The sequence below is a fragment of the Cellulomonas telluris genome, assembly GCF_004886325.1.
GTDB classification, from domain to species: domain Bacteria; phylum Actinomycetota; class Actinomycetes; order Actinomycetales; family Cellulomonadaceae; genus Cellulomonas; species Cellulomonas telluris.
In genome coordinates, this window is the sequence record NZ_QXFN01000001.1 from 799,812 (window position 1) to 914,496 (window position 114,685).

Sequence of the window (114,685 nt, forward strand, 5' to 3'; positions counted from 1 at the left end):
GACGGCTCCTTCGACCTGGTCAGCCCCGCCGGGGGCGGCACCGTGCTCACCGTGGAGGTGCCGTGCGCATCGTGATCGCCGAGGACTCCGTCCTCCTGCTCGACGGGCTGACCCGTCTGCTCGTCGCCGAGGGGCACGACGTGACGGGTTTCCGCACGGCGGACGAGCTCGTGGCCGCGCTGGGCGACCCCGACGCCGACCTGCCCGACGTCGTCGTCACCGACGTGCGGATGCCGCCGACGCACACCGACGAGGGGTTGCGCGCCGCCGTGCACCTGCGCGGGCTGCACCCCCGCCTGCCGGTGCTCGTGCTGTCCCAGTACGTCGAGCAGCGCTACGCGCGGGACCTGTTCGCCGCGGACGCCCGCGGCCTCGGCTACGTGCTCAAGGAGCGCATCGCCGACGTCGACGACTTCCTGGCCGCGCTCGCCCGCGTCGCGTCCGGCGGCACCGTCGTCGACCCCGAGGTCGTCGCGCAGGTGCTCGCCCGCAGCCGCCGCTCGGCCCTCGACACGCTGACCCCGCGCGAGCGCGAGGTCATCGGGCTCATGGCGGAGGGGCGCTCGAACTCCGCGATCGCCGACCGCCTCGTCGTCGGCCTGCCCGCCGTCGAGAAGCACGTCACGTCCATCCTCACCAAGCTCGAGCTGCCGCCCGACTCCGACGACCACCGCCGCGTCCTCGCGGTGCTGCGGTGGCTCGAGGACGGCCCGACCAACGGGAGCCCCCGATGACCGTCCCCACGACCCAGGCCGGCGCCGCACCGGCACCCGCGCCCGGCCCGGCGCCCGCCGGCGCCGCCGCCCCGGTGCCGCCGGCGCCCCGGCGCTCCCGGACCGGGACGGTCCTGACGGCCGTCGGCATCACGGTCGCCACGCTGGCCGCCGCGCAGCTCGCGGTCAACCTGCTGGGGCACGCCGCCGCCCGGACGGTGAGCACGACCGCCGCCTACGCCGCACCGCGCGTCGTCGAGCTCGTCACGGACGGCGCGGTGGACGTCCGCGCGACCGGCGACGGCGAGGTGCGCGTCGAGCGCACGTCCCGCCACGCGTGGGACGAGCCGGACTACGACGTGCAGGAGCGCGGCGACCGGCTCGTCGTCACCTACCGCTGCGGCTGGACCTGGGCGGGCGTCTGCAGCACGAGCCTCGCCGCCGAGGTGCCCGAGGGCACCGCCGTCGTCGTCCGGTCCGCGGACGGGCAGGTCCGTGCCGAGGGCGCGCTGGGCGACGCAGAGCTGCGCACCTCCGACGGCGACGTGCTCGTCACCGGTGCCACCGGGTCCGTCGAGGTCCGCACCTCGGACGGCCGGGTCGACGTGCAGGACGTCGCCGGTGACGTGCTCGTGCGCACCGCGGACGGCGACGTCCGGCTGCGCGGCGTCGGGGGTGACGCGGACGTCGCGGGGGTCGACGGGACCGTCGACGTCGACGGAGTCGACGGCTCGCTCGCCGCACGCACCTCCGACGGGGACGTGATGGTCGCCGCCGTCGCCGGGGACGTCGGCGCCCGCACCGTCGACGGCGACGTGACCGTGCACGGGACGGGCGAGCCGGCCGCGCTCGAGATGGCGACCGTGGACGGCCGCAGCGTCATCGACGCGCCGACGGACCCCGCCGCGGACCGCCGGGTCGTGCTGCGCACCGTGGACGGCGACGTCGCCTACCTGGGGCCGCGCCGCTGAGCACTCGGGGCGGGCCGGTAGGGCTCCTCGCGCACCGCGTGCGCGGCCACGAGCTTGCACGCGAGCACCGGGCCGAACCAGGCCAGCCCGTCCGGCGCGGCCACCGCGGGCGCGGTCAGGGCCCACGGCACCACGAGCAGCGCGGCGAGCACCGCGAACGCGAGCGGCCGGGCCAGGTGCAGGGGCGCGGCGTGCACGACCGCCGAACCCGCGACGCACGCCGCGTACCAGAGGAGCGCCCAGCCCCACGCGTCCCCCGGCAGCACGAGCACCAGGACGAACGGGTGCACGTGCGCCGCGGCGAACAGCACCGGGTGCCGCAGGGTCCGCGCGCCGCGGCCGGCGTCGGGCGGCGGCGGCCCGTGGTACTGCCGCTTCGCGGGGCCGAGCGCGTTCGCCGCGACCCCGCCGACGACGTCGACGGCCACGGCCAGCACGAGCGCCCACTGCCACCACCGCCACGTGGGCGACCCTGCGGCGAGCACGAGCAGGGTCCCGGCGGCCGTCGCCGCGGCGACCAGCGCGCGCTCACCGCGCGTCGCGCCCGCCCCGACGAGCCAGCCCGGTGGTCCGGGCGGCGCGCGCCAGTCGACCACGGTGCCCGGTGCCCCCGGCGCCGGAGCCGGCTCCGGGGGCGCACCCTCGAACGTCCCCACGGCGGTCACGGTGCCGTCGCGGCGCCGTCGTGGCAAGGGGGCGTCCACGACCCTGCGGGGTGCGGGCGGGGCGTCGGTGGGGGCGGCGCCCGCGCCGGGCCGGACGGCACCCGGGGCGACGAGGGCCCCGGGACGACGAAGGCCCGGAACGGCGAAGGCCGCGGGACGACGAAGACCTCGGGACGACGAAGGCCCCGGGCGGCGTCTGCCGACCGGGGCCCTCACCTCACGTCGGGGTGGCGGGATTCGAACCCACGACCTCTTCGTCCCGAACGAAGCGCGCTACCAAGCTGCGCCACACCCCGTGAAGCCCCGTAAGAATAGCCGACGATGGGGGCAGGAGTGAAACCGACGTCCGCAGGCCCCGGTCAGGCGGGGACGAGCGTGAGCAGCGTCGCCTCCGGACGGCACGCGAACCTCACGGGTGCGTACGGCGAGGTGCCCAGGCCGGCCGACACGTGCAGCCACGACGACCCGCCGCCGCCCGGCCGGTCCGGCCGGGCGCCCGGCCAGCCGTGCAGCCCCTTGGCGCGGCTCGTGTCGAGGTCGCAGTTGGTCGTCAGCGCGCCCCAGAACGGCACGGCGAGCTGCCCGCCGTGGGTGTGGCCCGCGATCGTCAGGTCGACGCCGTCCTCGTGCATCGCGTCCAGCACCCGCCGGTACGGCGCGTGCGTGACGCCGACGTGCAGGTCGACGACGGGGTCGGTACGGCGGGCGGCGGCGGCACCGGCCGCGCCCGCAGCCGCGGGGCGGACGTCGTCGTCCCCGCCGGCGGCGGGGAAGCGGTCCTGGTCGAGGTGCGCGTCGTCGGTGCCGACGAGCGACAGCCGCCGCCCGTCGACCTCGAGCACGTCGCGCCGGTTCGACAGGTCCCGCCAGCCCGCCGACGTGAGCCGTGCGACGAGCTCGCGCCACGGCAGCTCGACCGGCGGACGCACCGGGGTGCGGCGCGCGTCGGGCAGCAGGTAGCGCGCGGGGTTCTTGGGCACGGGCGCGACGTAGTCGTTCGAGCCGAGGACGAACGCGCCCGGTAGCGCGAGCAGTGGCTCCAGCGCGCGCAGCAGCGCGGGCATGGCGTCCCGGTGCGCCCAGTTGTCCCCGGTGTCGACGACGAGGTGCGGGTCGAGCGTCGCCAGGTCGCGCACCCAGTCGACCTTGCGGCGCTGGCCCGGCGTGAGGTGCAGGTCCGACACGTGCAGGACGCGCAGCGGGGCCTGGCCCGCCGGCAGGACGGGCACGGTCACCTCACGCAGCGTGTACCAGCGCGCCTCGACGAGGGACCAGGCGACGCCCGCGACCCCGGCGGCCGCGAGGCCGCCGAGGGTGCGCAGGACGGGACGGGAGGCGGGGGAGGTGAGGTGCACGTCAGCCGTTGCGGCCCTGGCCGTTGCCGGGGCCGCCCTGGCCACCGCCCTGGTTGCCGCCCTGCCCGCCGCCCTGCCCGTCACCCTGGCCCGGGAACGGGAAGCCCGGCTGCGGCTGGCCGCCCCCGGCGGGTGCCGGCGGCTGCCCGCTCGAGAGCCGGAGCGTCACGGTCGTGCCCCGCGCCGCGCGGCCCGACGGCGACTGCTCGGCCACCGTGCCCGGCGGCAGCGACGAGCTGACCTGCTCGCCCGAGACGGAGACCCGGAAGCCGGCGGCCTCGAGCTGCGCTCGAGCGGACTGCTCGCTCTGCCCGACCACCGACGGCACGCCGGAGCGCTCGCCGTAGACCTGCCGGTCGTTCGGCGCGGCGAACGCCGGCACCTGCTTGTCCGCCATGACGCGGTCCATGTACCGCTTCCACGTCGGCGCGGCGATGGACGAGCCGTAGGGGCCGCGCCAGTAGGTCTGGCCGTTGATCGTCTGGCCGTTCATGGAGCGGAAGTTCTCGCTGTAGCCCACCCAGACCGCGGTCGCGCGCAGCGGGTTGTAGCCCGCGAACCAGGTGTTCTCGTTGCCGGTCGTCGTCCCGGTCTTGCCCGCCGCCGTGTAGGCGGGGCGGCCGAGGCTCTTCGCGGTGCCGGTCCACACGTTGCTGAGCGCGTAGTTCATCGCCGCCGCGACCTGCGGGTCGATCGCGCCCGGACGGCAGTCCGCGGACGGCACCGGCAGCTCCTCGCCGTTCGTGTCCGTGACCGACGTGATGGCGATCGGCCTGCAGTACGTCCCGTTCGACGCGAACGTCGCGTAGGCCGCCGCGATCTGCAGCGGCGAGGTCGAGTCCGAGCCGAGCACGTTCGCGGGCGTGCCGTTGAACGGGGCGTTGCCCGGGGTGCCCCACTGGGTGGTCGAGTTCGGGTCGCCGGCCTGGGTCACGCCGATGTCGGCCGCGCCCTGCATGATGTCGCAGAGGTTGAGCTGCTTGGCCATCGCGACGTAGGCCGAGTTGACGGAGTTGCGGGTCGCGTCGAGGACGCTCTGCGGGATCGCGCGGCCGCCCTCGGAGTTGCCGAACTCCCACGCCTCGCCCGACAGGCGGATGCAGCTCTGGAACTCCCGCGGCTCGTACCGGAGCCGCGACCCGTTGACCGTCTCGTTCAGCGAGTGCCCCTTCTTGAGCCACTCGAGCAGCGTGAACACCTTGAAGGTCGAGCCCGGCGCGAAGCCCTGCGAGCCGCCGTACTCGAACGACGTGCTGTAGTTGACCGCCGTGTCCGTGTGCGGCCCGTCCTTGGCGACCGAGAAGTTCCGGTTCTGCGCCATCGCGAGGATCTTGCCGGTGCCCGGCTCCACGGTGACGATCGCGGAGGCCACCCCGGAGGGGTCGTCCACCGGGACGCCTGCCTTGACCTCCTGGTCGGCGGCGGTCTGCTCGACCGGGTCGAGGGTGGTGCGGATCGTCAGGCCACCGCGGTACAGCCGGTTGTTGCGCTCCCGGCGCGTCTCGCCGAACACCGGGTCGTTCGCGATCACCTTGGTCACGTAGTCGCAGAAGAAGCCGGAGCCGGCGACCACGTCGCCCGCGCCCATGCACCCCTGCTTCAGCGGCTGCGGGTTCAGCGTCTGGGCGATCGGCGTGGCCAGCCCGGCGGCGAGCTCGTCCGCGGTGATGTACTTCTCGCGCGCCATGTCCTTGAGCACCTGGTTGCGGCGCGCCTCGGACTTGGCCTGGCGCTGGGCCTTGACCTCGGGCGCCTCGTCCGCGGGCCCGACCGGGTCGAGCGCCGACGGGCTCTGCGTGATCCCCGCGATCGTCGCGGCCTCGAGGTAGTTGATGTCCTTCGCGGACTTGCCGAAGTAGTACCGGGCCGCGGACTCCACGCCGTAGACCGACGCCCCGAAGGGCGCGATGTTCAGGTACTTCTCGAGGATCTCGTCCTTCGTCATCGTCTGCTCGAGGGTGATGGCGATCTTCGCCTCGCGGAGCTTGCGGGCGACACCCTCGGCACCCTTGCTCTCCCGCGCCGCGTCGATGATGGCCTGGCGCTCCTCCTGCGTCTCGGCGAGCTCGGCCGCGTCGACGAGGACGTTCTTCACGTACTGCTGCGTCAGCGTCGACGCGCCCTGCGTCTTGCCCATGGCAGTCGCGACCGCCGCACGGGCCATGCCCGCCACGTCGACGCCCGAGTGCTCGTAGAACCGGCGGTCCTCGACGGCGATGACGGCCTGCTGCATGATCGGCGCGATCTCGGCGAGCGGCTTCACCTCGCGGTTCTGCTGGTAGAACGTCGCCAGCAGCGTGCCGTCGGCGGCGAGGATCTCCGACTTCTCGGGCAGCGGCCGCTGCTCGAGCTCGTCCGGGATCTCCTCGAACGCCGTGACCGACAGGTCGGTGGCGCTGTTGGCGGCGGCGACGCCGGGCAGCAGCAGACCGGCGGCCAGCACGCCGCCGAGGACGGCGACGAGGAGGAAGGAGACCAGCAGGCCGAGCGCCTGGACGGCGCTGACCTTGCGTCCACGGGCGCGGGCAGGGGTCGGCATGCCGTCAGGGTACCGGCGGGCCCTGACGACGACCCGGTCCGTCCGGCACGGTCGCGGTCCCTCCACGGGACCTGCACAGGTGCGGCCCGCCGGCCGCCGGGGCTGGTCCGGCCGGGCGGAATCGGGCGGATGGGTCTACCGCGCACCGGGGACGAGCCGCTAGCGTCCGCCGTGCGATCCGCGGGGCGCGAGGCCCACGGGGTCGGCAGGGACGGAGGTCACAGGTGACGGTGCTCGAGGTGGACGGCCACTGGACCGCGCGCGCGGCGTGCGGGTCGGGCAAGCTCGCTCCCGACGCGCTCTTCGTCGAGGGCTCGGCGCAGCGCGACGCCCGCGGGGTGTGCCTGGGCTGCCCGGTCCGGCTGGACTGCCTCGCGGACGCCCTCGACAGCCGGGCCGACTTCGGCGTGTGGGGCGGCATGACGGAGCGTGAGCGCCGGGCGCTGCTGCGCCGGCGGCCCGAGGTCGTGTCCTGGCGCGAGGAGCTCGTGGGCTCCGACATGACGCTGGCGTCGCTGTCAGCCCGGGTGTGAGCGCTCTCACCGGCGGCCCCCGAGCCGCCGCGGGCGAGGCCGCCCCACGCCACTAGGGTGGCGCCATGGCCACCCAGTGGGAGTACGCGACCGTTCCGCTCATCATCCACGCCACCAAGGCGATCCTCGACCAGTGGGGTGCCGACGGGTGGGAGCTCGTGACGGTCATCCAGGGCCCCGACGCGGGCCTCGTCGCCTACCTCAAGCGCCCCAAGCCGTGAGCGTCGCCGAGCGGCTCGCGGCGCTCGGCCTGAGCCTCCCGGCGGTCGCGGCGCCCGTCGCGGCCTACGTCCCGGCGGTGCGCTCCGGCGCCCACGTCTGGACGTCCGGGCAGCTGCCGTTCGTCGACGGCGCGCTCGCCGTCACGGGGAAGGTCGGCGCGGACGTCGACCCCGACGCGGCAGCCGACCTCGCCCGGACCGCCGCGCTCAACGCCCTGGCCGCCGTCGGCGCGCTGCTCGCCCAGGAGGAGGGCGGCGACCCGGTCGCCGCCCTCGACCGGGTGCGCCGCGTCGTCAAGGTCGTGGGCTTCGTCGCGAGCGCACCCACGTTCACCGGCCAGCCGGCCGTCGTGAACGGGGCGAGCCTGCTGCTGCACGAGGTCCTCGGCGACGCGGGCGTGCACGCCCGCTCGGCGGTGGGCGTCGCGGTGCTGCCGCTCGACGCGCCCGTCGAGGTGGAGCTGGTCGTCGAGGCCTGAGCGGCCCGCCCGCGGGTCAGCGGGCGCGCCGCTCCAGCCGGTCGACGTCGAGCAGCACGACCGCACGCCCCTCGCGGCGCACCCAGCCGCGCGCGGCGAAGTCCGCGAGCGCCTTGTTCACCGTCTCGCGCGAGGCGCCCACGAGCTGGGCGAGCTCCTCCTGCGTGAGGTCGTGCGCGACGCGGATGCCCTCGTCGACCTCCTGGCCGAACCGGGTCGACAGGTCGAGCAGCGCCTTGGCGACGCGGCCCGGCACGTCGGAGAACACGAGGTCCGCGAGCGCCTCGTTCGTGCGGCGCAGCCGCCGCGCGAGCGCCTGGAGCAGGTGCTCGGCCACCGTCGGCTTGTCCTCGAGCCACCGGATCAGGTCCTGGTGGCCCAGCTCCAGCACCACGGCGTCGGCGACGACCGTGGCGGTGGCCGTGCGCGGGCCCGGGTCGAAGAGGGAGAGCTCGCCGAACATCTCGCCCGGGCCGAGCACGGCGAGCAGGTTCTCGCGGCCGTCGTTCGAGCGGCGGCCGAGCTTGATCTTGCCGTCGCGGACCACGTAGAGGCGGTCCCCGGGCTCGCCCTCGTGGAACAGGACGTCGCCGCGGGCGGCGTCGATCTCCTTCATGGACGTGATGAGCGCTCCCGACGACTCCGCGTCCAGGCCCGCGAACAGCGGGGCCGTCAGCACGATGTCATCCGCCACGGCGGCACCTTCCCTCTCCCGGCCTCTCCGGCCCGTGTCCCGCACCCTCGAGCTGCACCGACCGTGCCGGCCGCGCGGCGTCCGACTGCGTGGCGCCGCGGCCGGGACGGTGCGTGCGGGCGTGCCCGTCCCTGCTGTCACCTGCCAGTCTGCCGCATCGGACGGGCCGCGCGCGTCGGGGCGGCCACCGGGGCGCGCGTCGCACCGGCCCGGTCCTCGTCCCCGGCCGCCGCTCAGCCGTGCCCGCTGACCCGGGGCGCCAGGTCGGCGACCGCGGCGGGGTCGACCGCGAGCCGCTCGACGAGCCGGTCGGTCACCCGGCGCAGCGCGTGCTCGACGCCCTCCTCGTAGCGCGCGAGGCGCTCGTCGAGGTCGCGCAGCGCCGGCAGGGCCGCCACGCGGCGGGCGTCGGTGCCGTCGAGGGCGCCGCGCAGCTCGCCGGGCCGCGGGACCTCGAGCCCCACGTCGAGGGGCAGGCTGAACGCGACCTCGGCGCCGAGGTCGTCGGGCGGGGCCGCGGCGGCGACCACGAGGTCCATGCGTGCCCGCACGACGCGACGCCACCGGCCGACGCGGGCGCGCTCGGCGCGCAGGGCACGCCGCTCCAGACGGAGGTCGTGCAGCGGGTGCTCGACGCGGGACGTCACGATGTGCGGATCGGGCCGGTCCGCCCGGGACTTGAACGTCCGGCGTGAGGCGTCCGTGCAGGTCACCCGCAAGGAGCAGCGCCGGCGGGACCCGGCGCGGTGGCGGCACGGCGCCCGCACGCCGGCGGTACGGCGCCCGCACGGCGTGCGGCGTCGGTGGCCCGGCGTAGCCTGCCCGCGTGGACCGCAGCCGCCCGGAGACCCCCCTCGCGCGCACCCGTCGTGCCCGGCGCGTCGACCGTGCGCTCGCGCTGCGGTACCCCGACGCGCACTGCGAGCTGGACTTCCGCAACCCGTTCGAGCTGCTGGTCGCGACCGTGCTGTCGGCCCAGACCACGGACGTGCGGGTCAACCAGACGACGCCGGCGCTGTTCGCCCGGTTCCCGGACGCGGAGGCGCTCGCGGCCGCGGACCCGGCCGAGCTCGAGGAGATCCTGCGTCCGACGGGCTTCTACCGGGCCAAGTCGCGCGCGGTGCTCGGCATCGGCCAGGCGCTCGTGGAGCGGTTCGGCGGTGAGGTCCCCGCGCGGCTGGAGGACCTCGTCACGCTGCCCGGCGTGGGGCGCAAGACCGCGAACGTGGTGCTCGGCAACGCGTTCGGCATCCCCGGCATCACGGTGGACACCCACATCGCCCGGCTCTCGAAGCGCCTGGGCTACACCACCAGCGAGGACCCGCTCGTGATCGAGCGGGACCTGCAGCCGCTGATCGAGAAGCGGCAGTGGACGATGGCGTGCCACCGGCTGATCTTCCACGGCCGCCGCACGTGCTTCGCGCGCCGGCCGGCGTGCGGGGCCTGCCCGGTGGCGGCCCTGTGCCCGTCCGCGGGGATCGGGGAGAACGACCCGGTGCGCGCCGCCGCGATGCTCAAGGGCTGAGCGCGCCGGCGCGGCGGTCAGCCGAGGACGCGGCGCTCGCGGGCGCGGACCCCGTCGACCTCCGCGAGCCAGTCGACCAGCAGCTCCCCGACCTCCTCCGGCACCTGGTCGGCGAGGTAGTGGCCCCCGCCCCGCAGCAGCTCGAAGCGGTACGGGAGCGCCACCCGCCGGGTCGAGGCACGCAGCGACGCGTGGGACGCGGGGCGCAGGCCGTCGCGCACGCCGTGCACCTGGAGCACCGGCACGGGGCGGGCGCCGCGCAGCAGGGCACGGAAGCGGCGTCCGTCGGGGCGGGGCGTGGAGCGCACGAGCCAGCGGACCTGCTCGAGCTGGCTGTGCGCCGCGAACGGGACCCGCAGCGCCCGGCGGTAGGTGTCCACGGCGGACGCGTCCGGTCGGCCGGGTACGCCGCCCCACTGGGTGAGCATGCGCTCCACGAGGTCGCCCTCGACGACCGCGCGCTCCGGCAGGGACGGCAGCTGGGTGAACGCGAGCAGCGCGGCGGCCGCCGGGTGCGGTGCGGTGCGCGGCTCCGCGACCCGGTCGCACGGGTGGGTGCCCGCGAGCACGCCGAGCGCGCGGACGACACCGGGGTGCGCCGCGGCGGTCGCCCACGCGACGTCCGCGCCCGTGCCGCTGCCGACGACGACGGCGTCCGACTCGCCGAGCGAGCGGATGACCCCGGCCGCGTCCGCCGCGAGGGTCGGGACGTCGTACCCCTGCGGGGGCTTGTCGCTGCCGCCGGTGCCGCGCAGGTCCATGGCGGCGACGCGGTAGCCGGCGGCGGCGAGCGCCGGCATCTGGTGACGCCAGGCCCACCAGAACTGCGGCACGCCGTGCAGCAGCAGGACGAGCGGCGCGTCCGGGTCGCCGGCCGTGGCCACGTGGAACCGGGCGCCGTTCGCGGTGACGAAACGGTGCTGCCAGGGGCCGTCGAAGAGCAGCGCGGCGGAGTCGACGGTGGTCATCGGGTGCGAACCTACCGGGTCGCCCCCGGCTCGTGACCCCCCTCGGTGCCCGGCGCGGGCACGGCGGTGTCCTCGACGGCGGCCGGCGCCTGCGGGTCGCGTGCGGCCTCCTCGGCACGGTCCACGGCGTCCGGATCGGTCTGGCCGCCGGCGCGGGCGGCGTGCACGCGGCCGCGCCACGCGAGGACGGCCCCGCCGCCGAGCGCGGCCAGCAGCGAGGCCGCGAGCACGCCGACGACGACGTGGTCGTCCAGCACGGTGCCCGTGCCGAACGCGAGCGAGCCGACCAGCAGCGACACCGTGAACCCGATGCCGGCGAGCAGGCCGACGCCGATGACGTCCCACCACCCCAGCCCGGGTGCGAGCCGTGCCCGCGTGAACCGGGAGACGAGCCACGTCGCGGCCGCGATGCCCAGCGGCTTGCCCAGCACGAGGCCGAGCACGACGCCGAGGCCGACCGGCTCGGTGAACGTCGCGCCGATCGTCGACGGCTCGATCGTCACGCCCGCCGCGAAGAGGGCGAAGACCGGGACCGCGAACCCGGCGGACACCGGGCGCCACAGGTGCTCGTAGTGCTCCGCGAGCGAGTGGTCGCCGTGCGCGTCCGTCGCGTCGGCCCCGCCCCCGCGGACGGCCGAGCCGGGCGCCGCGGGGACGACGAACCCGAGCAGCACGCCGGCGATCGTGGCGTGCACGCCCGACGCGTGCAGCAGCGCCCACGCCGCGAGTGCGAGCGGGACGAGCAGGAACGGCGAGCGCAGCCCGCGGCGCAGCGCGATCGCGAACACGGCGACGCACGCGAACGACCCGAGCATGAGGCCGAGCGTCACGGTCTCGGTGTAGCCGACGGCGATGATGACGATCGCGAGCAGGTCGTCGACCACGGCGAGGGTCAGCAGGAACGCGCGCAGCGCGACGGGGACGCCGCGCCCGACGATCGCGAGGACGCCGACCGCGAACGCGATGTCCGTCGCGGTGGGCACGGCCCAGCCCTGCGGCGCACCGCCGGGCATCGCGGCGTTGACCGCGAGGTAGATCCCGGCGGGCACGACCATGCCGCCGACCGCGGCGGCCGCCGGCAGCGCGGCCGTCGCGACGTGGCGCAGCTCGCCGACGACCATCTCGCGCTTGAGCTCGAGACCCACCACGAAGAAGAAGATCGCGAGCAGCCCGTCGGCCGCCCAGTGGGCGATGTCGAGGTCCAGGTGGATCGACGCCGGCCCGACGTGCGTGCCGGCGACCGCCGCGTACGAGTCGGGTGCGAGGTTCGCCCACAGGAGCGCCGCGACGGCACCCGCGAGCAGCAGCAGGCCGCCGGTCCGCTCGTCGCGCAGGGTGTCGGCGAGGTTGCGCTCGCCGCCCGGCGTGAGGGCGGAGAACAGCGTCCGCGTCGTGCGCGCGGGCGGGGTGGGTGCGGAGGAGGTGGGCACGCAGGGGACCTCTCGGAGGGGTCGGTCAGGACGTTGCCGACCAGACTTCCCGGCGCACCGGGAGTCCACCTTACCGACGCGGGCGCGGGCGCCGCCCGACGGGCGGCGAGGCGCGCGTCACGCCCCGGCGGGCTCCTTGACGTCGGTGTGGTCGTCCGAGCCGCGACGGTCCTTCGGCGGGTCGAACCGGTAGCCGACGTTGCGCACGGTGCCGATGAGCTGCTCGTGCTCCGGGCCCAGCTTGGCGCGCAGGCGCCGCACGTGGACGTCGACGGTGCGGGTGCCCCCGTAGTAGTCGTAGCCCCAGACCTCCTGCAGCAGCTGGGCCCGCGTGAAGACGCGGCCCGGGTGCTGCACGAGGTACTTGAGGAGCTCGAACTCCTTGTACGTGAGGTCCAGCGGGCGGCCGCGGAGACGGGCGGTGTACCCGCCTGCGTCGATCGTCAGCTCGCCCGAGGAGATCTCCTGCGGGGTGTCGTCGTAGGAGGCGGTGGCGGCCTTCTCCATGACGAGCCGGAACCGCGTCTCGACCTCGGCCGGCGTGGCGTGCTCGAGCACGAGGTCGTCCGCGCCCCACTCCGCGGTCACCACGGTCAGCCCGCCCTCGGTGAGGACGAGCACGAGCGGGACGGTCAGGCCGGTGGCGCGCAGCAGGCGGCACGTCGTCCGGGCGGTCACGAGGTCGCGGCGCGCGTCGAGCACGACGATGTCCGCGTCCGGTGCGTCCACGAGTGCGGACGGCTCGACGGGCAGGACACGGACCCGGTGGGACAACAGCCCCAGGGCGGGCAGCACCTGTGCCGATCCACCGGACGCAGGTGTGAGCAGCAGCAGATCCGCCACCTGTCACCTCCTGGCGTGCGAGTGGGGACACGCTACCGCGTGGTCGCACGGGGTCGCGTCGACCGACCGGAGCGCGGCGTCTGCGAGAATCCCCGCCGTGCTGATCCCCCTCGACGTCCGCCGACCGCAGCGGCCCGTGCCCGTGGCCGGCCGGGGGGTGGCGGCGTGAGCGTCGAGACGCGCTCCGTGCTCACCGCCGTGCTCGCGGCCCTCGTCGCGGTGGCCGGGTTCGTCGACGTGCTGCCGCTGGCTGCGTTCGGGGTCGTGCTCGTGCTCGCGCTGGCCGCCGGCTGGCCCGTCCTCGCGGGGCTCGCCTTCCCGCCCGGGTCGTCCGCGGTGGTCGCGCTCGGCGGGCTCGGGGCCGTCGCGGCGGTGACGTTCACCCCGCTGCAGCCGTACCTCCAGCACATGCCGGTGGTGTTCGCCGGGGCCGTCGTGCTCGCGTTCGTCAACGAGCTGCTGCGCCGGGACGGGCGCATCCGGCTGGTCGAGTCGGTGTCCGGGACGGTGGCCGGCACGGTGCTGGCCGTGTGCGTGACGGGCTGGGTGGCCACGGCCCGCCTGGAGGGCGGCGACGCGCTCGTCGTCTCCGGGGCCGTGGCCCTCGCGCTCGGGTCCGCCGTCGTCGCGCTGCACGGGCGCCGCTGGCTGGTGTACCTGCTCACCGTCGCCGTCGCGACGGGCGGCGGGACGCTCGTCGGCTGGCTCCTGCCGACGGTCGAGCTGACCACCGGCGCGGTGCTGGGCCTGGGCGTGGGCGTGCTCGTCGCGGCGCTGCACGCGCTGTTCGACCGGCTGCGCGCGCTCGAGCGGCGCCTGCCGTCGGTCGCGGTCGCCGTGCTGCCGGTCACCGTGACGGGCGTGCTCGTCTACGTCGCGGGCCGCGTCCTGGCGGGCTGAGCCCGGCGGACGGTCAGTAGACGAGCGCCTGCACGTCGGGGCGCAGCGACTCCTCGACGAACACCGCGGCCCCCGCGATGCGCACGCCGGGCAGGACGTCGTCGGCGGTGATGCCGCGGCGGGCCGCGCACTGCGTGCACACCGTGACGCGCCCCTCCGCGACCAGCAGGTCGAGCAGCTCGGGCAGGGGCGTGGCGTGCTCGAGCACGAGCTCCGCGGCGCGCCCCGGCAGTGCGAACCACGCGGACTCGCCCGTCAGCCACAGGCTCACGTCGGCGCCGGCGGCGACCGCCGCGGCCGCCACCGTGAAGGCCTGGTTGGTGGCCTCGGGGCGGTCCGTGCCGCTCGTGGTCTTCACGACGAGGGGGCGGGGTGTCGACGTCACGGGGTCAGCGTAGGGACCCCGGACGGGGCGCCGGCCCTGCGCCCGCGCCGGCGCCGGGACGGGCCTGCGGAAGAGGTCCGCCCCGCCGGTCGTTAGGATCGGTGCATGACTGCGCTCGAGGGCTTCTTCATCGGCCTGCTCGTGGCCGCCACGCTGACGATCGCGTGGTTCACGTGCCTCGTCGTCTACCGGCTGTACAAGGGCCAGCGCTGAGCCGTCGACGCTGCGTGCGCCCGCGCGGGTGACCCCTCGGGTCCCCGCACCCGCCGGTCCGGCGTTCGAGCCGCGTCCGGCGTACGAGTCGAGGAGGCAACGTGCCGTTCGTGCTGCCCGAGGGCCTGGCGCCCGAGGTCTACCCGCTCGCCTGGCTGGTCGGCCGCTGGCGGGGTGAGGGCGTCGTCGGGTACCCCGGCGTGGAGGAGAGCGCCTTCACGCAGGAGCTCGAGGTGACGCACGACGGCGGCCCGTACCTGGCGTACACCACCACCATCCGGCTCGTCGTGGCCCCGGACGACGCGGCGGCGCTGGACACGGGTGGCGACGCGGGCGACGAGGGCCTCGACAGCCCGCCGCCCGCCGTCGAGGGCGACGGCCCCGTGTGGTCGACCGAGTCGGGCTACTGGCGCGTGCCGCCGGAGCGGCCCGAGGGCCTGGCCGACGACCAGCACCCCGTCGAGCTGCTGCTGGCCGACCCGTCCGGGCACGTCTCGGTCTTCGTCGGCGCGGTCGGCAACGGCCGCATCGACCTCGTCTCGGACCTCGTCGCGCACACCGCCACGGGCGCCGCCGTCAACGCCGGCAAGCGGCTGTACGGGATGGTGAACGGCGAGCTCATGTGGGCGCACGACCTGGCCGCGTTCGGGCAGCCGCTGCAGTCGTACGCGTCGGGGCGCCTGCAGCGCCTGGAGGACTGAGCCGTGAGCACCGTCGTCCCCGGCACGGGCGAGCCCGCCCCGCAGCCCGCCGCCCCCCGGCACCGCAGCCCCCTCCTCGCGCGCCACGGCGCCGTGCCGGCCGCCGGCCCGGACGCCGGCGTCGCGTGGCACTACGGCGACCCCACCGCGGAGCAGCGCGCGCTGGCGCGCGGCGGCGCGGTCGTCGACCAGTCGCACCTCGGGGTCGTCACCGTGACCGGGCCGGACCGGCTGAGCTGGCTGCACTCGCTGACGTCGCAGGACCTGGCCGACCTGCCGCCGCGCACGTCCACCGAGCTGCTCGTGCTCGACCCGCAGGGGCGGCTCGAGCACGCGGCGGGCGTGGTCGACGACGGCACGACCACGTGGCTGCTGACCGAGACCGCGCCCGCGCTGGCCGCCTGGCTCGACCGCATGCGGTTCATGCTGCGGGTCGAGATCGCCGACGTCACCGACGCGTGGGCCGCGGTCGCCGAGCCGCTGGACGCCGAGGGCGGTGAGGGCGAGCCCGTGACGTGGCGCGACCCGTGGCCGCGCACCGCCGCCGGCGGCACGCGCTACGGCCCCGCGGACGACGACCACCCCGGCGTCGACCGGCGCTGGCGGCTCGTGCTCGTGCCCCGGGACCGCCTCGTCGAGGAGGTGCGGGCGCGCGAGGCCGCGGGCTGGCCGCTCGTCGGGACGTGGGCGGCCGAGGCGCTCCGCGTCGAGGCGTGGCGTCCGCGGACGTCGCACGAGGTCGACGAGCGCACCATCCCGCACGAGCTGGACTGGCTGCGCACCGCCGTGCACCTGCACAAGGGCTGCTACCGCGGGCAGGAGACCATCGCCCGCGTCCACAACCTCGGCCGGCCGCCGCGCCGGCTCGTCATGCTGCACCTCGACGGCTCCGGGCACCTGGTGCCCGAGGCCGGGGCCGAGGTCTACCTGCCGGACGAGCAGGGCGGGGCCACGCGCGCGGGCGACGCGTCCGAGGGCAGCGTGCCCGGGCGTCCCGTGGGCCGCGTGACCACGGTCGCGCGCCATCACGAGCTGGGTCCGGTCGCGCTGGCCGTCGTCAAGCGCTCCGTCCCGGAGGACGCCGTCCTGCTCGTCGACTGCGACGGCGGTGCTGTCTCCGCCGGGCAGGAGGTCGTCGTGCCGGGCGAGGGCCTGTCGGCCGACCGGCCCGCGCCGCGCGGCCCGCTGACGCGCGGTCTCGGCCACCACCCGATGCTCGGCGGCTGACCGGCCGTGGGGGCGTCCGCGTCGTCGCTGCGGGGGACCGCCGCGCTGCGGGTGCTCCTGGCCTCCCGCGTGCGCGCCGGACGGGCGCGCGTGCGGGCGTCCTGGTGGCTGGTGCTGCAGGCGTCCGTGGCGGCGGGGCTCGCGTTCGCGGTCGGGCGGTACGTCGTCGGGCACGAGTTCCCGTTCTTCGCGCCCGTCGCGGCCTGGGTGTCGCTCGGCTTCTCGCGGGACCGGTCGCTGCGGCGCGTCGCCGAGCTCGCGGCGGGTGTGGCGATCGGCGTCGCCGCGGGCGACCTCGTGGTGCACCTGATCGGCTCGGGGCCGTGGCAGATGGCGCTCGTGCTGTTCCTGGCGGCGCTGCTCGGGCGGTTCCTCGACGCGGGTCCCATGCTGACCACGCAGGCGGGGGTGCAGGCGATCGTCATCGTGGGCCTGCCGTCGTTCGCGGGCGCCGGCCCGTTCGACCGGTGGGTCGACGCGGTCGTCGGCGGCGGTGTCGCGCTCGCGGTGGCGCTGCTGACCCCGAACGACCCGCGCCGTCATCCGCGCCGGCTCGCGCGGGCGGCGGTGCACGAGCTCGCGGGGATGCTGCACGCCGTCGCCCGCGGGCTCGCGCGGACGTCCAGCGACGACCTCGAGGCCGCGCTGCTGACGGGTCGCGCGTCCCAGCCGGCGCTGGACGAGTGGCTGTCCTCCGCCCGCTCGGCAGCCCAGCTCGCGCGGATCGCCCCGGCGCAGCGGCGGCACCGCGCCGAGCTCGAGCGGCAGGTGGACACGGCCGTCCTGCTGGACCGCGCGATGCGCAACGCGCGCGTGCTGGCCCGCCGCGCGCGCCGCACCGTCGCCGACGGGCACGAGGCCGGCACGCTCGCGGACGTGCTGGAGCAGGTGGCCCGTGCCACGGACGACCTCGCCGCCGCGGCGGCCACGGGGGCGGACCCGCGCGCCGCGCGCGAGCGGCTGCTCACGGTCGCCCGGGGGCTCGACCCGCACGTCGTGGCGCACGACGACTGGCAGGTGCAGTCGCTCGTGCTGCTCGTGCGCTCGCTCGTCGTCGACCTGCTCGAGGCGTCCGGCGCGACGCCGGGCCAGGCCCGCGAGGCCCTGCCCGAGCTCTGAGCCCGCACCGGCGGCGTCGCGGCACCGTCGATTGCGTACGCTCGTCGCCGTGGACGTCATCGGCACGGCCCAGGTGTGGCTCTTCCTCCTCTTCTACCTGGTCATCCTCGGTCTGAGCGCGTGGGCGCTCCTGGACTGCCTGCGCCGGCCCCCGGGGGCCTTCACGGCGGCGGGCAAGCGGACCCGGCAGTTCTGGACGTGGGTGCTCGTGGCGGCGACGGTCGTGGCGTTCCTCAGCCTGCCGCTCGGCATCGTGCCGTTCCCGCGGTTCCTGGCGCTCGCCGCGGCCGCGGCCGCGATCGTCTACCTGGTGGACGTGCGCCCCGCCGTCGCCCCCTACTCGCGCCGTCGCGGCCCCGGCGGGTCGCCGCGGGGCGGCTGGTGAGCGCACGGGCGACGACGGTGGACGTGGGCACCACGGCGGTGCCGCTCGCGCTCGTGCGCCGGGGCGACCTCGTCGAGTCCGTGCACCACGGGCACGTCGTCGTGCTCGCGCCGGACGGGACGGTGCGCCTCGCGCTCGGCGACCCCGAGGTCGTGATCTGGCCGCGGTCCTCCCTCAAGCCCGTGCAGGCCGTCGCGATGCTGCGGCACGGCCTCGACGTGGACGGCGAGCGGCTGGCCCTGGTGTGCGCGAGCCACAACGCCGAGCCCGGTCACCTGGACGTCGTCCGCGACCTGCTCGCCACGGCCGGGCTGACGGAGGACGACCTGCAGAACACCCCGGACTGGCCGCTGCACGCCGAGGCCGCGTTCGCCTGGCGCACCCAGGGGCACGCCGCGTCGTCGCTGACGCAGAACTGCTCCGGCAAGCACGCCGGGATGCTCGCGACGTGCCGCGCCGCCGGCTGGGACACCGCGACGTACCGCAACCCGGCCCACCCGCTGCAGCGCGCGGTCGTGCAGGCCGTGACGGACCTGACCGGGGACGCGCCCGCCCACGCGACCGTCGACGGCTGCGGGGCGCCCCTGCTGTCGACGACGCTCACGGGGCTCGCGCGCGCGTTCGGGCGGATCGCGTCGGCGGCGGCCGCCGGCGGGGACGGCCCCGAGGCGCGCGTGGGACGGGCCGTCTCCGCGCACCCGTGGCACGTCGGCGGCACCGGGCGCGACGTCACCGCCGTCATGTCCGCCGTCCCGGGGCTCGTCGCCAAGGACGGCGCCGACGGCGTGTACGCGGCCGGCCTGCCGGACGGGGGAGCGGTGGCGCTCAAGGTCGCCGACGGCGCCGGCCGCCCCCGCGCGGTCGTGCTCGCGGCGGCCCTGGCGGTCGCGGGCGTCGACCCGGCGGTGCTGCGTGACGTCGCCGCGACGCCGGTGCTGGGCCACGGACGGCCGGTGGGCGAGGTGTCCGCGACGTTCGGGCCGGACGGCCTCGGCGCCGCCGGTGGTCCGGCGTGAGGGCGGTCGTCCAGCGCGTGACCCGCGCGTCCGTGACGGTCGACGGCGAGGTCGTCGGGGAGATCACGCGTCCCGGCCTGCTCGCGCTCGTCGGCGTCACGCCCGGCGACGGACCCGCACAGGTCGAGGTGGTGGCGCGCAAGATCGCCGAGCTGCGCATCCTGCGGGACGAGCAGTCGGCCGTGGACGTGGGCGCACCCGTGCTCGTCGTCAGCCAGTTCACCCTCTACGCCGACGTGCGCAAGGGGCGGCGTCCCACGTGGAACGCCGCCGCGCCGGGGCCGGTCGCCGAGCCGCTCGTCGACGCCGTGGTCGAGGCGCTGCGGGCGCGCGGGCTCGAGGTCGCGACCGGGCGGTTCGGGGCCGACATGGCGGTCGAGCTCGTCAACGACGGGCCCGTGACGATCCTCGTGGAGTCGGCGCCCGCGGGCTGAGGGCCTCCGGCCCGACCCGGGCGTCGCCCGTCCCCGGCTCAGCCGAGGGCGGCGACCTCGTCGCTCGACAGCGCCCAGCCGACCAGCAGGCCCCCCGTGTGCGCCACCGACGTGAGGTCGGGCGGCAGCCGGAGGGGTGCGCCCGTGCGCCCGTCCGACGGCGCCAGGCGGCGCAGGAGCCGCGCCTCGCCCGACTCGGCGTCGCCCACCGGGACCAGCAGGTCCTGCCCGTCGGTGAGGACCGGCCCGGCGCCGGTCTCCTCCGGCCCGTAGTCCCACGCCCACAGCGACGCGCCCGTGCGCGCGTCGTAGGTGGTGACGCCCTCCTCCCCGACGACGTGCACGCGGCCGCGGAGCACGAGCGCCGCGTGGACGTCCTGCGCCGCGACGCTCCAGCGCTGCCGCCCGGTGCTCGTGTCGACCACGTGCAGGCCGCGGTCGGAGGCCGCCAGCACGACCGTGCCCGCCCGGCCGTCGTCCACCGGGACGTGCACGGGAGGGCCCGGCAGCAGGACGTCGCGCTCGCGCCCGACGAGGCGCCACGACCCGCCGTCGCGCACGCCGACCTGCAGGACGCCGTCCGCGCGCCGCGCCCACTCCGTCGCCGCGCCGGCCGGCACCGGCACGTGGCGCAGGAGACCGCCGTGCGCGTCGAGCAGGTCGAGGCCGTCGGGGCCCGGCACCACGACGGCCCCGTCGACGGCCGTGACGTGCCGGGGCAGGACCGCCCGCACGCCGCCGCCCGGACGGGCGCCGTGACGCCACAGCTCCGCGCCGCTCGCCGGGTCCACGCCGCGCACGACGAGGCCGGCGTCGACCGGGTGACCGAGGACGGCGACGTCGTCCAGCAGCGCGACGGACGTCGCCGGCGCGCCGGGCGCCGCGTCGACGACGTGGTCCGCGACGACGGCGCCGTCGGAGGTGCGCACCACGAGCAGGCGCGACGTCGTCGGCGGCACCTCCTGCGGGAGCAGGCCGGCGTCCCGCTGCCACGCGTCGGTGACCAGGCACAGCAGGCGCGGGGGCAGGACGTCGGCGGGGGCCGGGGACGCCGCGCACCGGGGCAGCGGGGTGCCGAGGGCGTCGGGGGCGTCCGCGGGCGGGGTGGACAGCGGGAGCGTCCACGCGTCGGCGCCGGTCGCGGGGTCGAGGGCGACGAGCGCGGTCCCCGCCGGCGAGAGCCGCGCCCCGAGCAGGACGCTCCCGCTCGGCATGACGGGGACGGGCAGACGGTCGGCGGAGGTGCGCCACAGCGGCCGCGGGCCGTCGGGCAGGGGGTCGAGGACGCCGGGCACGGCCCGCAGGTCGGCGAGGACCGCGCGCTCGCGGGCGTCGGAGAGCGATTGCGCGGCGAGCAGGGCGCCGACGACGACCACCGCCGCGACGGCCGCGGTGCGGCGTCGGCGGCGCGTCCACGGACGCCGCCCGGCGTGCTCCGGCGCGCCCGAGGGGCCGGCGGGGGCGTCGTCGTCCTCGACCAGCTCCACGTCGGCCCGGCGGCCGCGCTGCACCATGGGCGCACGCTAGCCGAGCCCCGCACGGGTGACGGCGGTCGTTCGTCCACATGCTCGTCCACACCTGTGTGCAGTCACCCACCTGCGGTGGCGCGGACGCGGCACAGGGGTGTGGACGACGCCTGTGGAGGAGTTCGGACGAACTCCCCACGGGTCAGCGAGGGTGCCGACCGCGGTGACGGCAGCACGACACGGGGGCGGTGCCCCGGTGACGCCCCAGGAGCCGCCCGGTGCTCGCGCTGCGGCCGCGCGCGGACGCCGCGAGGATGACGGCCATGCGGGTCGAGGCGGTGCAGGGCGACATCACCCGGGAGCGCGTCGACGTGGTGGTGAACGCCGCGAACTCCTCGCTGCTCGGTGGCGGCGGGGTGGACGGCGCCATCCACGCGGCGGCCGGTCCGGCGCTCCTCGAGGCCTGCCGCGAGCTGCGGCGCACCGTCCTGCCGGAGGGCTTGCCCGTCGGGGACGCGGTGGCCACGCCGGGGTTCGACCTGCCCGCGCGCTGGGTCGTCCACACCGTCGGCCCGAACCGGCACGCCGGTGAGACCGACCCCGCCCTCCTCGGGTCCTGCTTCCGGCGGTCGCTCGACGTCGCGGCGGACCTGGGGGCGACGAGCGTCGCCTTCCCCGCGGTCGGCGCCGGCGTGTACGGGTGGGACGCGGACGAGGCCGCGCGGGTCGCCGTCGGCGCCGTGCGCGGGTGGGCGGCGGCGGCCGGCGCCGGTCCCGAGCCTGGCGGCCGGTCCCGGCCCGGCGGCATCGGGCTGGTGCGGTTCGTGCTGTTCTCGCCGCGCCTGCTCACGGCCTTCGACGAGGCCCTGGGCGCGCAGCCCGACCGCGCCTAGGCTCGCCGGCATGGCCGACGTGCTGCCCGCGCTGCCCGAGGACGACCTGCGACGCGTGCTGTGCGTCGTCGCGCACCCCGACGACCTGGAGTACGGCGCGTCCTGCGCGGTGGCCCGGTGGACGGCCCGCGGCGTGGAGGTCGCGTACCTGCTGCTCACGCGCGGGGAGGCGGGCATGGACGCGTCCGCGCCCGCCGAGACGGGGGCGCTGCGCTCGCGCGAGCAGGTCGCGGCCGGTGCCGCCGTGGGCGTGACGCAGGTCGACTTCCTCGACCACCCCGACGGCGTGCTCGAGCCGTCGCTCGCGCTGCGCCGGGACGTCGCGGCCGCCGTGCGCCGGTTCCGCCCGGACACGGTGCTGACCGGCACGTGGGAGGAGGAGGTCGGCTGGGGGCTCAACCAGGCCGACCACCGGGCCGCGGGGCTCGCGACGCTGGACGGCGTGCGGGACGCGGGCAACCGGTGGGTGTTCACCGACCTCCTGGAGGCGGGCCTGGAGCCGTGGGGCGTGCGCCGGCTGCTCGTGCACGGGCACACGCGGCCCACGCACGCGGTGGACGTGACCGGGGAGCCGCTGCGGCGCGGCATCGCGTCGCTCGAGGCGCACGCCGCGTACCTCGCGGGGCTGCCGTGGCACCCGGCGCCGGCCGACTTCATCCCGATGATGACGGCCGAGGGTGGCCGCGCCGCAGGGGTCGAGCACGCCGTCCTGCTGCGCTGCTACGACCTGCAGGGCTGAGACCGCGAGGCTGCGGGGACGGTCGTCGCGAGCGACCGTCCCCGCAGCCTCATGCGCGGTGCCCGGATCAGGCGGTCGCGTTCAGGCGGTCGAGCTCGTCGGCCGTCAGCTGCAGGTCGGCCGCGAGCACCGAGTCCTGGATCGAGGCCGGGCGCGACGCCCCGGGGATCGGGACGACGACGTCCGCCTGCGCGAGCTCCCACGCGAGCGCGACCTGCTGAGGGCTCACGCCGTGGGCCTCCGCCACCTCCGCGAACGGCGCGAACGACTCGCCGAGGTCGCCGGCCTTGCCGATGCCGCCCAGCGGGCTCCACGGCAGGAACGCGATGCCCAGCTCCGCGCACAGGTCGAGCTCGGCCTGCGACGACCGGAACGCGGGGGAGTACTGGTTCTGCACGGACGCGAGGCGCCCGCCGAGGACCTCCTGCGCCTCGCGGATCTGCTCCGGGTTCGCGTTCGAGATGCCGGCGAGGCGGATCGTGCCCGCGTCGAGCAGCTCGGCGATCGCGCCGACGGACTCCGCGTACGGCACCTCCGGGTCGGGGCGGTGGAACTGGTAGAGGCCGATCGCCTCGACGCCGAGGCGCCGGGCGGACTCCTGCGCGGCCTTCCGCAGGTACTCGGGCCGGCCGTTCACGGTCCACGAGCCGTCGCCCGGACGCAGGTGGCCGCCCTTCGTGGCGACGAGCACGGCGTCGGTGTCGCCGTGCCAGGTGCGCAGCGCCTCGGCGATGAGCTCCTCGTTGTGGCCGACCTCGTCGGCGTGCAGGTGGTAGGCGTCGGCGGTGTCGACGAGGGTGACGCCGGCGTCGAGCGCGGCGTGGATCGTGGCGATCGAGCGCTCGCGGTCGGGGCGGCCCTCGATGGACATCGGCATGCCGCCGAGGCCGATCGCGCTCACGGGGACGTCGGCGATGTGTCGGGTCTGCATGTCCCCATCTGACGCCCGCGACCCGCGGCGCGCACGTCGGCGGGCGTCCGCGGACGCGCCCCGCCCGGACGCCCGGCGGGACGTACCCTCGCGGCGCGGACGGCGCGAGGACGCGGAGGACGGCATGGCGACGACGGACGGACGTGCACCCGATCAGGCCCGGCCGGAGAACGTCGACGCGGCCCGCGCGGTGGGGATGCGGGCGCACCTGTTCCGCGACCTCGGCGCGTGCGCGGCGTTCCTGCGGGCCGCGGTCGCGTCCGGCCCGGACGCCCGGGACGGCTGAGGTGCTCGGCGTGCGCGGGAGGCGGCCTCGTCCCCGGGCGCTGTACGCCCCCTGTGCGTACACCGTGCGTACGACGTCGGAGAAACCTCCCGGGGGGCGCCGGCGCGCCGAGCGGGAGACGCGCGGCGGTCCCTCGCCGGTCGACGCCGGGTGCGTGGGCCGCCGCGGGCTCAGGACGCGCCGAGGCCCGGGACGTCCAGTCGCAGGACCGACGCGACCGCGCGGACCACGCCGTTCTCCGCGTTGGACGGCGCCGTGAACCGTGCGCCGGCGCGCACCTCTGGGTGGCCGTTCGCCATCGCGAACGACCAGTCCGCCGCGGCGAGCATGCCGACGTCGTTGAAGAAGTCGCCGAACGCCATCGTGTGCTCCGGGCCGACGCCGAGCGCCGCCTGGACGGCCCGCAGGGCGGTGCCCTTGTCCGCCGTCGGGCTCATGACGTCCGCCCAGTGCTCCCCGGAGACGAGCACGCGGGCGACGTCGGCGAACGACGCGAGCACCGGGCCGATGCCCGTCTCGGCGGCGCCGAAGTCGTACACCGCGACCTTGAGGACCGTGTCCTCGACCGCCGTCAGGTCCTCGACCGTCTCCAGCAGCGCGTAGTACGGCGCGCACTGCGCGAGGAACGCCTCGTCGGTCCGCTCGACGTACGCGCTGCGCTCGCCGCACAGGACGACGCCGACGTCGAGCGTGGCGGCGGCGGCGGCCCGCACGCGCCGCACGACGTCCCGCGCCACCGCGAGGTCGAGGCCGTCGACGGCGAGGGTGCGCCCCTCGCGCACGACGAGCGCCCCGTTCTCCGCCAGGTACACGAGGTCGTCGCGCCCCAGGTCGCGGCGGAGGGTCGCGTACTGCCGGCCGCTCGCCGGGCACACCGTCACGCCGCGGGCGAGCAGCAGGTCGAGCAGCGGCCAGAACGTCGGGTGCACGCGCTTGGCGTCGTCGAGCAGCGAGCCGTCCATGTCGAGCGCGAGCAGGCGCACGTCGGGCACGTGGTCGAGGACGGGCGGGTCGACGACGGGGACGGAGGTGGGACCGGTCACCCGTCGAGCATGCCTCACCAGCGGCGGCCGCCCGGCGCCGTGCCGCCCTGCCCGGGTTGGGTGCCGCCGCCCGTCGAGCCGCCGCCCGGCGCGTCGCCGGCGCCCGGGTCCGCCCCGGCACCGCCGCCGTTCGCCTGCTCGTTGCGCTCCGCGAGCTCCGCCTGCCGCTGGGCCTCCGCGTCCTGCGGGGCGGGGGCGGGTGCCGGGTCGGTGCCCGAGCCCGGCGCGGGGGACGGCGCCGACCCGCCCTGCTCGGCGGCGGTGGCCGTCTCGCCGACGTCCTGCGCCAGCTCGCCGAGCTCGCGCACCTGCTGCTGCGCCTGTCCCCGGGCCTCGTCGCGGGCGTCCTGCTCGTCCTGCTCGTCCTCACCGCCGCCGCCTCCGCCGCCCGCCGACGGCGGGGGCGTGCACGCCGGGTCCGCGAGCGCCTCGATGCGCAGGGCGGCCTGGTCCGCGGCGCTGTCGAGGAGGTACTGCGCCCAGCGCAGCTCCTCGACGTACGGGTCGGCGTCGTCGTACGGCGGCTCCACGAGCTCCTCGTCGTACGGCTCGCCGGCGTCGCGCGCGACCTGCGCCGCCAGGATCTCCTCGGCCTCGTCGAGCGACCGCTGCGCCATCTCGACGAGGTTCGCCTGCTCGCCCTCCAGGGCGAGCGCGCGGTTCGTCTGCACCGCGCACCGGTGCGCGTCCGGCACGCCGACGAGCGCCTGGTCGAGCGCGTCGAGCGCCCGGGCGGTCCGCTCCGCCCGCAGGTACGCGGTGCCCGCGTTGAAGTCGGCCTTCCACTGCTCGACGGGGACGACCGAGCGCTGCCGGTCGAACACGTCGATCGCGTCCTGGTCCTCGCCGGCGTCCCAGGCCGCGCGGCCCTGCGCGTAGACCACGTTCACGACGAGCAGGTGCGTCGCGAACCCGAGCACGACGGCCGCGGGCAGCCAGGACCAGCGCAGCAGCCGGCGCCGGCGGCGCACGTGCGGCGGCTGGGCGGCGAGCTCGGCCCGGCGGGCGGTCGCCTCGGCGGCGCGGCGCTCCGCGGTCCGGCGCTCGCTGCGCGTGCGCGGGCCGGGGGTGCGGACGCGGTGGTAGCGGTTCACGCGGACCTCCTCCGGCTCGACGCGCGTGCCCACGTCCACGCCTCCGCCGCGAGGAGCAGGGCGGCGGCGAGCGCGAACGGCCACACGACGTCCCGCGTGCCCGTGACGTCCCGGCGGCCGTCGGCCGCGACCGTGGCCGCGTCGACGTCCGCGACGAGGTCGGCGGTCGGCGTCGGCCCCGTGCGGTGCACGTACGGCACGCCGAGCTGCTCGGCGACGGCCCGCAGGCCGGCCTCGTCGAGGCGCGAGACCGCGTCGCCGCCGGCCGGGTCGGCGATGTAGGGCGGGTCGGGGTCGACCGTGCCGTCGTACGACCGCATCCGGGCGCCCGCCGCGGTGCCGTACCCGAGCACCGCGCCGCCGTCGACGAGCGGTGCGACGTCGGCGAACGACGCCGCCGTGCCCTCGCCGGTCTGCTCGCCGTCGGACAGGTAGAACACCAGGCGCACCATGCCGGGGTCGCGCTCGGCGGCGTCCTCGAGGGAGCGGCGCAGCACGTCCAGCGGGCGGTCGCGCAGCGTCCCCGCGGACGACGCGGTGACCTCCTGCGTCACGGTCTGCGCCCACGCGCGCACCGCGTTCACGTCGTCCGTGAGCGGCAGCTGCGTGCCGGCCTCGTCGGCGAACCCGATGACGGCGAACGAGCCGCCCGACAGGTCGGTGGCGAGCGAGACGACGTCGTGCCGGGCGCCGTCGAGGCGGCGGACCGTCGGCTCGGGCGGCAGGCCCGGCTGGCGCGGTGCCGGGTCGCCCCGGCCCCAGTCCTCGGCGGCCATCGACCCGGTGCGGTCCACGACGAACCACGCCTGCACACCGGTGCGCGCGCCGCCGGGCTGCGTCGTCGTCACGGCCGGGGTCAGCGCCACGACCGCGAGCAGGACGACGAGCAGCGACCGGCGCGCCCACGTCCACGGCCCCGCACGCAGGGCGCCGTCGCGCACGACGCGCACGCGGCCGCCGTCCCGCGCGACCCGCAGGCCCAGCGCCTGCACCAGGCACAGCAGCAGCACGGGTGCCGCGGTCGCCACGACCACGCCCACCGGCACCACCGTCCGCCACGTCATGCGCGCACCCGCCAGGCCAGGACGACCGCCGCCAGCCCGGCGACGTACAGCAGGACGACCCACGGGTCGGAGTCGTCGACGACGAGCCGCTCGGGGTCCGCGTCCATCGCGACGAGCTCGGCGGCCTGCACCTGCGCGAGGATCGCCGGCACCGCGGACGGGTCCGACGCCTGCGCGAACACGCCGCCGGTGCCCTCGACGGCCAGGCGCATGCGCGCACGCGGCCCGGAGGGCCCCGTCGCGTCGTCGCGGTCGGGGTAGAGGCCGTGCACGACGCCGCCGCGCTCCGCGGTCAGCGCCGCCGCCCCCTCGAGGGTGTACACCGGGCTGCCCCACGGCTCGTTGTCGGTCGCGAGCACGACCGAGCGCGACCGCTCGGTGTCGAACTGGTCGAAGAGCAGCGCGCACGTGGCCAGGCCGTCGCCGATGAGGGACGCCTGCCCCTCCAGGCCCTCCGTGCCGCGGAAGAACGCCTCGACGTCGTCCGCGTCGCCCTCGCGCTCGAGCACGCGCCGCGCCTCGCCCAGCTGCTCGCGGACCAGGTCGTAGTCGTCCGTGAGGGGGAAGACCGTGCGCGACGTCGAGTCGAACAGCGACAGCGCGACGCGCTCGCCCTCGAACTCGTCGACGAGCCGCTCGAACGTCGCCACCACCGCCGCGTCGTACTCGACCATCGAGCCGGACACGTCGAGGCACAGCACGATGTCCCGGTTCGCGAGCTCACGCGTGCGCTCCTCGACGACGACGGGCCGCGCGACCAGCACCGCCGCGGCGAACGTCGCCGCACCCACGGCGAGCACGAGGGCGACGCGCAGCGCGTGGTACCGCACGCGCCACCAGCGCAGCGCGGGCACGTGCTGCAGCTCCGCGGTGTTCGCGACCCACACCGTCGCGCGCCCGCGGCTGCGCCACAGCAGACCCGCGACGAGCGCGGCCGCCGCGAGACCGACCAGCGCGGGGACGGCCCACGGGGTCGTCAGCGTGGTGCCGGCTCCCACCAGGGCGCGGCCCGTCAGCGCCTCGACCACGCTCACCACGTCTGCACCAGCTTGCGGGCCTCGCGCAGCGACGTGCGCACGGTGACGCGGCTGGTGGGCGCGAACGCAGGATGCGAGTACCGCTCGAGCGGGCTCGCGAGGCGGCGCACGCGGCGGTCCCGGCGGGCGTCGGCGTCGGTGAGGGTCGACGTGGGCACGCCCGTCCGCACCGCGGCGAACTCGCGGAGCACGAACCGCAGCTCCAGGTGGGCGCCGCGCGCGTCGAGCTCACCCGCCGCGTGCCGCTCCTGGACCCGCTGGATGCGGTCGAGCGCGACCGTTCGGGCCGCGGCGTAGGGGTCGGCGGCGGGTGCGGGGGTGGCCGCCGGTCCGGCCGCCGGTCCGGCCGCTGCGGCGGGAGGCTGGGCCGGTCCCCGCGTCGAGCGCAGCACCCACCAGAACCAGGCGACGACACCCGCGACGAGCAGCGCCCCGACCAGCGGCCACCACCAGCCGTACGCCATCGGCTCGACGAGCTCACCCGCGGGCACGGCGGGCCCTCCCCAGCAGCGCGGACATCTCGTCCAGCACGTCGTGCGTCGACTCGACCGTGACGGCCTCGACACCCACCCGGCGCAGCCGCGCGCGGACGGCCGCGTGCCGCTCCACGCGGGCCTGCGCCACCGCCTCCTGCACGCGGCGGCGGCCGCGCAGGTACCCGGGCAGGGTCCAGCCGCTCACCACGTCGCGGACCGCACGCACCGCACGGGGCGTGCGCACCGGCCGGCCGCGCTCGCGGGCGTCCGACGCACCGGCGACCGTCCCCGGCGCCGCCCCGAGGCGGGGCCCGAACAGGTCGGCGTCGGCGACCTGCACGACGAGCACCTCGTGCCGCGTCCGCACCCGGGCGAGGGCGCGCTCGTCGGCCTCGGTCGGGCGGGCCTCGTCGGTCACGACGACGACGAGCGAGCGCCGCGCCGTGCGCCGCAGCACCCGGTCGAGCAGGCGCGCCAGGTCGCCCTCCGGGGCCGCCGGGTCGAACGTCCGCTCGACGCGGCGCAGCAGCACCTCCAGGTGCGTCGAGCCGGCGCGCGGCGGCAGCTCCAGGACGCGGCCCGCGTCCCCGGCGACCAGGCCCACGCGGTCCCCGCGGCGGTGCGACAGGTGCGCGACGACGTCCGCGACGAGCTGCGCGACGACGTCCTTGCGCTCCCCGCCCGCCGCGGTGGCGGTCATGTGCCGCCCGGTGTCGACCACGAGGACGACCGACAGGTTCGACGTCGCCACGTACCGCTTGACCACCGGCTGCGCCGACCGCGCCGACGCCCGCCAGTCGATGTCGCCGACGTCGTCCCCCGGCGTGTAGGCGTGCAGGTCGTCGACCTCGTCGCCGTGGCCCTTCCACACCGCGCGGTGGCGTCCCTCGAGCAGCCCGGTGGCGCGGCGCACCGTGGGCAGGTCGAGGCGCGCGCGCACGAGCGCGAGGCGGGAGCGGTGCGGCATGGGTCGCGGGGTGCTCGGTCAGGGCACCGGGACCGCGGCGAACACGGCGTCGACGATCGACTCCGGGCTCACGTCGTCGGCCAGCGCGTCGAACGTGCGGACCACGCGGTGGCGGAGCACGGCGTGCCGCAGGGCGCGGACGTCGTCCGGCGTGACGTGGGACCGGCCGTCCCGCAGCGCGACGGCCTGCGCCACGCGCATGAGCGAGATCGACCCGCGCGGGCTCGCGCCCATCCGCACGAGGCGGTCGTGGCCCGGCACCTGCACCGGGCCGCGGCCCCGGGTGGTGGCGACGAGGTCGACGACGTACCGGCGGATCGAGGCGTCGACGTACACCTGGTCGACCGCGTCCTGCAGCCAGCGCACCTCGTCGAGGGACAGGCGCGGCGCGTCGAGCGGGCGTGCCATGCGGCCGTCCGAGATGCGGTCGAGGATCTCGACCTCCTCCGCCGGGTCCGGGTAGTCGAGCACCTCCTTGAGCAGGAACCGGTCCATCTGCGCCTCGGGGAGGACGTGCGTGCCCTCCTCCTCGATGGGGTTCTGCGTCGCGAGCACCATGAACGGCTGCGGCAGCCGGTGCACCTCGCCGGCGATGGTCGTCTGCTTCTCCTGCATCGCCTCGAGCATCGCCGACTGCGTCTTCGCGCTGGACCGGTTGATCTCGTCGAGCAGGACGACGTTCGCGTGCACCGGCCCGAGCTGCGTCGTGAACTGCCCGGTCCCGTAGTGGAAGACCTGCGTGCCCACGATGTCCGACGGCATGAGGTCCGGCGTGCACTGGATGCGGTGGAACGAGCCCGACACGGCGTGCGCGAGCGTCTGCGCCGCCGTCGTCTTCGCCAGGCCCGGCACGGACTCGAGCAGGATGTGCCCGCCGCACATCAGCGCCACGACGAGCGACGTCCGCAACCCCTCCTGCCCGACGACGCGCTGGTCGAAGACGCGCTCGATGCGTTCGGTCAGCGCGACGGCGCGCTGCAGGTCACGGGAGCCGAGGGCGTCGCGGGGTGGCACGGGCGGCGAGGTTACCCGGAGGACGGCCACCAGAGCCGGACCGCTGCCCGGACGGCCGTGTCGGCGGGGGAGTGCGTCCCCCGGACGAGTGCCAACGTCCACGGACCGCCCAGCGCGGCCAGGTGGGTGGTCAGCTCGTCGGGGGTGCCGAAGGGGTCGCGGTCGCCGCTGACCGCGAGGACCGGCACGGCGACGTCCGGCAGGTGCGCGGTGCGCAGCTTCTCCGGCTGCCCCGGCGGGTGCAGCGGGTAGGACAGGAGCAGCAGCCCCGCCGCGGGCAGCCCCTCGGCGACGGCCACCGACGCCATCCGCCCACCGAACGAGCGCCCGCCGACGACAAGCCGGTCGGTCGCGACGCCGAGCTCGTCGGCGAACGCCTCCGCCTCGTCCCGCACGCGCTGCACGGCGGCCTTCCCGCGCGGCAGGTCGACCCGCCGGACGGCCACGTGGGGCGACAGGGCCCGGTCCAGCGCGACGAGCGTGGTGTGGTCGCGGGTCGCGCTCGCGCCCGGTGCGAGGAGCACGCCGGCGACGTCGGCGGGCGCGTCGCCGTGGTGGACGACGCGGACGTCGGGCTCGGCTGGCATGCACCGACCCTCCCACGGCCGGCGATGCGCCGATGGGGCGAAACCGGGCAGGTCGGACGGCCGCGCGGGCCCGGTGCGCGACCTGCGCCGCTACGCTGCCGACCGCGTGCGGGCAGCACGGGGACGACGGACGGGGAGGACGATGCCGCGCTTCAGGGTGGACCCGGAGGGCCTCATGCGGTCGGTCGAGACGCGGCGTGCGGCGAGCGCCGGCATCGAGGCCGAGCTGGACCGGCTCGACGTGCAGGTTCGCCGCGTCGTCCTGGGCCTGGTCGGGGGCGTCGCCGGCTTCGTCGCGACCGTCCTGACCGGCCTCACGGGCGTCGGCCTCCCGGTCGCCGTCGCGACCCTCATCGGCACGGTCGCGAGCCTGCTCATGGCCCTCGGGGCCGCGATCCAGCTCGCCCTGACGACCGGCCAGGTGCAGGGCAACCTCCTCGACTCCGCCCGGTCCGGCTTCAGCCACACCTGGGCGAACCACGCGCAGTTCGCGACGGTGCGCTGATGGCGCGTCCGGTGAAGGTGGTCGTCGGCGTGCTCGCGACCCTCCTCGCCCTGGTCGTCGCGGGCGTGGTCCTCGCGGTGGCCGTGCTGCCGGGCCTGCTGGCCGCGGACGAGCCGCCGCCCGTGCGCCCGGTCGTCGAGGCGTACCTCGAGGCGGTCGCGGCCGGGGACGCCGAGGCGGCGCTCGCGCTGTCGCAGCCCGACGCGAGCGGGCTCGACGGCGCCTCCACCGCGCTGCTGCGCGACGACGTGCTGGGCGGGGCGCGGGAGCGCCTCACCGGCGCGCGCGTCACCGGGGAGGAGGTCGTGGGCACGTCGGCGACGGTCACGGTCGCGTACACGCTGGCCGGCGCGCCGCAGGAGGCCGAGTTGCGGCTGCGCGTCGACGAGGACGCGCAGGAGTGGCGGGTCCTGCTGGGGCTGCTCGGTACCGTCCGCGTCGAGGGGCTGAGCGGCGACGCGGTGCCCGTCGAGGTGGCGGGCGTGGTGCCCGACCCCGACGCGGACTGCATCGGGCAGTGCGCGGGCACGCCCGCGTACACGCTCTTCACCGCGGTGTACGACGTGCGGGCCGACCTGTCCGGGTTCGAGCTGCACCCGCACAACGAGACGCCCGCCGAGCAGGCGGTCACGGTGCTGCCGGGCACGGCCGAGCGGGTGCGGTACCTGGCTGTGCCCGTCGGGGACGAGTGGCCGGTGGTGAACGGGACCGACACCGACCCGAGCCCCGAGGGCGCCGAGGGCTGAGCGTCGTGCCGCCGCCACGTGTTACCCGTGGGTACGGTGGCCAGGTGAGCACGGAGCACGGGCCGGGGGCCGCGCGCGGACGCGTCGTCATGCAGGTGCGCTGGTCCGACGTCGACCTGTTCGGGCACGTCAACAACGCCGCCTTCCTGCGGTACCTGGACGACGCGCGGTTCACGCTGTTCCCGCGGATGGGCGTCGACGAGGCCGGGGCGATGACCGCGTCGCTGCTGGTCGTCGTCAAGCACGAGATCGACTACGTCGCGCCGATCCGCTTCCGGCTCGCGCCCGTCGTCGTCGAGGTGTGGGTGCCGCGGCTGGGGCGCTCGTCGGTCGACTTCGCCTACGAGGTGCTCGACGGCGACGGACCCGGGGCGGGCGTCGCGCTGCGGGCACGGTCGCGGATGGTCCAGCTCGACCGTGCGACGCACAGCCCGCGTCCCTTCACCGACGAGGAGCGCGCGACGTTCGCCGCCTACCCCGGCCCGGAGCCCGTGCTGCGCGGCTGGTGACGCCGGGCGTGACGGACGCCGCACGTCCGGGCTTTGCCGCGGCCGCCCGGTGACGAGGACGATGACGGGCGTGACGACCGCGCGCCTGCACCTCGTGCTCATGCTGGCCCTGACCTTCACCACGGGGATCATCGACGCGGTCGGCTACCTCGGCCTCGACCGCGTCTTCACCGCCAACATGACGGGCAACGTCGTCATCCTCGGCATGGCGCTCGCGGGCGCCGACGACCTGCCGGTGGCCGGCCCGCTCGTCGCGCTGGCCGGCTTCATGCTCGGTGCCGCGATCGGGGGCCGCGTGCTGCGCCGTGCCGCGCAGGGCTGGACGCACCTGTCCACCACGACCTTCGGCACGACCGGCGTCCTGGCCGTGCTGCTCGGCGTCGCCTCGATCGTGGCGCACCCCGAGGAGGGCACGGTCTGGGGCCTCGCCGTCACGACGCTCCTCGCCGTCGCGATGGGGCTGCAGGCCGCCGCCGCGCGCCGGCTCGCGGTCAAGGACGTCACGACGGTCGTCGTCACCTCGACCCTCACCGGCCTGGCCGCCGACTCCCGGCTCGCGGGCGGCACGGGCGACAGCTGGGCGCGCCGCCTGCTCGCGGTCGTGCTCATCCTCGCCGGCGCGGGCGTCGGGGCCCTGCTGCTGCGGGTGGGCGAGGCCGGCGTCGGGGTCGGGATGATCGTCGCGGGTGCGCTCGCGCTCGTCGTCGCCGTCATCGGCCACGCCCGCCGGGAGCGCGAGGCGGCGGCGACCGTCTGACGACCCGGCCGCCGCGGGACCGCCCGGGGTCAGGCCCCGGCGTCCAGGCGGGCGGCGACGTCCGCCGGGAAGCCGCCGGTCGCGACCGGGCTCCAGCGCTCCGGGGTGATCCGGACCAGGCTCTTGCCCTGCAGGCGCATCGCCGCGCGGTACTCGTCCCAGTCGGGGTGCTCGCCGGCGATGCAGCGGTAGTAGTCGACCAGCGCGTCCTCGGCCTCGGGCATGTGCAGGACCTCGGCCGTGCCGTCGACCTGCACCCAGGCGCCGTTCCAGTCGTCGGACAGCACGCACACCGAGACGCGGGCGTCGCGCTCGGCGTTGCGGGTCTTGGCGCGGCCCGGGTACGTGGAGATGACGATGCGGCCCTGCTCGTCGACGCCGCCGCTCACGGGCGAGACCTGCGGGCGCCCGTCGGCGCGGGCGGTGACGAGGAGCATGTGGTGGCGCGGGCGCACGAAGTCCAGCAGGCCGGGCAGGTCGACGGTCGTGGCGGTGGCGATCGAACGGGGCATGGCACCGACGCTACGCGCCGTCCCGGCGGGTCGTATCCGCCTGCGGCGAACACGGGACGTCCGGTGGGTACCCCGCCGTTAGCATCGAAACACGCCGTCTCGTCGGCACCGTGCGCACCCCCTGACGCGCGGTCCTGGCGGGGCACGCCGCTCGTGAGGAGTGCACATGTTCGAGAGATTCACCGACCGAGCCCGCCGCGTGGTCGTCCTCGCCCAGGAAGAGGCGCGGATGCTCAACCACAACTACATCGGCACCGAGCACATCCTCCTGGGTCTCATCCACGAGGGTGAGGGCGTCGCGGCCAAGGCCCTGGAGTCGCTCGGCATCTCGCTCGAGGCGGTCCGCGCGCAGGTCCAGGAGATCATCGGCGAGGGCCAGCAGGCGCCGTCGGGGCACATCCCCTTCACGCCGCGCGCGAAGAAGGTCCTGGAGCTGTCGCTGCGCGAGGCGCTGCAGCTCGGTCACAACTACATCGGCACCGAGCACATCCTGCTCGGCCTCATCCGTGAGGGCGAGGGCGTCGCCGCCCAGGTCCTCAACAAGCTCGGCGCGGACCTCAACCGGGTCCGCCAGCAGGTCATCCAGCTCGTCTCCGGCTACCAGGGCAAGGAGCCGGTCGCCTCGGGCGGCCCGGCCGAGGGCCAGCCGTCCGGCTCGGCCGTGCTCGACCAGTTCGGGCGCAACCTCACGCAGGCCGCGCGCGACGGCAAGCTCGACCCGGTCATCGGGCGCGAGAAGGAGATCGAGCGGGTCATGCAGGTGCTGTCCCGCCGCACCAAGAACAACCCGGTCCTCATCGGCGAGCCCGGCGTCGGCAAGACCGCCGTCGTCGAGGGCCTCGCGCAGGACATCGTCCGCGGCGACGTGCCGGAGACGCTCAAGGACAAGCAGCTCTACACGCTGGACCTGGGCGCCCTGGTCGCGGGCAGCCGCTACCGCGGTGACTTCGAGGAGCGCCTGAAGAAGGTGCTCAAGGAGATCCGCACGCGCGGCGACATCATCCTGTTCATCGACGAGATCCACACGCTCGTCGGTGCCGGTGCCGCCGAGGGCGCGATCGACGCCGCGTCGATCCTCAAGCCCATGCTGGCCCGCGGCGAGCTGCAGACCATCGGCGCCACGACGCTCGACGAGTACCGCAAGTACGTCGAGAAGGACCCGGCCCTGGAGCGCCGCTTCCAGCCGATCCAGGTCTCGGAGCCGAACCTCCAGCACGCCATCGAGATCCTCAAGGGCCTGCGCGACCGGTACGAGGCGCACCACCGCGTGTCCATCACGGACGCCGCGCTGGTCGCGGCCGCGACGCTGGCCGACCGGTACGTCAACGACCGGTACCTGCCGGACAAGGCGATCGACCTGGTCGACGAGGCCGGCGCACGCCTGCGCATCCGCCGCATGACCGCCCCGCCGGAGCTGCGCGAGCTCGACGAGCAGATCGCCGAGACGCGCCGCGACAAGGAGTCGGCGATCGACGAGCAGGACTTCGAGAAGGCCGCGCGCCTGCGCGACCAGGAGAAGCAGCTCGGGCTCAAGCGCACCGAGAAGGAGAAGGCCTGGAAGAACGGCGACCTGGACGCCGTCGCCGAGGTCGACGAGGAGCTCATCGCCGAGGTGCTGGCGAACGCGACGGGCATCCCGGTGTTCAAGCTCACCGAGGAGGAGTCGAGCCGCCTGCTCCACATGGAGGACAACCTGCACAAGCGGGTCGTCGGCCAGGACGCCGCCATCAAGGCGCTGTCGCAGGCCATCCGGCGCACGCGTGCGGGCCTCAAGGACCCGAAGCGTCCTGGCGGGTCGTTCATCTTCGCCGGCCCCACGGGTGTCGGGAAGACCGAGCTCGCCAAGGCGCTCGCCGAGTTCCTCTTCGGGGACGAGGACGCGCTGATCCAGCTCGACATGTCGGAGTTCTCGGAGAAGCACACCGTCTCGCGTCTGTTCGGCTCGCCCCCCGGGTACGTCGGGTACGACGAGGGCGGTCAGCTCACGGAGAAGGTGCGTCGCAAGCCGTTCTCGGTCGTCCTCTTCGACGAGGTCGAGAAGGCCCACGCGGACATCTTCAACTCGCTGCTGCAGATCCTCGAGGACGGTCGCCTGACCGACTCGCAGGGCCGGGTGGTCGACTTCAAGAACACCGTCATCATCATGACCACGAACCTCGGCACGCGGGACATCGCCAAGGGCGTCCAGACCGGCTTCCAGGCCGGCGGCGACCTGTCGACGTCGTACGAGCGCATGAAGGCGAAGGTCAACGACGAGCTCAAGACGCACTTCCGTCCGGAGTTCCTCAACCGCGTCGACGACGTGGTCGTCTTCCCGCAGCTCTCGCAGCCGGAGATCTTCCAGATCGTCGACCTGATGATCGCGAAGCTCGACAAGCGCCTGCGTGACAAGGACATGGGCATCGAGCTCACCGAGGCGGCCAAGCGCCTGCTCTCGGAGAAGGGCTACGACCCGGTCCTCGGTGCGCGGCCGCTGCGCCGGGCGATCCAGCGGGAGATCGAGGACGTCCTGTCGGAGAAGATCCTGTTCGGCGAGCTCAAGTCGGGCGAGCAGGTGATCGTCGACGCCGAGGGCGAGGGCCTGCTCGGGGAGTTCCACTTCCAGGGCGTGCCGCGCGGTGAGCGCAGCAAGGAGCCCGTGGCCGTCGGTGCCACCGTCGGCACGCCGGGCTCCGGCGAGAACGTGCCGGCCGCCCCGCCCGCGGCCAGCCGCGGTGACGGCGGGACGGGGCTCTCCCCGCTCTGACCGGTGACGTACGAGGCCCCGGCCCCCCGTGAGGGGGTCGGGGCCTCGTCGTGTGCGGGCAGGTCCGCGCGCAGGATGCGATGCTGGCCGCGGACCGGACCGGGCGGGACTGGACCGGGACGGGCCGACGGACGGAGGACGCATGGCGGAGACGGACCTCGTCGAGCTCGTGGACGAGCACGGGACGGCGACGGGTCGGACGCAGGTGGGCGCGGCGCACGCGGCGCCCGGCCTGCTGCACCGCGCGTTCTCCGTGGTGGTGGTGGACGACGCCGGCCGGATGCTGCTGCAGCAGCGCGCCGACGCGAAGCTGCGCTTCCCGGGCCTGTGGACCAACGCGTGCTGCGGCCACCCGGCACCGGGCGCCGACCTCGCGGCGAGCGCGGCGCGCCGGGTGCGCGAGGAGCTCGGCGTGGACCTCGTCGACGCGCGCGAGGTCGGGACGTTCCGCTACCGCGCGCTCGACGCCGGCTCCGGGCACGTCGAGACGGAGTACGACCACGTCGTCGTCGGTCGCCTCGCCGGCGACGTGCTGCCCGACCCCGACGAGGTGGGCGACACGCGGTGGGTGACGGCGGAGGAGGCGCACGCGCTGGTCGACGCGGGCGTCACGACGCCGTGGTTCGTCGACGTCCTGGGCATCGTGGCCCCGCGCACGACGGCGGACGCGACCGGCCGGGCCTGACCCGGCGGTGCACGGCACCGGCCCAGAGGCCGGACCGGGCGGGCTCACTCCCCGCCCGCCCGCATCGCGGACGCCCGGCCCGGCCGACCTCCTCGTCGTGCGGCTCGACGGCCCGCAGAGCCGTCGAGCGAGCAGGTCGCCGACGGGCTGGTCCGAGGGCTGGACACGGGGGCGCGTCACGGACGGGCGGGACGGGTGCGTGGTCGCCGGAGCGTGCCGACCGACCGGCGTCGGGTGACCGGGGTCCTGGCACGCGACCACCGGTATGCGGGCGGGCAGCCGCGATGACCCGACGGCCACCACCCGCACGGCGGGAGCCCGGCTCCACGTCACCTCCTCGGTACTCTCCCTCGTCGTGACCGAGCCCGAGGCGGGGACCAGCGCCGACCTCGTCCGCGCCCTCCTGCGCGAGCAGCACCCGGACCTGGCCGGGCTGTCGCTGCGGGAGGTCGCCGGCGGCTGGGGCAACCAGATGTGGCGGCTCGGGGACGACCTCGCCGTCCGGCTGCAGCGGATGGACACCTCCCCGGATTTCCAGCTGAAGGAGCGCCGCTGGCTGCCGGTGCTGGCCCCGCGCCTGCCGCTCGCGGTCCCGACCCCGGTGCGGGACGGGGTGCCGTCCGCGCTGTTCCCGAAGATCTGGACCGTCATGACCTGGGTCGACGGCACGCCGCTGGACCACGGGGCGATCACGCGCGGCGACGACGCTGCCGACGCGCTGGCGGCCTTCCTCGCGGCGCTCCACGCGCCGGCGCCCGCCGACGCCCCGGAGGGTGTGGGCTTCGGCGCCCACCCGCGTGACTGCACGGACGGCTTCGAGCACTTCCTGCGGGCCGTGGACCTCGGGGACGTGGCGGAGGGCGACGTCCGGGCGGTGTGGGACGACGCGGTCGCGGCACCGGCCTGGGAGGGGCTGCGCGTGTGGGTGCACGGCGACCTGCACCCCGCGAACGTCGTCGTCGCGGACGGCACGCTGACGGGTGTCGTCGACTTCGGCGCGCTCTGCGCCGGCGACCCCGCGTGGGACCTCGCGGCCGCCTGGCTGCTGCTCCCGCCGGGCGGTGCCGACCGGTGCTTCCGGGGCTACGCGCGTGCGGACGGGGCGACGGTCCGGCGCGCACGCGGGCTGGCGGTGATGAAGAGCCTGTTCCTGGTGCTCATGGGCCAGAACGGCGACCGCGGCCTGCCCGGCGGCAAGAGCGGGTGGGGGCCGGTCGGGCGGGCTGCCCTCGAGCGGGCGCTCGTGGGCGCCTGACCTCCGGCGGCGCACCCTCGTCCGTACGGTGAGCGTTTTCCGCGAGGTCTCGACGCGCGGTGCCGCCCCGGGGTATGAATGTCGGGACCACCCGCTTCCTCCGGATCGGTGCGCGCCACGCGGTGCGCCTTGAATCGATTCAGGGGACAGGGTGCGTCGAACCGCCCCCACGTTTCAACGACGAGACGACAGGTGACCATGTCCCGACCCGCACGGGCCCACGACCGGACCCGCCGCCCCCGTACCCGACCGCCCGCCGTCGCCGCCGGTGCCGCCACCGCGCTGGCCCTGCTGCTCGCCGGCGCCGTGCCGGCGCACGCCGCCACGGCGGACCCCGCCCCGCAGCCCACCACCGCCCCCGCCGACGAGCCCGTCGGCTCCCTGCCCGCACCGCAGTCCGTCCGCATGGCGCACGTCGTGCCGGGCGCCGTGACCCTGCGCTGGGACGAGGTCCCCGGCGCCACCGGCTACGTCGTGACGCGCGCCGACGCCCTCGACGGCACGTACGCCGAGATCGCCCGCACCGGGCAGCGCGAGGTCCACACGACCGACGCCGTCGACACCGCCCGGACGCACTGGTACCGGGTCCGGGCGATCGGCGCCGACGGCCTCTCCGCGCCGTCGGCGGCCGCCGTGAGCAGCCTCGCGGGGGAGGGCACCGAGCCCACGTTCCCCGAGAGCGGCGTGCTGACGATCGACCTCGGCCCGGGCGCCCTGGCCCCCGGGGCGGTCCGCGTCGACGCCACCACGGCGTACTCGCAGGACCAGCGCATCGGCTTCGTCGACCCGTCGCAGGTGACCGGCACGGATCGCGGGGGAGACGACGCCGTGCGGTCCGACTTCGTCACCGTCGGCGACACCGAGCTCGTCGTCGACCTGCCGGACGGCGACTACACGGTGGGCCTCGTCGCCGGGGACGCGCAGGAGCCGACGGACGTCGCGATCACGGTCGAGCGCATGGCGAAGGTCCAGCAGACCGCGAAGCCCGCGGGCCAGTACCTCGAGATGCAGTTCGACGTCGCGCTCGTCGACGGCCAGCTCAACCTCGAGCTCGCCGGCACGGCGGCCAAGCTCAACCAGCTCGTGATCACCCGGCAGGCCGAGCGCACGCCGGGCAGCGAGCCGACGCTCTGGGTGACCGGTGACTCGACCGTCCAGACGTACACGGCCGACTACGCGCCGCAGGCCGGCTGGGGCCAGATGATCGACCGGTACCTGTCGGACGACGTGACGGTCCAGAACAAGGCGATCGGCGGCCGGTCGGCGAAGAACTTCATCAGCCAGGGCCGCCTCGACGAGGTGCTGCGCCAGGTCCGGCCGGGCGACTACGTCGTCGCGCAGTTCGGGCACAACGACAACTCCTACGGCGTGGACGACCGGTGGGCAGCACCCGCCGACTACCGCAACTACCTGCGGACCTTCGTCGACGGCGCCCGCCAGCGCGGCGCCACGCCGATCCTCGTGACGCCCGTGTCCCGCCGGGCGTTCGACGCCGAGACGGGCCGGTTCCACGTGTCCTTCCCCGACTACGTCGAGGCGGCCGCCGGGCTCGCGGCGGAGACCGGCACCCCGCTGGTCGACCTGTCCGCGTCGAGCCGGGCGTACCTGGACGAGATCGGGCCGGAGGCGGCCAAGAGCGTGTTCCTGCACGTGCCCGCCGGGGTGTACCCGAACCGGCCGTCGGGCACGGTCGACGACACCCACTTCCAGGAGTACGGCGCGATCCAGATGGCGCGGCTCGTCGCAGCCGACCTGGCCATGCTCGACCTCCCGCTCGCGGACGAGGTCGAGGCGGCCGAGCCGCCGGCCGCCGTGCCCGCCGCGCCCACGGGCGTCGTCGCGGGGAGCGTGTCGAGCTCCGGCGTGCAGCTGACGTGGGCGCCGGTCGAGGGCGCGGACGTCTACAAGGTCTTCCGCAAGGCCGCCGACGCCGGTGACGACGCCTGGACGCTCGCGGCGACGTCGACGCTGCCCCAGGCCGCCGTCACGGGCCTGGCGGAGGGCGGGTCGTACGACCTGCGCGTCGTGGCCTCCAACGGCCGCGGCGACTCGGCGCCCTCGCAGCCCGTACGGGTCACGACGCGGGACGCGCTGTTCCGCTTCGACGTGCAGATCGCCGGTGCCCCCGTCATGCCGGGCTACACCGAGGTGAACGAGCGGTCGGTCTACACCCCGGAGACCGGCTGGGGCTGGCTCGACCCGACCGGCATGGCCGGGCGCGACCGCGGCGTGGCCTTCACGCCGCCGCCGAACGACCTGCAGCGCGACTTCCTGCTGCCCGGCCCGCAGCACACGTTCGTCGTCGACCTGCCCCGCGGCACGTACGCGGTGAAGACGCACAACGGCGACTGGATCGGCACGAGCCGCTCGAACGTCCAGCTCGAGGGCCGGGACTTCGGGGCGTCGAACGCCGGGCGCGGCGCCGTCTCGGAGAAGGTCAGCCAGCCGGTCGCCGTGACCGACGGGCAGCTCACGCTCGTCATGACCGGCTCGTCCTCGCGCCTCAACGGCGTCGAGGTGACGCCGCTGCTGCTCGCGCCGTCCACGCTCGCGGGCGACGTGCGCGTCGAGGGGGCCGCGGTCGCGGTCGACCTGACCTGGACGGGCACCGACGACGCCGACGGCTACCGGGTGTACCGGCAGGCGACGGGCGAGAAGGAGCCGCGGGCGGTCGGTGACGTCACGACCGCGGCGTTCACGGACACCACGGCCGACCTCGGCGTGGCGTACCGGTACTACGTCGTCGCGCTCGACCCCACGGGCCTGGAGTCGGTCCCGACCGACGTCCTCGCCGTGACGACGGTGGACGAGGACGTCCCGGTGACGGACGCGCCCACGGGTGTGCACGTCGCCGCGACGGACAAGAACCTCGTGCGCCTCGCGTGGGAGCCGGTCGAGGGTGCGCTGTTCTACCACGTGTACCGCAGCGAGACGCTGGGCGGCCCGTACGCGCTCGTCGGCCGCGCCACGGAGGCCGGGTACGACGACACGGACGTCCTCACCACCGTGCCGTACCACTACCAGGTGGCCGCGGTGAACGCGGGTGGGGAGTCCGCGCGGGCGGCGACCGTGTCCTCGGAGGCGGTCACGACGCTCGTGCGGCAGTCCGAGCGGCTCGACCGCGCGCCGGTCGCCGTCGCCACCGACGAGGGCGTCTACGTCGGCTGGCGCCTGCTGGGCCTGGACCCGCAGGACCTGCCGTTCCACGTCTACCGGGACGGCACGCGCATCACGCGCGAGCCCGTCACCGGCAGCACCAACGTGCTCGACGCCGACGGCACGGCCGACGCGACCTACCGGGTCAGCACGGTCGTCGACGGCATCGAGCGCTGGGCCACGGCCGAGTTCGGCGTGTGGGACCAGCAGCACCTCGACGTGCCGCTCGACAAGCCCGCCGACGCGTACACGAAGGACGGCCAGCCGTACTCCTACAAGGCCGGGGACGCGAGCATCGGCGACCTCGACGGCGACGGCCAGTACGAGGTCGTGCTCAAGTGGGACCCGACGAACGCGCAGGACAACTCCCGCGCGGGCTACACGGGCACCGTGTACGTCGACGCGTACCGGCTCGACGGCACGCGTCTGTGGCGCGTGGACCTGGGCCCGAACATCCGCGCCGGCGCCCACTACACGCAGGTGCAGGTGTACGACCTCGACGGCGACGGCCGCGCCGAGGTGGTCATGAAGACCGCCGACGGCACGGTCGACGGGGCCGGCACGGTGATCGGCGACCCGCGGGCGGACCACCGGAACTCCAGCGGGTACGTGCTCACCGGGCCGGAGTTCCTCACCGTGTTCGACGGGGCCACCGGCGCCGCGCTCGACACCGTCGACTACACGCCGCCGCGCGGTGACGTGGGTGCGTGGGGCGACGCGTACGGCAACCGGGTGGACCGGTTCCTCGCCGGGGTCGCGTACCTCGACGGGGAGCGTCCGTCGGTGGTGTTCAGCCGCGGCTACTACACGCGCACGGTGATCGCCGCCTACGACTGGGACGGCGCCTCGCTGACGCAGCGGTGGGTCTTCGACTCCGACGTCGTCGGGGACGAGTACGCCGGCCAGGGCAACCACAACCTGTCCGTGGCGGACGTCGACGGCGACCAGAAGGACGAGATCGTCTTCGGGTCCATGACGGTCGACGACGACGGCGAGCCGCTGTACACCACCGGGCTCGGCCACGGGGACGCCATGCACGTCTCCGACTTCGACCCGTCGCGTCCGGGGCTCGAGGTGTTCGCGGCCCACGAGTCGATGGGGTCCTCCGGCAACCGGGGCGCCACGTACCGCGACGCCGCGACCGGTGAGGTGCTGTGGTCGATCCCGGCCACGGTCGACACGGGCCGGGCCGCCATGGGCGACATCGACCCGCGCCACGACGGCGCCGAGGGCTGGGCCATCGGCACCAACCAGTGGAACGCCCGCACCGGCCAGCTCCGGTCCGCGTCGGGGGAGCTGATCTCCGAGCGCATCCCCGCGGCGAACTTCCTCACCTGGTGGGACGGCGACCTGCTGCGCGAGATCCTCGACCACGACTGGACCGAGGAGACCCGCGAGGGCGTCCCGACCATCTCGAAGTGGGACTGGGAGGAGGAGACCGAGGTCGAGGTCTACCGGGCGTCGGGGACGCTGAGCGTGAACGACACCAAGGGCAACCCCACGCTCCAGGCCGACCTGCTCGGCGACTGGCGGGAGGAGGTCGTGACGCGGCTCGAGGACTCCTCGGCGCTGCGGATCGCCACGACCGTCGACCTGACGGACCACCGGCTGCGCACGCTCACCTCCGACCCGGTGTACCGGCTCGGGGTCGCGTGGCAGAACACGTCGTACAACCAGCCGCCGCACACGTCGTACTTCCTCGGTGAGGGCATGGCGACGCCGCCGGCGCCCTCCATCGCCTACACGGGCGAGGACACCGGGCCGGGCGAGCGCGTGCCCGGGCCGGCGACGACGGTGCCCGGCAAGGCCGCCGTCTCGCACGACAACTGGGACGGCGACGGCGCCTACCGCGTCACGGTGAACCTGTGGTGGGGGCAGAACGCCCAGCGCGTCGAGCTGCTCGAGGACGGCGTGCCGGTCGGTGCGCGGGACCTCGTCGACGCGACGCCCGCCGCGCAGTCCGCCTCGTTCGACCTCGACGGCAGGAAGGACGGCCGGTACGTCTACACCGCCGTCCTGACGAACCAGCACGGGTCGACCACGACGGCGCCGGTGACGGTCGTCGTCGACCGGGCGCGGCCCGGGACGCCCGTGCTGTCGCACGACAACTGGGACGGCGACGGGCGGTACACGGTCACCATGAACATGTGGTGGGGCACCAACGCCACCACGTACCGGCTCTACGAGGACGGCGAGCTGGTGGACACCCAGGAGCTCACCGCGAACGGCCGGGAGGCACAGCGGGCGGCCACCCCGCTCACGGGGCGCGCGCCCGGGCGGTACGAGTACCGCGCGGAGCTCGAGAACGCCGCCGGCGTGACCGAGAGCCGCACGATCACGGTCACCGTCCGTCGGTGACCGTGGGCGGGTGGGCGCCGGCCGCTCGGCGCCCGCCCGCCCGGCGCGGACGTCGCCCCACCCTCCCCGACGGCCGCCCCGAGGACGGCCCGGCCCCCTGCCGGGCCGTCCGTGCCGTCGTGGGACGTCCCCGCATGCGGGACGCTCGCCGGGCGACCTGCCGGCCGTCGGCCTCCCCGGGTCCGGGCGCCCTGCCCGGCGAGGTCAGCGCGCGGTGAGCAGCCGGCCGGCCCACACGTGGTCGAGCGCGAGCTTGCGCACGTTCTCGCGCCACTCGGGCGACCCGGTGTGCCCGCCGGCGAGCGCGCGCAGCAGGACGGGGCCGCCGGTCGTGGTGGCACGGACCCGTTGCACCCACTTCGCCGCCTCGACGGCCCCCACCCGCTGGTCGGCGCGGCGGCACGTGACCAGGACCGCCGGCCAGCGTGCGCCCGGCGGGACGTTCTCGTACGGCGAGTACGCGCGGATCGTCGCGAAGGCCTCCGGGTCGGCGACCGGGTCGCCCCACTCGAGCCGGTCGCTGACGGTGAGGCGCTGGCCCGGGTCGAGCATCGACGTGAGCGGGTCCAGGAACGGCACGTCGAGGACGGCACCGCGGAACCGCTCGGGCGCGAGGTTGAGGGCCGCGCCGACGAGCAGGCCGCCGGCGCTGCCGCCCGCGGCGACCACGCGGTCCGGGTCGGTCGTGCCCGACGCGACGAGGTGGTCCAGGCAGTCGAGCAGGTCCGTGAAGCTGCGCGTCTTGTCCGCACCACGCGCCGCCGTGTGCCACGCCCGCCCGAGCTCGCCGCCGCCGCGCACGTGGGCGACCGCGTAGACGACGCCCCGGTCGAGCAGGTGCCGCAGCATCGGGTTGTACGTGGGCCCCAGCACGGCGCCGTACGCGCCGTACCCGGTCAGGTACGTGGGCGCGGGACCGGCGAGGTCGCGCCGCGCGACGAGCGTGACGGGCACGCGCGTGCCGTCCGCCGCGGTGGCCCACTCCAGGCGCTCGACGTAGTCGTCGGCGTCGTCGGCCGGGCCCGCGACGCGACTCGGCGGCACGTCCGGCGCGTCGAGGTCGACGCGGTACGCCGCCGGCCGGCGCACGTACGACGCGAGCTGCACGACGACGTGCCGGTCCGTCCACTCGGGCTGCACGGCGAGTCGCACGCCCACCGAGGCGACGGGGGCGACTGGGCGCAGCTCGAGGCGCGGACCGTCCGCCCACGTGCCGACGTGCAACGCGTCGCGCCCGGTCTCGCGCCGCCCGACGAGCACGTGGTCGCGCAGGACCAGCGGCGGCGACACCGCCTCCTCCGGTCCGCTGCGCAGCACCTGCGTCCACACGTCGCGCGGTGCGGGTCCGCCGTCCCGTACGGGCGCGAGCCACGAGGTCTGCCCGCTGGGGGCCGTCGTGGTCACGAGGAGGTGGTCGGCGCCGGCGACGACCACGTGCGCGACCGTGGTGGTCCCGGGATCGGCGGGCACGGGCCGCGGCGTGCCCGTCAGGTCGTCCGCCGGCAGGACCGCGCACGTGCCCGCGTCCCGGGACGCGCTCGTCAGCACCACGAACGCACCCGACGTGGTCAGCTCGACGCGTACGCGGCGGGTCGGGTCCGGCTCGTCGAGCAGCACCGTGCCGTCCTCGGGCGCGGCCACGGCGTGCACCCGCACCGATGCCGGCCGTCCCCCGTCGTCGTGGCCGACGACGAGCAGGCGGTCGCCCGTCGCGTCGAACAGCACGCCGGGTGCCGTCCCGTCCGCGACGGTCCGGACCTCCGCGGGGTCCTGCGACCCGACGCGCGCGACGCGCACCGTGAACGTCTCGCCGCCCGTCGCGTCCTGCGTCCAGGCCACGTACCGCCCGCAGGGGCTGACCTGCACGGTCCCGAGCACGACGGTCGCGTCCCCGAGCAGGGCGTCGAGGTCCACGACCACCTCGCCGTGCTCCTCGACCTCGGCGGCCGACGGCACCCGTGCCCCGTCCGCGCCCTGCAGGCGCAGCGCCAGCAGCCGCGGGTAGCGCGCGCCCGGGCGCACCGCGGGGGCCCACCAGCGCCCGTCGCGGCGCTGCGGGAAGCCGAGCTCGGACGTCACGAGCTCGCGTCCGGCGGCCTCCACGAGCGCGGACACCTCGGCGTCGAGCGGGGCGAGTGCGGCCTCGGCGTGCAGCGTCTCCGCGTCGAGCAGCGCGTCGAGCTCGGGCGTGCCGCGCAGCCACTCGTAGGGGTCGTCCCACGTGGTGCCGTGCACGGTGCGCGCACCTGGTCGCGGCTCGGCCACGGGTGGCGCCCCGGTCGGGGCGGCCGTACCGGCGGGCACGGGGAGCGCCGTCGTGGCGGCGGGTCCTGCGGTCACGAGGCCTCCCGGCGGCGGTCGGAGGCCGGCACGGAGCCGGCGTCGGCGGAGACGAGCCCGTTGCTGAACGCCCAGATGACGATCTGGAGCCGACCCTGCAGGTCGAGCTTGCCGCCGATGTTGCTGATGTGGGCCTTGACCGTCGACACCTCGAGGCCGAGGGTCGACGCGATCGTCCGGTTGCACGCGCCGCGGGCGAGCTGCTCGACGACCTCGACCTCGCGCGAGGACAGCGGGTGCTCCGCGCGCGCGGGCCGGCTCGTGCGCCGGCGGGCGAACTCGTGGAACAGCCGCGGCGCGAGCGAGGGCGACACCGCGCAGCCGCCGGCGGCGACGGCACGCACCGCACCGGCCATCTCGGCGGGGTCGGCGTCCTTGAGGAAGAACCCCGAGGCGCCCATGTCGAGCGCCGCGAACATGTACTCGTCGACGTCGAAGGTCGTCATGACCACGACCTTCGGGCGGTGCGGCGACTCCGGCGCGAGCAGCGTGCGCGTCGCTCGCAACCCGCCGCCCTCGGGCATGCGGACGTCCATGAGCACGACGTCCGGCCGCAGGCGGCGCGCCTGCTCGACCGCGTCGCGGCCCGACTCCGCCAGGCCGACGACCTCGATGTCGTCGGCCTGGTCGAGGTACACGGACAGGCCGTACCGGATGAGTGGCTGGTCGTCGGCGACGAGCACGCGGATCACGGGGGTGCCTCCCTCAGGCTGGGGGTCAGGAGTGCGTGGACGCGCCACCCGCCGTCGACGGTCGGGCCGACGCGCAGGGAGCCGCCGAGGAGCTCGACGCGCTCGCGCATGCCCGTCAGGCCGAGGCCCTGGCCGTCGGTGGACGGGGCGTGCGTGCTGGGTGAGTTGACGACCTCGAGCTCGACGTCGGCGCCCCGGCGGCGGACCGCGACCCGCACGTCGGCGTGCGGCGCGTGCCGGGCGACGTTGCTGACGGACTCCTGCACGATCCTGTACGCCGCCAGGTGGACGGCGTCGGGCAGGTCGTCCAGGTCGCCGTCGACGTGCACCTCCGTGCGCCCGAGCACGTGGTCGACGTCGCGCAGCAGGGCCGGCACGTCGCCGATCTCGTGCTGCGGCGGACGGTCGATCTCGTCCGAGTAGCGCAGGATCGCCACGATCTGGCGCAGGCTCGCGAGCGAGCGCAGGCCGTGCGCCACGATCGACTCGAGCGCCTCGTCGCGCGCGGCCGGGTCCTCCGCGCGCAGCCGGGCGACGCGGCCCTGGACGACGATGGCCGTGAGGTGGTGCGCCGTCACGTCGTGCAGCTCGCGCGCCATGCGGCGGCGCTCGGACAGCACGGCCTCCTGCGCGGCCGCCTCCTGCTCGCGCTCCAGCCGGGCGACCTGCTCGAGCATGCCCGCGGCGCGGTGGCGGTGCGCGAGGACGAGCTGCCCGGCCGCGAGGCAGGCGGTGTACGTCATGAGGACGTTGAGCAGCGGGCCGGCGAAGTCGTAGGGGTTGGCCAGGCTGATGGACCCGTGCCGCAGCAGCAGGACGAACTGCATGGTCGCCTCCACGACGACGCCCGCCAGCACGGCGACCACGAGCCGCGCCCCGCGGGCGTGCAGCGCGAGGGCGGCGACGGCGGCCAGGTAGGCCGGCGTGACGGCGACCGCCCGGTCGTGGGTGGCGACCATGAGGACGCACGTCGCGAGCAGGGTGACGACGAAGCCGAGCACCGGGCGCGTGCGCCGCCACGTGAGCGCCGTGCCCTGCACCGCGGCCACGACGACCGCGACCGCGACCTGCGCGGCCTGCGAGGTCGGCGGCGGGCCGGTGCCGGCGCGCGCCGTGACGAGGACGCCCAGCACGCACCACACCACCGTCGCACCGCCGACGACCGGCGCGAACCACGTGCGTCCGGACGCGCCGCGCGGTGCGCCGGCGCGCGCCGACGTGCTCTCGTCGAGCACGGCCATGCCTGGCTCCCCCTGCCGAGCGTCCTCGTGTCGCGGCGGGCCGCTCCGCCCGCCGCGACGCCAGTCTGGCAGCGACGGCGGGTGTAACGCATCCATCGCAGGGGGAAGCGGCGACTCGTTCTTTGGTCGGAGCGCCCGCGGCGGCCCGCGGCACCGGCCACCGGGGCCGCCGGGCGTCGCGACCTGCGGCGACGTGTGCGGGCACGCCCCGACGCGCCCGGCCGGCGCGGCGGACGGGCGACCGACCGACCGTTGACCCCTCCCGGCCCTGTCGTTACGAATCGTCGCGTCGGCGGGCAGCCGACGGACGAGCCGAGGAGCGTGCGGTGGACACGAAGTACCTGGAGTACTGCTACGCGGACCCGAAGTTCTACGACCTGCCGGTCGCGCGGCTCGGCGGTGCCACCGCGGTCCGCGCCTACCGGGTCGACGACGCGCGCGACTGGTCGGGGTGGCAGCGCGAGGTCCAGGGCGGGTGGCTGCACGTCATGCCGCGCGAGGCGCAGCTGCCGCGGCAGGGGTGGAAGATCCACTGCTCGGCCACCGCCGCGAACGCGCAGCACCTCCTGACGGAGGTGTCGGCGTACTGCCACGAGCACGGCGTCCCGTTCAAGCACCTGCCGACGTCGGTCGACCTGGTCCGCAGCAACGTCAAGTACGCGGCACGCGGGGGCAGCGGCAAGTTCATCACCGTCTACCCCCGCGACGACGCGCAGTGCCGCCGCGTCCTCGAGGACCTCGACGCCCGGATCGGCGGGGCCGACGGCCCGTACGTGCTCAGCGACCTGCGGTGGAACGCCGGCCCGTTGTACGTGCGCTACGGCGGCTTCGCGCTCGACCTGGTCCGCAGCGCGTCCGACGAGCTGGTGCCGGCGATCCTCGCGCCCGACGGCACGCTGGTGCCCGACGAGCGCACACCGGTCTTCCGGCCGCCCGCGTGGGTCGAGCTGCCCGACTTCGTGCGCGAGCAGATCGCCCGGCTCGGCTCGGCGGAGCGGCCCGACTCCTTCCCGTACGAGGTCACCGAGGCTCTCCACTTCTCCAACGGTGGCGGCATCTACAAGGCGCGCTCGCTCGCGGACGGCGACACGGTGGTGCTCAAGGAGGCGCGGCCGCACGCCGGCCTGAGCCCCGACGGCCGGGACGCGGTGCAGCGGCTCGAGCGCGAGGTCGATCTGCTGCGGCGGTTCGCCGACGTGCCGGCGGTGGTCCGGTTCCGCGACCACCTCGTCGAGTCGGGGCACCACTTCCTCGTCGAGGAGCTCGTCGAGGGACGCACGCTCAACAAGGAGATGGTGATGCGCACGCCGCTCGTGCGCGGCGACCAGACCCGCGCCGACCGCCTCGCCTACCGCGACTGGGTGCTCGACGTCGTCGAGCAGGTGGAGCGGACCGTCGCCCTCTTCCACGAGCGCGGCGTCGTGTACGGCGACCTGCACCCCAACAACCTCATCGTCGCCCCGGACGGCGCCGTACGGTTCATCGACTTCGAGATGGCCTACGGCGTCGACGAGACGGACGTCGCCGCCGCCGGTGCACCGGGCTACATGCCGCCCGACGGGCGCACGGGCGTGCGCGCGGACCTCTACTCGCTCGCGTGCCTGCGCCTGGGCCTCCTGCTGCCGCTGACGGTCCTGCTGCCGTTGGACGAGCGCAAGCTGGAGCACCTCGTGGCGCGCGTGCAGGAGACGTTCGAGCTCGACGACGAGTACTGCGCGCGGATCCTGCGGGACGCCGCGGTCGACGCCCCGGGGCGCGGCGTGAGCCGGCGGGCGCAGCGCACGCGCGAGGTGGTGCACCGCTGGGACACCTCCCAGGCGGGGCTCGCGGTCATCTCCGAGCAGATCTCGCGCGGCGTGTGGGAGAACCTGGACCTGTCGCGTCGCGACCGGGCGTTCCCCGGCGACATCCGGCAGTTCACCGAGAACGGCCTGGGCCTCGCGCACGGCGCCTGCGGCGTCCTGCTCGCCGCGCCGGGCGCGGCGCAGGCGCAGGACGACGTCCTCGACTGGGTGCTCGACGGTCTCGAGGGTCCGACGCCGGTGCCGCCGGGCTTCTACGACGGCCTCGCCGGCATCGCGTACACCGCGCGGCGGCTCGGGCGGGACGACGTCGCGGACCGGCTCGTCGCGCAGGTCGCCGACGTGCGGCTCGAGCTGCTGACGTCCGACCTCTACGGCGGGCTGGCCGGCATCGGCTGCTTCCTGCTCGAGGAGGCGCAGCACGGCGACGCGGTGGCCGTGCGGCCGGCCCTCGACCGCATCCGCACCGAGCTCGCCGCGCGGCTCGAGCGGCCTGCGGCGCACATCCGCGACGTCGACGGCGTGCCGACCGTCGAGACGGGCCGCGGCGGGCTGCTGTGGGGGCTGACGGGGCAGGCGCTGTTCTGGCTGCGCAGCCACGAGGTCCTCGGCGGGCGGGAGGACCTGGACCGCGCGGTGCGGGCGCTCGAGCAGGACCTGGCGCTGTGCGTGCCGTGCGCGGACGACAGCCTGCAGCTCAACGAGGGGTGGCGCACGCTGCCCTACGTGGCGAGCGGCTCGACGGGCGTCGGCCTGGTCCTGCTGCGAGCGCTCGAGCACGTCGAGCGGCCGGGGTGGGCGGAGGCGCTCGCGGGCATCGAGCGCGCGGTCCGCCCGGACTTCGTCGTGCAGTCGAACCTCCTGAACGGCCGCGCGGGGTTCGTCACCTTCCTCGGCCGGCTGCTCGACGCCGGCCGCGCGAGCGCACGCGCCGCCGACGACCTGGCGCGGCACGTCGACCAGCTCGGGACGTACGCGGTCGTGCACCGCACGGGCGTGCACTTCCCCGGCGAGCAGGTCATGCGCCTGTCGACGGACTGGGGCAGCGGCTCGGCGGGCGTGAAGGACGTGCTGGACGCCTACGCCCGGCGGCTCGCCGGCGCGTCGTGGTCGTCCGCGGTCCCGCTCCTCGGCCTCGACCCGCTCTACCCGGCGGCGCAGGACGTCAGCGCCGCCGCGTAGCCACGACGACCGGAGAGGAGGGAGGTGACGACGTGAGCTACATCCTCGACCTGCAGGGCTCGGCCACCGACCGCGAGCAGTCGCGCGACATCAGCACGACCTCGAACTGGCTCTGCTACAGCACCACGAGCTGGTTCTTCTGCTGACACCCACCCTGCACGCCCGGAAGGAGGTGAGACCCATGTACGTGCTGGACCTGCAGCGGCTGTCGGCCGACGAGGGCACCACGCGCGCTCCCAGCTCCAACAGCTGGTTCTTCTGCTTCAGCACCGGCAGCATCTTCGGCTGCTGAGGTGCTCCCACCGTCCTGGAGGTACCGAACGCCATGAACTTCGTCCTCGCACTGCAGCACCACGCCACCGACGACGCCGGCGACGACCGCCGCTGGATCAGCAGCTGGAGCATCATCGGGTGCGCCAGCACGCTGAGCATCGGGGCCTGCTGAGCATGCAGTTCGTCCTCGACCTGCAGGGTCGCTCCGAGCAGGACGACGACACCCGAGCTCTGAGCGTGCTCAGCCAGAGCTTCTGCCCGAGCACCCTCAGCCTCCTCTTCTGCTGACACCGACCGGTGCCCGCAGACGTCCGTGCGGCGCCCGCGCCGCCTCGGGGAAGCGAGAGGAGGGAAGCAGATGGGTTTCGTCCTCGACCTGCAGTCGTTCGACACGGAGTCGAACGACGCCGCACGCAGCATCGGCAGCACGATCAGCATCGCGCTGTGCGGCAGCACGGTCAGCGCCTTCTGGTGCTGACACCACCGACCACCACCACCGAACGGAGTGACCGATGAACTACGTCCTCAACCTGCAGGAGGCCGCGCCGGTCGTCGAGGCCGACGACGTGCGCAGCTGCAACCTCGTGAGCTTCGCGAGCTGCAGCATCTGTTCGCTCAGCGTGGCCAGCGTCGCGCTCTGCCTGGGCTGAGCCGAGCCGGCCGAGCCCTCACCAGGTCGCACCGCCCGCGCGGAAGGCGGGCGGTGCGACCCCCCGAATCTATCGCCCGACGTGCGAGGTGCCGCGATGACCACCACCCCGACCCCCGTTGCCGTGCAGGACCGTGCCGGGCTGCCCTACGCGCTCGTGTGGCGCGTCGTCCGCCCGCAGCGAGGCCTGCTGGGCCTCGCCCTGCTGCTGTCCGTGGTGGTCGCCGTGCTCACGGTCGTGCAGCCGCGGTTCGTGCAGAGCGCCGTCGACGGCCTCATCGCCGGTCGGCCCGCGGCGGGCACGCTCGTGTGGCTCGCCGTGGTGACCGTCGTGGCGGCCGTCGCCGCGGGCCTGCAGGGCTACGTCACCCAGCGTGCGTCGGAGACGTGCGCCCGGCTGCTGCGCGCCCGCGTCGTGCGCACCCTGCTGCGGGCGAGCGTCGAGGAGCACGACCGGGCCAACACCGCCGACGTGCTCGCGCGCGCCGTGTCCGACACGGCGCTCGTGCGCCTCATGGTCGCCGCCGGGCTGGTGCCGGTCGCGGGCGCGCTCGTCACCCTGGTCGGCATCGTCGGGTTCATGGTCGCGCTCGACCCGCTGCTCGTGCTGGTCACGGTGAGCGTCGTGGCGATCGCGTGCCTGCTCGTCGCCCTCGTCGGCCGCACCGCGCGCGAGACGTCGCTGGAGGTCCAGGAGCGCACGGGCGCGTTCGCCGCGGCTCTCGAGCGCACGCTCGCCGGCATCCGCACCGTCAAGGCCTTCAACGCGGAGGACGTCGAGGAGCGCGCCGTCGAGCTCCGGTCCGGGCAGATGTGGAGCGCCAGCCTGCGCCTCGCGCGGCTCGTCGCGCTCGTCCAGCCCACCGTCAACCTGTGCATGCAGGCCGCGCTCGTCATCGTCGTGGTCGTCGGCGCGGCGCGCGTCGCCGACGGGCCGCTGGGCCTGGGCGGCCTGCTCGCCTACGTCATGTACATGGTGCTGATGGTGGTGCCGGTCTCCACCCTCAGCCAGGCGTTCACGCAGCTGCAGATCGGCCGCGCGGCCCTCGCGCGGCTGCACGAGCTCGACGCGATGGAGCCCGACGACCCGGCCGGCGACGCCGCCGACCGGCCGGGGCCCGCACCGGAGCCGGCGGACGACGTGCACCTCGAGCTGCGCCACGTCGACCTCGCGTACGAGCCGGGGCGTCCGGTCCTGCGCGACGTGAGCCTGCGCGTGCGCCGCGGGGAGAAGGTGGCCGTGGTCGGGCGGTCGGGCTCCGGGAAGACGTCGATCATCGAGCTCGTCGAGGGCTTCTACGAGCCCGACGCGGGCGAGGTGCTGCTGGACGGCGTGCCGCTGGACGCGTTGGGTCGCCGCGCCGCCCGCGCGCGCATCGCGTACGTGCCGCAGGACCCCGCGGTGCTCACCGGCACCCTGCGCGAGAACCTGACGATGGGCCGCACGGACCTGGACGACGCCGCGCTCGTCGACGTGCTGCGGCGGGTGGGGCTGGCGGAGCTCGTCGAGCGGTCCGCGCAGGCCCTCGACGCGGACCTCGGGCAGGCGGGCGTCACGCTGTCCGGCGGCCAGCGCCAGCGCCTCGCGTGGGCCCGCGTGCTCCTGTCGCCCGCGCGGCTGGTGCTGCTGGACGAGCCGACGTCGAACCTCGACCCGGGCACGGAGGCGCTCATGACCGAGCTGCTCGCCGAGCACGGGCGGGACCGCACCGTCGTGACGGTCACGCACCGGCCCGAGACGGTCCGGACGGCGGACCGCGTCCTCGTCGTCGACGAGGGCGTCGTCACCGCGTACGAGTCGTGGGACCACGTGCGGCGCGCGTGCCCGCAGCTCGGCGACGTCGCGCTCGACGACCGGCTCGTCACGGAGGCGGCATGAGCGCCGGCGGCGTCGTGACGGCGGAGGCGGTGGCCGTGCGCGGCCTCGTCAAGCGGTACGACGGCCGCACGGTGCTCGACGGCGTGACCTTCGTGGCGCCGCACGGCACGGTCGTCGGGCTGCTGGGACCCAACGGCTCGGGCAAGTCCACCACGGTCCGGGTGCTGCTCGGCCTCGCCGCGGCCGACGAGGGCACGGCGACCGTCGAGGGGCGCACGTACCGGGAGCTGCCGGAGCCGTCGGTGGTGGGCGCGATGGGCGAGGACCTGGGCCTGCACCCGCGGCACACCGCGCGCGAGCACCTGCGGGTGCTCGCGGCCGAGCGCGGCGTGCCGGTCGCGCGCGTGGACGAGGTGCTGGCCGAGGTCGGGCTGGCCGAGGCCGCGCGGCGGCGCATCGGCACGTTCTCGCTGGGCATGCGGCAGCGCCTCGGCGTGGCGGGCGCGCTGCTCGCGCACCCGCGGGTGCTCGTGCTGGACGAGCCGGCGAACGGGCTGGACCCCGAGGCGGTGGTGTGGCTGCGCGGCCTCCTGCGCCGGTTCGCGGCCGCCGGCGGCACCGTCCTGCTCACGAGCCACCAGCTCGCCGAGCTCGAGCGCGTCGTCGACGCCCTCGTCGTGATCGACGGCGGCCGGGTGGTCGCCGCCGGGCTCCTGCAGGACCTCGTCGGGCCGGACGGCCTGGAGGCGTTCTACCTGCGCGTGCTCGGTCGCGTGCCGGACGTCCGCGCGGGCGGGGGTGCGGCATGATCCGGGGCGCCCTCCTGCGGGTCCGCTTCTCGCGCGCCGCGCGCGTGGTGGCCGTCGTCGCCGGCGTGGTCCTGGTCGGGCAGGCCCTCCTGCTCGTGACGCTGCCCCTGCTCGTCGACGCGCTCATCGGCCTGAACGACGTCGTGCCCAACGCCACCGAGGCGGACCGCATGACGGCCGAGCAGCGCGCGCAGCTGGGTCTCGACCAGGTGGGCGTCCAGCTCGCGGCGGCGGACCTCACGGGCGGCGCGGGCACCGGCCTCGCGGTGGGCGCCGTGCTGGCCGCGGTGGTCGCCGCGCTCGTGGTGGGCAACGAGTTCCGCCGCGGGTCCGTGGTGGCGTCGTTCCTCGCCGAGCCCCGCCGCGGGCGCGTCGTCGGGGCCTCGCTCGTCGGCCTCGTCGTGCCGGTGGTCGCCGCGGGCGCCGTGCTCGCCGTGGCCCGGGGCCTGGTGCTGCTGCTCGGTGCGCGTCTGCAGGGCGTCGGGCTGCGTCTCGGCGCGGCGGAGCTGGCCGGCGTGTGGGTACGGGGGGTGGTGGCGCTGGTGCTCGTGACGGCCGCTGCCGCCGGCCTGGCGTTCCTCGTCCGGTCGGCCGGGGTGGCGATCGGGGTCGTCGCGGGTGTCGCCGTGCTCGAGTCGAGCGTGCGGCCCCTGCTGGCGCTCCTCGTGGACGGCGTCACGGTCGCCGACGCGCTGCCGTTCGGCCTCGTCACGGACGCCGTCGCGCTGCCTGCGGCGGGCCCGCAGGTGCTGCCGGAGGGCGCGCTGCCGCCCGGGACGGCGCTCGGGATCCTGCTCGCGTGGGCCGTCGTGCTCGTCGGGGCGGCGTGGTGGCGCACGGAGCGCACGGACGTGCCCGTCCGCGGCTGACCGTGCGCGTTGGGGCGGCGCGGCGTAGTATTTCGGTGTGTCGCGAAACAACGGAGAAGGCGAGGAGAGCGTGTTCGCCGCGCTGGCGCACCGCTCGCGCCGGGACATCCTGCGTCACCTGCGCGCTCGCGACTTCGTGCGGGCGGGCGACATCGGGGACGCGCTCGGCATCGGGCCCTCGACGTTGTCGGGGCACCTGCGCATGCTGCGCGCGGCGGGTCTCGTCGAGACCCGCCGGCGTGGGACCGAGATCCAGTACCGGCTGCAGATGACCGTCCTCGACGAGGCGATCCTCCTGCTGCACGGGCTGCGCCCGGAGCGCGCCGACGCCGCGACCGACCCGCACGCGACCGACCCGCACGCCACGGACCCGCACGCGACCGACCCGCACCCCGGTGCCGCGGCCGTGCCCGACCCGCAGGGGGACCGATGACCGAGCACCCGCACGCAGACCGCGCCGTACCGCAGGACCCCGGCCCGTGGTGGCGGACCCCGTGGCCGGGGGCCGCGCTGGTCGCCGTCGCCGTCCCCGTCATGGTCGTCGCGTCCGTGCTGGCGTGGCCCGACATGGCGGCGGAGGTCGTCACGCGCGAGGCCGGTGGCCGGCACGGCGCGAGCGTCGTCCCCCGGGAGGTGTCGGCGGCCCTGCTGCCCGCCACGCTCGTCGTCCTCACCGCCCTGTTCGCGGTCGTGCCCGGGCTCGACCAGCGGCTGCTCGGCCGCACGCCGCTGGCCCAGGACCGCTCGCCCGAACGAGCCCGTCGCGTGCTCGGCTGGACGCTCGCGGGCCTCGCGCCCGTCACGGTCGTGCTGCACCTCGGCGTGCTCGCGATGCACACGGGGGAGCCGTTCCCGCTCGACCGTGCCATGGGGGTGGCGCTCGGGCTGCTGCTCGTCGCACTCGGCGTCGGCCTGCCCCTCGCCGCACCCGGCGGGCGGTTCTCGGGACGCGCCGAGGGCTTCCGCGCGGCACAGGGGCCGGCCTACCGCACGGCCGGGCTCCTCCTCGTCCTGGCCGGCGCCGTGACCGCCGTCGCCGCCGGCGCGGGAGCCTCGTGGGCGCCGGTGGTCGCCGTGGTCGGCACGGCGGTCGCGTTCGGCCAGGTCGTGCTGCGCGCCGGGCTCGGCGCGCTGACGCCCCGGCGCCCGTCGCACGACCGCTGAGCGGGACGACGACGGCCCCGGTGCCGGAGCACCGGGGCCGCGTCGGTCCCCACCTCGCCGGTGCCGGGGTTCCGTGCGTCCGGCGCCGGCGACGCGCGGGTCAGACCGTGAAGCGTCCGACGAGCTCGTCGACGTGCTGGGAGTTGCGCGCCAGCTCCTCCGCCGCGGACCGCACCTGGCTGACGCTGCCGGCGGTGGACTGCGCGTTCTGCGCGATCGACCGGACGTTGTCGGCGATCGTCGTGACCCCGATCGCCGCCTCCGCCACGTTGCCGGCCATCGCGGACGTCGTAGCGCTCTGCTCCTCGACCGCGCCGGCGATGCTGCTCTGGTGGTCGTTGACCCGGCCGATCACCTCGGTGGTCGTGGTGATCGCGCCGACCGCGACCTGCACGTCGGCCTGGATCTGCGTGATCCGGGCCGTGATGTCGCCGGTCGCCTGAGCGGTCTGGTGGGCCAGCTCCTTCACCTCGCCGGCGACGACGGCGAAGCCCTTGCCGGCCTCGCCCGCCCGCGCGGCCTCGATGGTCGCGTTGAGCGCGAGCAGGTTGGTCTGCTCCGCGATCGAGCTGATGAGCGCGACGACGTCGCCGATGGCCGCGGACGACTCGCCGAGGCGGCTGATCGTCGCGTTCGCCTCGTCGGTCGTGGCGACCGCGGTCCGGCCGGCGTCGCTCGCCTGCGACGCGCTGCGGGCGATCTCGTGGATCGAGGCGCCCATCTGCTCGCTCGCGGCCGCGACGGTCTGGACGTTGGAGGAGACCTGCTCGGCGGCCGCGGCGGCGGTCTCCGCCTGCCGGGCGCCGTCCGTCGACTGCCGCGTCATCTCGGCGGCGACGGCGGCGAGCTCCTGGGCGGCGGCGGACGAGGTCGACGCGGTGTCCCCGATCTGGCGGACCAGCGTCGCGATGTTGCCCACGAACCGGTTGAAGACCCGCGCGAGCGCGCCGATCTCGTCCCGGCGGGACTCGTCCACCTGCTGCGTGAGGTCGCCGTCGCCGTCGGCGATCTCCCGCAGGCGCTCGGTCAGCGCGTTGATGGGACGCGTGATGCCGCGCGTGAGGTACGTCGCGAGGCCGAGGACGAGGAGCACCGCGAGCAGCGTGCCGCCGACCACGACGGCCGCGGTGGTGTCGGCCGTGGCGTCCGCGGTCGCGGCGCGCTCGGTGAGCAGCGCCTCCTCGTCGGCGCGGATCTCGTCGAGCAGACCGCGGATCTCGTCCATCACGACCTTGCCCTCGTCGGACAGCACGATCGCCGCGGCCGCCTCGAACCCCTGCTCGGAGCGCACGTCGATCGTCTGCTGCATCTCGTCGAACTTGGCGGCGACGAGCGGCTGGAGCTCGGCCAGGCGCTCCTGCTGCACCGCGTTGTCGCTCGTCAGGTCCCGGACGGTCTCGAGGTGCTCCGCCACGGCGGTCCGTGCCTCGGTGTACGGGCCGAGGTAGTCGTCCTCACCGGTGATGAGGTACCCGCGCTGCCCGGTCTCGGCGTCCTTGAGGGAGGACAGCACCGCGTCCGTGCCGCTGAGCACCTCGTGCGTGTGCTCCACCCAGCCGCTGTTCGTGACCAGCTCCCGGGTGTTGGTGAAGGACTCGTACCCGACGGCCGCCATCAGCACCAGCACGAGCGCGTAGCCGGCGGCGAGGCGTCGCCCGATGGTCCAGCTCCAGCTCCGGCGCCCGCGGCTGCCAGGGGCCGCCTCGGCGGTGCTCGCACTCGTCATCGGGGTTCTCCTTCGGGTGGTGCATCCGGGTGATCACCCCTCCCATCGGACGCACGTCGGACCCCGTGACGGTTCCGCGGTAGGGCGTGGGTCACGCGCGCACGGACCCCCGGCGGGGCCGGCCCTAGCGCCTACAGCGTGACGGCCACCAGCACCGCCGCGACCGCGAGCTCGGTCACGAGCGCGGCACGGCGGCGGCCCGGCCGCGCCGGGTCGAGGCCCGGCAGGCCCGGCCAGCGGCGCACCGTCCCCACCACCCCGGCCGCGACGAGCGCGACGAGCGCGAACCACAGCACGTCCGGCACGGCCTCCCACCGGGTCAGCGCACGGGCGAGCGCGACCAGTGCCACCGCCTCCGCGACGCCCGTGACCAGTGCCGCCCGGTCGCCCGGCCCGCCGGGTCGCTCCGGGCTGCGGCAGGTCTGCCACGCCCACGAGGCGACGAGCAGCAGGGGCACGAGGACGGTCGTCCACGCGAGGATCACCACGTCGGTCCCTCCTCCAGCAGGCGCAGGCCCACCTCGTCGACGGAGGCGGAGACGTCGGACAGCACCACGACGCCGCGGCCGGCCTCCCGGTCCAGCCCGACCCACGCGGCGAACCCTCCCGTGCGGCCGTTGTGCCACGTCACCGTCCGCCCGTCGGACGTGGTGCTCGTGACCCAGAAGTGGCCGATGCGGTCCTCGTCCAGGTCGGCGCGCGGCTCGAGGGCGTCGGTGCCGGGCGCGGTGCCGTCGAGGAGCGCCTGCACCAGCAGGGCGAGGTCGCCCGTGGTGGACCGCACCCCGCCGGCAGGCGCGAAGCCGTCCATGACCCACGGGGCGTGGGACCGGCCGGACGCGTCGGTGCCCGCCAGGAGCGGGTCGTCCGCCGGCGTGCGCGTCGGCGCGGTCGTGGCGTCCATGCCGAGCGGCCCGGTGAGGCGTGCGCGCAGCAGGTCCGGCCACGCCGTGCCGGCCGCCGCGGCGAGCGCCTGCCCGGCGAGGGCCGCACCGAGGTTGGAGTACTCGGGGCCGGGGTCGCCCACGCGGGCGTCGCGCGCGGCGGCCACGAGCGCGTCGACGCCGTAGCCGCCGTACGGGTTCGCGCCGCTGACGCCCGACCAGATGCTGCGCGCCGCCATCGCGAGGCCGCCCGGCATGCGGGGGAGCCCGGACGCGTGCGTCGCGAGCGACCCGAGCCGGACGTCGGCGGCGGGCGCGCCGTCCAGCGGCAGGTGCGCACCGAGCGGGTCCTCCAGCGCCACCTCGCCGCGCTCGACCGCGTCGGCGAGCAGCAGACCCGTCAGGCCCTTGCTGACCGACCCGATCTCGAACACGGTGCTCTCGTCGGCGCCGAGCCCGGCGAACGTCGCCGTGCCGGCCTCGACGTGCGCGACCGCGAGGCGGTGCGCCGGCGTGCCGGCCACGGCCTCGCGCAGGGCCGCGGCGAGCGCCGGGTCGCCCGTGGTCCGCGGGTCCGGGGTCGGCGTGCGCGGGCGCACCAGGACACCGACCACGAGGACGACCAGCGCGAGCGCGCCCGCCACGACGGCCTGCAGGCGGCTCGGCTGGCCGGCAGGGCGTGGCGCCGGCGGCGGCGCGGTCAGGGGTGCGGACGGCGGTGTGGTCACGAGGGCCTCCGGGGCGTCGTGGACGTCTGTGGTGGTCAGCGCTCGCTGGCGGCGAGCACCGTGAGCAGCGGGACGACCCGCTCCGCGGGCACCTGGTACCGGCCCCCGTGGTGGCGCAGCCACCCGGCGGCGACCAGCTGGCGCAGGTGGTGGTAGACCTGCCCGGACGTGCCGGTGTCCTCCCGCGCGGTGAGCTCGGCGACCGTGCGCGTGCCCTGGACGACGGCCTGCAGCAGGGCCAGCCGGACCGGGTGCCCGAGCGCGCCGAGGGCCGCCGCGTGCGCCGTCCAGTCCGCGTCCAGCAGGTCGCCCGTGGTGCGGCCCCACTGCCACTCCGCCCGCCCGTCGGCGGTCTCCACGGTGCCCGCGAACAGGACCCCGCCGTCGCCGGGGACGAGGCGGCGCAGGGCGTGCAGGGCCCAGAAGCGGTCGTCGGGGTCGGCCGCGGGTGCCTGGTCGGCTGCGGCGTCCGTGGACGCGGCCGCGGACTCGAGGGCGGCGACCCGCTGCTCGAGCTGCTCGAGCCGGGTCCGGACGTCGGCGGGTGACGGATCGGTGGGCACGAGTACGAAACTACGTAATCACGCTGACGCGTGCAAGGGTGGCGTCGGCGTGGAGCGCGCCGGTCAGGGCGACGGTCGCTCCGCCACCGTCCACCACGCCCGGTCGCCGGCCTCGCCCGTGCCGACCGGCAGCCGGTCCGGGCGGCCCCGCTCCACCCGCAGCGCGCGACCCGTCCCCGTGTGCACCAGGCGCACCCGGGACCCCGCGCGCCACGGTCCGCCGCCCTCGACGTCGACGCGCCACACGTCCTCGGCGTACGGCGCCAGCGCCGGACCGCTCGGCGCGAGGGTCAGCCGCTGCCCCGTGCCGGTGCGCGTGAGCCGCACACGGTCGCCGTCGCCCAGCCGCCGGCCGGCCGCCTCCTCGTCCCGCCGCGTGCCCGGGTCGTCCGCCGCCGCCACCGTCCACGCGGTGACGGGCCCGGGGGCGACGACGGCCGCCGTCCCGTGCGCGGCGAGCGCACGCCCGCTCCACACGTGCAGCAGCCCGAGCGCGTCCCCGGCGCGCACCGCGGCCGACGGCCGGCGCGACGCACCCGGCAGCTCCGGGGGGCGCCGCGACGCGTACGCGTGCCGGAAGAACCCGCGCCACCGGCGCCCGTCGGACCCCACCCAGCCGTCCGGCGCGGGCACGAGCGTGACGTCCTCGCCGGGGTGGTTCGGGTCGAGCACGTGCAGGCGCAGGCGGCCCGACGCGTCGCGGTCGGCCCGGTGCGCGACGACCTGGTGGTTGTCGCCCGAGCGCAGGACGCCCCGGGCGACGACGAGCCCGAGGACGACCGGCCGGCCGGCGTGCAGGGACCGCAGCACCGACGGGACCTCCGCCCACGTCAGCGAGCGCACCCCGGTCAGCGGCGGCCGGTCCTCGTCGGGGAGCACCGACCACGTGAGGAACCGCAGCGCCGACCACGAGCGGAACGAGTCGAGCTGGCGGCGCTGCAGCAGGTCGGCGACCAGGTGGCCGTCCGGCGGCACGCGTCCCGGGGCGAACAGGCGTGCGGGCCAGTGCGGCGCCGGGACACCCGCCCACAGGTGGTCCAGCGACGCGTACGACATGCCGCCGCAGCGGCCCGCGGTCGCGATGCGGGCGCCGGTCGGCAGGGTCGCGACCACGTTGACGAACCCGTTCGCGAACGCGAACGCGGCCGCCGCCGGGCCCTCGGGCTCCGCGCTCCCGGGCTCGGTGCTGTCGGGCTCGGCGTTCTCGGGCTCGGCGCTCCCGCTCATGGGCACCTCCAGCGCCTCCGTCCCCACCCGCACGTCGCCCTCGCGCCGCGCCGACCGACCGCCGACGAGCCTGCCACCGGCTCCCTCCGGGGGCATCCCCCGCGGGCGCCGGGACCCGGAGCCGGGACTCCGCGGCCGGTGAACCCGGAGATCGTCAGCACCTCCGGGCGCCCGTGCTGACGATCTCCGGGGTCGTCGCACGGCGGGACCCGCGCGCACGACGACGGCCCCGGTGCGCGGGGCACCGGGGCCGTCGTCGGTCCCTACCTGGTCAGGCCCGTGGGCCGGGACGGTCAGCCGCCGATCGCGGTCTCGACCTCCTGCACGAACCGCTCGGCCGCCTCCTGCGGCGTCAGCGACCCGAACAGCACCTCCTGGTTGACGCGGCGGATGATCTCCGCGACCTCACCGGCGCCCACGGGCGGCACGGCGGGGCCGTCGACGATCTCGTCCTCGAGGTCGGCCAGGAACTCCGCGGCCTGCTTGTCGGTCTCGGCGAACTTGTCCTGCACCGCCGCGCGCACGTCGGTGTTGGCCGGCAGGCCGCGGTCGGACAGCAGGATCTCGCCGGCCGCCTCGTCGTTGAGCAGGAAGTCGACGAGCTGCGCCGCCGCCTCCGGGTGCTCGGAGCGGGCCGAGATCGAGTAGTACATCGCCGGCTTGAAGTACATGCCGGTGCGCTCGCCCTCGGACTCGCCGGGCACGCGCAGCAGCTGCAGCGGCCGGCCTGAGGCGCTCTGGATCGCGCTGAGCTGGTTCGACCAGAACCACGCCATCGCGCCCTTGTTCGTGCCGATGAGCGACTGCTCCGGCCCGCCGGCGTCCACCTCGACCGACGTCGCCGCGTCCGGCGTGCCGCCGCCGGCCTGCAGGTCGAGCGAGTGCTGCCACCACTCGGCCATCGTCTCCGGCTGGAAGCCGAGGGTGCCGTCCTCCGTGTAGAGCTGCTCGCCGCGCTGGCGGGCGAAGATCGAGAAGCCCGGCTCGTTGAAGCCGTAGTCCTGCGCGCCGCGGATCGTGCCGCCGCTCTTCGTGCTGATCTCGTTGGCGATCTCGACGTAGTCGTCCCACGTCCACGTCGTGTCGTCCGGCATCTCCACGCCCGCGTCCGCGAACGCCTGCGGGTCGGCGACGACGGAGTAGACGTTCACGCCGCTGGCGACGCCGTAGAGCTTGTCGTCGATGGTGCCGGAGGCGAGCACGTTGTCGTCGATCTTCGAGGTGTCGACGTCGAGCTCGTTGATGTCGGCCAGGACGCCGCGCGAGGCGTAGTCGGCGAGGAACCGCTCCTCCTGCGTGATGACGTCCGGGGCGTCGCCGCCCGCGACGCCGACCGCGAGCTTGTCGAAGTAGCTCGTCCAGTCGGTGTAGTCGGCCTCGACCGTGATGTGGGGGTACTTCTCCTCGAACGCGTCGATGACCTCCTGGGTCAGCGCGTGCCGGCTGTCGGAGCCCCACCACGACCAGCGGATCGTGACGGGCTCGTCGGAGTCGCCGCCGCCGCCCGTGGAGCCGCCGCCGGCGTCGCCGCCGGAGTTGCCGGCGCAGGCCGTGAGGACGAGGGCTCCGACGGCCAGGAACGCTCCGGTGCGGAAGCGGTGGCGTCGACGCGGGGTGGGGGTGCGCATGGCTCTCCTTGGGGTGGGCAGGACGGCGGTGTCCGTGCAGGGGCGGGGAGGGTGCGGGTGGTGCGGGTGCTACTTGATGCCGGTCGTGGCGATGCCCTTGACCAGGTACTTCTGGCCGAACAGGAAGGCGAGGAAGACCGGGATGATCGACACGATCGACATCGCGAACATGGGGCCCCACGAGCTCTGGCCCGTGGAGTCCAGGAACGTGCGCAGCGCGACGGGCGCGGTGTGCATGTCGGGCTTGGTGAGGAAGATCAGCTGGCTGAAGAAGTCGTTCCAGGTCCAGATGAACGTGAAGATCGCGGTGGTCGCGAGCGCCGGCAGCGCGAGCGGCAGCATGATCCGCGCGTAGATGCGCCCGTGGCCGCAGCCGTCGAGGCGGGCGGCCTCGTCGAGCTCCCGCGGGATGCCGCGGAAGAACTGCACCATGAGGAACACGAAGAACGCGTCCGTGGCGAGCAGCTTCGGCACGATGAGCGGCCAGAACGTGTTGATCCAGCCCACCTGCGAGAACAGGATGTACTGCGGGACGATGATCACGTGGATCGGCAGCATGATCGACATGAGCATGATCGCGAACCACAGCTTGCGGCCGCGGAACTCCAGCCGCGCGAACGCGTAGGCCGCCATCGAGCAGGCCACTAGGTTCCCGACGAGCGATCCGAGCACGATGATCGCCGAGTTCATCAGGTAGTGGCCGAAGGGCCGGGCGAGCGCGTTCCAGCCCTCGGTGTAGTTCGTGAAGTCGGTCTGCGCCGGGATCAGCGACAGGTCGCGGAAGATGATCTCCGTCGGCTTGATCGAGCTCACGAGCAGCCAGATCAGCGGGTAGATCATCGCCACGGCGAGGGCGATCAGCCCGGCGTGCTTGAGCACGGACCGGACGCGTCCGGGCCACGGCGAGCGCCGCGAGGTGGCGGGCGCCTCGGCGGCGAGGGCCCGGGTGCGGTCGGCGAGCGTGCCGGCCGGGGCGGGGGTGGCGGGAGCCGGTTCGGTGCGCACACGGACCTCAGTCATCGTAGAAGACCCAGAACTTGGAGGCGAAGAAGTTGATCGCCGTCAGGGCGGCGACGATGAGCACGAGAAGCCACGCCATCGCGGACGCGTAGCCCATGTCGAAGGCGGTGAAACCGCGCTGGTAGAGGTAGAGCGTGTAGAACATCGTGGAGTCGGCGGGACCACCGGTCCCGCCCGAGACCACGAACGCCTGCGTGAACGACTGGAACGCGCCGATCACCTGCAGCACGAGGTTGAAGAACACGATCGGCGTCAGCAGCGGCAGCGTGATGTGGAAGAACTGCCGCACGCGCCCGGCGCCGTCGATCGACGCGGCCTCGTAGTACATCGTGGGGATCTGCCGCAGGCCGGCGAGGAAGATGATCATCGGTGCGCCGAACGTCCACACGTGCAGCAGCACGAGGGTCCACAGCGCGGTGTCGGGGTCGGAGACCCAGCCGCGGCCCGGCACGTTGAAGAACGCGAGGAACGCGTTCACCAGGCCCTCGACGCCGAACACCTGGCGCCACAGGATCGCGATGGCGACCGACCCGCCGAGCAGCGACGGCAGGTAGAACACGGACCGGTAGAACGGCAGGCCCCGCATGCCGCGGTCGAGCAGGAGCGCCAGCCCCAGGGCTGCCAGGAGCTGCAGCGGCACGCCGACGAGCACGTACGTGAAGGTCACGCGCAGCGAGTTGTGCAGCCGCGTGTCCTCGAGCATCCGCGCGAAGTTGTCCAGGCCGATCCACTCGGGCGTCGAGAGCAGGCTGTAGTCGGTGAACGACAGGTACGCGGACGCCACCATCGGCCCGACCGTGACGAGCAGCAGGCCGGCGAACCAGGGCGCGAGGAAGACGGCAGCGGCGCGTCCGTCACCGCGGCGCAGGGGCGCGCGCCCGGGGGCGCGGCTCGGGCCTGAGCGCGCCGTACGGCGCAGCTCGGAGACCACGGACATCGTCGATCACCTCTTCGTGCTCGGCGTGACCCCGGGCGTCGTCGCCGGGGGTTCCGGGGGTCCGTACCTCCTCCCGACCTGTGCCGACGTGCGGCCGAGACCAGGAGGAAACCGGTTCCCGGCCGGGACGCTACCACGCGGTGAAGTCATTGGGAACCGGTTTCTGGTGGTGTAGTGTCCGCATCGGACGGGGGCCCGGACGCGTCGACGGAGACGCCGGTCCAGGAGGCCCGCCGGAGCGAGCAGGAGGCCGCACGTGACCACAGAACGGCCGCAGACACGCCTGCCCCGCGCCGCGGCGACCATCGCCGAGGTCGCGACGGCCGCGGGCGTGTCCCGTGCGACGGTCTCGCGCGTGATGAACGGCCGCGACACCGTCGACGCCGCGCTCGCCGCCCGCGTGCGCGAGGTCGCCGCACGCCTGCACTACCGGCCCAGCACCGTCGCCCGCAGCCTCTCGCTCGGACGCACCGAGACGGTCGCGGTGGTCGTGCCCGACCTCGCGAACCCGATGTTCCAGCAGGTCCTGCGCGGCGTCACCGGCGCCGCGGGCGAGGCCGGGTACCGCGTCCTCGTCGCCGACACCGCCGAGCACGCCGGCGACGAGGAGCGCGTCGTCCTCGACGCCCGCACCCGCTGCGACGCGCTCGTCCTCGTCTCGCCCCGCATGCCCGAGCGCGCCCTGCGCGCGCTGCTGCCCCAGGTGCGCCCGGCCGTCGTCGTCAACCGCGCGCCGGACGGGACGACGCCCACGCTCGAGATCGACTACGCCGACGGCATCGCGCAGATCGTCGACCACCTGCTCGGCCTCGGCCACCGGCACCTGCTCTACCTCGCCGGCCCGCCCGAGAGCGCGTCCCACCTGCGCCGCCTCGAGGCGCTGCGGGCCGCCGCCGCGCACCGCTCCGGCGTGCGCCTGTCGGAGATGCCCGCCGGCGCCACCGTCGAGGCCGGGTACGCCGTGGCCGAGGACGTCCTCGCCGCGCGCCCCACGGCCGTCGTCGCCTACAACGACCTCGTCGCCTTCGGTCTGCTCGCCCGGCTCAACGAGCTGGGCGTGGCCGTGCCCGGGGACGTGTCCATCGTCGGGTTCGACGACGTCGAGCTCGCCCGCTTCGCGACGCCGTCGCTGACGACGGCGGCCGTGCCCCAGGCCGAGCTGGGACGGCTGGCGTGGGAGCACCTGCGCCCCGTCCTGGCGGGAGGAGACCCCGTGCAGGACCCCGCACCGATCCGTCCGACCCTCGCCGTGCGCGCCAGCACCGGGCCCGTCCCGCCGTCCGTCCGCCTCGCGCGGGCCACCGACGACGGCGTCCCCCGCGCCGACACCGCGCCGCTGCGCGACGTCGCGTGGCGCCTGCAGGACGGCGTCCCGGCCGCCGAGGCGACGGCCGACCTGGTCGGGGAGTCGACCGCCGCGCACCTCGGCGCGCTGCCGCTCGCGCGGTACGTCACGGGTGCGGACCTCCCGCCCGTGCACGCGCCCCGCCCGTACCTGCACCCCGTGCACACGGCCGGCGGCACGGCGCTCACCGACGTGAGCCCCGTCGACCACCGGCACCACTACGGGATGTCGTTCGCCGTGCCGGTCGTCAACGGCACGTCCTACTGGGGCGGGCGCACGTTCCTGCGCGACGAGGGCCCGACCCTGCTGCCGAACCACGGCCGCCAGGTGCCGCGCACGCGGCGGGCCACCGGCGGCGCGCTCGTCGAGGACGTCGCCTGGCTCGACGAGCGCGGCGAGCCCCTGCTGCGCGAGGACCGCACCCTCGAGGCGCGCCCGTGGCCCGACGACCGGGCTTGGCTGCTGCGCTGGTCCAGCACCCTGCACGCCGAGCACGGCGCCCTCGACATCGAGAGCCCGGCGACCAACGGGCGTCCGCAGGCCGGGTACGGCGGGCTGTTCTGGCGGCTCGCCGCCGCCGACACGACGTCGGTGCTCGGCGAAGGGCTGGCGGGGGAGCAGGCCGTGCACGGGTCGCGCTCGCCGTGGCTGGCCTTCGTCCAGCGGCGCGAGCTCGCGTCGACCACGCTGCTGCTGGTCCAGCCGCCGGACCAGGTGCGGCCGTGGTTCGTCCGCGTCGCGGAGTACCCGGGCGCCGGCCCGGCGCTCGCGTGGGACGCCGTGACGCACGTCCCGGCGGGCGGCACGCTCGAGGCCGGGCTCGCCGCGGTGCTCGTGGACCGGGCGCTCGGCGCCGACGAGGCGGCGGAGCTGGCGGTGCGGGCATGGGCGTGAACGAGGTGGCACGCGTCGCGGTGGTCGGCGTGCACGGGCACGGGGCGTCGCACCTGCGCACGGTGCGGGGGCTCGCCGCCGCCGGGCGGGCGCGGCTGTCCGCCGTCGTCGACCCGCGACCGGTCGCGGGCACCGCGCTGACCGAGGCCGAGGCGGGTGCGCCCGGTCCGCTCGTCCCCGCCGACGCGCGCTGGTACCCGGACCTCGAGGCGCTGCTCGCCGACGCACCGCCGGACGTCGTCGTGCTGGCGACGCCGATCCACACGCACCTGCCGCTCGCGAGCGCCGCGCTGCGCGCCGGCTGCGACGTGCTGCTCGAGAAGCCCACGGTGGCCTCGCTCGACGAGCACGCCGCGCTCCTCGACGTCGTGCGCGAGACGGGCCGTCGCTGCCAGGTGGGGTTCCAGACGTTCGGGTCCGGGGCGGCCGACGAGCTCGCGCGGCTCGTCGCGTCCGGCGAGCTGGGCGAGGTGACGACCGTCGGCGCCGTCGGGACCTGGGTCCGCACGCGCGCGTACTACGCGCGGTCGGCGTGGGCAGGGCGGCGCGTCCTCGACGGCGTGCCCGTGGTCGACGGCGTCGTGACGAACCCCCTCGCGCACGCGGTCGCGACCGCGCTGCGGGTCGCGGGGGCCACGCGGGTCGAGGACGTGACGTCGGTCGACGTCGAGCTGTTCCACGCCCACCCCATCGAGGCGGACGACACCTCGTCGGTCGTCGTGCGGACCGCCGGCGGCCCCACCGTGGCCGCCGGGCTGACGGTCTGCGCCGCGGAGCGGACCCCGGCCGTCGTCGTCGTCCGCGGCACCGAGGGCGAGGCGACCCTGCGCTACGAGGCCGACGAGCTCGACGTGCGCACCGCGCGCGGCGCCCGCACCATCCGCACCGGCCGTCGTGACCTGCTGACGGACCTGCTCGACGCCCGCCTCGACCCGGCGGCCCGGCTGCGCTGCGACGTCGCCGACACCGGCGCCTTCATGGCCGTGCTCGACGCCGTCCGCGCGGCGCCGGACCCGCGCCCGGTGCCGGAGGACCTGGTCACGTGGGTCGGCCAGGGCGCCGACGGGCACCCGGTGGTCGCCGACGTCGAGGCCTGGTGCGACGCGGTCGCCGAGCGCGGCGAGGGCTTCGCGGCGGTCGGCGCGCCGTGGGCGGTCCCGGTGGCGACGCCGGCGGGCGCCTGACGGTCCCCGGCGCCGGTCCGCCGGGCCTCCGTCCTCGACGTCGGTAGTGGACGCGCCCGCGGACTCGCCGAACTCGCCACGTCGGCCCGAGTTCGCCACGTCGGCCCGAGTTCGCCACGTCGACCTGGCGAACTCGCGTCCGACCGGCGAACTCGGCGCCGGGATCGGGCGCCGGGCGGGATCGGGGGCCCGGGGGGATCGGGGGCGGGGTCAGTCCTCCGGGGTCAGGGAGGACTGCTTGTGGGCCGCCCTCTTGCCGCTCTTCGCCGACTCGACGACCCAGTACGGGTCGTCCTCGGAGGCGCGGAACTGCTGGCCGTCGAGCTCGAAGTCCTCGGTCCGGCGCTCGACCGTCCGCCCCTCGGTGCGGCCCTGCGACGTGTTCCAGCTGACCTTCTGACCCTTCCGCATGCCGTCGACGCTAGGCCCGCGCGGGCGGTCCGGCACCCGGGCGTGCCGCGTCCCGGAGGGGTGGGACGCGGCACGCCCGCGCGGTGCGGCGTCAGCGCACGTAGAGCCGCTGCTGCGGCGGTGCGGTGAACGGGTCGCCGAGGAAGAACGACGGGTGCGGCGGCTGGTTGTAGGCGGTGTTCTGCCACGCCAGCGCCACCCGGTACGTCGGGTCGTGCAGCAGCGTCGGCACCCGCAGCGACGTCGGGTGCGGCGTGGCGTAGATCCGCAGCGCGGCCTCGTCGGACCGCGCCCAGACCACCTCCTCGCGCCAGTCGCCGAGGATGTCGCCGGAGAGCACGGGCGTGGACTTCGTGCCGTTGTTCGAGCGGACGGACGCGCCCGTCAGCAGACGGGTGTCGCCGCCGGTGCCGTACTTGTCGATGCGGGTGCCGTCGAGGAGCTCGCGCACCGGGTCGCCGTCCCACCAGGCCAGGAAGTTCGCGGACGACGGCTTGCGTCCGACGGCCGCACCGGTGGCGGCGTTGCGCAGGTCGGGCTCGGCGTTGGACCACGCCTCGGCGCCGGGGCTGCCCGCGAAGACGTCCCCGGCGACGCCGCGGCCGTTGTCGGCTCCCGACGGCGAGCGCCACAGCGTCTGCCCGGTGCGCGCGTCGGCGACCCACATGTTCGGCTGGTTCGTCGACTCCGTGACCTTGAAGTACTCGAGCCCGGGACGCGACGGGACGAGGTCGCCCACGTGCCCGGCGTCGCCGTGCCCGGTGCCGTTGGTCCACAGGCCGCGCCCGTCGTCGTCGATCGCCGCGGCGCCGTAGAGGATCTCGTCGCGGCCGTCCGCGTCGACGTCCGCCACCGAGAGCGAGTGGTTGCCCTGGCCTGCGTACCCGCCGTTGCCGGACGCGTTCGAGTCGAACGTCCACCGGCGGGTCAGGCGCCCGTCGCGGTAGTCCCACGCGGCCACGACGGCCCGCGTGTAGTAGCCGCGCGCCATGACGATCGACGGACGCTGCCCGTCCAGGTAGGCGGTGCCGGCGAGGAACCGGTCGACCCGGTTGCCGTAGCTGTCGCCCCAGCTGCTGACGGTGCCGCGCGGGGGGACGTAGTCGGCGGTGGCCGCGATCGCCCCCGTGTCGCCGCGGAACACCGTGAGGTACTCCGGGCCGGACAGCACGTAGCCGGACGAGTTGCGGTGGTCGGCGGACGCGTTGCCGACCACCTGCCCGGTGCCGGAGCGGGTGCCGTCGGCCGTCTTCACGGCGACCTCGGCGATGCCGTCGCCGTCGTAGTCGTACACCTGGAACTGCGTGTAGTGGGCGCCGGCGCGGATGTTGCGTCCGAGGTCGATGCGCCACAGCCGGGTGCCGTCCAGGCGCAGGCCGTCGAGGTAGACGTTGCCCGTGGTGCCCGACTGGCTGTTGTCCTTGGCGTTGGTCGGGTCCCACTTGAGCACGACGTCGAGGTCGCCGTCGCCGTCGAGGTCGCCGACGCTGCCGTCGTTGATGACGTGGTCCGCCGACGGGCGGGACACCGGCACGTCGAGGTACCCGTTCGCGAACGTCAGCGACGGTGCGGACGCCGCCTGCTCGGCGCCGCCGACGACGGCCCGGACCGTGTAGCGGGCTCCGGCGGGGGCGCTCGCGTCGAGGTGGTTCGTCGAGCCGGTGACCGGGGACGACGTGATGCGCGTGCCGTCGCGGTACACGTGGAAGCCCGTCGCCCGGTCCTCGTACCCGAGCAGGCGCCACTGCACGAGGTTGCCGCTGCCGGAGCGCACCGAGACGAGGCCCCGGTCCAGGTCCTCGAGCTGCTTCGCACCCGCGGTGGGGGTGGTCGGCACCGGGTTCGGGGCCGTGGTCGGCTGGGTCGTGGGGGTCGCCGTGGGCGAGGCGGTCGGGGACGACGTCGGGGACGACGTCGGGGACGACGTCGGGCTCGCGGTGGGCGACGACGTGGGAGCGACGGCGCCGGTGCACGTCGTGCCGTTCAGCGCGAACGACGTCGGCGCGGGGTTGGTGCCGGACCAGCTGCCGTTGAAGCCGAACCCGACGCTGCCGCCGGACGGCAGCGCCGCGTTGTAGGACGCGTGGCGGGCGGTCACGCGGGCGCCCGACTGCGTCGTCACGGCGTTCCACGCCTGCGTCACCGTCTGCCCGGCGGCGAAGTCCCAGGTCAGCGTCCAGCCGTCGATGGCGTCGCCGAGGTTCTCGACGCGGATGTCGGCGCCGAAGCCGCCACCCCACTGGTTCGTCACCGCGTACGTGACGCGGCAGCCGGGCGCGGCCTGCGCGGGCGCGAGCGCCAGGCCGGCCGCGGCGGTCGCGAGCGCCGCTGTGGCGGCAGCGGCTCGGATCGGTCTCATGTCGTCCCCTTCGACGTCGGCGCGCGGGTGCCCGCCGGGTGCGAGGACGGTACGGGGGAGAACGGTTTCCAGATCCAGTCCTGAAACGGTTCACGCTGGGTGGGACGCGGTCCGGGTCGTCCGGGGCGTCCCGGCCGTCCGGTCGTCCGGCACGACCCGGCCCGGGCGCCCGGAGCGTGCCGGGCCGGCCGGTGCGCAGTCCGGGCGGCGGGCCGACCTGCGTCGCGCGCGCGCCGGCGTCCCGGGCGATGAGACGACCGGCACGCGAACCGCGGATCCGGTGCGCCTGTCGGATCGCAGCGCGCTCGAACCGGGGGTTCGCGCCGGACGTGTCCCGCGATGCGGACGCGGGCACCGTCACACTGCGGCGGTCGGTCCGCAGCGCGCTCGGACCGGGGTTCGCGCGGGACGTGTCCCGCGATCCGGATGCGGGCACAGTCGCGCTGCGCCCGTCGTCGGCCTGCGGCGGGTGGCCCGCCGGCCGGGCGGGCTGGTGACCGGACCGGAGCCTCCGTGGCTCACCTCTGGTGGGGACGCGGGGCGTCGCCCCCGCCAGCGTGCTCGCCGTGGACCACGTGTGCGTGTGCGACGACGTCCCGGTGCGCACGGCGCTCCCGGACGGGACGGCCTTCATCGAGCCGTTCGCGACGACGCGGCGGCTGCTCGCGTCCGTCGCCGCCGGCGGGATGCAGCTCCTGCGCGCCGACTGCCCGCCGAGAGCACGAACGCGATCTTCGAGTCCGACTCGCGCTGCACGCTCGTGCACCACCTGCGCTGCACCGCGTGCGGGTGGACCGTCGAGTACGGCCTCTGCATCCGGGGGCTGCCCATCTACGCCCAGTGGACGCCGCCGAGCCGGTCGAGCGGCGGTGGCAGCGGTCGGACACGTTCGTCGACGCCCTCGAGGCGCCCGTCCGCTGGTTCGGCGAGGACTGACACCCCGGGGCGGCAGCCCGCGACCGCCGCCGACCAGGGGTCGGCGCCGACGAGGGGGGCGGCGCCGACCGGCCGCGGGCGGTGCGGCACGCACCGTCCGCCGCGTGTCAGGGCAGGCGGACGTGCCGCTCGCCGAGCTGGCTCACGTCGTTGACGCCCAGCAGCGCCATCGTCCGCCGCACCTCGCGGCCCAGGATCTCGACGGCCCGGTCGACGCCGCGCTCGCCGCCGGCCATGAGCCCGTACAGGTACGCGCGGCCGATCAGCGTGGCCTTCGCGCCGAGCGCGAGCGCCGCGACGACGTCCGACCCGTTGGTGATGCCCGTGTCGACCCACACCTCGGTGCGGTCGCCGACGGCGTCGACGACGTCGGGCAGCAGGCGCAGCGGCACGGGTGCCTTGTCGAGCTGGCGTCCGCCGTGGTTCGAGAGCACGACGGCGTCCGCGCCGGCGTCGGTGACGCGGCGCGCGTCCTCGACGGTCTGGACGCCCTTGATGATGAGCGGGCCGTCCCACGAGGCGCGCAGCCACTCGAGGTCCGCGATCGTCATGGTCGGGTCGAACAGCTTGTCCAGCAGGTCGGCGACCGTGCCGCCCCACGAGTTGAGCGACGCGAACGTCAGCGGCTCGGTGGTGAGCAGGTTCATCCACCAGGCCGGGTGCATGCCCGCGTCGAGCACGGTCTTCACGGTGAGGGCGGGCGGGATCGAGAACCCGTTGCGGGTGTCGCGCAGCCGGGCGCCGGCCACCGGCACGTCGACCGTGAGCATGAGCGCCTCGTACCCGGCGGCCTTCGCGCGGGCCATGAGGTCCTCGCCGGCGCCGCGGTCCTTCCACACGTACAGCTGGAACCACTTGCGCGCGTCGGGTGCCTCCGCGGCGACGTCCTCGATGGACGTCGTGCCCATGGTGGACAGCGCGTAGGGGATGTCGCGGCGCTCGGCGACGCGCACGACGGCCCGCTCGCCCTCGTGGTGCATCATCCGCGTGAACCCGGTGGGGGCGAACGCGAACGGCAGCGCGGACGGCTTGCCGAGGTACTCGGTGGTGGTGTCGACGTGGCTGACGTCGTGCAGGATCGACGGCCGCAGCTCCAGGTCGCGGAAGAGGCGGCGCGCGCGGCGCAGCGTGATCTCGGCCTCGGCGGCGCCGTCGGTGTAGTCGAACACCGAGCGGGGCGTGCGACGCTTGGCGACGCGGCGCAGGTCGGCGATGGTGAGCGCGTCCTCCAGCGCCCGGCGGGTGGGGTCGAGCCGCAGCGGCTTGGGCTGCAGGAGCGGCGCCAGCTCGGACCACTTCGGGAGCTGTCGGCGGGTCATGGCGGTCACCTCGGTGCGCGTCGTCGGGCGGGTGGTTGCCGGGAGCCGGCACTCGCCCGCTCCTGCGTCCAGGGTGGCGCTTGCCCCCTCGGACAACGCGATTGTAACGTTTCATCGCGAAGCGTTGACACCCCCCGAGAGCCGCGCCTAGCGTGCGGAATGCGCTTTCACCCCGAGCAAGGAGGCTCACCGCAATGAAGCGATCCGTCCTCACGGCCACCGGCATGGCCGTCGTGGCCGCCCTCGGCCTCGCCGCCTGCAGCGGCAGCGGCAACGGGGGCGACGCCGCCCCCTCGGCCGGTGGCACCGCCGACACCACACCCGTCACCCTCAACTTCACGTGGTGGGGCAACGACGACCGCGCTGCGCGCTACAACGAGGCGCTCGAGCTCTTCAACGAGGAGTACCCCCACATCACGGTGAACGGCACCTTCGCCGCGTTCCCGGACTACTGGACCCAGCGGTCCACCGAGGCGGCCGGGCGCAACCTGCCCGACGTCATGCAGTTCGACCTGTCCTACCTGCGCGAGTTCAACCAGAGCGGCCAGCTGCTCGACCTGCAGGAGCACATCGACAGCGGCGCCATCGACCTGTCGGGCTTCGACGAGACGCTCGTCGAGTCGGGCGTCCTCGACGGCAAGACCATCGGCATCCCGACGTCGACCAACACGCTCGGCATGTTCGTCAACCCGAACCTGCTCGAGCAGACGGGCGTCGAGTTCCCCGACGCGGAGACCTACACGTACGACGAGTACAACGAGTTCATCGCGTCCGTCGCGGCCGCCGGCCAGTCGACGGCCGAGGGCTACCAGATCTACGGCGCCGGCGACTACACGGCCACGTTCTGGTTCTTCGTGCAGTACCTGCTGCAGAAGGGCATCACCCCGTTCGAGGAGGATGGCACGCTCGGCTTCGACGAGGACGACGTCGTCGAGTACCTCGAGATGACCGCGGACCTGCGCGCGAACAAGGCCGTCTACCCGGTGGAGCGCGGCGTCGCCCTCAAGCCCCTCGGCGGCTTCACGGTGAACGAGTCGGCGTCCGAGATCAGCTGGGACAACTTCCTCGCCGGCTACGTGGCCGACTCGGGCACGGAGAACATCGAGATCACGCAGATCCCGTCCGTCGAGCCGGGGGAGAAGGCGCTGTTCTTCAAGCCGTCGATGCTCTACTCGATCGGCGCGAACACCGAGCACCCCGAGGCCGCCGCCACGCTGGTGAACTTCCTGCTCACCGACCCCGAGGTCGGCCGCATCTTCGGCACGTCGAAGGGCGTCCCCGCCGACGAGGAGCAGCGCGCCGCCGTCGAGACGGAGGAGGGCTCGGTCGACGCGAAGGTCATCGCCTACGAGGAGGCCGTCGCCGAGGAGGTCACCGAGACGACGCCGATCCCCGTCAAGGGCTTCGGCACCATCGAGGCCAAGTGGCTCGAGCTCGGCGAGAACCTCAACTACGGCACCATCACGCCCGAGCAGTTCGCGAGCGAGTGGTTCGCCGAGGCGGAGATGGCCACCATGTGACCCCGCGGTCCGGGCCGCGCGCACCCGCGCGGCCCGGACCGCACCCGCCGGCAGCGACGCCGGCACCCGTGCCCGGGGCGCCCGGGTCCCCGCGGTGGGGACCCGGGGCCCGACGGCCCGCACCCACAGATCGGACAGCACCGTGACCCTCACCGCCGAGGCGCGCGCGACGCGGACCCCCGCGTCCCCCTCGCCGATGCGCCGCCGCCGGAAGGCCGCCGAGACCCGAGCCGGCTACGCCTTCCTCGCCCCGTGGCTCCTCGGCTTCGTCCTGCTCACCGCGGGGCCGATGATCGCGTCCCTGTACCTGGCGTTCACGAACTACAACCTGTTCACGTCGCCGGAGTGGGTCGGCATCGAGAACTTCCAGCGGCTCTTCCAGGACCCGAACTACATCCAGGCGTGGAAGGTCACGGCCCTCTACGCGCTGATCGGGACCCCGCTCAAGCTGGTCTCGGCGCTCGCGGTCGCGATGCTGCTCAACAACAGCCACCGCGGTCAGGGCTTCTACCGGTCCGCGTTCTACGCCCCGTCGCTCATCGGCGCGAGCGTCTCGATCGCCATCGTCTGGAAGGCGATGTTCATCGACAACGGCATCGTCGACCGCGCCGGTCAGACGCTGGGCCTGCCGGCCGGCGGCTGGGTCGGCGACCCGGGCCGCACGCTGCCGATGCTGATCCTGCTGACGATCTGGCAGTTCGGCGCCCCGATGGTCATCTTCCTCGCGGGCCTCAAGCAGATCCCGACCGAGCTGTACGAGGCCGCGTCGGTCGACGGCGCCGGCCCCGTGCGCAAGTTCCTCAAGATCACGCTGCCGATGCTCTCGCCGGTGCTGTTCTTCAACCTGCTGCTCGAGACGATCCACGCGTTCCAGATCTTCGCGTCGGCGTTCATCATCTCCTCCGGCACCGGCGGCCCCGCGCGCTCGACGCTCTTCTACACGCTGTACCTCTACTTCCGCGGCTTCCGGGACTTCCAGATGGGCTACGCCTCGGCGATGGCCTGGGTGCTCGTCCTGGTCGTCGGCGCGATCAGCTTCGTCATGTTCCGCACCCAGAACCGGTGGGTGCACTACTCGGGGGAGTCCAAGTGAGCACGACCGCACCGGCGACGTCGCCGGCCACGTCCGGGCGCCAGGGCCTCCCGACCGCCGAGCACTCCGCGGCCCTGCGCCGCCGCAACCAGGGCCGCAGCCGCGCGCGCTCCGTGGTGTTCCACGTGATCTCGCTGGCCGTGGTGGCCGTGATCCTCTACCCGGCGGTGTGGATGTTCGTGTCCACGCTCAAGCCGTCGAGCGAGATCATCGGCTCGGTCAGCATCATCCCGACCGACCCGAGCCTCGCGAACTTCACGAAGGCGCTCGCCGGCATCGCCGGCGTGTCGTTCTGGCAGTTCTTCATGAACTCGCTGGTGCTGGCCGTCGGGTCGGTCGTCGGCATCACGCTGTCCTGCTCGGTCAGCGCCTACGCGTTCGCGCGGATCGACTTCCCCGGCCGCGGGCTGTTCTTCACGCTCATGATCGGCACGCTGCTGCTGCCGTTCCACGTCGTGATCATCCCGCAGTACATCGTGTTCAACCAGCTCGGCCTGGTCGGCACGTACGTGCCGCTGCTCATCGGCAAGTTCCTCGCCGCCGAGGCGTTCTTCGTGTTCCTCATGGTGCAGTTCATGCGGAACCTGCCGCGCGAGCTCGACGAGGCCGCGCGCATCGACGGCGCCGGGCACGTGCGGATCTTCACCTCGATCATGCTGCCGCTCATGAAGCCGGCCCTCGTGACCAGCTCGATCTTCGCGTTCATCTGGTCGTGGAACGACTTCTTCGGCCCGCTGATCTACCTCAGCTCGCCCGACACGTTCCCGCTGCCGCTGGCCCTGCGCCTGTTCGTCGACCAGACCACGGTCTCCGACTACGGCGCGCAGATGGCCATGGCCGTGCTCGCGCTGCTGCCGGTGCTGCTGTTCTTCCTGGTGTTCCAGCGGTACCTCGTGCAGGGCGTCGCGACGCAGGGCCTCAAGGGCTGAGCGCACCCGCACCACGCACCACCGGCGACGGCCGGTCGGCGGCAGCCGGGGGGCGCCGTCGACCGGCCGCCGTGCGTCCGGCGCACGTCGGCGGCGACCCCCGGCCGTCGCCCGACCGACCCGTCCCCACGTGTGAGGCTGTGACCATGACCGACGCCCCCGACGACGAGACCCGCCGCCCCGACCCCACCGCGCCCGAGCGCCGGGCCGCGTTCGGCGGCGGACGCTTCGGGCTGTTCAGCGAGGTGCTCGTGGTGGGGCTGGGCGTCTCCGTGCTGAGCCTGCCGGTGGTGACCGTGCTGCCCGCGCTGGCCGCCGGCGCCGCGCACGTGCGCCGCCACCTGACCGGCGAGACCGACCGCGTCGCGGACCTGTGGCACGAGTTCGTGGCCGCGCTGCGCGGCGTGTGGCCCTACGCGCTGGCGTCGCTCGCGCTGCTCGTGCTGCTGTGGTTCAACACCGCCGTCGCGGGCACCGGCATGCTGCCCGGCGGCACGGGCGTGCTCGTGCTGTCCCTCGCGGTGGCGGCGATGCTCGCGGTCGTGCTGCTGCGCGCCGCCGGCGGGTGGCAGCGCGGGGCGTCCTGGCGGCAGGTGATGCGGGACGCGGGGGCCCGCGCCGGGGACGACCTGACCGGGTCGGGCCTGCTCGTCGTCGCGATGGGCCTGTGCGGCGTCATCGTGTGGATGCTGCCGCCGCTCGCCGTGCTGGTGCCGGGGCTGCTGTCGCTCGCGGTGGTCGCGGTCGAGCACCGGGCCGCGGCGCGGCGGGGCTGAGGGCGCCCTCGGTCGTCGGGCGGGTCCACGACTGACGCGGGCGCTCAGTCGTCGGGCGGGTCCACGACTGACGCGGGCGCTCAGTCGTCGGGCGGGGCCAGGACCGACGCGGGGACTCAGTCGTCGGGCGCGTCCAGGACCGACGCGGGCGCTCGGTCGTCGGGCGTGTCCAGCGCGCGCAGCGACGCCTCCACCCACTCGAGGTGCGCGCGCGCCATCCGCTCGCCGTAGTCGAGGGTGACCAGGGCGTACGGGTGGTCGGGCGACGGCGTCTCGGCGGCGATCTCGTCCCGCACCGCGGCCAGCGCGGCGAGCTGCGCGGTCGCGCGGGCACCCGTGTCGCGCAGGAGGGCACGGCACGCGTCGCGTCCCAGGGTGCGGCCGAAGAACAGCCGCAGCAGGAGCGGGTTGCGCGGCGGCGTGGCGTCGTACGGCTCGGCGAGCCGCGTGCGCAGGTGGGCGCGACCGGCGGCCGTGATCGTGAACCGTCCGTCGTCGTCCTTGGTGACGAGCCCGTCCGCCGTGAGCCGGGCGAGCGTCGGGTAGATCTGGCCGAAGCTCTCGCTCCAGAAGTGGCCGAGCGTGCCCATGATCGCGGCGCGCAGCGCGTACCCGGTCATGGGCTCGAGCGTCAGGGCACCCAGGACGGCGACGTCGGTCTGCGCGCGGCGGCTCATTGTCTCGACTATATCTGACAGATATGCTGTGATGGCGCCATGACGAGGATCTCGGAGAAGGACGCGGGGCGGGCTGCGGCCGTCCTGCTGGCGGGTGTGGCCGGCTTCCAGCTGGCGCTGGCGGCCGGCGCGCCGTGGGGCGCGGTGGCCTACGGCGGCGGGCACGCGGGCGTCCTCCCGGACGACCTGCGGACGACCAGCGCGGCGATGGTCCCCGTGTACGGCGCGCTGGCGGCGGTCGCGGCCGGGGCCGGCGGCGCGCGGTTGCGGCGCGTGGTGCTGCGCGGCACGACGGCCCTGCTGACGGTCGGCTGCGCGGTCAACCTCGCGTCGCCGTCGCTGCCGGAGCGCCTGATCTGGGTCCCGGTGACGGCGGCTGCGGCGGTCCTCACGTGGCGGGCGGTCGCCCCGGCGCCGCGACCCGCCGCCGTCCCCGCGGGCTGACGCCGGACACGAGAGGGGGTCTGCCCCCGTCCCCGATGAGGGAATCCCTCGGTGGTCGGTGACGTCGAACCCGGAGGTCTCCGCGTCACAGGGCCGGTTGCCGTGGAGAACTCCGGGTTCACCGGCGTCGGTACGCGGTGAACCCGGACCTCGTCAGGAGTCGGGTGGGCCGGTGCTGACGACGTCCGGGTTCGGGATGGGGCCGGCTCCTCAGGCCAGGGCGGCGACCGTGCGGGGGCCGTAGGACGCGCGGGCGCGGGCCGCGGCGCCTCCGGCGACCGGCGCTGGCGCGTCGTGAGCAGCGAGCTGCGCCTGCTCGCGCTGCGCCAGCCGGCGGTGGCGGGCGGCTACCTCGAGCTCGAGGAGCAGATGGTGGCGGAGTGCGCCGCCGAGGTCGAGCGGCTCGCCACCCACGTGGGCCGGCGCTTCGTCGTCGACGCGCGGCAGGTGCTGCTGCTCGTCGCGGAGGGCTACGAGGCCGACCGGCGCACGGCCGAGCTCTCGGGTGGCGCCGTGCGCGCGCAGGACCTGGCGGCGCGGTGGCTGCCCACGGTCGTCGAGCGGCTCACGGTCCCGGCGGACCGCCCCGCCTGACCGCCGGCCGGTCGGGCGCGCCCCCGGGGACGACGAACGGCGTGCCGCGCCCGTCCGGCCGCGGCCGGAGCGGGAGCGGCACGCCGCTGCGAGGGGGGATCAGGCCGTGCGGGCCGTGCCGCCCAGGGCCGTCCACGACTCGGGCGCCAGCGTGAGCGTCGTGGTGCCCGCGCCGGACGCCGTGACGGGCGCCGTGTCGAGGGCCGTCACGTGCTCCGCCTCGACCTTCGCCGCGTGCTCGGGGCCGTGCACCGCGGGCTCGTGGTCCGCGGTGACCTGCAGGCCGCCGCCGAGCGTCAGCGCGACGCCCGGGTGCTTCAGCTCGACCTCGACCGGCTCCGCCGTGCGGTTGACCAGGAACACCGCGACCTGCCCGTCGGCCTCCGGCCCGTCCCACGTCGCCGCCGCGGTCACCGCGGGCACGTCGCCGTGCTTCGCGGTGGTGATGGTCGGGGCGTCCACGCGCACGTCGAGCGCGTCGCCGCGGGCGAGACGCGCCGTGGTCGCGAACGGGTGGAACGTCGGCTGCTTCCACGCCGGGCCGTCGGGCTCGGTCATGATCGGCGCGATGACGTTGACCAGCTGGGCCAGGCACGCGACGGGGACGCGGTCCGCGTGGTTGAGCAGCGTGACCATGAGGTCGCCGACGACGACGGCGTCGAGCCCGGAGTAGACGTCCTCGATGATGCGCGGCGCGTCCGACTGCAGCGGCAGGTTCTGCTCGCCGGGAAAGCGGGTCTGCAGGTACCAGACGTTCCACTCGTCGAACGAGATGGTGATCTGCTTGTCGGACCGGCGGCGGGCGCCGACCGCGTCGGCGGAGGCGACGACGCGGCGGATGAACCGGTCCATCGACGTGCCGGACGCGAGGAAGGACGCGCGGTCGCCGTCCATCTCCTCGTAGTACGCGTGCATGGAGATGTGGTCGACCAGGTCGTACGTGTACGACAGGACGGTCTGCTCCCACTCGCCGAACGTCGGCATCGTCATCGACGACGACCCGCACGCGACGAGCTCGATCGACGGGTCGACGAGCTTCATCGCCTTGCCGGCCTCGGCGGCGAGCTTGCCGTACTCGTGCGCGTCCTTGTGGCCGATCTGCCACGGCCCGTCCATCTCGTTACCGAGGCACCACAGGCGCACGCCGTACGGCTTCTCGCGGCCGTTGGCGATGCGCAGGTCGGCCCAGCGCGAGCCGGCCTCGCCGTTGCAGTACTCGACGAGGGCCGCGGCGGCGGCGACGCCGCGCGTGCCGAGGTTGACGGCCATCATCGGCTCGACGCCCTCGCGCTCGGCCCACTGCAGGAACTCGTCGGTGCCGATCGTGTTGGGCTCGATCGTGCGCCACGCGAGGTCGATGAACGGCTTGCGGTCCTCGACGGGGCCGACGCCGTCCTCCCAGACGTAGTTCGACACGAAGTTGCCGCCGGGGTAGCGGACCATGGTGACGCCGAGCTCGCGGGTGAGGTCGGCGACGTCCCGCCGGAAGCCGTGCTCGTCGGCCGTCTCGTGCCCGGGCTCGTAGATGCCCGTGTAGACGGCGCGGCCGAGGTGCTCGACGAACGAGCCGAACAGGCGGCGGTCGATGGTGCCGGTGCGGAAGGCGGGGTGCAGCAGGACGCTGGCGCGCTGGGTCATGGGTCTCCGATCGGGCACGCCGCTCGGGGGCGACGTTTACAACGTTGTAGTACCGCCAGCATACGCAACGGTACGGCCGACGGGAAGGCGGTCCGTGGACCGGCGCTCGCGCGCGCGGACGCGTCGGCTAGTGTGGTCCGCGTTACGGAACGCGCTTTCCCGACATCCGCCGTCGGGAGCGCCGCTCGCCATCGCCGACGTCGTCGAAGGACCCCCGTGAACGAGTCCGACCAGAACCCCACCGCACCCCGCCCCGCCTCCAGCCGGGCCACCGAGGGCGACCCGGCGGTCGTGCCCGCGTTCGCCCCGCCGCCCGCCGACCGGCGTCGCCTGCGCTACGCGGTCGTCGGCACCGGCCACCGCGCGGGCATGTACGTCACCGCGCTCACCGGCGACCACGCCGACGTCGGCGAGATCGTCGCGTGGTGCGACACGAACCCCGGCCGCATGGACTGGTACGACGCCCAGGTCGGCGAGGCGCTCGGCCTCGGCGGGCCCGCGGGCCTGCCGCGGTACGGCGCGCAGGACGTCGAGCGCATGGTCGACGAGCAGCGCGTCGACGTCGTCATCGTCACGACGCCCGACCACGCGCACGCCGGCGTGGTCGCCCGCGCGCTCGACGCCGGCGCCGACGTCGTGGTGGAGAAGCCGCTCACCACCACCGTCGAGGGCTGCCGCACGATCGTCCGCGCCGTCGCCCGCACCGGCCGCGACGTCGTCATGACGTTCAACTACCGGTACGCCCCGCGGAACTCGTCCCTGCGCGAGGTCATCGCGTCGGGCGAGATCGGGCGCGTGACCAGCGTGCACTTCGAGTGGGTGCTCGACACGGTGCACGGCGCCGACTACTTCCGCCGCTGGCACCGGGACAAGGCGAACAGCGGCGGACTGCTCGTGCACAAGTCGAGCCACCACTTCGACCTCGTCAACTGGTGGCTGCACGACGTGCCCGCGCGCGTGTACGCGTCCGGCGGGCTGCGCTTCTACGGCGACGACAACGCCGCGGTGCGCGGCATGGGCCCGCGTCCCGAGCGCGGCACCGGCACGACGGGCGACCCGTGGTCCCTCGACCTCACCCATGACCCGCGCCTCAAGGCCCTCTACCTCGACGCCGAGCACCACGACGGGTACCGCCGCGACCAGGACGTCTTCGGCCCCGGCATCACCATCGAGGACAACATGTCCCTCGTCGTCGACTACCGCGGCGGCGCCACCCTCACCTACTCGCTCAACGCGCACAGCCCCTGGGAGGGGTACCGCGTGGTCGTCAACGGCACCGAGGGACGCGCCGAGCTCGAGGTGGTCGAGCGCGGGGCCGTCATCCTCGACGCCGACGGCCGCGCCGTGCTGGACCCGTCGGCCACCCCGGAGGGCGTCGCGGCGCAGGCGACGCGCCCCGAGGGCGAGCGCCTGCTCGTGCAGCGGCACTGGGAGCCGGCGCGCGAGTGGCGCATCCCGCAGGGCATCGGCGGGCACGGCGGCGGCGACGCGATCCTGCTCATGGACGTCTTCCGCCGGGACCTGCGGGTCGGGCCCGACCCGCTCGGCCGCGCCGCGGGCTACCGGGACGGCCTGCGCGCGGTGGCCGTCGGCATCGCGGCCAACCGGTCCATGGCCCTCGGGCGCCCCGTCCTCGTGGACGACCTCGGGCTCGGCGACCTCGACCCCGCGGCGGACGGCGACACGGTGGAGCTGCCACCGACACCGCCCGCCGGCACCCCGCTGGCCGTGCCCGCCGAGGGCGCCGCCGCCGACGCGCCCGCCGCCGGTGCGTCCCCCGACACCACCTCCACCGTCCCCACCGGAGCCGCCCGATGACCACCCGCCTGCCCCGCCTCGACACCCGACCCGCGCTGCGCGCGCTGCACGACGTCGGCCGGGCCGTCGACGTCGTCCACGACGGCACGACGCTCGCCCGCTACGTGTACGTGCCCGACGACGTGCAGCTCGAGTCGCCCAAGCCGTACGTGCACCCGCTGCGCACGCGCGGCGGCGACCTGGTCAGCGAGTTCCGCCCGCACGACCACGTGTGGCACAAGGGCGTCGCGTGGTCGCTGCCGGTGGTCGGCGACGAGAACTTCTGGGGCGGGCCGACGTTCGTCTCGCTCGAGGCGTCCGAGCACGGGTACGTGCAGCTCGACAACGACGGGTCGATGGACCACCAGGCGCTCACCCGACTCGACGTCTCGACCGGGACCGCGGGGGACCGCGTCGACCTCGCGCACACGCTCGCGTGGCACACGCAGGGCGGCGAGCACGTCGTCGACGAGGACCGCGCCCTGGCGGTCGTCGTCCCGGCCGACCGTGACGACGCGTGGGTGCTGCTGTTCGACACCACGATGACGAACGTCTCCGGCCGCGACCTGCCCATCGGCTCGCCGACGACGCGCGGCCGCGAGAACGCCGGCTACGGCGGGCTGTTCTGGCGCGGTCCGCGCTCGTTCACCGGGGGCACCCTGCTGGCGCCCGACTTCGCCGGCGGCGAGGAGGTGCGCGGGCAGCGCGGGCCGTGGATGGGCTTCACCGGCCGGCAGGACGGCACCGGCAACGCCGCGACGATCGTCATGGTCGACGCTCCCGACAACCCCGTGCACCCGCCGCAGTGGTTCGCCCGCCGCGACATGTTCGCGTGCCTCAACCCGGCACCGTTCTTCAGCGAGGAGGTGCCGTTCGACGCCGGTGCCACCCTGCGTTTCCGGTATGCCGTGATCGTCGCGGACGGAACGGGTGATCCTGCGTCGGCCGCCGCACTCGCGGAGCTCGGGACGGGCATCCTGTCCGCATGACCACCCTGCCCGGCGGCGTCTCCGTGAGCCGTCTGCGGGTGTACGACTGGGCGGCCCCCGACGGTGTCGGGCTCGCCGGGAGCGGCACACCCCACATGCACGTGGCCTCCGCGGAGGCCTACGTCGTCGTGTCCGGCACCGGCGCGGTGCACACGCTGGGCCCCGACGGGTTCGCGGTGCACCCGCTGGCGCCAGGCGTGATCGTGCAGATGCGTCCCGGTGTGATCCACCGCGCGGTCAACGACGGGGACCTCGAGGTCCTCGTGATCATGTCGAACGCGGGCCTGCCCGAGGCGGGGGACGCCGTCATGACGTTCCCGCCCGAGGTGCTCGCCGACGGCGCGTCCTACCGGGCCGCGGCGGCCCTGCCGACCGGCGGGACGCGCGGCGTCGTCTCGGACGCCGACGTCGCGGCGGCCGCCCGCGCCCGCCGCGACCTCGCGCTCGAGGGGTACGCGGCGCTGCTCGCCGCCGCCGAGCGGCAGGGCCCGCGGGCCGCGCTGCTGCCGTTCTTCGAGGCCGCGGTGCGGCTGGTCCGCCCGCAGGTGCCGCGCTGGCAGGACCTGTGGGGGCGGACCGCGTTCGCCGACACCGACGGCACCGCACGGGTGCTCGAGGGGCTCATGCGCGGTGCGGCGCCGCACCTGCAGCTCGCGCGTGCCGAGCGCATCGAGGCCGCGCCCGCCCCACGCCGGTACGGGATGTGCGGGCGGCTGCAGACGTGGGACCTCGGCGCGTAGGCGCTCCTCCGCCGGCGTGACGTGCGGGGCCCGCTCGCGGCCCGAGCGCGCCCGTGACGCCTGACGCGCCCCGCCCCGTGCGGTCGCGCGCGACCGCACGCGCCCGGCGACGGGTGCCCGCGGCGCGGTGTCAGGCCCGGCCCGCCGAGGCGAGCACGCGGCTGCGGTCCCCGGTGAGCGACGCGAGCGTCTCGCGCTCGTCGAGGCCGTGCGTGCGCAGGTCGGCGCGCCCGCTGACGGCGAGCTGGCGGCGGAACGCGAGCGTGGTCGCACGCCGCTGGAAGTCCCGCATGGCGGCCGCCGCCGCCGGCCCGCCGACGCGGCCGGCCCAGTCGACCGCCGCGCGGCGCAGGCGCAGCGACGACAGCATCTGCACCTCGTGCGGCGCGAACCAGCCGGCCTGCGCGTACTCGGTGAGGCGGTGCTGCACGACCTGGCGCTCCTTGCCGCGCAGCCACAGCGCGATGCCGACGACCCCGAGGAAGATCGGCACCTGCACGAGCACGTAGATGCTCAGGTACGACCCGCCCGCCATGACGGACGTGAGGTTCCAGGCGGAGTGCGCGACCATCGCGCCGAGCAGGCCCAGCGGCAGCAGCCACCACACGGCCCCGCGGCTGCGCGAGCGCGCGGCGAGGCCCAGCGCGGCGCCCGTGCACGCGGTGAACAGCAGGTGCGCGAACGGCGTCGCGAGGCCGCGCAGCACGAACGTCTCGGCGAGCGCGTCACCGGCGCGGCCGAAGTAGAGGATGTTCTCGGTGAACGCGAAGCCCGCGGCGACCATCCCGGCGTAGACGATGCCGTCGACCACGCCGTCGAAGTAGCGGCGCCGCGCGAGGTAGAGCACCAGCACGCCGGCGCCCTTCGCGACCTCCTCGATGATCGGCGCGGACACCACCGCCGCGACCAGCGCGCCCGCGTCCAGGCTCCCGGTCGCGTTGGCGACGGTCCACGCGGCCAGGTCGTTGACGACCGCGGACACCAGGACCGCGACGCCCGCGCCCCACAGCAGCGCGAACAGGAGCGCCCCGCGCGGCTCGGGCTCCCACCGGTCGAGCCACCGCACGCCCCACAGCACGACCGCCAGCGGCACCAGCGCGAGCAGCGTGCCCGTCAGGCCCGGCCCCATGCCGACCTGGAGCATGACGACGGCTATCCCGGCCAGCGCGGCGAGCCCCGCCAGGGCCAGGCCGACCGCCGCGACGACCGTCGCGGTCGCCGACCGCCCACGTCCCCCCGCCCACTGCGTCGGCACGGCGGCCGGCTGGAGGGACGTCGCGGTGCTGGGCGTACCGGGCCAGCCGGGTGCACCGGCGCTGCCGTAGGGGGTCGTCGACACGGGGGAACAGTAGTGGCGCGCCGATGCCCCCACCCGGTGAGCGCACGCGGGTGCACGAGAGGACGATCCCCAGGTGTGAAGTGACCGGCGGCTATGTCCGGTCACCGTCCGTCCCGGGGGAGGTGGCCCGCCCGGTGCGCGACGCGCGCCGCCGCCGGATCAACGCCGATGCTCCCCCGGCGACGACGGCGGCCGCAGCGAGCCAGACGACGGCCGCGAGCAGGATGTTGTCGTTGCCGAACATTCCGTCACCGTACTAGGGCCGACGCGCCGGTCAAGAGCGGGCCGACGGACGTCACCACTGAATCCATCAGGCGCTGCCCAGGCGAAGAGCGCCTCTGCTGGTCCTTGGCACTCGTCAACGATGGCTATTAGGGGGAACACCAATGCACACATCGGTTCTGACGTCATGGACACGACGCGCCGCGGCCAGCGCACTCGTCGCGACAGCACTTGTTGCGGGCGCGGCGCCGACGTGGGCTGCAACGCCCGATGCTGAGCCCGTCCTCGATGCTGCGGAGGTACAGGCCTTGCGCGACCGGATGCTCGAGGTCGGCATCGATGCCCCCACCCAGGAGGCCCTGATCAACAAGATGCAGTCGGGGGTGCTGCCCGACTCAACGGGCGGCGCCGAACCGGTTGACACGTTCACGATCAACGCGAACGGCGTCAACCGGACCGTCGAGGTGTTCGCCGACGGCTCTCGCCGGTGGACGAACCTCGAGAACCCGTCCTCGGCTCTGGAATCTCGCGGCAACGCGTCCATCAATACGCGGCATCCAGAGCTGTGGTACTTCCGGACTGTGGAGGACGAACTGCAAGGTCTACAGCAGTGACCTCGTGAGCGAAGATTCCTTCCGCATCGACTGGAAGCCGGTGAGTGTGACCCGGCAGCCGTGCGAAGCTACTGGGGGAAGTCCTGTTCCAATTACGGCGGAGGCTGCTCGGTCGATGGCGGCATCCGACGAGAAGCTCAGTCGTCGTCGGGTCCGGCGGTTGCATATGCGTCCTTCACCGCACACCTGTCCGTGTACCACGTCTCCGGTGAGTCGGCGCTGCACGTGAGCGGGAGCTCGGCGTCGGTCATCCTCGCCTGACAGCGAGATCCTGACGCAGCACTCCGTCACGTGTGCGGGCCCGTGGTCGGGGGCTGCACGGGCGACTCTCCGGCACAGCTCACGGCGAACGGGCGACCAGCGGTGGCCACCACGGCGGCACGGCCGCGCTCGAGGTTCGGCTGGACGCGTATACCGGCCACCACCAGTCCATGGCCCCGGTCGCCGGAGTGGTCGTCGGCGTGCAGGTGCCGGCGGGCGCACCCAGGGGCGGCGCCCTTGAAGGTCGCGTCCGCGACGCTCGCCGGCGTCGCCCCCCGCGCCCTGAGTGTCGCGCACACCGCGACCGCCTGAACCGGTCCGCTCACCGTCGACGACCACGCCCACCGGCTCGACCGTCCGCAGGGCGTCGACGGGGGGCGATGAGCCCGTCGGTTGGCTGCCGTGCCGTGCTCCGCCAGGCCGTCACACCGCTGGACCGCCGAGCGTGACGGGACGCGGCGTGCGCCTCAACCGGCGGCGGCGTACGAGTCGACGACGGCCAGGTCCAGGGCGAAGTCGACGGGCGCGTCGCCGAACAGGAGGCGGCCGGCCTCGTCGGCGGACTCCCGGACGGCCGTGGCGACGTCGTCCGCGACGTCGGCGGGGGAGTGCACGACGACCTCGTCGTGCAGGAAGAACACGAGGTGCGGACGGCCCTCGATGCCGCGCAGGCGCCGCCGCAGGGACGCCATCCAGCACATCGCCCACTCGGCGGCGGTGCCCTGCACGACGAAGTTGCGCGTGAACCGGCCCCGGTCGCGGGCGTGCCGGCGGGTCTCGCGCACGTCGTCCGCCCCGGCGCCCTCACCGGCGGCCGCGGCCAGCGCGACCCGCAGCGCCTCCGACGCCGGCGGGGACGACCGCCCCAGCCACGTCGTCACGACGTCCCCGCGCTCACCCGCCCGCGCGGCCTCCTCCACGAGCGCGACCGCGCGCGGGAACGCCCGCGCCAGGTGCGGCATGAGCTGCGCCGCCGCGCCGGACGTCGCGCCGTAGATCGCCCCGAGCATCGCGTACTTGGCGTCCTTGCGGCTCGGGACGACGCCCGCGTCCGCGACGCCCTGGTACAGGTCGGCGTGCCGGGCGGCGGCGGCCATGTCGCGGTCGCCGGACATGGCCGCCAGCACACGCGGCTCGAGCTGTGCCGCGTCGGCGACCACCAGCCGCCAGCCCGGGTCGGCGCGCACGGCGTCGCGCACCTGGGCCGGGAGCTGCAGCGCGCCGCCGCCGTCGGACGCCCACCGCCCGGTCACGACCCCGCCGACGACGTAGTCCGGCCGGAACCGCCCGTCGTGCACCCACTGGTCGAGCCACGCCCACCCGTTCGCGGACAGCAGCCGCGACAGCTTCTTGTACTCCAGCAGCGGCGCGACGACCGGGTGGTCGAGTCCCTGCACCTCCCACTTGCTGGTCGACTGCACGTCGAACCCCTGCAGGCGCAGCGCGCGCAGCAGGTCCGGCGGCGAGTCGGGGTTGAGGTGCGGGGCGACGAGCGCGGTGCGGATCTCGTCGGCGAGCTCCTCCAGGCGCTGGGGCCGGGCGCCACCCCACGGCCGCGGGCCCACGAGGTCCGTGAGGATCGCGTCGTGCACGGACGCGTCCCACGGGAGGCCGTCGTGGTGCATCTCGGCGGCGATCAGGGCGCCGGTGGACTCGGCCGCCAGCAGCAGGCGCAGGCGTCCGGGGTGCGTGGCGCCGGCGACGGCGTCGAGCTGGGCGCGCAGCTCGGCGAGCGGGTCGCGGGTCGCCGCGGGCACGGGGTCCGGGGCGTCGTCCAGCGCGTCGAACAAGGACGGTGCGTGCGGGCGCGGGGCCACGGCGTCCGCGTCCCACGGGCCGGGCGGCGACTGGGCCAGGGCGGACGCCGCGGCGCGCTCGGAGTGCCGCAGGATCGCGTGGCACAGCCGCAGGTCGTGGCAGCGCTCGACGCGGACGCCGGCTGCCAGCAGCGCGGGGTAGCGGGTGCGTGTGTCGTCCCAGACCCACCGGGGAGGCGCCGCGGCGTGCGCGGCCTCGACGCGTCGGACCTCGTCCGGGAGGTCGTCGTCGGGGACCGTGCGCCGGCCCGTCTCCGCCGCGTGCTCGTCCAGGTCGACGAGGGCGACGGTGCGCGCGGACGCGTCGGGGGCGACGAGCACGTACGCGGGCACGGCTCATCCTCGCGCCTGCCACCGACACCGGCCGCGCCCGCCCCGGGCGGACCCGTGCGGCACGCACCGACGGGCAGCCCTCACCGTCGGTGCGGCGGCACCGGTCCGCGTCCGGGACGGGCGCGGGTGCGCCGGTCAGCGGACGAGTGCCGCCCGCACCGCCGCCCCGGGCACCGCGAGCCACGCGTCCCCGTGCGGGCCGTCGAGCGTGAACAGGACGTCGCCCGTGGCGGTGTCGACGACGACCGCGGCGTGCCCCGCGTCGAACGTGCGCCCCGCCTCGACCATGGCGTCGAGCACCGGCGCGGAGGGCCACGCGAGCGTGGTCAGGCCCTCCCGGCCGAAGACGTGCGCGACGAGCAGGCCGTCGTCGCGGTGCAGGGTCGCGGTCACCACCTCGCCGTCCCGCATCTGCACGCACGCCGCGTGCGTGAGCGTCGACGTCGCCGTGATCCTGTGCATCGGTCCTGCCCTCCCCGTCGTCCCTCCGTGGGGAAGGGGCGGGACGGGACCGGGTGATACGTCGGCGCCGGTCGAAAGTTCGCGACGGGTGCACGCGGGGCCGGTTACCGTTCCGCGCGTGCCGCCCCGTCCCCGGTCCGACGCCGTCCCGACGCCTCCGCCGGACGCCCCGTTCCCCGTGGGCGGCGCCCACCCACGGGCCGCCCGGCGCACGGACGTCTCGTGAGCGCGCCGACCGCGGCGGCCGAGGACCCGTTCGCCCGCTACCTGCGCTCGCTCGCCGCCTCCTGGGACGCGCTCGCTGCCCCGGACCCGGAGGCGCGCGTCGTGCGCGCGCCCGGCTTCGTCGCGCTGCGCCACCTGCGCCGCCCCGTGCTGACGAACGTGGCCGTCCTCGACGCCGACGTCGTCCGGGACGCGCTCGCGGCCGTCGGGCCGGCCCCGTTCGCGGCCTGGTCGCACGACGACGCGGGGGCGGCCGCGCTCGCGGCGGCGGGCCTGCGGCGGGACGTCGCCACGTGGCCCATGCTCGCCCGCCTGGACGGTGCCGGCGCGGCGCGCGCCGGCGCGCGGCCGGGGCCGGGGCCGGGCGAGGGGCGCGCGGACGACGTGCGCGAGGGCGGCGTCCACGAGGTCGACCCGGCGGTGGTCGCCCGGCTCAACGACGTCGACCCGGTCCTCGTCACCGGCGTGCCGGGCCTGCGGGCGTTCGCCACCGCCGGGCAGGAGGCGGGTCTCGTGCTGCAGCCCGTCGGCGACGACGTCGTCGTCTCGTTCGTCGTCACGCGTCCCGACGCGCGGCGGCAGGGCTGGGCCACCGTCCTGCTGCGGGCCGCGCTCGCGGCCGCGCACCGCGACGGCGCGGTCACGGCCACCCTCCAGGCGACGGCGGCCGCGCGCGGGCTGTACGAGCAGCTCGGGTTCCGGGTCCTCGGCCGCTGGCAGGAGTGGGTGCCCGCGTGAGGTGAGGGGCACGGCGACGGCCGCGGCACCCGGGGGCGTCCCGGTGCCGCGGCCGTCCACGTGTCCGGCGTCAGGACGCCTCGCGCACCACCTCGACCGCACCGGCGGCCACCTCGAGGGTGCCGTCGACGTCGCGCGGGTCGACGAGTGCCTGCCCGGACGCCACCACCGTGACCGGGGCGCCCGTGTGGTTGAGCACGAACAGCCAGGACCGGCCGTCGTCGGCGACCCGGCGGGTGACCTCGACGCCCTCGGGCAGGTCGGGGACGACGCGCGGCACGCCGGACTCCTCGACGAGCGCGTCGACGACCCGCTGCAGCGCGTCGGCGTCCGTCGGCCAGGTCGCGAGGTACCACGCGGCGCCCGCGCCCACCGCGCGCCGGGTCACCGCGGGCACCCCGTCGAGCGGGCCGCCGGCGAACCGGCGGACGACCTCGGTGCCGTCCAGCGCGTGCACCTTCTCGCTCCACAGCTCGCCCTCGGTGCCGTCGTCCAGGCGGACGCGCTCGTCGGGCTGCAGCGGCCAGAACTCCTCGGTCCGCACGCCGAGCAGGTCGCGGAACGCCCCCGGGTAGCCGCCGAGGCGCACGTGGTCGTGCTCGTCGACGATCCCGGAGAAGAACGTGACCAGCACGGACGCGCCGCGCTCGGCCACCGCGGCGACGGCGGCGGCGCCCTCGTCGGTGACCAGGTACAGCGCGGGGACGAGGACGACGTCGTAGCCCGTCAGGTCCTCGGTCGCCCGGACGACGTCCGCCTCGACGGCCCGGCGGGCCAGCGCGCGGTGCAGCGCGACGGCCTGCTGCCGCGGGTCGAGCGCGTCCGTCGGGTGCGAGTCGAGCTGCGCGGCCCACGTCGACGGCCAGTCGAACAGCACGGCGGCGCGCGGGCGCTGCGTGGCGCCGCGCACCTCGCCGACCGCCTTCAGGAGGTTCCCCAGGCGGACGGTGTTGCGCCACACGTCGGTGTCCGTGCCCGCGTGGGGCAGCATCGCCGAGTGGTACTTCTCCGCCCCCGCGGCGGACTGGCGCCACTGGAAGAACATGATCGCGTCGGCGCCGTGCGCGAGGTGCTGCACGGAGTGCCGCAGCGACTCGTCCGAGGTGCGGGCCCGGTTGCGGCCCTGCCAGTTGACCGCGGACGTGGAGTGCTCCATGAGCATCCAGGGCTCGCCCCTCGCGACCGACCGCGTCAGGTCGGCGGAGAACGCGAGCTCGACGTGCGGCGCGGGGTCGTCGGCGTAGACGTAGTGGTCGTTCGAGACGACGTCGACCTCGTCCGCCCAGCGGGCGTAGTCCATGTTCCCCGTGTGCCGCTGGACCATGAAGTTCGTCGTCGCCGGCACGTGCGGGGTGACCTCGCGCAGCACGTCCCGCAGGTCGGTGTAGTACGAGAGCAGCTCGTCGCTGGAGTACCGGGCGAAGTCGAGGCGGTGCGTCGGGTTGACCAGCGTCGCGGCGGTGCGCGGCGGCAGGACCTCGTCGAACGAGCCGTACTGCTGGGACCAGAACGCCGTGCCCCACGCGTGGTTCAGCGCGTCGACGGTGCCGTAGCGGGCGCGGAGCCACGCCCGGAAGGCCGTCGCGGCGTCGTCGGAGAAGTCGTGCGGGACGTGGCAGCCGATCTCGTTGTCGACGTGCCAGACCGACAGCGCCGGGTGGTCGGCGTACCGCTCGGCGACCCGCCGGGCCATCGCGAGCGCGTACCGGCGCCACACCGGGGAGGCGATCCGGTAGTGCTGGCGCGAGCCCGGCCACAGGACCGTGCCGTCGTCGCGGACGGGCAGGATCTCCGGGTGCTTCGTCGTCAGCCACGGCGGCGGGCTCGCCGTGGCGGTCGCCAGGCTGACGCGGATGCCGGCGCCGTGCAGGCGGTCCATGGTCCGGTCCAGCCACGTCCAGTCGAGCTCACCCTCGCGCGGCTCGATGCGCGCCCAGGAGAAGATCGCGACGCTGACGATCGTGACGCCCGCCTCCTGCATGAGGCGCACGTCCTCCTCGCGGACCTCGTCGGGCCACTGCTCGGGGTTGTAGTCACCGCCGTAGCCGATGCCGTCGAGCCCGAGGGGCCAGCGTGCGCGGTCGGGGTGCTGCGCGGATGCTGTCACGGTGTCGCTCTCTCCTCGTCGAGTGGGGCGTCACCTACAGTAGTGAACCGATTCACCGTCACCGACGACGGCTCGTCGTGACGGCCACCCGACCCGAGGGGACCTCGTGCACGAGACGATCGTCATCGGCGGCGGATCCATCGCCCACGCCCACGTCCACGCCGTGAACGCGCACGGCGACCGCGCCCGCGTCGCGGCGGTGGTCGACGTGGACGCCGACCGCGCCCGCGCCTTCGCCGACGAGATGGGCGTCCCGCACGCCACGACGGACCTGGCCGCCGCGCTCGCCGGTCTCGACGGGGTGAGGCCGTCGCTCGCGCACATCTGCACGCCGCCCGGCACGCACGTGCCGCTCGCGACGCAGTGCCTCGAGGCCGGGGTGCCCGTGCTGGTCGAGAAGCCGCCGGCCCTCTCGCTCGCCGAGCTCGACGAGCTGCTCGCGGTCAGCGAGCGGACCGGCGTCGACGTGGCCGTGGTCTTCCAGCACCGGTTCGGCCACGCGGGGCTGCGGGTCGCCGGCGCGCTCGGGGAGGGGCGTCCGCTGGGCCGTCCGCTCGTCGCCGTGTGCGACACGCTCTGGTTCCGCGGCGACTCCTACTGGGACGCGCCGTGGCGCGGGTCGTGGGAGGTCGAGGGCGGCGGTCCGACCATGGGCCACGGCATCCACCAGATGGACCTGCTGCTCGCCCTGCTGGGCCCGTGGGAGGAGGTCACGGCGATGGCGGCCCGCCGGGCGCGCCCGACGAAGACGGAGGACGTCTCCGCCGCGGTCGTCCGGTTCGCGGACGGGACGGTCGCCACGGTCATGAACTCGCTGCTGTCCCCGCGCGAGACCTCGTTCATCCGCATCGACGCCGAGGCCGCGACGGTCGAGGTGGAGCACCTGTACGGCTACACGGACCAGAACTGGCGGCTCACCGCGGCGCCCGGCCGCGAGGACGCCGCCGCGTGGTGGGTCGAGGGCCTCGACGCCGAGGCACCGGGCAGCGGGCACGGCGTGCAGGTCGGCGCGATCCTCGACGCGCTCGACGCCAGCACGACCCTGCCGGTCAGCCTGCGCGAGGCCCGCGACACGCTCGACCTGGTCGCGGCCATCTACGCGTCGGCGTTCACGGGCCGGCCCGTCCGCCGCGGCGAGATCACCGAGGGCAACCCGTCGTACACGTCGATGGCGGGCCCGGGCACCCCGTGGTGACCCCGCGCTGACGCCATCCCGTCCACCCGCCCCGTCCACCCCGCCCTGCCCAGCCAGCCCACCCCGCCCCGCCGCCCAGTTCGCCGGTCCGGCTCGAGGTCGCCAGGTCCACCTGGCGACCTCGGGCCGAACTGGCGAACTCGCCGGCGGGGACGGGTGTGCGGACGGGCGCGAGGGGGGAGGGGGGCGCCGGTCCCGGAGGGGTGTGGGCCGCCGAGGGTGTCCGCTAGCGTCGGCGTGCCGGTCGTAACGATCCGAACGTCGAAGAGGACACCCGCGTGGAAACGCTCCCGTACCAGGACCCGTCCCTGTCCATCCCGGAGCGGGTCGCCGACCTGCTGAGCCGCATGACGCTGCCCGAGAAGGTCGGGCAGATGCTGCAGCTGGACGCGCAGCCGGGCGTCGAGGACCTGGTCCTCGACATGCACGTCGGCTCGATCCTGCACGCCTCCCCGCAGCGCGTGCTCGAGGCGCTCGACGCGGTCGAGCGCACGCGCCTGCGCATCCCGCTGCTCGTCGCCGACGACGCCATCCACGGGTACTCGTTCTGGCGCGGGGCGACGATCTTCCCGTCGCAGCTCGGCGTCGCCTCGTCCTGGGACCCGGCCGCCGCGGAGCAGATGGCGCGCGTGACGGCCGTCGAGGTGTCCGCGACCGGTCTGCACTGGACGTTCTCGCCGGTCGTCTGCATCACGCGGGACCTGCGCTGGGGCCGCGTGAACGAGACGTTCGGCGAGGACCCGTTCCTGCTCGGCGAGCTCGCGGCGGCGATGGTCCGCGGGTACCAGGGGGACGGCCTGACGGACCCGACGGCGATCCTCGCGTGCGCGAAGCACTTCGCCGGGTACTCCGAGACGCAGGGCGGGCGGGACGCGTCCGAGGCGGACATCTCGCGGCGCAAGCTGCGCTCGTGGTTCCTGCCGCCGTTCGAGCGCGTCGCCCGCGAGGGCGCGCGGACGTTCATGATCGGCTACCAGTCGACCGACGGGATCCCGATCGTCGTCAACAGGTGGCTGCTGCAGGACGTCCTGCGCGGCGAGTGGGGGTACACCGGCACCCTCATCACCGACTGGGACAACGTCGGTCGCATGGTCTGGGAGCAGAAGATCGCCGCCGACCACACGCAGGCCGCCGCGATGGCGGTGAACGCCGGCAACGACATGGTGATGACGACCCCCGGGTTCTTCGAGGGCGCGCAGAAGGCCGTGGCGGACGGGCTCATCGAGGAGGCGCAGCTCGACGCGGCCGTCGCGCGCATCCTCACGGTGAAGTTCGAGCTCGGGCTCTTCGAGGACCCGCGCCGTCCCGACCCGGCCCGGCAGGTCGCCGTCATCGGGTCGGCCGCGCACCAGCAGACCAACCTCGAGGTCACCCGCCGCTCGCTGGTGCTGCTGCGGAACGAGGGCGTCCTGCCGCTCGGCGGCGACCTCGTCGCGGGTGACGACGGGCGGGCGACCGGGCCGTCCGGCGCGCCGGAGCCGCGGACGATCGCCGTCGTCGGACCCAACGCGGACGACGTCGACGCGCAGCTCGGCGACTGGGCGGGCCGCTCCGGGCAGGTGGACTGGATGCGCGAGGAGGGGCACCCGCGGCACATGTCGGAGACGGTGCTCGACGGCCTGCGCGCCGTCGCGCCCGCGGGGTGGACGATCACGCACGCCCGTGGCGCGGACATCGGCGAGCTCGGGCCCGACCCGGCCGGCGAGTTCTACCCCGACGGTCAGCCGCGCATGCCGATCATGCACGCGGCCGAGCCGGACGCGACGATGATCGCCGAGGCCGTCGCTGCGGCGGAGGCGGCGGACCACGTCGTCGCGGTCGTCGGCGACACGATCGGCCTCATGGGCGAGACGCGCTCGACCGCGACGCTCGAGCTCGTCGGCGGGCAGGTCGCGCTGCTCGACGCGCTCGCGGCGACGGGCACGCCGATGACCGTCGTCGTCATCGCGTCGAAGCCGCTGGTCCTGCCGGACTCGGCGCTCGGCGCCGACGCGATCGTCTGGGCCGCGAACCCCGGCATGCGCGGCGGGCGGGCGGTCGCCGAGCTGCTGCTCGGGCTCGTCGAGCCCGCCGGTCGCCTGCCCGTGACGTTCGCGCGGCACGTCGGCCAGCAGCCGGTCTACTACAACCAGATCCGCGGGCAGCACGGCGCGCGGTACGCGGACCTGACGCAGGACCCGGCGTTCGCGTTCGGCGAGGGGCTGACGTACTCGACGGTGGAGTACTCCGACCTGCGCGTCGCGGAGCCGACGCTCGCCGCCGACGGCACGGTGCGGGCGCAGGTGACGGTGACGAACACCGGGGCGCGGCCCTCGCACGAGGTCGTGCAGGTCTACGTCAGCGACCTCGTGACCTCGCTGACCTGGACGGAGAAGGAGCTGAAGGCGTACCGGCACGTCGACGTCGCGCCGGGGGAGTCGGTCACGGTGGACGTCGAGGTGCCGGTCGCGGACTGCACGATCGTCGACGCCGAGGGGCGGCGGGTCGTCGAGCCGGGCAACTTCGAGCTGCTGGTCGGGCGGTCCTCGCGGGACCGCGACCTGCTCCGGGCGGGGTTCACGGTCACGGGCTGAGGCCCGGACCGCGGGTGAGGCTGTCGATCCGGTCGCGCGGGACGACCGGATCGACAGGCTCACCGCTGCCGGCGGCCGTCAGTCACTTGCCATCCTGGAAAGCCGGAGTAGTGTTTCCGGCATGGAAACTCACTCCGTCACCCCGGACCCCCAGCGGGCGAACGAGCTCCTCGCCGACCTCGAGGGCGACCGCGCCGCGCTCGCGCAGCACTCCGCCACGCCCACCTGGTACCTCGCGGCGGTCACCGCGCTGATCGCCGCGTACGTCGCCGTGCCGCTGCTCGGCGAGGACCGCACGCCCGCCGTCACCATGATCGGCGGCGCGCTCATCGTGCTCGCCGTGCTCCTCCAGCAGCGCCGGCTCGTGCGTCCCCGCGGGGCCGGCATCGCCGGTGCCGGCCTCCTCGTCGCGCTGCTCGCGGCCGTCCTGCTGCTGCTCAGCGTGTCCTTCGGGCTCGTCGCCGGCGGCCTGCACGCCTGGGTCGCGCTGCCGGTGCTCGCCGCCGGCGCCGTCGCGTACGCGGTCCTGCGGCGCTCCGACACCCTCGCGCGCCGGGCCCTCGACCGTGTCCGCTGACGCACCGGGCGTCGCCCCCGACGAGGTGGCGCCGCGCTTCGACGAGGTCATCCACGCCCCCGTCCGCCTGCGCGTCTGCGGGCTGCTCGCCGCCGCCGACCAGGTCGAGTTCTCGGTCGTGCGCGACGCCCTCGGCGTGTCCGACGCGACCCTGTCCAAGCACCTCAAGGTGCTCGCCGACGCCGGGTTCGTCGAGGTGCGCAAGGCGGCGTCGACGAGCCGCACGGACGCCCGCCGCCTGACGTTCCTCCGGCTCACCGCCGAGGGCCGCCGCGCGTTCTCCGCCCACGTCGCGGAGCTGCGGGCGATCGCGGCGGGTCTGGGGGGCTGACCGGCCGGCGCGGCGCACGGATGGCTCAGGCCGGCGCGGCGTCCGACGTCATGCGGGCCGCACGTCGGTGACGTCCGCGACGAGCGACGTGCGGAACCGCTCGTCGCCGTCGAGGTCGGCGTGCGTGATCGGCGTGCCGTACGTCGCGGACGCGTAGATCGCCGTGACGAGCTCCAGGGGCCGGCGCGCGTGCGTGACGAGGTCGGGCATCGGGGTGCCGTCCCACAGCGCGTCGACGACCGCCCGGACCAGGGGCGTGTGCCCGCTCGGCTCGTCGTCGGCGGGGAAGGCCCACGACGCGACCTCGTCCTCGGGGACGCCCGGCGCCGGCGTGACGCGCCAGTTCGGCGCCGCGTGCCCGTACAGGTGCTCGACCTCGACCGTCGCGCGCTCGCAGTCGACCCGCACGACCGACGTCTGGCGCGGGCTCAGCACGCTCGAGACGGCCTGCGCGACCACGCCGTTCGCGAACCGCACGACCGCGGTCGACACGTCCTCCATCTCGATGTCGCGGGCCACCCGCCACAGGCGCGCGTCCACCTCGGCCCAGTCGCCGAGCAGGTGTGCGAGCAGGTCCATCTGGTGGATCCCGTGCCCGAGGGTCGTGCCGCCGCCCTCGCCGTCCCACGTGCCGCGCCAGTCGACGCCGTAGTAGTCGTCGCCCCGGTGCCACAGCGTCTGGCACTGCGCGAGCAGGGGGCGGCCGAGGGCGCCGGAGTCGAGCAGGCGCTTCACGTGCGCGGCGGCGGTGCCCGTGCGCTGCTGGAAGACGATCGCGAACGCCCGGCCGGCGGCGTCGGCGGCGGCCTGCATGTCGTCGAGCTCGGCGAGCGAGAGGGCCGGCGGCTTCTCGCACAGCACGTGCGCGCCGGCGGCGTACGCGTCGAGCGTCTGCTGCCGGTGCAGGTCGGGCGGTGTGCAGAGGACGACGAGGTCGACGCGCTCGGCGGCGAGCAGGTCGGTGTGCGTGGCGTACCGGCCGGGGACGTCGTAGCGGTCGGCGAACTCGGTGCGCCGGGCCTCGCCGCGGTTCGACACGGCCACGAGGTCGATGCGGGGGTCGTCGGCGATCGCCTGCGCGTGCAGGTGCGCGACGGCGCCCGTCCCGACGATCGCGGCGCGCAGCGGCGCCCGGTCGGTGCCTGGCTGGTCGGTCGTGCTCACGTCCACGCTCCCTCGCGCCGGTGGTGCCGCCACCGTACCGGTAAGCGCTTGCCGCGCGTCAAGGGCGGTCACCGGCTCAGCCGGTGCGGGCCGGGGACGTCGACGAGACCGTGACGGTGTCGCTCCGTGAGACGGCAGCGGGGCGAGCCGCGCGTCGCGCCGCCCGTGCGAGCCCCGGAGCGTACGAACCTGCGCCTCGCCGGGTGCTGCGTCCACGATCCGGCGGTTCGGGCGTGGGTTCGGGCGGGTGGGGGCACAGGGCCGGCAGGGGAGCAGGGGGCCGCAGGGAAGGCGGGGGTCGGCGAGGGGGCGGGGTCGGCAGGGGGCAGAGGGCGGCCCGGGGGACGGCCGGTCGGCCGGCAGGGGCCGGTCGGCGGGGGTGGGCGCGATCGACCCCAGGGAAGAGGTCGTCAGCCGCCCGCGGTGCTCGTGCGCACCACGAGCTCCGGCTGGAACAGCACGCGCTGGTGCTCGACCGCGCCCTCGGCGGACGCCTCGCGCAGCAGCAGGTCGGCGGCCGTCCAGCCGAGGGTGTGCGTCGGCTGGTGCACCGACGTCAGCGGGACCGTGAGCATGGGGGCGATGACGACGTCGTCGTAGCCGACCAGGGCCATCTCGTCCGGCACGCGCACGTCGGCCCAGCGCAGCGCGCGCAGCGCCCCGAGCGCGGTGAAGTCGTTGACGCAGAACGTGGCGGTGGGTCGGCGCGCGGCGTCGACGCCCAGCAGCTCGTTCATCGCCTTCTCGCCGGCGTCGGCGTTGAGGGACCCGACGGTGACCTCGGTGAGCACGTCCGCCGGGTCGCGGCCGGCCGCCAGCAGCGCGGACACGACGCCGGCCCGCCGGTCGACGCACTGGCGGATCGAGTCCGGGCCGTTGATGAACGCGATGCGCTCGTGCCCGAGCTCGAGCAGGTGCTCGACCGCCAGCGCGGCGCCGCGCACGTCGTCGACGCCGACGCTCGACACGTCCTCGACGTCGCTCGTCGCGTCGAGCAGGACGACGCCGATGCCGCGCTCGCGCAGCGCGAGGATCGCCTCGAGCGACCCCTGCGACGGCGTCACGAGCACGCCCTGCACGCCGTGCTCCTCGTAGAGGCGCAGGTAGCGGGCCTCGCGCTCGGGGTCCTCGTCGGACGACGACAGCATCAGGGTGTACTCGTCCGGGGCGAGGCGGTCCTCGATGCCGCGCGCGACCTCGGTGAAGAACGGGTTCGCGATGTCGAGGACGATCGCCCCGACGGTCCGGATCGTGCCCGCGCGCAGCTGCCGCGCCGAGGCGTTGCGGACGAAGTTCAGCTCCTCGATCGCCGCCTGCACGCGCTCGCGGGTCGCCGGCGTCACCTGCTCGGGCCGGTTGAGCACGTTCGAGACGGTGCCGACGGAGACGCCGGCCCGGCGCGCGACGTCGGTGATGGACGGCCGACGCGGGCGGCCGTTGCCCCTGGTGGCCATCGACGCCCCTTCCCTGGTCGCGCTGCCGAGGCGATCGTAGCCACGACCCCGGGTCCGCCCTGCAGGACGTCCGGCCGTGGCCGCCACCGGCGCGCCGCTCTGGTGCCATGATGTCGGAAAGCGCGATCCACGGACGTGCCGGGGGTTGTTGACACCCGATCGTCGGCGTCCCTACAGTGGTCATGAATCGTTTCAAGGACGAAACCCGGAGGTCGACGATGACCCGCGTGTGCTTCGTCTCGCACGTCCACCCGGACCACCTCGACGAGTACCGCCGCCGCCACGCCGCCGTGTGGCCGGAGATGCTCGAGGCGCTGCGGGACACCGGGTGGCGGGACTACCGCCTCTTCCTGTCGCCCGACGGCCTGCTCGTCGGCGTCCTCGAGACCGACGACTACGCCGCCGCCCAGGCCGCGATGGCCGCCACCGAGGTCAACGCCCGCTGGCAGGCGCAGATGGCCGACCTCTTCGTCGACGACGGCAACCCCGACGAGGGCTTCGTCCTGCTGGACGAGGTCTTCCACCTCGAAGGCCAGCTCGCCGCCGCCGGGCTCCCCACGCGGCCCACGGCCGCACCGGCACCCACCGAGAGCACCCAGGAGCAGCACCGATGAGCACGACAGCAGCCGGCGGCGCCGGCACGCGCGAGGAGCGGGCGCTCGCCGCCCTCGCCCAGCAGACCATCGAGCTGCCGTCCTGGGCGTTCGGCAACTCCGGGACGCGGTTCAAGGTGTTCGCGCAGGCCGGCGTGCCCCGCGACCCGTTCGAGAAGATCGCCGACGCCGCGCAGGTGCACCGCTACACGGGCGCGGCGCCGCGGGTCTCGCTGCACATCCCGTGGGACAAGGTCGACGACTTCGACGCCCTCGCGAAGCACGCCGCGGACCACGGCGTCGCGATCGGCGGCATCAACTCGAACCTGTTCCAGGACGACGACTACATGCTCGGGTCGCTCACGCACCCCGACGCCCGCGTGCGCAAGAAGGCCGTCGCGCACCACCTCGAGTGCATCGACGTCATGGCGGCGACCGGCTCGCACGACCTGAAGATCTGGCTGCCCGACGGCCTGAACTACCCGGGCCAGGACTCCATCCGCGGCCGCCAGGACCGCCTCGCCGAGTCGCTGCAGGAGATCTATGCGGCGCTCACGGCGGCGGACCCGGCGCACCGGCTGATCCTCGAGTACAAGTTCTTCGAGCCGTACTTCTACACGATGGACGTGCCGGACTGGGGCACGTCGCTGCTGCACTGCCTGGCCCTCGGCGACCGCGCCATGGTCGTCCTCGACACGGGCCACCACGCGCCGAACACGAACATCGAGTTCATCGTCGCGCAGCTGCTGCGCGTCGGCCGGCTCGGCGCGTTCGACTTCAACAGCCGCTTCTACGCCGACGACGACCTCATGGTCGGCGCCGCGGACCCGTTCCAGCTGTTCCGGATCCTGCACGAGATCGTCCAGGGCGGGGCGCTCGCGCCCGACTCGGGCGTCAACTTCATGCTCGACCAGTGCCACAACATCGAGCCGAAGATCCCGGGGCAGATCCGCTCGGTGATGAACGTGCAGGAGGCGACGGCCAAGGCGCTGCTCGTCGACGCGGACGCGCTCACGGCCGCGCAGCAGGCCGGTGACGTCCTCGGGGCGAACGGCGTGCTCATGGACGCGTACAACACCGACGTGCGCCCGCTGCTCGCGCGGCTGCGCGAGTCCCAGGGGCTCGACCCCGACCCGCTGGGCGCCTACGCGCGCAGCGGCTACGCCGAGACGATCGTGGCCGAGCGCGTCGGTGGCGCGCAGGCCGGATGGGGAGCCTGACCGCCATGACGACGCCGACGAACGCCGACGCCACGTCGCCCGCCGCGCAGCTCATCGCGCGCTCCAACCGCCTGGGCTCCGACCCGCGCGTCACGAACTACGCCGGCGGCAACACGTCCGCCCAGGGCACCGCCACCGACCCGGTGACGGGTCAGGACGTCGAGCTGCTCTGGGTCAAGGGCTCCGGCGGCGACCTCGGCACGCTCACGGAGAAGAACCTCGCCGTGCTGCGCCTGGACCGGCTGCGCGCGCTCGTGGACGTCTACCCGGGCGTGGACCGCGAGGACGAGATGGTCGCGGCGTTCGACTACTGCCTGCACGGCAAGGGCGGTGCGGCGCCGTCGATCGACACGGCCATGCACGGCCTCGTGGACGCCGCGCACGTGGACCACCTGCACCCGGACGCGGGCATCGCGCTCGCCACGGCGGCCGACGGCGAGGCGCTGACGTCCGAGGTGTTCGGCGACCGCGTCGTGTGGGTGCCGTGGCGCCGGCCCGGCTTCCAGCTCGGCCTCGACATCGCCGAGATCCGGGAGAAGAACCCGCAGGCGATCGGCTGCGTGCTCGGCGGGCACGGCATCACCGCGTGGGGCGACACGTCCGACGAGGCGGAGCAGCGCTCGCTGGAGATCATCCGCACCGCGGAGCGGTTCATCGAGGAGCGCACGGCGGCGCTGGCCGCCGAGGGCACGCACCCCTTCGGCGCGGTGCGCCCCGGCTTCGAGGCCCTGCCCGAGGCCGAGCGCCGCGAGCGTGCCGCCGCCCTCGCGCCCGTGGTCCGCGGCCTCGCGTCGACCGACAGGCCGCAGGTCGGCCACTACACCGACACCGACGTCGTCCTCGACTTCGTCGCGCGCGAGAAGCTCGCGCACCTGGCCGCGCTCGGCACGTCCTGCCCGGACCACTTCCTGCGCACGAAGGTCTCGCCGCTGGTCGTCGACCTGCCGGCCGACGCCCCGCTGGAGGACGTCGTCGCGCGCCTGCGGGAGCTGCACGCGCAGTACCGCGAGGACTACGCCGCCTACTACGAGCGCCACGCGACCCCGGACAGCCCCGCGATCCGCGGCGCGGACCCGGCGATCGTGCTGGTGCCCGGCGTGGGCATGTTCTCGTTCGGCAAGGACAAGCAGACCGCGCGCGTCGCGGGCGAGTTCTACGTCAACGCGATCAACGTCATGCGCGGCGCGGAGGCCATCAGCACGTACGCGCCGATCGACGAGGCCGAGAAGTTCCGCATCGAGTACTGGGCCCTCGAGGAGGCCAAGCTCCAGCGGATGCCGAAGCCGAAGCCGCTGGCCACGCGGGTCGCGCTCGTGACGGGCGCGGGCTCGGGCATCGGGCGCGCGATCGCCGAGCGGCTCGCCGCCGAGGGCGCCTGCGTCGTGATCGCGGACGTGAACCTGGAGGGGGCGCAGGAGGTCGCGGACTCCCTCGGCGGGCCGGACGTGGCCGTCGCGGTGCACGCCGACGTCACCGACGAGGAGGCGGTGGCGGGCCTGGTCCGCGCGGCGTCCCTCGCGTTCGGGGGCGTCGACCTCGTCGTCAACAACGCCGGCCTGTCCATCTCCAAGCCGCTGCTCGAGACCACCGTCCGCGACTGGGACCTGCAGCACGACGTCATGGCGCGCGGCTCGTTCCTCGTCGCCCGCGAGGCGGCCCGGGCGATGGTCGCGCAGGGCATGGGGGGCGACATCGTCTACATCGCGTCGAAGAACTCCCTGTTCGCCGGCCCGAACAACATCGCGTACTCGGCCACCAAGGCGGACCAGGCGCACCAGGTGCGCCTGCTCGCGGCCGAGCTCGGCGAGCACGGCATCCGCGTCAACGGGGTCAACCCCGACGGCGTCGTGCGCGGGTCCGGCATCTTCGCCGGCGGCTGGGGCGCCAAGCGCGCGGCGGTGTACGGCGTGCCGGAGGAGAAGCTCGGCGAGTACTACGCGCAGCGCACGCTGCTGAAGAAGGAGGTCCTGCCGGAGCACGTCGCGGCGGCCGTCTTCGCGCTCACCGGGCCGGACCTCGTGCAGACCACGGGCCTGCACGTGCCGGTCGACTCCGGCGTCGCCGCCGCGTTCCTGCGCTGACGGGGGCAAACGGATGAGCACCGCAGGGGCGGCGTTCGCGGCCGTCGACCTGGGCGCGTCCAGCGGGCGCGTCATCGTCGGACGCGTGCACGAGGGGGGCGACGGCCCCCGCGTCGACCTGCACGAGGTCAACCGGTTCCCCAACGGGCCGGTGCCCGTGCCGGGAGCGCGGGGGACGACCCTGCACTGGGACGTCCTCGCGCTGTGGCGCGGGATCCTCGACGGCCTGCGCGCCGCGACGCGGGAGGCGGGGCCGCTGGCGGGCGTCGGCATCGACTCGTGGGCCGTCGACCACGGCCTGCTCGACGCGGACGACGTGCTGCTCGGCAACCCCGTGCACTACCGGGACGCCCGCACCGTCGGCGTCCCGGAGCGCGTGTTCCGGACCGTCCCGGCGGACGAGCTGTACGCCCGCACGGGCCTGCAGGTGCAGCCGTTCAACACGGTGTTCCAGCTCGTCGCGGCGCAGGGGACGGCGCAGCTCGACGCCGCCCGGCGGCTCCTGCTCGTCCCCGACCTGCTCGGCGCGTGGCTGACGGGCGAGCAGGTCGCCGAGGTCACGAACGCGTCCACGACCGGCCTGCTCGACGCGACGACCCGCACGTGGGCGACCGACGTCGCCGCCCGCCTCGGCGTGGACGCCGGTCTGCTGCCGCCGCTGCGCGACGCGGGCGAGCTGCTCGGGCACGTCCGCCCCGACCTGGCCGAGCAGATCGGCCACCGCACCCCGCTGCCGGTGTGGACCGTCGGGTCGCACGACACCGCGTCGGCGGTCGTCGCGGTGCCCGCCACCGGCGAGGACTTCGCGTACGTGTCGTGCGGGACGTGGTCGCTCGTCGGGCTCGAGCTGCCCGCGCCCGTGCTCACCGAGGCCTCGCGCGCCGCGAACTTCACGAACGAGGCCGGCGTCGACGGGACCGTCCGGTACCTCAAGAACGTCATGGGTCTGTGGGTGCTCTCCGAGTCGCTGCGCACGTGGCACGAGGCCGGGCTGCCCGCCGAGCTGCCCGACCTGCTCGCGGCCGCCGCCCAGGTGCCCGGCCTGACCACGGTCGTCGACGTCGACGCCCCCGAGTTCCTGCCGCCCGGCGACATGCCCGGGCGCATCGCCGCCGCGGCCGCCCGCACCGGGCAGACGCCGCCGCAGTCCCAGGCCGAGACCGTCCGCTGCGTCCTCGACTCGCTCGCTCTCGCCTACCGGCGGGCGGTGCGGCAGGCCGTCGCGCTGTCCGGGCGGGACGTGTCGGTGGTGCACCTGGTCGGCGGCGGCGTCCGGAACACGCTGCTGTGCCGGCTGACGGCGGACGCGACCGGGCTGCCCGTCGTCGCGGGACCGGTCGAGGGCGCCGCGCTCGGCAACGTGCTCGTGCAGGCCCGGGCCGCGGGTGTGCTGTCGGGGTCGCTGACCGACCTGCGGGCCGTCGGCGCGCGCGGGCTCGACCTCGTCCGGTACGAGCCCGACCCGGCGGCCGCGGCGCGCTGGGACGCCGCCGAGCGGCGGCTGTGGAGCGGCGCGCGGACGTCCGTCCCGGCCTGACGCAGCACGGGCGGGCGCGCGCCGACGGGTGACGGCGTCCGTCGTCCGTGGTGTCGCGGCGCCGACGCGTCCGTGAAATCTGTGCCAACGGGCGGCGACGAAGGGACGACCCGGACCAAACGCCGACGCGGCGTGCGGATCATGGCGTCCGTGCCGACCGCCACCCCCTCCCTGCCGGCCCGCGCGCTCGCCCCCTCGCGTCTCGGCGAGGTCGCGGCACCCGTGCAGGTCGTGTCCTCGCTCGACGTGATGAGCGACGTCGAGATCCTGTTCCGCGCCCCGCAGCGCACCTGCGTCGTCGTGCACGACCGCGAGTCCGGGCGGGTCGGGCTGCTGACGCGGCACCGGTACACCGAGGTGATGACGGGCCGGCTCGGGTACGGCCGCGCCGTCATGACGCGCCGGGAGGTCGGGCACGCCGCCGACTGGGAGCCGCTCGTGCTCGACCCGTCGACGAGCGTCGTCGACGCCGCGCGCGCCGCCATGGCCCGCGAGGCGTCCGTGCGTCACGACGACGTGCTCGTCCCCGGGTCGTCGTGGTCCGCGGCGTCCACCGCCGACCTCGTCCAGGCCCTCACGGGTGCCCTCGCCGACCGCGCCGCCCGTGACCCGCTGACCGGGGTGCTGTCGCGGGCGCACCTCCTCGCGACCATGACGCGGTGGGCGGAGGACGCGGTGGCCGGCACGCGCCGTCGCCTGCTGCTCGTCGGGCTGGACGTCGACGGCCTGGCGGACCTCAACGCGTCCGCGGGCTTCGCCGCCGGCGACGACGTCCTGCGGACGGTCGCGGCCCGCCTGCTCGGCGCGGTGCCGGAGGGCGGCGCCGTGGGTCGCCTCGACGGCGACACGTTCGGCGTGCTCCTGCTGCTGCCGGCCGTCTACGACGACCGCGCGGCGGAGCTGGCGACGACCCTGCGCGACCGGCTCGCCGGCGCGTGCGCCGGTGGTCCGGTGCGCGTGCGGGCCACCACGTCGACGTCCCTCGCCGGCTGGGCGGACCCGAACCTGCTGCTCCTGGAGGTCGAGCGCGGCCTGCGCTCGGCCCCCCGCACCCCGGACGCCCTCCCCACCCGCGACCGCCCGTGACGCCCCACCCCTCCCGCGACCGCCCCTGACGCCCCACCCCTCCCGGCCCACGCGACCCGCCGCGCACGTCCCGCCGCACACGTCCCCCGTCCACCCCTACCCGTCGCCGAGTTCGCTGGTTCTGTGCCGAGCTCGGCACCTGGAGGACGCGGACTCGGCACGTACCTGCCGAACTCGGCGACGGTGGGGTGCGGCGGGTGGGTGGGATGGCGCCCGCGGGGGGAGGGGGTGGGGCGGGGGTGCGGTGGGTCAGGCGAGGCCGCCGACGTGGACGCCCGCGGCGCGGAGCTCGTCGATGCCCGGGGTCGCCGGGTCGAGGCCCTCGACGTCCACGCCCAGCAGGGACGGCATGCGCAGCAGCGGGCGCAGGTCGGTGACGGGGTTCTCGCCGAGCCACAGCTCGTCGACCGCGGGCAGGTCGGCGAGCGCCGCCGCGTCGGCGACGCGGTTGCCGCGCAGGTCCAGCATGGTCAGCGCGGGCAGGGCGGCGAGCGGCGACGGGTCGACGACCTGCGCGCGGGCGAGGTCCAGACGGGTCAGACCCGTGGCCGTCGCGAGCGGCGCGACGTCGGACACGCGGGTGCCCGACAGGTCGAGCTCGACGACGCCGCTGCCGGCGAGCGGGCCGACGTCCGCGACCGGCGTGCCCGCCAGGCCGAGGAACCGCAGCGTCGGGACGGACGCGAGCGGCGTGACGTCGTGCACCGCGGTGCCGGACAGGCCCAGGTCGACCAGTACGGGCAGGCCGCCGAGCGGGGCGAGGTCCGCGACCGGGTTGTCGGTCAGCGTCAGCCGGCCGAGCTTCTCGAGCCCGGCGAGGGGCGCGAGGTCCGTCACCGCCTGCCCGGCGAGGTCGAGCCCTGCGAGGTCGACGAGCCGCTCCAGGCCGGTCAGGTCGCGCACGCAGCGGTCGGGGTCGACGTCGCACCCGCTACCGCCCCCCGGGGACGCCTCGGGGACGAACGCCCCCGGGCACTCGAGGGTGCGCACGTCGGCAAGGGCCCGCTCGGACACGGAGGAGTCGGGCGCGACCCCGAGCGCGGCGGCCACGCATCCCCGCAGGACGGCGTCGGGCACCACGTCCGCGAGGGCCTCGCGCGGCGCCGCCCGCCAGGCCGCCGTCCCGGCGACGGCGACGACGAGCACCCCGACGCCCGCAGCCCACGCGACGGCCGTCCGCCGCGCGTACCGCCGTCGGGCCGCCGGCCCCGCCGCGAGCACGCGGGCAGGCAGCCAGTCGGGAAGGAGCACGCGGACACGCACCGCGACGACGAGCGCCACGACGGCCGCGACCCCCGCGACCAGCGCGCCCAGCACGAGGTCCCACGGGACCGCGGACGCCGGCGGCACGTCGTACCGGACGAGCACGACGACGTCGACAGCGGTGCGCGCGAGCAGCAGGAGCGCCGTGAGCGCGGCGGCCGCGGACACCACGACCGCCGCCGCGAGCACCGGTCCGCGCCGCCGCCGCAGCGCACCGGTCGCCGCGAGCGCCGCCGCGACCCCGAGGGCCGCCACCACCAGCGGTGCCCACGCCCACACGGCGACCACGGCCGTCCGCAGCGACAGCAGGGCCAGCCGTACCTCGCCGAACCCCCGGGGTGCCGCGAGCAGGACCCCGGCGGCCGCCAGCGCGAGACCGGCGGCGAGCACGCCGCCGAGCACCGCGTCCCTGCGCGTGCGTCCGGCGGGCCGGTCGCCCGGGCGCGGGCGGGTCGCCCGGGTCGCGGCCAGCGGCACCAGCCCGAGCAGGACGAGGAGCGCCGCGACCGTGCCGGCCCCGGTCCTCATCCACGGCACGGCCGCCGCCGCACCCGCCAGTGCGGCCAGCACCGCGCCCGTCGTCGTCGACCGTGGTGCCCGCACGTCGCCCTCCTCCCGGACGGCGCCCGCCGACCCGGCGGAAGGCTACGGGTGCCGGCGCGCGGCCGGGCAGGATCGGCGTGGCGGTCCGGTGCAGGCCTCGTCCCGGACGTGCGCGGGACCCGCGCAGGCGCCCGCGGCCCCGCTGCGTGGGGTGGGGCGCGCGTCGGTCGGTGAGCGCGGGCGTCAGTCGGTGAGCGCCCGGCTGCCGGCGACGGCCTCCGGCAGCGCCTCGACGAGCGCGCGCGTGTCCGGGTGCTGCGGGTCGCGCAGCAGCTGCCGCAGCGGCGCGGACTCGACCAGGCGACCGTCGGCGAGGACGTGCACGGTGTCGGTGAGGCGGTCGAGCAGGCGCACGTCGTGCGACGCGACGAGCAGGCCGATGCCGTCCTCGCGCACGAGCGCGCGGATGTCGGCCGCGACCTCCTCGCGCATGGCCTGGTCGACGGCGGTGAGCGGCTCGTCGAGCAGCAGCAGGTCGGGCTTGGCGGCCAGGGCGCGGGCGATCGCGACGCGCTGGCGCTCGCCGCCGGACAGCGAGCGGACGGTGCGCGTCACGAACCGGATCGGCAGGCCGACGACGCCCAGCGCCGCCTCGACGTCGTGGTTGGTCGACCGGCCGGCCTTGCGGGCCTCGGTGAACGCGTCCTCCATGGTCCTCTCGACCGTGCGCTGCGGGTCGATGCCGGCGAGGCCGTTCTGGTGCACGGTGCGCAGGCGCGCCTTGACGAGCTTGCGCTGGCGCAGGGGCGGCTTGGACACGTCGACGCCGTCGAGGGTGACGCGACCGGCACCGGGGCGCATGTGCCCGCCGAGGATCTCGACGAGCGTGGACTTGCCGACGCCGGAGCGTCCGAGCAGGCCGACCGCGTCCCCCGTGCGCAGCGTCAGGTGGATGCCGTCGAGCACGGCGGGCCCGCCGTACCCCGCGCGGACGTCGATGGCGGTCAGGACTGCCCGGGTGCTGCTCATCTCACTGCTCTCGTCGTCGCGTCCGGCCGCGCTGGGCCGCTCCCTGCCCCTCAACGTACGACGAGGCGGCGGGGATCCCGGCATCCGGGTGCCGTCCCCGCCCGATCACCCCAGCGCCGCGGCCACCACGAGCAGCACGGGCACGCACAGCAGCGTCGTGACGAGGCCCGCGTCGCGCGCGAGCGCCTCGCCGTGCCGGTACTGCATCGCGTAGACGAGCACGTTCTGCGCGGTCGGCAGTGCCGCCATCGCGGTCACGGCGAGCAGCGCGTGCGGCGGCAGGCCCAGCGCCGTCCCCAGGCCCCAGGCGAGGACGGGGTGCACCACGCTGCGCAGGGCGACCGCGAGCACGAGGTCGCGGCGCGGCGCGGCCGCACCCGACGAGCGCGGCACGGACAGCTGCATGCCGAACGCGAGCAGCGCGAGCGGCGCGGCGGCGGCGCCGACGAGTCGGAAGGGCTCGAACACGGCCTCCGGCAGGTCCCACGGCAGGGCGGCGAGGGCGACGCCGGTCAGCGTGCCGACGATGATCGGGTTGCTCAGCGTGCGCCGCACGACGGTCCGCACGCGCAGCGCCCACGGCACGACGACGGCGACGTCGGGCGGCGCCTGCGGATCCGCGTCGCCCCGACGCGCCGCGGACGCGCCGTCGAGCACGGTGAAGGCCACCGGCGCGAGCACGAGCAGCTGGAACAGCAGCGTCGGGACGACCGCGACCGGGTCGTCCAGCAGGTACACCGACAGCGGCAGCCCGATGTTCCCGGCGTTGACGTAGGACGAGGTGAGCGTCCCCACCGTGACGTCGGCGGCACCCCGGCGCAGCGCGAGCCGCAGCACGAGCGCCGCGGCGAGCGCGACCAGCACGGTCGACCCCCAGGTCACGAGGGCCGTGCGGGACAGCAGGAGGCGCAGGTCCGTGTGCGCGAGCGTGCCGAGCAGCAGGGCCGGCGTCGCGACGGCGAAGACGACGCGCGCGAGGACGGGGGCCGCGCGCTCGCCCAGGACGCCGTACCGGCCGAGCACCCAGCCGAGGGCGACGACGGCGCCCATGGTGCCGAGGGCGGTGAGCACCGCGCCCATCAGCGCGCACCCGTCGTCCGTCGTCCCACGTCCAGATCCTCGCACGGGCGGTCCGCGCGGGAAAGCGCTTGCCTCGCGCGTGTCCGCCATGACACGATCACCCTGCCGCCGACGACGGCGGCCCGGCCCGTGCCCTCGCGCACCCGGCCGCGTGCTCGCACGAGGGAAGGCAACGATGCCCGCAGTCGCACTGGTCACCGGAGGCAACCGCGGGATCGGCCTCGGCATCAGCCGCCGCCTCGTCGCCGACGGGTTCGCGGTCTCCATCCTCGCGACGCGCGAGGAGCCCACCGACGTCCTCGAGGAGCTGCGCGAGGCCGCCGGCGACCCGTCGCTGGTGCGGTACGTGCGCGGCTCCGTCGCGGACCTCGACGACCACCGTCGCTACGTGGACGACGCCGTCGACGCGTGGGGGCGGCTGGACCTGCTGGTCAACAACGCCGGCGTCGCGCCGAGCGTGCGCGCGGACCTGCTCGAGGCGACCGCCGAGTCGTTCGACCGCGTGCTGGGGATCAACCTGCGCGGTCCGTACTTCCTCACGCAGGAGTTCGCCCGGCGCGTCATCGAGCTGCGCGGCCCGCTCGACGCGCTGCCCGAGCCGCCGGCCGGGCCCGTCGCCACGGTCGTCAACGTCTCGTCGATCTCCGCGACCACCGTGTCGACCAACCGCGGCGACTACTGCATCTCCAAGGCGGGCGTCGGCATGGCGACGCAGCTGTGGGCGGCCCGGCTCGGTCCCGAGGGGGTCGTCGTCTACGAGGTGCGTCCCGGCGTCATCGCCACCGACATGACCGCGGGCGTCACGGGCAAGTACGACGCCCTCATCGAGCAGGGCCTCGCGCCCGTCAACCGCTGGGGCCGCCCGGCGGACGTGGCCGGCGCCGTGTCGATCCTCGCGTCCGGGCAGACGCCCTACTCGACGGGTGAGGTCTTCCACGTCGACGGCGGCATGCACATCCCGGTCCTCTGACCCGCACCACGGAATCGAGAGCGCCATGAGCACCGAGCCCCGCACCGAGCCCCTGCACCACGAGCCCGAGACGCTGCGGATCGGCGGCCACGACGTCCCGGTCGTCACGGCGACGACCGTGGTCGTCGGCACCGGGTCGGCCGGCTACTGCGCCGCCGCGCGGCTGGTCCAGTTCGGCCACGACGACGTCGTCATGGTCGCCGACAAGATCCACGCCGGGGCGTCCCGCAACGCGGGGTCGGACAAGCAGACGTACTACAAGCTCACGCTGTCCGGCGGCGACGGCGACTCGGTGCGCGAGATGGCCGAGACGCTGTTCAGCGGCGGCGCGATGGACGGCGACAACGCGCTCGCGGAGGCGGCGCTGTCCGCCCGCGGGTTCCTGCACCTCGTCGACCTCGGCGTGCCGTTCCCGCAGAACCGGTTCGGGGAGTTCATCGGCTACAAGACCGACCACGACCCGCGTCGCCGTGCCACGTCGGTGGGGCCGTACACGAGCCGGTCGATGGTGGAGCACCTGGAGAAGAAGGTGCAGCGCGACGGCACGCGCGTGTTCGACGAGTGCCGGGTCGTCGACGTCGTCACGACGACCGACCCCGACGGCACGCGCCGCGTGGCCGGGCTGCTCGTGCTGCGCACGGACGTCCCCCACGACGGTGCCGCGAGCCCGTGGCTGCTGTTCCGCTGCACCAACCTCGTCTACGCCACGGGCGGCCCGGCGGGCATGTACGCGACGCGCGTCTTCCCCAACGGCCAGTGGGGCGCGTCCGGCGCGGCGTACCGCGCCGGCGTGCACGGCAAGAACCTCACCGAGTGGCAGTTCGGGCTCGCGTCGATCAAGCCGCGCTGGAACGTGTCCGGTACGTACATGCAGGTGATCCCGCGGTTCGTCTCGACCGACCAGGACGGCGGCGACGAGCGCGAGTTCCTCACCGAGGCGATCCCCGACTACGGGCGCCTGATGTCGCTGGTGTTCCTCAAGGGCTACCAGTGGCCGTTCGACATCCGGAAGGCCCGCGACGGGTCGAGCCTGGTCGACCTGCTCGTCTACCGCGAGACCGTGCTGCGCGGGCGGCGCGTGTTCCTCGACTTCCGCCGCAACCCCGTGCGCGAGGACTTCGACCCGACCGCGCTCAGCCCCGAGGCGTTCGCCTACCTGGAGAAGGCGGGCGTGCTCTTCGGCACCCCGATCCAGCGGCTGCGCCGGATGAACGAGCCCGCCTACCAGTTCTACCTGGACAAGAACCCGTACGTGGACCTCGAGAAGGAGATGCTCGAGGTCGACGTGTGCGCGCAGCACAACAACGGCGGCCTCGTCGTCGACGCCTGGTGGCAGTCGAACGTCGCCGGGTTCTTCCCGGTCGGCGAGGCGGGTGGCGCGCACGGCGTCTACCGGCCGGGCGGCGCCGCGCTCAACAGCGGCCAGGTCGGCGCGACGCGCGCCGCGCAGTTCATCGCCGCGCGCCGGGACGAGAAGCCCCTGCCCGAGGCGGAGTTCGCCGAGGCGGCCGCCCCGGTGCTGGGCGCCGCGCTGGACCTGACCGCCCGCGCGACCGGACGCGCCGCCGCCGGCGTCGCGGACAACACGGGTGACCTGCTCACGGACGTCCAGGTGCTCATGAGCGCCAAGGCCGGGCCGGTCCGCTCCGCCGCCTCGATCGACGAGGCGCTCGTGCAGGTGCACGACTGGCTGACCCGCTACGAGGACCTCGTCAGCGCCGACGGCTCCTCCCGGCGCTCGGTCAACCGCACGTTCCTCGTCCGCGACATCCTCACCAGCGCCTACGTGTACCTGTCGGCGATGGCCGACTACGTCGCCCACGGCGGGCGCTCGCGCGGGTCGGTGCTGTACTCCGACGCGTCGGGCGCGCTGCCGCGCACCGGGTACGGGCCGGACGCCGACGCGGAGCTCGACCTGCCGGACGTCTTCCGGTTCGCGCTCGACGGCGGCGTGCTCGACCACGTCGTGCAGGAGACCGCGTGGCTGGCGCCGGGGGAGGCGGCCCCCGCCGACGACGGCGGGCCCGGCTGGGTGCCCGTCGTGCCGCGCGACGTCGCCGACCCCGCCGGCACGCCGGTCTTCCGGTGGCGCCCCCGCCGCCCGATCCCGGAGGACGACGACTTCTTCGAGAACGTGTGGCGGGAGTTCCGTGAGCACGGCAACGTCCACTGACGTCCACCGGGTCCCGCTGCCCGACGCGCGCGTCGAGGTGCGCGGGGCGGCCTGGCTCGAGCCGACGGCCGACGGGCTGCTCCCGCACCGCCTCCCCGCCTGGACGCGGGCGCAGTTCCCGGACGACTTCGTCGCGATGTGCGACGAGCAGCCGTCGGGCGTCCGGCTGCGCCTGCGGACCGCCGCCCGCCGCCTCGTGCTGCACGTGCGGACGTGGCGCGTCGCGACCCTCCCGCACGCCGAGCCGGCACCTGCGGAGCGGTTCGAGGCGCTCGTCGGCGGCCGCGTCGTCGCGTCGGCGGTGTGCGAGGCGTCAGGCCTCCTGACGTTCGACCCGGGCAGCGCGACGACGTCGCTC

General features: G+C 75.4%; 106 protein-coding genes and 1 tRNA gene (2 of these 107 only partly in view). 60 read left to right on the top strand and 47 right to left on the bottom strand.

What is annotated here, in order from left to right:
- The 3 genes in view from FB586_RS03840 to FB586_RS03850 are tightly spaced (each overlapping or abutting the next) and all read left to right on the top strand, a layout consistent with a single transcriptional unit that may run on beyond the window.
- Positions 1–75, top strand: partial view of a sensor histidine kinase gene (locus FB586_RS03840; RefSeq protein WP_136517962.1) — the 3' portion only. It extends 1,323 nt beyond the left edge of the window; 75 of the gene's 1,398 nt are visible here — the last part of the coding sequence; its start codon lies off the left edge, out of view; its stop codon occupies positions 73–75.
- Positions 63–734 carry a response regulator gene (locus FB586_RS03845; protein WP_136517963.1) on the top strand — a complete coding sequence of 224 codons (672 nt, stop codon included), beginning with the start codon at positions 63–65 and terminating at the stop codon, positions 732–734. The genes FB586_RS03840 and FB586_RS03845 overlap by 13 nt, the downstream gene beginning before the upstream one ends.
- A complete protein-coding gene (locus tag FB586_RS03850) occupies positions 731–1,684 on the top strand; it encodes a DUF4097 family beta strand repeat-containing protein (RefSeq protein WP_136517964.1) in 954 nt (317 codons plus the stop codon). Before FB586_RS03845 ends, FB586_RS03850 begins: the two co-directional genes overlap by 4 nt.
- Here the strand turns inward: FB586_RS03850 and FB586_RS03855 are convergent.
- The 4 genes from FB586_RS03855 to FB586_RS03870 all read right to left on the bottom strand — a co-directional run bounded on the left by FB586_RS03855 (position 1,663) and on the right by FB586_RS03870 (position 6,243).
- Positions 1,663–2,340, bottom strand: a complete 678-nt coding sequence (locus FB586_RS03855) for a hypothetical protein (protein WP_136517965.1) — start codon at positions 2,338–2,340, stop codon at positions 1,663–1,665. The genes FB586_RS03850 and FB586_RS03855 overlap by 22 nt on opposite strands.
- Before the next feature lie 231 nt (positions 2,341–2,571).
- Positions 2,572–2,645, bottom strand: a tRNA-Pro gene (locus FB586_RS03860).
- 63 nt (positions 2,646–2,708) lie between these two features.
- Entirely contained in the window at positions 2,709–3,704 is a 996-nt protein-coding gene (locus FB586_RS03865; protein ID WP_136517966.1) for a metallophosphoesterase, read from the bottom strand.
- Position 3,705: 1 nt separating this feature from the next.
- A complete protein-coding gene (locus tag FB586_RS03870; RefSeq protein WP_136517967.1) occupies positions 3,706–6,243 on the bottom strand; it encodes a penicillin-binding protein in 2,538 nt (845 codons plus the stop codon).
- 224 nt (positions 6,244–6,467) lie between these two features.
- On the opposite strand from FB586_RS03870, the gene FB586_RS03875 reads away from it, so the two are divergent.
- The 3 genes from FB586_RS03875 (at position 6,468) to FB586_RS03885 (ending at position 7,476) form a co-directional block, all read left to right on the top strand.
- Positions 6,468–6,776 (top strand): WhiB family transcriptional regulator, encoded by a 309-nt coding sequence (locus FB586_RS03875; RefSeq protein WP_370741042.1) that lies wholly within the window; start codon positions 6,468–6,470, stop codon positions 6,774–6,776.
- A gap of 65 nt (positions 6,777–6,841) precedes the next feature.
- The gene (gene sp36 / locus FB586_RS03880; protein WP_136517968.1) at positions 6,842–6,997 is read left to right on the top strand and encodes a Sp36 family protein; all 156 of its coding nucleotides are present in this window, start codon (positions 6,842–6,844) and stop codon (positions 6,995–6,997) included.
- A complete protein-coding gene (locus FB586_RS03885; protein WP_136517969.1) occupies positions 6,994–7,476 on the top strand; it encodes a RidA family protein in 483 nt (160 codons plus the stop codon). The genes sp36 and FB586_RS03885 overlap by 4 nt, the downstream gene beginning before the upstream one ends.
- 16 nt (positions 7,477–7,492) lie before the next feature.
- On the opposite strand, the gene FB586_RS03890 is transcribed toward FB586_RS03885, so the two are convergent.
- Both FB586_RS03890 and FB586_RS03895 read right to left on the bottom strand, forming a co-directional pair.
- On the bottom strand, positions 7,493–8,170 hold the full coding sequence (locus FB586_RS03890) for a Crp/Fnr family transcriptional regulator (RefSeq protein ID WP_136517970.1): 678 nt from the start codon (positions 8,168–8,170) through the stop codon (positions 7,493–7,495).
- Positions 8,171–8,403: 233 nt separating this feature from the next.
- Positions 8,404–8,817: a hypothetical protein gene (locus tag FB586_RS03895; RefSeq protein WP_136517971.1), complete on the bottom strand. Its 414-nt coding sequence runs from the start codon at positions 8,815–8,817 to the stop codon at positions 8,404–8,406.
- A 179-nt stretch (positions 8,818–8,996) separates the two neighbouring features.
- Between FB586_RS03895 and nth the strand changes: the two genes are divergently transcribed.
- Entirely contained in the window at positions 8,997–9,695 is a 699-nt protein-coding gene (nth, locus tag FB586_RS03900; RefSeq protein WP_136517972.1) for an endonuclease III, read from the top strand.
- Positions 9,696–9,712: 17 nt separating this feature from the next.
- On the opposite strand, the gene FB586_RS03905 is transcribed toward nth, so the two are convergent.
- The 3 genes from FB586_RS03905 to FB586_RS03915 form a co-directional block, all read right to left on the bottom strand.
- Positions 9,713–10,663: an alpha/beta fold hydrolase gene (locus FB586_RS03905; RefSeq protein WP_136517973.1), complete on the bottom strand. Its 951-nt coding sequence runs from the start codon at positions 10,661–10,663 to the stop codon at positions 9,713–9,715.
- A gap of 11 nt (positions 10,664–10,674) precedes the next feature.
- A complete protein-coding gene (nhaA, locus tag FB586_RS03910; RefSeq protein WP_136517974.1) occupies positions 10,675–12,093 on the bottom strand; it encodes a Na+/H+ antiporter NhaA in 1,419 nt (472 codons plus the stop codon).
- A gap of 117 nt (positions 12,094–12,210) precedes the next feature.
- Entirely contained in the window at positions 12,211–12,936 is a 726-nt protein-coding gene (locus tag FB586_RS03915) for a winged helix-turn-helix transcriptional regulator (protein ID WP_136517975.1), read from the bottom strand.
- Positions 12,937–13,101: 165 nt separating this feature from the next.
- Here FB586_RS03915 and FB586_RS03920 point away from each other — a divergent pair, with 165 nt between their 5' ends.
- Positions 13,102–13,836, top strand: coding sequence for a hypothetical protein (locus FB586_RS03920; RefSeq protein ID WP_136517976.1), 735 nt, complete (start codon positions 13,102–13,104; stop codon positions 13,834–13,836).
- A gap of 13 nt (positions 13,837–13,849) precedes the next feature.
- Here FB586_RS03920 and FB586_RS03925 read toward each other — a convergent pair whose 3' ends face one another.
- Positions 13,850–14,221 (bottom strand): DsrE family protein, encoded by a 372-nt coding sequence (locus FB586_RS03925; protein WP_136517977.1) that lies wholly within the window; start codon positions 14,219–14,221, stop codon positions 13,850–13,852.
- A 314-nt stretch (positions 14,222–14,535) separates the two neighbouring features.
- Here FB586_RS03925 and FB586_RS03930 point away from each other — a divergent pair, with 314 nt between their 5' ends.
- From FB586_RS03930 to dtd, 6 genes are read left to right on the top strand one after another with little or no spacing between them, the layout of a single operon-like run.
- Positions 14,536–15,135: a heme-binding beta-barrel domain-containing protein gene (locus FB586_RS03930; RefSeq protein ID WP_136517978.1), complete on the top strand. Its 600-nt coding sequence runs from the start codon at positions 14,536–14,538 to the stop codon at positions 15,133–15,135.
- A 3-nt stretch (positions 15,136–15,138) separates the two neighbouring features.
- Positions 15,139–16,362 (top strand): CAF17-like 4Fe-4S cluster assembly/insertion protein YgfZ, encoded by a 1,224-nt coding sequence (gene ygfZ, locus FB586_RS03935; RefSeq protein WP_246036405.1) that lies wholly within the window; start codon positions 15,139–15,141, stop codon positions 16,360–16,362.
- Between the two features lie 6 nt (positions 16,363–16,368).
- Entirely contained in the window at positions 16,369–17,481 is a 1,113-nt protein-coding gene (locus FB586_RS03940; protein WP_246036407.1) for an FUSC family protein, read from the top strand.
- Between the two features lie 49 nt (positions 17,482–17,530).
- Positions 17,531–17,866 (top strand): DUF2516 family protein, encoded by a 336-nt coding sequence (locus FB586_RS03945; protein ID WP_136517979.1) that lies wholly within the window; start codon positions 17,531–17,533, stop codon positions 17,864–17,866.
- A complete protein-coding gene (locus FB586_RS03950) occupies positions 17,860–18,882 on the top strand; it encodes an asparaginase (RefSeq protein ID WP_246036495.1) in 1,023 nt (340 codons plus the stop codon). The genes FB586_RS03945 and FB586_RS03950 overlap by 7 nt, the downstream gene beginning before the upstream one ends.
- A complete protein-coding gene (gene dtd, locus FB586_RS03955) occupies positions 18,879–19,316 on the top strand; it encodes a D-aminoacyl-tRNA deacylase (RefSeq protein ID WP_136517980.1) in 438 nt (145 codons plus the stop codon). Before FB586_RS03950 ends, dtd begins: the two co-directional genes overlap by 4 nt.
- 38 nt (positions 19,317–19,354) lie before the next feature.
- Here the strand turns inward: dtd and FB586_RS03960 are convergent, their stop codons facing one another.
- The gene (locus tag FB586_RS03960) at positions 19,355–20,830 is read right to left on the bottom strand and encodes an outer membrane protein assembly factor BamB family protein (RefSeq protein ID WP_136517981.1); all 1,476 of its coding nucleotides are present in this window, start codon (positions 20,828–20,830) and stop codon (positions 19,355–19,357) included.
- Positions 20,831–21,105: 275 nt separating this feature from the next.
- Here FB586_RS03960 and FB586_RS03965 point away from each other — a divergent pair, with 275 nt between their 5' ends.
- Positions 21,106–21,675: an O-acetyl-ADP-ribose deacetylase gene (locus FB586_RS03965; protein WP_136517982.1), complete on the top strand. Its 570-nt coding sequence runs from the start codon at positions 21,106–21,108 to the stop codon at positions 21,673–21,675.
- 10 nt (positions 21,676–21,685) lie between these two features.
- Entirely contained in the window at positions 21,686–22,414 is a 729-nt protein-coding gene (locus tag FB586_RS03970; RefSeq protein WP_136517983.1) for a PIG-L deacetylase family protein, read from the top strand.
- 67 nt (positions 22,415–22,481) lie between these two features.
- Here FB586_RS03970 and FB586_RS03975 read toward each other — a convergent pair whose 3' ends face one another.
- On the bottom strand, positions 22,482–23,345 hold the full coding sequence (locus FB586_RS03975) for an aldo/keto reductase (RefSeq protein WP_136517984.1): 864 nt from the start codon (positions 23,343–23,345) through the stop codon (positions 22,482–22,484).
- A gap of 124 nt (positions 23,346–23,469) precedes the next feature.
- On the opposite strand from FB586_RS03975, the gene FB586_RS19275 reads away from it, so the two are divergent.
- Positions 23,470–23,631 (top strand): hypothetical protein, encoded by a 162-nt coding sequence (locus FB586_RS19275; protein ID WP_168800440.1) that lies wholly within the window; start codon positions 23,470–23,472, stop codon positions 23,629–23,631.
- 170 nt (positions 23,632–23,801) lie between these two features.
- Here the strand turns inward: FB586_RS19275 and FB586_RS03980 are convergent, their stop codons facing one another.
- Genes FB586_RS03980 through FB586_RS04015 form a run of 8 tightly spaced genes read right to left on the bottom strand, consistent with a single transcriptional unit; the run spans position 23,802 to position 30,913 of the window.
- Positions 23,802–24,674: an HAD-IIB family hydrolase gene (locus FB586_RS03980; RefSeq protein ID WP_281276647.1), complete on the bottom strand. Its 873-nt coding sequence runs from the start codon at positions 24,672–24,674 to the stop codon at positions 23,802–23,804.
- Between the two features lie 14 nt (positions 24,675–24,688).
- Positions 24,689–25,768, bottom strand: a complete 1,080-nt coding sequence (locus FB586_RS03985) for a hypothetical protein (RefSeq protein WP_168800441.1) — start codon at positions 25,766–25,768, stop codon at positions 24,689–24,691.
- The gene (locus FB586_RS03990; RefSeq protein ID WP_136517986.1) at positions 25,765–26,832 is read right to left on the bottom strand and encodes a vWA domain-containing protein; all 1,068 of its coding nucleotides are present in this window, start codon (positions 26,830–26,832) and stop codon (positions 25,765–25,767) included. Before FB586_RS03990 ends, FB586_RS03985 begins: the two co-directional genes overlap by 4 nt.
- Positions 26,829–27,866: a vWA domain-containing protein gene (locus tag FB586_RS03995; protein WP_168800442.1), complete on the bottom strand. Its 1,038-nt coding sequence runs from the start codon at positions 27,864–27,866 to the stop codon at positions 26,829–26,831. The genes FB586_RS03990 and FB586_RS03995 overlap by 4 nt, the downstream gene beginning before the upstream one ends.
- Positions 27,863–28,360: a hypothetical protein gene (locus tag FB586_RS04000; RefSeq protein WP_136517988.1), complete on the bottom strand. Its 498-nt coding sequence runs from the start codon at positions 28,358–28,360 to the stop codon at positions 27,863–27,865. Before FB586_RS04000 ends, FB586_RS03995 begins: the two co-directional genes overlap by 4 nt.
- Positions 28,347–29,312, bottom strand: a complete 966-nt coding sequence (locus FB586_RS04005; protein ID WP_136517989.1) for a DUF58 domain-containing protein — start codon at positions 29,310–29,312, stop codon at positions 28,347–28,349. The genes FB586_RS04000 and FB586_RS04005 overlap by 14 nt, the downstream gene beginning before the upstream one ends.
- Positions 29,313–29,330: 18 nt before the next feature.
- Positions 29,331–30,326: an AAA family ATPase gene (locus tag FB586_RS04010; RefSeq protein ID WP_246036409.1), complete on the bottom strand. Its 996-nt coding sequence runs from the start codon at positions 30,324–30,326 to the stop codon at positions 29,331–29,333.
- 11 nt (positions 30,327–30,337) lie between these two features.
- Positions 30,338–30,913 (bottom strand): alpha/beta hydrolase family protein, encoded by a 576-nt coding sequence (locus tag FB586_RS04015; protein WP_136517991.1) that lies wholly within the window; start codon positions 30,911–30,913, stop codon positions 30,338–30,340.
- Positions 30,914–31,055: 142 nt separating this feature from the next.
- Between FB586_RS04015 and FB586_RS04020 the strand changes: the two genes are divergently transcribed.
- From FB586_RS04020 to FB586_RS04035, 4 genes are all read left to right on the top strand, one after another.
- A complete protein-coding gene (locus FB586_RS04020) occupies positions 31,056–31,418 on the top strand; it encodes a hypothetical protein (protein WP_136517992.1) in 363 nt (120 codons plus the stop codon).
- On the top strand, positions 31,418–32,164 hold the full coding sequence (locus FB586_RS04025) for a hypothetical protein (protein ID WP_136517993.1): 747 nt from the start codon (positions 31,418–31,420) through the stop codon (positions 32,162–32,164). The genes FB586_RS04020 and FB586_RS04025 overlap by 1 nt, the downstream gene beginning before the upstream one ends.
- Positions 32,165–32,208: 44 nt before the next feature.
- Complete coding sequence (locus FB586_RS04030) at positions 32,209–32,673, top strand: acyl-CoA thioesterase (protein WP_246036411.1); 465 nt, start codon at positions 32,209–32,211, stop codon at positions 32,671–32,673.
- A 100-nt stretch (positions 32,674–32,773) separates the two neighbouring features.
- A complete protein-coding gene (locus tag FB586_RS04035; RefSeq protein WP_246036497.1) occupies positions 32,774–33,430 on the top strand; it encodes a YoaK family protein in 657 nt (218 codons plus the stop codon).
- Between the two features lie 29 nt (positions 33,431–33,459).
- Here the strand turns inward: FB586_RS04035 and FB586_RS04040 are convergent, their stop codons facing one another.
- The gene (locus FB586_RS04040; protein WP_136517995.1) at positions 33,460–33,942 is read right to left on the bottom strand and encodes a PPOX class F420-dependent oxidoreductase; all 483 of its coding nucleotides are present in this window, start codon (positions 33,940–33,942) and stop codon (positions 33,460–33,462) included.
- A 166-nt stretch (positions 33,943–34,108) separates the two neighbouring features.
- On the opposite strand from FB586_RS04040, the gene FB586_RS04045 reads away from it, so the two are divergent.
- The 4 genes from FB586_RS04045 (at position 34,109) to FB586_RS20165 (ending at position 44,142) form a co-directional block, all read left to right on the top strand.
- Positions 34,109–36,688 (top strand): ATP-dependent Clp protease ATP-binding subunit, encoded by a 2,580-nt coding sequence (locus FB586_RS04045; RefSeq protein WP_136517996.1) that lies wholly within the window; start codon positions 34,109–34,111, stop codon positions 36,686–36,688.
- A 142-nt stretch (positions 36,689–36,830) separates the two neighbouring features.
- Positions 36,831–37,373, top strand: a complete 543-nt coding sequence (gene idi, locus FB586_RS04050; protein WP_136517997.1) for an isopentenyl-diphosphate Delta-isomerase — start codon at positions 36,831–36,833, stop codon at positions 37,371–37,373.
- A gap of 355 nt (positions 37,374–37,728) precedes the next feature.
- Positions 37,729–38,628: a phosphotransferase gene (locus tag FB586_RS04055; RefSeq protein WP_136517998.1), complete on the top strand. Its 900-nt coding sequence runs from the start codon at positions 37,729–37,731 to the stop codon at positions 38,626–38,628.
- A gap of 198 nt (positions 38,629–38,826) precedes the next feature.
- Positions 38,827–44,142: a rhamnogalacturonan lyase family protein gene (locus FB586_RS20165; protein WP_281276648.1), complete on the top strand. Its 5,316-nt coding sequence runs from the start codon at positions 38,827–38,829 to the stop codon at positions 44,140–44,142.
- Between the two features lie 204 nt (positions 44,143–44,346).
- Here the strand turns inward: FB586_RS20165 and FB586_RS04065 are convergent, their stop codons facing one another.
- Genes FB586_RS04065 through FB586_RS04075 form a run of 3 tightly spaced genes read right to left on the bottom strand, consistent with a single transcriptional unit; the run spans position 44,347 to position 48,415 of the window.
- Entirely contained in the window at positions 44,347–46,482 is a 2,136-nt protein-coding gene (locus FB586_RS04065) for a prolyl oligopeptidase family serine peptidase (RefSeq protein WP_168800443.1), read from the bottom strand.
- Entirely contained in the window at positions 46,479–47,174 is a 696-nt protein-coding gene (locus FB586_RS04070) for a response regulator transcription factor (protein ID WP_136518000.1), read from the bottom strand. The genes FB586_RS04065 and FB586_RS04070 overlap by 4 nt, the downstream gene beginning before the upstream one ends.
- Positions 47,171–48,415, bottom strand: a complete 1,245-nt coding sequence (locus tag FB586_RS04075; RefSeq protein ID WP_136518001.1) for a sensor histidine kinase — start codon at positions 48,413–48,415, stop codon at positions 47,171–47,173. The genes FB586_RS04070 and FB586_RS04075 overlap by 4 nt, the downstream gene beginning before the upstream one ends.
- A gap of 326 nt (positions 48,416–48,741) precedes the next feature.
- On the opposite strand from FB586_RS04075, the gene lanKC reads away from it, so the two are divergent.
- The 10 genes from lanKC to FB586_RS04110 all read left to right on the top strand — a co-directional run bounded on the left by lanKC (position 48,742) and on the right by FB586_RS04110 (position 56,982).
- Positions 48,742–51,399: a class III lanthionine synthetase LanKC gene (lanKC, locus tag FB586_RS04080; RefSeq protein ID WP_136518002.1), complete on the top strand. Its 2,658-nt coding sequence runs from the start codon at positions 48,742–48,744 to the stop codon at positions 51,397–51,399.
- A 32-nt stretch (positions 51,400–51,431) separates the two neighbouring features.
- Positions 51,432–51,545, top strand: coding sequence for a SapB/AmfS family lanthipeptide (locus FB586_RS19955; RefSeq protein WP_246036418.1), 114 nt, complete (start codon positions 51,432–51,434; stop codon positions 51,543–51,545).
- 35 nt (positions 51,546–51,580) lie between these two features.
- Positions 51,581–51,691, top strand: a complete 111-nt coding sequence (locus FB586_RS19695) for a class III lanthipeptide (RefSeq protein ID WP_246036499.1) — start codon at positions 51,581–51,583, stop codon at positions 51,689–51,691.
- 339 nt (positions 51,692–52,030) lie between these two features.
- Positions 52,031–52,150: a SapB/AmfS family lanthipeptide gene (locus tag FB586_RS04085; RefSeq protein WP_136518003.1), complete on the top strand. Its 120-nt coding sequence runs from the start codon at positions 52,031–52,033 to the stop codon at positions 52,148–52,150.
- Between the two features lie 34 nt (positions 52,151–52,184).
- Positions 52,185–52,322: a hypothetical protein gene (locus FB586_RS19280; RefSeq protein WP_168800444.1), complete on the top strand. Its 138-nt coding sequence runs from the start codon at positions 52,185–52,187 to the stop codon at positions 52,320–52,322.
- 96 nt (positions 52,323–52,418) lie between these two features.
- Positions 52,419–54,200 (top strand): ABC transporter ATP-binding protein, encoded by a 1,782-nt coding sequence (locus FB586_RS04090; protein ID WP_136518004.1) that lies wholly within the window; start codon positions 52,419–52,421, stop codon positions 54,198–54,200.
- Positions 54,197–54,949 carry an ABC transporter ATP-binding protein gene (locus FB586_RS04095; protein WP_136518005.1) on the top strand — a complete coding sequence of 251 codons (753 nt, stop codon included), beginning with the start codon at positions 54,197–54,199 and terminating at the stop codon, positions 54,947–54,949. Before FB586_RS04090 ends, FB586_RS04095 begins: the two co-directional genes overlap by 4 nt.
- The gene (locus FB586_RS04100) at positions 54,946–55,818 is read left to right on the top strand and encodes an ABC transporter permease subunit (RefSeq protein WP_136518006.1); all 873 of its coding nucleotides are present in this window, start codon (positions 54,946–54,948) and stop codon (positions 55,816–55,818) included. The genes FB586_RS04095 and FB586_RS04100 overlap by 4 nt, the downstream gene beginning before the upstream one ends.
- 37 nt (positions 55,819–55,855) lie before the next feature.
- Positions 55,856–56,251, top strand: a complete 396-nt coding sequence (locus FB586_RS04105; RefSeq protein ID WP_222928268.1) for an ArsR/SmtB family transcription factor — start codon at positions 55,856–55,858, stop codon at positions 56,249–56,251.
- Positions 56,248–56,982 (top strand): hypothetical protein, encoded by a 735-nt coding sequence (locus tag FB586_RS04110; RefSeq protein ID WP_136518007.1) that lies wholly within the window; start codon positions 56,248–56,250, stop codon positions 56,980–56,982. Before FB586_RS04105 ends, FB586_RS04110 begins: the two co-directional genes overlap by 4 nt.
- Before the next feature lie 100 nt (positions 56,983–57,082).
- Here FB586_RS04110 and FB586_RS04115 read toward each other — a convergent pair whose 3' ends face one another.
- The 8 genes from FB586_RS04115 to FB586_RS04150 form a co-directional block, all read right to left on the bottom strand.
- The gene (locus tag FB586_RS04115; RefSeq protein WP_136518008.1) at positions 57,083–58,708 is read right to left on the bottom strand and encodes a methyl-accepting chemotaxis protein; all 1,626 of its coding nucleotides are present in this window, start codon (positions 58,706–58,708) and stop codon (positions 57,083–57,085) included.
- Between the two features lie 131 nt (positions 58,709–58,839).
- A complete protein-coding gene (locus FB586_RS04120) occupies positions 58,840–59,196 on the bottom strand; it encodes a hypothetical protein (protein ID WP_136518009.1) in 357 nt (118 codons plus the stop codon).
- Positions 59,190–60,320 carry a serine hydrolase domain-containing protein gene (locus FB586_RS04125; protein WP_246036419.1) on the bottom strand — a complete coding sequence of 377 codons (1,131 nt, stop codon included), beginning with the start codon at positions 60,318–60,320 and terminating at the stop codon, positions 59,190–59,192. Before FB586_RS04125 ends, FB586_RS04120 begins: the two co-directional genes overlap by 7 nt.
- A 35-nt stretch (positions 60,321–60,355) precedes the next feature.
- Positions 60,356–60,883: a helix-turn-helix domain-containing protein gene (locus FB586_RS04130; RefSeq protein WP_136518010.1), complete on the bottom strand. Its 528-nt coding sequence runs from the start codon at positions 60,881–60,883 to the stop codon at positions 60,356–60,358.
- A 63-nt stretch (positions 60,884–60,946) separates the two neighbouring features.
- The gene (locus FB586_RS04135) at positions 60,947–62,110 is read right to left on the bottom strand and encodes a hypothetical protein (protein WP_136518011.1); all 1,164 of its coding nucleotides are present in this window, start codon (positions 62,108–62,110) and stop codon (positions 60,947–60,949) included.
- 293 nt (positions 62,111–62,403) lie between these two features.
- Positions 62,404–63,738, bottom strand: coding sequence for an ABC transporter substrate-binding protein (locus FB586_RS04140; RefSeq protein ID WP_136518012.1), 1,335 nt, complete (start codon positions 63,736–63,738; stop codon positions 62,404–62,406).
- A gap of 69 nt (positions 63,739–63,807) precedes the next feature.
- Positions 63,808–64,758, bottom strand: a complete 951-nt coding sequence (locus FB586_RS04145) for a carbohydrate ABC transporter permease (RefSeq protein WP_136518013.1) — start codon at positions 64,756–64,758, stop codon at positions 63,808–63,810.
- Positions 64,751–65,695, bottom strand: coding sequence for a carbohydrate ABC transporter permease (locus FB586_RS04150; protein WP_136518014.1), 945 nt, complete (start codon positions 65,693–65,695; stop codon positions 64,751–64,753). Before FB586_RS04150 ends, FB586_RS04145 begins: the two co-directional genes overlap by 8 nt.
- Positions 65,696–65,951: 256 nt before the next feature.
- On the opposite strand from FB586_RS04150, the gene FB586_RS04155 reads away from it, so the two are divergent.
- A complete protein-coding gene (locus FB586_RS04155) occupies positions 65,952–67,934 on the top strand; it encodes a DUF6807 family protein (RefSeq protein WP_168800445.1) in 1,983 nt (660 codons plus the stop codon).
- Positions 67,925–69,118 carry a Gfo/Idh/MocA family protein gene (locus FB586_RS04160; RefSeq protein ID WP_136518015.1) on the top strand — a complete coding sequence of 398 codons (1,194 nt, stop codon included), beginning with the start codon at positions 67,925–67,927 and terminating at the stop codon, positions 69,116–69,118. The genes FB586_RS04155 and FB586_RS04160 overlap by 10 nt, the downstream gene beginning before the upstream one ends.
- A 210-nt stretch (positions 69,119–69,328) precedes the next feature.
- Here FB586_RS04160 and FB586_RS04165 read toward each other — a convergent pair whose 3' ends face one another.
- From FB586_RS04165 to FB586_RS04175, 3 genes are all read right to left on the bottom strand, one after another.
- Entirely contained in the window at positions 69,329–69,529 is a 201-nt protein-coding gene (locus FB586_RS04165; protein WP_136518016.1) for a hypervirulence associated TUDOR domain-containing protein, read from the bottom strand.
- A 91-nt stretch (positions 69,530–69,620) separates the two neighbouring features.
- Complete coding sequence (locus tag FB586_RS04170; protein ID WP_136518017.1) at positions 69,621–71,888, bottom strand: rhamnogalacturonan lyase family protein; 2,268 nt, start codon at positions 71,886–71,888, stop codon at positions 69,621–69,623.
- A 1,043-nt stretch (positions 71,889–72,931) separates the two neighbouring features.
- Positions 72,932–74,143 carry an alpha-hydroxy acid oxidase gene (locus tag FB586_RS04175; protein WP_136518018.1) on the bottom strand — a complete coding sequence of 404 codons (1,212 nt, stop codon included), beginning with the start codon at positions 74,141–74,143 and terminating at the stop codon, positions 72,932–72,934.
- 194 nt (positions 74,144–74,337) lie between these two features.
- Here FB586_RS04175 and FB586_RS04180 point away from each other — a divergent pair, with 194 nt between their 5' ends.
- The 4 genes from FB586_RS04180 to FB586_RS04195 all read left to right on the top strand — a co-directional run bounded on the left by FB586_RS04180 (position 74,338) and on the right by FB586_RS04195 (position 78,461).
- Positions 74,338–75,663, top strand: a complete 1,326-nt coding sequence (locus FB586_RS04180) for an ABC transporter substrate-binding protein (RefSeq protein ID WP_136518019.1) — start codon at positions 74,338–74,340, stop codon at positions 75,661–75,663.
- 196 nt (positions 75,664–75,859) lie between these two features.
- On the top strand, positions 75,860–76,756 hold the full coding sequence (locus FB586_RS04185) for a carbohydrate ABC transporter permease (RefSeq protein WP_136518296.1): 897 nt from the start codon (positions 75,860–75,862) through the stop codon (positions 76,754–76,756).
- On the top strand, positions 76,753–77,685 hold the full coding sequence (locus FB586_RS04190; protein ID WP_136518020.1) for a carbohydrate ABC transporter permease: 933 nt from the start codon (positions 76,753–76,755) through the stop codon (positions 77,683–77,685). The genes FB586_RS04185 and FB586_RS04190 overlap by 4 nt, the downstream gene beginning before the upstream one ends.
- Before the next feature lie 146 nt (positions 77,686–77,831).
- Positions 77,832–78,461 carry a hypothetical protein gene (locus FB586_RS04195; RefSeq protein WP_246036420.1) on the top strand — a complete coding sequence of 210 codons (630 nt, stop codon included), beginning with the start codon at positions 77,832–77,834 and terminating at the stop codon, positions 78,459–78,461.
- A 116-nt stretch (positions 78,462–78,577) separates the two neighbouring features.
- Here the strand turns inward: FB586_RS04195 and FB586_RS04200 are convergent, their stop codons facing one another.
- Positions 78,578–79,138, bottom strand: a complete 561-nt coding sequence (locus FB586_RS04200; RefSeq protein WP_136518021.1) for a PadR family transcriptional regulator — start codon at positions 79,136–79,138, stop codon at positions 78,578–78,580.
- 39 nt (positions 79,139–79,177) lie between these two features.
- Here FB586_RS04200 and FB586_RS04205 point away from each other — a divergent pair, with 39 nt between their 5' ends.
- Both FB586_RS04205 and FB586_RS04210 read left to right on the top strand, forming a co-directional pair.
- The gene (locus FB586_RS04205) at positions 79,178–79,582 is read left to right on the top strand and encodes a hypothetical protein (RefSeq protein WP_136518022.1); all 405 of its coding nucleotides are present in this window, start codon (positions 79,178–79,180) and stop codon (positions 79,580–79,582) included.
- Positions 79,583–79,876: 294 nt separating this feature from the next.
- A complete protein-coding gene (locus FB586_RS04210) occupies positions 79,877–80,176 on the top strand; it encodes a hypothetical protein (RefSeq protein WP_136518023.1) in 300 nt (99 codons plus the stop codon).
- 99 nt (positions 80,177–80,275) lie between these two features.
- Here the strand turns inward: FB586_RS04210 and arfA are convergent, their stop codons facing one another.
- A complete protein-coding gene (gene arfA, locus FB586_RS04215; protein WP_136518024.1) occupies positions 80,276–81,814 on the bottom strand; it encodes an arabinosylfuranosidase ArfA in 1,539 nt (512 codons plus the stop codon).
- A 216-nt stretch (positions 81,815–82,030) separates the two neighbouring features.
- Here arfA and FB586_RS04220 point away from each other — a divergent pair, with 216 nt between their 5' ends.
- From FB586_RS04220 to FB586_RS04230, 3 genes are read left to right on the top strand one after another with little or no spacing between them, the layout of a single operon-like run.
- Complete coding sequence (locus tag FB586_RS04220; RefSeq protein WP_136518025.1) at positions 82,031–83,632, top strand: Gfo/Idh/MocA family protein; 1,602 nt, start codon at positions 82,031–82,033, stop codon at positions 83,630–83,632.
- Complete coding sequence (locus FB586_RS04225; protein WP_136518026.1) at positions 83,629–84,600, top strand: DUF6807 domain-containing protein; 972 nt, start codon at positions 83,629–83,631, stop codon at positions 84,598–84,600. The genes FB586_RS04220 and FB586_RS04225 overlap by 4 nt, the downstream gene beginning before the upstream one ends.
- Positions 84,597–85,340 (top strand): cupin domain-containing protein, encoded by a 744-nt coding sequence (locus FB586_RS04230; protein ID WP_136518027.1) that lies wholly within the window; start codon positions 84,597–84,599, stop codon positions 85,338–85,340. The genes FB586_RS04225 and FB586_RS04230 overlap by 4 nt, the downstream gene beginning before the upstream one ends.
- Positions 85,341–85,470: 130 nt before the next feature.
- Here the strand turns inward: FB586_RS04230 and FB586_RS04235 are convergent, their stop codons facing one another.
- Positions 85,471–86,679, bottom strand: a complete 1,209-nt coding sequence (locus tag FB586_RS04235; protein WP_246036421.1) for a PrsW family intramembrane metalloprotease — start codon at positions 86,677–86,679, stop codon at positions 85,471–85,473.
- Positions 86,680–86,770: 91 nt separating this feature from the next.
- Complete coding sequence (locus FB586_RS19285) at positions 86,771–86,923, bottom strand: hypothetical protein (protein ID WP_168800446.1); 153 nt, start codon at positions 86,921–86,923, stop codon at positions 86,771–86,773.
- 142 nt (positions 86,924–87,065) lie between these two features.
- On the opposite strand from FB586_RS19285, the gene FB586_RS04240 reads away from it, so the two are divergent.
- Complete coding sequence (locus FB586_RS04240; RefSeq protein WP_136518028.1) at positions 87,066–87,515, top strand: hypothetical protein; 450 nt, start codon at positions 87,066–87,068, stop codon at positions 87,513–87,515.
- A 728-nt stretch (positions 87,516–88,243) separates the two neighbouring features.
- Here the strand turns inward: FB586_RS04240 and FB586_RS04245 are convergent.
- Together FB586_RS04245 and FB586_RS04250 are read right to left on the bottom strand one after the other, a co-directional pair.
- Positions 88,244–89,926 carry a bifunctional 3'-5' exonuclease/DNA polymerase gene (locus tag FB586_RS04245; protein WP_136518029.1) on the bottom strand — a complete coding sequence of 561 codons (1,683 nt, stop codon included), beginning with the start codon at positions 89,924–89,926 and terminating at the stop codon, positions 88,244–88,246.
- 135 nt (positions 89,927–90,061) lie between these two features.
- Positions 90,062–90,388, bottom strand: a complete 327-nt coding sequence (locus FB586_RS04250) for a hypothetical protein (RefSeq protein WP_136518030.1) — start codon at positions 90,386–90,388, stop codon at positions 90,062–90,064.
- Between the two features lie 222 nt (positions 90,389–90,610).
- Between FB586_RS04250 and FB586_RS04255 the strand changes: the two genes are divergently transcribed.
- A complete protein-coding gene (locus FB586_RS04255) occupies positions 90,611–91,351 on the top strand; it encodes a GNAT family N-acetyltransferase (protein WP_136518031.1) in 741 nt (246 codons plus the stop codon).
- A 70-nt stretch (positions 91,352–91,421) separates the two neighbouring features.
- Here FB586_RS04255 and FB586_RS04260 read toward each other — a convergent pair whose 3' ends face one another.
- The gene (locus tag FB586_RS04260; protein ID WP_136518032.1) at positions 91,422–93,458 is read right to left on the bottom strand and encodes a beta-galactosidase; all 2,037 of its coding nucleotides are present in this window, start codon (positions 93,456–93,458) and stop codon (positions 91,422–91,424) included.
- A gap of 106 nt (positions 93,459–93,564) precedes the next feature.
- On the opposite strand from FB586_RS04260, the gene FB586_RS04265 reads away from it, so the two are divergent.
- From FB586_RS04265 to FB586_RS04280, 4 genes are all read left to right on the top strand, one after another.
- The gene (locus FB586_RS04265; RefSeq protein ID WP_136518033.1) at positions 93,565–94,653 is read left to right on the top strand and encodes a Gfo/Idh/MocA family protein; all 1,089 of its coding nucleotides are present in this window, start codon (positions 93,565–93,567) and stop codon (positions 94,651–94,653) included.
- A gap of 278 nt (positions 94,654–94,931) precedes the next feature.
- A complete protein-coding gene (locus tag FB586_RS04270; RefSeq protein WP_136518034.1) occupies positions 94,932–97,226 on the top strand; it encodes an exo-beta-d-1,3/1,6-glucosidase in 2,295 nt (764 codons plus the stop codon).
- A gap of 121 nt (positions 97,227–97,347) precedes the next feature.
- The gene (locus tag FB586_RS04275) at positions 97,348–97,803 is read left to right on the top strand and encodes a hypothetical protein (protein WP_136518035.1); all 456 of its coding nucleotides are present in this window, start codon (positions 97,348–97,350) and stop codon (positions 97,801–97,803) included.
- A complete protein-coding gene (locus FB586_RS04280; protein ID WP_246036422.1) occupies positions 97,793–98,134 on the top strand; it encodes a transcriptional regulator in 342 nt (113 codons plus the stop codon). Before FB586_RS04275 ends, FB586_RS04280 begins: the two co-directional genes overlap by 11 nt.
- Positions 98,135–98,182: 48 nt before the next feature.
- On the opposite strand, the gene FB586_RS04285 is transcribed toward FB586_RS04280, so the two are convergent.
- Positions 98,183–99,298 (bottom strand): Gfo/Idh/MocA family protein, encoded by a 1,116-nt coding sequence (locus FB586_RS04285; protein ID WP_246036424.1) that lies wholly within the window; start codon positions 99,296–99,298, stop codon positions 98,183–98,185.
- Positions 99,299–99,708: 410 nt separating this feature from the next.
- Complete coding sequence (locus FB586_RS04290; RefSeq protein WP_136518037.1) at positions 99,709–100,752, bottom strand: LacI family DNA-binding transcriptional regulator; 1,044 nt, start codon at positions 100,750–100,752, stop codon at positions 99,709–99,711.
- A 218-nt stretch (positions 100,753–100,970) separates the two neighbouring features.
- Between FB586_RS04290 and FB586_RS04295 the strand changes: the two genes are divergently transcribed.
- The 5 genes from FB586_RS04295 to FB586_RS04315 all read left to right on the top strand — a co-directional run bounded on the left by FB586_RS04295 (position 100,971) and on the right by FB586_RS04315 (position 107,269).
- Complete coding sequence (locus tag FB586_RS04295; protein ID WP_136518038.1) at positions 100,971–101,366, top strand: L-rhamnose mutarotase; 396 nt, start codon at positions 100,971–100,973, stop codon at positions 101,364–101,366.
- Entirely contained in the window at positions 101,363–102,565 is a 1,203-nt protein-coding gene (gene rhaI / locus FB586_RS04300) for an L-rhamnose isomerase (RefSeq protein ID WP_136518039.1), read from the top strand. The genes FB586_RS04295 and rhaI overlap by 4 nt, the downstream gene beginning before the upstream one ends.
- Positions 102,566–102,570: 5 nt before the next feature.
- Entirely contained in the window at positions 102,571–104,646 is a 2,076-nt protein-coding gene (locus tag FB586_RS04305) for a bifunctional aldolase/short-chain dehydrogenase (protein WP_136518040.1), read from the top strand.
- A 13-nt stretch (positions 104,647–104,659) separates the two neighbouring features.
- A complete protein-coding gene (locus FB586_RS04310) occupies positions 104,660–106,183 on the top strand; it encodes a rhamnulokinase (RefSeq protein WP_136518041.1) in 1,524 nt (507 codons plus the stop codon).
- Between the two features lie 150 nt (positions 106,184–106,333).
- The gene (locus FB586_RS04315) at positions 106,334–107,269 is read left to right on the top strand and encodes a GGDEF domain-containing protein (RefSeq protein WP_168800447.1); all 936 of its coding nucleotides are present in this window, start codon (positions 106,334–106,336) and stop codon (positions 107,267–107,269) included.
- 249 nt (positions 107,270–107,518) lie between these two features.
- Here the strand turns inward: FB586_RS04315 and FB586_RS04320 are convergent, their stop codons facing one another.
- The 3 genes from FB586_RS04320 to FB586_RS04330 all read right to left on the bottom strand — a co-directional run bounded on the left by FB586_RS04320 (position 107,519) and on the right by FB586_RS04330 (position 111,184).
- The gene (locus tag FB586_RS04320; RefSeq protein ID WP_136518043.1) at positions 107,519–109,135 is read right to left on the bottom strand and encodes a leucine-rich repeat domain-containing protein; all 1,617 of its coding nucleotides are present in this window, start codon (positions 109,133–109,135) and stop codon (positions 107,519–107,521) included.
- A 183-nt stretch (positions 109,136–109,318) separates the two neighbouring features.
- Entirely contained in the window at positions 109,319–110,104 is a 786-nt protein-coding gene (locus FB586_RS04325; RefSeq protein WP_168800448.1) for an ATP-binding cassette domain-containing protein, read from the bottom strand.
- A gap of 105 nt (positions 110,105–110,209) precedes the next feature.
- A complete protein-coding gene (locus tag FB586_RS04330; RefSeq protein WP_136518045.1) occupies positions 110,210–111,184 on the bottom strand; it encodes an AEC family transporter in 975 nt (324 codons plus the stop codon).
- Positions 111,185–111,359: 175 nt separating this feature from the next.
- On the opposite strand from FB586_RS04330, the gene FB586_RS04335 reads away from it, so the two are divergent.
- The 3 genes in view from FB586_RS04335 to FB586_RS04345 are tightly spaced (at most 25 nt apart) and all read left to right on the top strand, a layout consistent with a single transcriptional unit that may run on beyond the window.
- Complete coding sequence (locus tag FB586_RS04335; RefSeq protein WP_136518046.1) at positions 111,360–112,154, top strand: 3-ketoacyl-ACP reductase; 795 nt, start codon at positions 111,360–111,362, stop codon at positions 112,152–112,154.
- Between the two features lie 25 nt (positions 112,155–112,179).
- Complete coding sequence (locus tag FB586_RS04340; protein ID WP_136518047.1) at positions 112,180–114,327, top strand: FAD-binding protein; 2,148 nt, start codon at positions 112,180–112,182, stop codon at positions 114,325–114,327.
- Positions 114,305–114,685: the 5' portion of an SGNH/GDSL hydrolase family protein gene (locus FB586_RS04345; protein WP_187697839.1), read on the top strand. Its footprint extends 813 nt past the window's final position; only the first 381 of its 1,194 coding nucleotides appear in the window; the start codon lies at positions 114,305–114,307; its stop codon lies off the right edge, out of view. The genes FB586_RS04340 and FB586_RS04345 overlap by 23 nt, the downstream gene beginning before the upstream one ends.

Coding starts and splice junctions, on each gene's coding strand:
- FB586_RS04290 (WP_136518037.1), bottom strand. CDS start 100,752: ATGGCCACCAGGGGCAACGGCCGCCCGCGTCGGCCGTCCATCACCGAC.
- FB586_RS04095 (WP_136518005.1), top strand. CDS start 54,197: ATGAGCGCCGGCGGCGTCGTGACGGCGGAGGCGGTGGCCGTGCGCGGC.
- FB586_RS19275 (WP_168800440.1), top strand. CDS start 23,470: ATGGCGACGACGGACGGACGTGCACCCGATCAGGCCCGGCCGGAGAAC.
- FB586_RS04040 (WP_136517995.1), bottom strand. CDS start 33,942: ATGCCCCGTTCGATCGCCACCGCCACGACCGTCGACCTGCCCGGCCTG.
- FB586_RS04295 (WP_136518038.1), top strand. CDS start 100,971: ATGACCCGCGTGTGCTTCGTCTCGCACGTCCACCCGGACCACCTCGAC.
- FB586_RS04085 (WP_136518003.1), top strand. CDS start 52,031: ATGGGTTTCGTCCTCGACCTGCAGTCGTTCGACACGGAGTCGAACGAC.
- arfA (WP_136518024.1), bottom strand. CDS start 81,814: ATGACCCAGCGCGCCAGCGTCCTGCTGCACCCCGCCTTCCGCACCGGC.
- FB586_RS03960 (WP_136517981.1), bottom strand. CDS start 20,830: ATGGTGCAGCGCGGCCGCCGGGCCGACGTGGAGCTGGTCGAGGACGAC.
- FB586_RS04170 (WP_136518017.1), bottom strand. CDS start 71,888: ATGAGACCGATCCGAGCCGCTGCCGCCACAGCGGCGCTCGCGACCGCC.
- FB586_RS04005 (WP_136517989.1), bottom strand. CDS start 29,312: ATGCCGCACCGCTCCCGCCTCGCGCTCGTGCGCGCGCGCCTCGACCTG.
- FB586_RS03965 (WP_136517982.1), top strand. CDS start 21,106: ATGCGGGTCGAGGCGGTGCAGGGCGACATCACCCGGGAGCGCGTCGAC.
- FB586_RS04275 (WP_136518035.1), top strand. CDS start 97,348: ATGGAAACTCACTCCGTCACCCCGGACCCCCAGCGGGCGAACGAGCTC.
- FB586_RS04305 (WP_136518040.1), top strand. CDS start 102,571: ATGACGACGCCGACGAACGCCGACGCCACGTCGCCCGCCGCGCAGCTC.
- FB586_RS04015 (WP_136517991.1), bottom strand. CDS start 30,913: ATGCCAGCCGAGCCCGACGTCCGCGTCGTCCACCACGGCGACGCGCCC.
- FB586_RS03870 (WP_136517967.1), bottom strand. CDS start 6,243: ATGCCGACCCCTGCCCGCGCCCGTGGACGCAAGGTCAGCGCCGTCCAG.
- FB586_RS03970 (WP_136517983.1), top strand. CDS start 21,686: ATGGCCGACGTGCTGCCCGCGCTGCCCGAGGACGACCTGCGACGCGTG.
- FB586_RS04310 (WP_136518041.1), top strand. CDS start 104,660: ATGAGCACCGCAGGGGCGGCGTTCGCGGCCGTCGACCTGGGCGCGTCC.
- FB586_RS04225 (WP_136518026.1), top strand. CDS start 83,629: ATGACCACCCGCCTGCCCCGCCTCGACACCCGACCCGCGCTGCGCGCG.
- FB586_RS04160 (WP_136518015.1), top strand. CDS start 67,925: ATGGGCGTGAACGAGGTGGCACGCGTCGCGGTGGTCGGCGTGCACGGG.
- idi (WP_136517997.1), top strand. CDS start 36,831: ATGGCGGAGACGGACCTCGTCGAGCTCGTGGACGAGCACGGGACGGCG.
- FB586_RS04240 (WP_136518028.1), top strand. CDS start 87,066: ATGCACACATCGGTTCTGACGTCATGGACACGACGCGCCGCGGCCAGC.
- FB586_RS04025 (WP_136517993.1), top strand. CDS start 31,418: ATGGCGCGTCCGGTGAAGGTGGTCGTCGGCGTGCTCGCGACCCTCCTC.
- FB586_RS04185 (WP_136518296.1), top strand. CDS start 75,860: ATGCGCCGCCGCCGGAAGGCCGCCGAGACCCGAGCCGGCTACGCCTTC.
- FB586_RS04250 (WP_136518030.1), bottom strand. CDS start 90,388: ATGCACAGGATCACGGCGACGTCGACGCTCACGCACGCGGCGTGCGTG.
- FB586_RS04330 (WP_136518045.1), bottom strand. CDS start 111,184: ATGGGCGCGGTGCTCACCGCCCTCGGCACCATGGGCGCCGTCGTCGCC.
- rhaI (WP_136518039.1), top strand. CDS start 101,363: ATGAGCACGACAGCAGCCGGCGGCGCCGGCACGCGCGAGGAGCGGGCG.
- FB586_RS04035 (WP_246036497.1), top strand. CDS start 32,774: ATGCTGGCCCTGACCTTCACCACGGGGATCATCGACGCGGTCGGCTAC.
- FB586_RS04335 (WP_136518046.1), top strand. CDS start 111,360: ATGCCCGCAGTCGCACTGGTCACCGGAGGCAACCGCGGGATCGGCCTC.
- FB586_RS04115 (WP_136518008.1), bottom strand. CDS start 58,708: ATGACGAGTGCGAGCACCGCCGAGGCGGCCCCTGGCAGCCGCGGGCGC.
- FB586_RS04195 (WP_246036420.1), top strand. CDS start 77,832: ATGACCGACGCCCCCGACGACGAGACCCGCCGCCCCGACCCCACCGCG.
- FB586_RS03850 (WP_136517964.1), top strand. CDS start 731: ATGACCGTCCCCACGACCCAGGCCGGCGCCGCACCGGCACCCGCGCCC.
- FB586_RS04200 (WP_136518021.1), bottom strand. CDS start 79,138: ATGAGCCGCCGCGCGCAGACCGACGTCGCCGTCCTGGGTGCCCTGACG.
- FB586_RS04110 (WP_136518007.1), top strand. CDS start 56,248: ATGACCGAGCACCCGCACGCAGACCGCGCCGTACCGCAGGACCCCGGC.
- FB586_RS04135 (WP_136518011.1), bottom strand. CDS start 62,110: ATGAGCGGGAGCGCCGAGCCCGAGAACGCCGAGCCCGACAGCACCGAG.
- FB586_RS19285 (WP_168800446.1), bottom strand. CDS start 86,923: ATGTTCGGCAACGACAACATCCTGCTCGCGGCCGTCGTCTGGCTCGCT.
- FB586_RS04205 (WP_136518022.1), top strand. CDS start 79,178: ATGACGAGGATCTCGGAGAAGGACGCGGGGCGGGCTGCGGCCGTCCTG.
- FB586_RS04140 (WP_136518012.1), bottom strand. CDS start 63,738: ATGCGCACCCCCACCCCGCGTCGACGCCACCGCTTCCGCACCGGAGCG.
- FB586_RS20165 (WP_281276648.1), top strand. CDS start 38,827: ATGTCCCGACCCGCACGGGCCCACGACCGGACCCGCCGCCCCCGTACC.
- FB586_RS19695 (WP_246036499.1), top strand. CDS start 51,581: ATGTACGTGCTGGACCTGCAGCGGCTGTCGGCCGACGAGGGCACCACG.
- FB586_RS04075 (WP_136518001.1), bottom strand. CDS start 48,415: ATGGCCGTGCTCGACGAGAGCACGTCGGCGCGCGCCGGCGCACCGCGC.
- FB586_RS03905 (WP_136517973.1), bottom strand. CDS start 10,663: ATGACCACCGTCGACTCCGCCGCGCTGCTCTTCGACGGCCCCTGGCAG.
- sp36 (WP_136517968.1), top strand. CDS start 6,842: ATGGCCACCCAGTGGGAGTACGCGACCGTTCCGCTCATCATCCACGCC.
- FB586_RS04145 (WP_136518013.1), bottom strand. CDS start 64,758: ATGACTGAGGTCCGTGTGCGCACCGAACCGGCTCCCGCCACCCCCGCC.
- FB586_RS03990 (WP_136517986.1), bottom strand. CDS start 26,832: ATGACGTGGCGGACGGTGGTGCCGGTGGGCGTGGTCGTGGCGACCGCG.
- FB586_RS04340 (WP_136518047.1), top strand. CDS start 112,180: ATGAGCACCGAGCCCCGCACCGAGCCCCTGCACCACGAGCCCGAGACG.
- FB586_RS03975 (WP_136517984.1), bottom strand. CDS start 23,345: ATGCAGACCCGACACATCGCCGACGTCCCCGTGAGCGCGATCGGCCTC.
- FB586_RS04150 (WP_136518014.1), bottom strand. CDS start 65,695: ATGTCCGTGGTCTCCGAGCTGCGCCGTACGGCGCGCTCAGGCCCGAGC.
- FB586_RS04020 (WP_136517992.1), top strand. CDS start 31,056: ATGCCGCGCTTCAGGGTGGACCCGGAGGGCCTCATGCGGTCGGTCGAG.
- FB586_RS04045 (WP_136517996.1), top strand. CDS start 34,109: ATGTTCGAGAGATTCACCGACCGAGCCCGCCGCGTGGTCGTCCTCGCC.
- FB586_RS04325 (WP_168800448.1), bottom strand. CDS start 110,104: ATGAGCAGCACCCGGGCAGTCCTGACCGCCATCGACGTCCGCGCGGGG.
- FB586_RS04100 (WP_136518006.1), top strand. CDS start 54,946: ATGATCCGGGGCGCCCTCCTGCGGGTCCGCTTCTCGCGCGCCGCGCGC.
- FB586_RS04090 (WP_136518004.1), top strand. CDS start 52,419: ATGACCACCACCCCGACCCCCGTTGCCGTGCAGGACCGTGCCGGGCTG.
- FB586_RS04180 (WP_136518019.1), top strand. CDS start 74,338: ATGAAGCGATCCGTCCTCACGGCCACCGGCATGGCCGTCGTGGCCGCC.
- FB586_RS04230 (WP_136518027.1), top strand. CDS start 84,597: ATGACCACCCTGCCCGGCGGCGTCTCCGTGAGCCGTCTGCGGGTGTAC.
- FB586_RS04165 (WP_136518016.1), bottom strand. CDS start 69,529: ATGCGGAAGGGTCAGAAGGTCAGCTGGAACACGTCGCAGGGCCGCACC.
- FB586_RS19280 (WP_168800444.1), top strand. CDS start 52,185: ATGAACTACGTCCTCAACCTGCAGGAGGCCGCGCCGGTCGTCGAGGCC.
- FB586_RS04175 (WP_136518018.1), bottom strand. CDS start 74,143: ATGACCCGCCGACAGCTCCCGAAGTGGTCCGAGCTGGCGCCGCTCCTG.